Annotated in this window: 94 protein-coding genes, 1 tRNA gene and 1 pseudogene (1 of these 96 only partly in view); 39 read left to right on the top strand and 57 right to left on the bottom strand. The window is 72.4% G+C overall.

Translation table 11 applies throughout. The features are described from left to right. A protein-coding gene (locus ACFVXJ_RS14255; RefSeq protein ID WP_389661997.1) for an alpha/beta hydrolase crosses the window boundary here: on the top strand, positions 1–825 show its 3' portion. The gene continues 351 nt to the left of window position 1, outside the view; 825 of the gene's 1,176 nt are visible here — the last part of the coding sequence; its start codon lies off the left edge, out of view; the stop codon is at positions 823–825. A gap of 29 nt (positions 826–854) precedes the next feature. Here the strand turns inward: ACFVXJ_RS14255 and ACFVXJ_RS14250 are convergent, their stop codons facing one another. The 3 genes from ACFVXJ_RS14250 to ACFVXJ_RS14240 form a co-directional block, all read right to left on the bottom strand. Then, positions 855–2,126, bottom strand: coding sequence for an HRDC domain-containing protein (locus ACFVXJ_RS14250; RefSeq protein ID WP_389661996.1), 1,272 nt, complete (start codon positions 2,124–2,126; stop codon positions 855–857). A gap of 146 nt (positions 2,127–2,272) precedes the next feature. Continuing rightward, positions 2,273–2,935: a response regulator transcription factor gene (locus tag ACFVXJ_RS14245; protein ID WP_007267191.1), complete on the bottom strand. Its 663-nt coding sequence runs from the start codon at positions 2,933–2,935 to the stop codon at positions 2,273–2,275. A 273-nt stretch (positions 2,936–3,208) separates the two neighbouring features. Next, the gene (locus tag ACFVXJ_RS14240; RefSeq protein WP_389661995.1) at positions 3,209–3,865 is read right to left on the bottom strand and encodes a DUF3000 domain-containing protein; all 657 of its coding nucleotides are present in this window, start codon (positions 3,863–3,865) and stop codon (positions 3,209–3,211) included. Between the two features lie 91 nt (positions 3,866–3,956). On the opposite strand from ACFVXJ_RS14240, the gene hemE reads away from it, so the two are divergent. Beyond that, positions 3,957–5,021: a uroporphyrinogen decarboxylase gene (gene hemE, locus ACFVXJ_RS14235; RefSeq protein WP_389661994.1), complete on the top strand. Its 1,065-nt coding sequence runs from the start codon at positions 3,957–3,959 to the stop codon at positions 5,019–5,021. Positions 5,022–5,104: 83 nt separating this feature from the next. Here the strand turns inward: hemE and ACFVXJ_RS14230 are convergent, their stop codons facing one another. Continuing rightward, positions 5,105–6,487: an FAD-dependent oxidoreductase gene (locus tag ACFVXJ_RS14230; protein ID WP_389661993.1), complete on the bottom strand. Its 1,383-nt coding sequence runs from the start codon at positions 6,485–6,487 to the stop codon at positions 5,105–5,107. 157 nt (positions 6,488–6,644) lie between these two features. On the opposite strand from ACFVXJ_RS14230, the gene hemG reads away from it, so the two are divergent. Together hemG and hemQ are read left to right on the top strand one after the other, a co-directional pair. Then, on the top strand, positions 6,645–8,105 hold the full coding sequence (gene hemG / locus ACFVXJ_RS14225) for a protoporphyrinogen oxidase (protein WP_389661992.1): 1,461 nt from the start codon (positions 6,645–6,647) through the stop codon (positions 8,103–8,105). A gap of 23 nt (positions 8,106–8,128) precedes the next feature. Beyond that, positions 8,129–8,842 (top strand): hydrogen peroxide-dependent heme synthase, encoded by a 714-nt coding sequence (hemQ, locus tag ACFVXJ_RS14220; protein ID WP_389661991.1) that lies wholly within the window; start codon positions 8,129–8,131, stop codon positions 8,840–8,842. A 113-nt stretch (positions 8,843–8,955) separates the two neighbouring features. On the opposite strand, the gene ACFVXJ_RS14215 is transcribed toward hemQ, so the two are convergent. The 4 genes from ACFVXJ_RS14215 to ACFVXJ_RS14200 all read right to left on the bottom strand — a co-directional run bounded on the left by ACFVXJ_RS14215 (position 8,956) and on the right by ACFVXJ_RS14200 (position 13,963). Beyond that, positions 8,956–10,596 (bottom strand): alpha/beta hydrolase, encoded by a 1,641-nt coding sequence (locus ACFVXJ_RS14215; protein WP_389661990.1) that lies wholly within the window; start codon positions 10,594–10,596, stop codon positions 8,956–8,958. Between the two features lie 127 nt (positions 10,597–10,723). Further along, on the bottom strand, positions 10,724–11,755 hold the full coding sequence (locus tag ACFVXJ_RS14210; RefSeq protein ID WP_389661989.1) for a TIGR04222 domain-containing membrane protein: 1,032 nt from the start codon (positions 11,753–11,755) through the stop codon (positions 10,724–10,726). Beyond that, on the bottom strand, positions 11,752–13,059 hold the full coding sequence (locus ACFVXJ_RS14205) for a DUF692 family multinuclear iron-containing protein (RefSeq protein ID WP_389661988.1): 1,308 nt from the start codon (positions 13,057–13,059) through the stop codon (positions 11,752–11,754). The genes ACFVXJ_RS14210 and ACFVXJ_RS14205 overlap by 4 nt, the downstream gene beginning before the upstream one ends. Before the next feature lie 130 nt (positions 13,060–13,189). Further along, a complete protein-coding gene (locus tag ACFVXJ_RS14200) occupies positions 13,190–13,963 on the bottom strand; it encodes an aminoacyl-tRNA hydrolase (protein WP_389661987.1) in 774 nt (257 codons plus the stop codon). Positions 13,964–14,045: 82 nt separating this feature from the next. On the opposite strand from ACFVXJ_RS14200, the pseudogene ACFVXJ_RS14195 reads away from it, so the two are divergent. Beyond that, positions 14,046–14,335 (top strand): annotated as a pseudogene (locus ACFVXJ_RS14195) (AIM24 family protein); the annotation flags it as partial. A 38-nt stretch (positions 14,336–14,373) separates the two neighbouring features. Next, a complete protein-coding gene (locus ACFVXJ_RS14190) occupies positions 14,374–14,601 on the top strand; it encodes a hypothetical protein (RefSeq protein ID WP_389661986.1) in 228 nt (75 codons plus the stop codon). A gap of 20 nt (positions 14,602–14,621) precedes the next feature. Here the strand turns inward: ACFVXJ_RS14190 and ACFVXJ_RS14185 are convergent, their stop codons facing one another. The 4 genes from ACFVXJ_RS14185 to zapE all read right to left on the bottom strand — a co-directional run bounded on the left by ACFVXJ_RS14185 (position 14,622) and on the right by zapE (position 18,219). After that, positions 14,622–15,518 carry a polysaccharide deacetylase family protein gene (locus tag ACFVXJ_RS14185; protein WP_389661985.1) on the bottom strand — a complete coding sequence of 299 codons (897 nt, stop codon included), beginning with the start codon at positions 15,516–15,518 and terminating at the stop codon, positions 14,622–14,624. An 18-nt stretch (positions 15,519–15,536) separates the two neighbouring features. After that, on the bottom strand, positions 15,537–16,454 hold the full coding sequence (locus ACFVXJ_RS14180) for a polyphosphate kinase 2 family protein (protein WP_389661984.1): 918 nt from the start codon (positions 16,452–16,454) through the stop codon (positions 15,537–15,539). A 207-nt stretch (positions 16,455–16,661) separates the two neighbouring features. Continuing rightward, the gene (locus ACFVXJ_RS14175; RefSeq protein WP_136212691.1) at positions 16,662–17,087 is read right to left on the bottom strand and encodes an OsmC family peroxiredoxin; all 426 of its coding nucleotides are present in this window, start codon (positions 17,085–17,087) and stop codon (positions 16,662–16,664) included. A gap of 97 nt (positions 17,088–17,184) precedes the next feature. Beyond that, positions 17,185–18,219 (bottom strand): cell division protein ZapE, encoded by a 1,035-nt coding sequence (gene zapE, locus ACFVXJ_RS14170; RefSeq protein WP_389662177.1) that lies wholly within the window; start codon positions 18,217–18,219, stop codon positions 17,185–17,187. A gap of 108 nt (positions 18,220–18,327) precedes the next feature. Here zapE and ACFVXJ_RS14165 point away from each other — a divergent pair, with 108 nt between their 5' ends. The 6 genes from ACFVXJ_RS14165 (at position 18,328) to ACFVXJ_RS14140 (ending at position 22,549) form a co-directional block, all read left to right on the top strand. After that, complete coding sequence (locus ACFVXJ_RS14165; RefSeq protein ID WP_389661983.1) at positions 18,328–19,101, top strand: pyrimidine reductase family protein; 774 nt, start codon at positions 18,328–18,330, stop codon at positions 19,099–19,101. Between the two features lie 148 nt (positions 19,102–19,249). Next, positions 19,250–19,717, top strand: coding sequence for an indole-3-glycerol phosphate synthase (locus tag ACFVXJ_RS14160; RefSeq protein WP_389661982.1), 468 nt, complete (start codon positions 19,250–19,252; stop codon positions 19,715–19,717). 46 nt (positions 19,718–19,763) lie between these two features. Next, entirely contained in the window at positions 19,764–21,158 is a 1,395-nt protein-coding gene (murC, locus tag ACFVXJ_RS14155; RefSeq protein ID WP_389661981.1) for a UDP-N-acetylmuramate--L-alanine ligase, read from the top strand. 23 nt (positions 21,159–21,181) lie between these two features. After that, positions 21,182–21,595 carry a peptide-methionine (R)-S-oxide reductase MsrB gene (msrB, locus tag ACFVXJ_RS14150; protein WP_389661980.1) on the top strand — a complete coding sequence of 138 codons (414 nt, stop codon included), beginning with the start codon at positions 21,182–21,184 and terminating at the stop codon, positions 21,593–21,595. Between the two features lie 145 nt (positions 21,596–21,740). Further along, entirely contained in the window at positions 21,741–22,067 is a 327-nt protein-coding gene (locus ACFVXJ_RS14145; protein WP_389661979.1) for a ribbon-helix-helix protein, CopG family, read from the top strand. Further along, the gene (locus ACFVXJ_RS14140) at positions 22,064–22,549 is read left to right on the top strand and encodes a hypothetical protein (RefSeq protein WP_389661978.1); all 486 of its coding nucleotides are present in this window, start codon (positions 22,064–22,066) and stop codon (positions 22,547–22,549) included. Before ACFVXJ_RS14145 ends, ACFVXJ_RS14140 begins: the two co-directional genes overlap by 4 nt. 36 nt (positions 22,550–22,585) lie before the next feature. Here the strand turns inward: ACFVXJ_RS14140 and ACFVXJ_RS14135 are convergent, their stop codons facing one another. The 5 genes from ACFVXJ_RS14135 to ACFVXJ_RS14115 are packed head-to-tail and all read right to left on the bottom strand — an operon-like array spanning position 22,586 to position 27,867. Then, complete coding sequence (locus tag ACFVXJ_RS14135; protein WP_389661977.1) at positions 22,586–23,503, bottom strand: NAD-dependent epimerase/dehydratase family protein; 918 nt, start codon at positions 23,501–23,503, stop codon at positions 22,586–22,588. Continuing rightward, complete coding sequence (locus ACFVXJ_RS14130; RefSeq protein WP_389661976.1) at positions 23,500–24,591, bottom strand: cytochrome P450; 1,092 nt, start codon at positions 24,589–24,591, stop codon at positions 23,500–23,502. The genes ACFVXJ_RS14135 and ACFVXJ_RS14130 overlap by 4 nt, the downstream gene beginning before the upstream one ends. Further along, complete coding sequence (locus ACFVXJ_RS14125) at positions 24,588–26,081, bottom strand: AMP-binding protein (protein ID WP_389661975.1); 1,494 nt, start codon at positions 26,079–26,081, stop codon at positions 24,588–24,590. Before ACFVXJ_RS14125 ends, ACFVXJ_RS14130 begins: the two co-directional genes overlap by 4 nt. After that, the gene (locus ACFVXJ_RS14120) at positions 26,081–26,821 is read right to left on the bottom strand and encodes a glycosyltransferase (protein WP_389661974.1); all 741 of its coding nucleotides are present in this window, start codon (positions 26,819–26,821) and stop codon (positions 26,081–26,083) included. Before ACFVXJ_RS14120 ends, ACFVXJ_RS14125 begins: the two co-directional genes overlap by 1 nt. Next, on the bottom strand, positions 26,818–27,867 hold the full coding sequence (locus ACFVXJ_RS14115) for a 3-oxoacyl-ACP synthase III family protein (protein WP_389661973.1): 1,050 nt from the start codon (positions 27,865–27,867) through the stop codon (positions 26,818–26,820). The genes ACFVXJ_RS14120 and ACFVXJ_RS14115 overlap by 4 nt, the downstream gene beginning before the upstream one ends. A 322-nt stretch (positions 27,868–28,189) precedes the next feature. Between ACFVXJ_RS14115 and ACFVXJ_RS14110 the strand changes: the two genes are divergently transcribed. Continuing rightward, positions 28,190–30,250 (top strand): phosphocholine-specific phospholipase C, encoded by a 2,061-nt coding sequence (locus tag ACFVXJ_RS14110; protein WP_389661972.1) that lies wholly within the window; start codon positions 28,190–28,192, stop codon positions 30,248–30,250. A 183-nt stretch (positions 30,251–30,433) separates the two neighbouring features. Beyond that, positions 30,434–31,189, top strand: a complete 756-nt coding sequence (locus tag ACFVXJ_RS14105) for an alpha/beta fold hydrolase (protein ID WP_389661971.1) — start codon at positions 30,434–30,436, stop codon at positions 31,187–31,189. Positions 31,190–31,265: 76 nt separating this feature from the next. Here the strand turns inward: ACFVXJ_RS14105 and ACFVXJ_RS14100 are convergent. The 3 genes from ACFVXJ_RS14100 to ACFVXJ_RS14090 form a co-directional block, all read right to left on the bottom strand. Continuing rightward, a tRNA-His gene (locus tag ACFVXJ_RS14100) sits at positions 31,266–31,338 on the bottom strand. Between the two features lie 74 nt (positions 31,339–31,412). Continuing rightward, complete coding sequence (locus ACFVXJ_RS14095; RefSeq protein ID WP_389661970.1) at positions 31,413–32,147, bottom strand: hypothetical protein; 735 nt, start codon at positions 32,145–32,147, stop codon at positions 31,413–31,415. Between the two features lie 115 nt (positions 32,148–32,262). Next, positions 32,263–32,787 (bottom strand): hypothetical protein, encoded by a 525-nt coding sequence (locus ACFVXJ_RS14090; protein ID WP_389661969.1) that lies wholly within the window; start codon positions 32,785–32,787, stop codon positions 32,263–32,265. A 165-nt stretch (positions 32,788–32,952) separates the two neighbouring features. On the opposite strand from ACFVXJ_RS14090, the gene ACFVXJ_RS14085 reads away from it, so the two are divergent. Next, positions 32,953–33,801, top strand: coding sequence for a LysR family transcriptional regulator (locus tag ACFVXJ_RS14085; protein ID WP_389661968.1), 849 nt, complete (start codon positions 32,953–32,955; stop codon positions 33,799–33,801). 4 nt (positions 33,802–33,805) lie between these two features. On the opposite strand, the gene treZ is transcribed toward ACFVXJ_RS14085, so the two are convergent. Next, positions 33,806–35,557, bottom strand: coding sequence for a malto-oligosyltrehalose trehalohydrolase (gene treZ, locus ACFVXJ_RS14080; protein WP_389661967.1), 1,752 nt, complete (start codon positions 35,555–35,557; stop codon positions 33,806–33,808). Between the two features lie 117 nt (positions 35,558–35,674). Here treZ and ACFVXJ_RS14075 point away from each other — a divergent pair, with 117 nt between their 5' ends. Both ACFVXJ_RS14075 and ACFVXJ_RS14070 read left to right on the top strand, forming a co-directional pair. Beyond that, on the top strand, positions 35,675–36,238 hold the full coding sequence (locus tag ACFVXJ_RS14075) for an FHA domain-containing protein (protein WP_389661966.1): 564 nt from the start codon (positions 35,675–35,677) through the stop codon (positions 36,236–36,238). A gap of 43 nt (positions 36,239–36,281) precedes the next feature. Then, positions 36,282–36,761 carry a GNAT family N-acetyltransferase gene (locus ACFVXJ_RS14070; protein ID WP_389661965.1) on the top strand — a complete coding sequence of 160 codons (480 nt, stop codon included), beginning with the start codon at positions 36,282–36,284 and terminating at the stop codon, positions 36,759–36,761. On the opposite strand, the gene ACFVXJ_RS14065 is transcribed toward ACFVXJ_RS14070, so the two are convergent. From ACFVXJ_RS14065 to glgX, 4 genes are all read right to left on the bottom strand, one after another. After that, the gene (locus ACFVXJ_RS14065) at positions 36,751–38,031 is read right to left on the bottom strand and encodes a M14 family zinc carboxypeptidase (protein ID WP_389661964.1); all 1,281 of its coding nucleotides are present in this window, start codon (positions 38,029–38,031) and stop codon (positions 36,751–36,753) included. The genes ACFVXJ_RS14070 and ACFVXJ_RS14065 overlap by 11 nt on opposite strands. A gap of 130 nt (positions 38,032–38,161) precedes the next feature. Beyond that, a complete protein-coding gene (locus ACFVXJ_RS14060; protein ID WP_361308282.1) occupies positions 38,162–38,527 on the bottom strand; it encodes a hypothetical protein in 366 nt (121 codons plus the stop codon). A 91-nt stretch (positions 38,528–38,618) separates the two neighbouring features. Then, on the bottom strand, positions 38,619–40,868 hold the full coding sequence (gene treY / locus ACFVXJ_RS14055; protein WP_389661963.1) for a malto-oligosyltrehalose synthase: 2,250 nt from the start codon (positions 40,866–40,868) through the stop codon (positions 38,619–38,621). A gap of 107 nt (positions 40,869–40,975) precedes the next feature. Beyond that, the gene (glgX, locus tag ACFVXJ_RS14050) at positions 40,976–43,096 is read right to left on the bottom strand and encodes a glycogen debranching protein GlgX (RefSeq protein WP_361308278.1); all 2,121 of its coding nucleotides are present in this window, start codon (positions 43,094–43,096) and stop codon (positions 40,976–40,978) included. A 285-nt stretch (positions 43,097–43,381) separates the two neighbouring features. Here glgX and ACFVXJ_RS14045 point away from each other — a divergent pair, with 285 nt between their 5' ends. Both ACFVXJ_RS14045 and ACFVXJ_RS14040 read left to right on the top strand, forming a co-directional pair. Next, positions 43,382–44,641, top strand: a complete 1,260-nt coding sequence (locus ACFVXJ_RS14045; protein WP_389661962.1) for an SAV2148 family HEPN domain-containing protein — start codon at positions 43,382–43,384, stop codon at positions 44,639–44,641. Between the two features lie 66 nt (positions 44,642–44,707). After that, complete coding sequence (locus ACFVXJ_RS14040; protein WP_389662176.1) at positions 44,708–45,460, top strand: exonuclease domain-containing protein; 753 nt, start codon at positions 44,708–44,710, stop codon at positions 45,458–45,460. A gap of 125 nt (positions 45,461–45,585) precedes the next feature. Here ACFVXJ_RS14040 and ACFVXJ_RS14035 read toward each other — a convergent pair whose 3' ends face one another. Next, on the bottom strand, positions 45,586–46,437 hold the full coding sequence (locus tag ACFVXJ_RS14035; protein ID WP_389662175.1) for a phosphotransferase enzyme family protein: 852 nt from the start codon (positions 46,435–46,437) through the stop codon (positions 45,586–45,588). Positions 46,438–46,572: 135 nt separating this feature from the next. Here ACFVXJ_RS14035 and mgt point away from each other — a divergent pair, with 135 nt between their 5' ends. From mgt to ACFVXJ_RS14020, 3 genes are all read left to right on the top strand, one after another. Beyond that, entirely contained in the window at positions 46,573–47,787 is a 1,215-nt protein-coding gene (gene mgt, locus ACFVXJ_RS14030; RefSeq protein ID WP_389661961.1) for a macrolide-inactivating glycosyltransferase, read from the top strand. An 84-nt stretch (positions 47,788–47,871) separates the two neighbouring features. Continuing rightward, a complete protein-coding gene (locus ACFVXJ_RS14025) occupies positions 47,872–48,438 on the top strand; it encodes a DUF1697 domain-containing protein (protein ID WP_389661960.1) in 567 nt (188 codons plus the stop codon). A gap of 62 nt (positions 48,439–48,500) precedes the next feature. Continuing rightward, positions 48,501–49,502, top strand: coding sequence for a ketopantoate reductase family protein (locus ACFVXJ_RS14020; RefSeq protein WP_389661959.1), 1,002 nt, complete (start codon positions 48,501–48,503; stop codon positions 49,500–49,502). Positions 49,503–50,003: 501 nt separating this feature from the next. On the opposite strand, the gene ACFVXJ_RS14015 is transcribed toward ACFVXJ_RS14020, so the two are convergent. From ACFVXJ_RS14015 to ACFVXJ_RS13945, 15 genes are all read right to left on the bottom strand, one after another. After that, complete coding sequence (locus tag ACFVXJ_RS14015; protein ID WP_389661958.1) at positions 50,004–50,762, bottom strand: sirohydrochlorin chelatase; 759 nt, start codon at positions 50,760–50,762, stop codon at positions 50,004–50,006. A gap of 5 nt (positions 50,763–50,767) precedes the next feature. Further along, on the bottom strand, positions 50,768–51,658 hold the full coding sequence (locus ACFVXJ_RS14010) for an ABC transporter permease (protein WP_389661957.1): 891 nt from the start codon (positions 51,656–51,658) through the stop codon (positions 50,768–50,770). Next, positions 51,645–52,436: an ABC transporter ATP-binding protein gene (locus ACFVXJ_RS14005; RefSeq protein ID WP_361308264.1), complete on the bottom strand. Its 792-nt coding sequence runs from the start codon at positions 52,434–52,436 to the stop codon at positions 51,645–51,647. The genes ACFVXJ_RS14010 and ACFVXJ_RS14005 overlap by 14 nt, the downstream gene beginning before the upstream one ends. Positions 52,437–52,470: 34 nt before the next feature. Continuing rightward, positions 52,471–53,601, bottom strand: coding sequence for an aliphatic sulfonate ABC transporter substrate-binding protein (locus ACFVXJ_RS14000; protein WP_389661956.1), 1,131 nt, complete (start codon positions 53,599–53,601; stop codon positions 52,471–52,473). 214 nt (positions 53,602–53,815) lie between these two features. Continuing rightward, the gene (locus ACFVXJ_RS13995) at positions 53,816–55,171 is read right to left on the bottom strand and encodes a sulfate adenylyltransferase subunit 1 (protein ID WP_389661955.1); all 1,356 of its coding nucleotides are present in this window, start codon (positions 55,169–55,171) and stop codon (positions 53,816–53,818) included. A 2-nt stretch (positions 55,172–55,173) separates the two neighbouring features. Further along, complete coding sequence (cysD, locus tag ACFVXJ_RS13990) at positions 55,174–56,109, bottom strand: sulfate adenylyltransferase subunit CysD (protein ID WP_389661954.1); 936 nt, start codon at positions 56,107–56,109, stop codon at positions 55,174–55,176. Beyond that, on the bottom strand, positions 56,106–56,651 hold the full coding sequence (gene cysC / locus ACFVXJ_RS13985) for an adenylyl-sulfate kinase (protein WP_389661953.1): 546 nt from the start codon (positions 56,649–56,651) through the stop codon (positions 56,106–56,108). The genes cysD and cysC overlap by 4 nt, the downstream gene beginning before the upstream one ends. A gap of 44 nt (positions 56,652–56,695) precedes the next feature. Next, complete coding sequence (locus ACFVXJ_RS13980; protein WP_389661952.1) at positions 56,696–57,397, bottom strand: phosphoadenylyl-sulfate reductase; 702 nt, start codon at positions 57,395–57,397, stop codon at positions 56,696–56,698. After that, positions 57,394–57,591 carry a hypothetical protein gene (locus tag ACFVXJ_RS13975; RefSeq protein ID WP_389661951.1) on the bottom strand — a complete coding sequence of 66 codons (198 nt, stop codon included), beginning with the start codon at positions 57,589–57,591 and terminating at the stop codon, positions 57,394–57,396. Before ACFVXJ_RS13975 ends, ACFVXJ_RS13980 begins: the two co-directional genes overlap by 4 nt. After that, the gene (locus tag ACFVXJ_RS13970; RefSeq protein WP_389661950.1) at positions 57,588–59,300 is read right to left on the bottom strand and encodes a nitrite/sulfite reductase; all 1,713 of its coding nucleotides are present in this window, start codon (positions 59,298–59,300) and stop codon (positions 57,588–57,590) included. The genes ACFVXJ_RS13975 and ACFVXJ_RS13970 overlap by 4 nt, the downstream gene beginning before the upstream one ends. Before the next feature lie 222 nt (positions 59,301–59,522). Then, a complete protein-coding gene (locus ACFVXJ_RS13965; protein WP_312847410.1) occupies positions 59,523–59,606 on the bottom strand; it encodes a putative leader peptide in 84 nt (27 codons plus the stop codon). 133 nt (positions 59,607–59,739) lie between these two features. After that, the gene (locus ACFVXJ_RS13960) at positions 59,740–60,447 is read right to left on the bottom strand and encodes a hypothetical protein (protein ID WP_389661949.1); all 708 of its coding nucleotides are present in this window, start codon (positions 60,445–60,447) and stop codon (positions 59,740–59,742) included. Between the two features lie 98 nt (positions 60,448–60,545). After that, positions 60,546–61,109, bottom strand: coding sequence for a GNAT family N-acetyltransferase (locus tag ACFVXJ_RS13955; RefSeq protein ID WP_389661948.1), 564 nt, complete (start codon positions 61,107–61,109; stop codon positions 60,546–60,548). Positions 61,110–61,122: 13 nt separating this feature from the next. Further along, complete coding sequence (locus ACFVXJ_RS13950; RefSeq protein WP_389662174.1) at positions 61,123–62,397, bottom strand: GAF domain-containing protein; 1,275 nt, start codon at positions 62,395–62,397, stop codon at positions 61,123–61,125. A gap of 323 nt (positions 62,398–62,720) precedes the next feature. After that, a complete protein-coding gene (locus ACFVXJ_RS13945) occupies positions 62,721–64,364 on the bottom strand; it encodes an acyl-CoA dehydrogenase family protein (protein WP_389661947.1) in 1,644 nt (547 codons plus the stop codon). A 17-nt stretch (positions 64,365–64,381) separates the two neighbouring features. On the opposite strand from ACFVXJ_RS13945, the gene ACFVXJ_RS13940 reads away from it, so the two are divergent. Both ACFVXJ_RS13940 and rsgA read left to right on the top strand, forming a co-directional pair. After that, positions 64,382–65,506 carry a YihY/virulence factor BrkB family protein gene (locus tag ACFVXJ_RS13940; protein ID WP_389661946.1) on the top strand — a complete coding sequence of 375 codons (1,125 nt, stop codon included), beginning with the start codon at positions 64,382–64,384 and terminating at the stop codon, positions 65,504–65,506. A 265-nt stretch (positions 65,507–65,771) separates the two neighbouring features. Beyond that, a complete protein-coding gene (gene rsgA / locus ACFVXJ_RS13935; RefSeq protein ID WP_389661945.1) occupies positions 65,772–66,893 on the top strand; it encodes a ribosome small subunit-dependent GTPase A in 1,122 nt (373 codons plus the stop codon). Positions 66,894–67,097: 204 nt separating this feature from the next. On the opposite strand, the gene ACFVXJ_RS13930 is transcribed toward rsgA, so the two are convergent. The 4 genes from ACFVXJ_RS13930 to ACFVXJ_RS13915 form a co-directional block, all read right to left on the bottom strand. Then, entirely contained in the window at positions 67,098–67,508 is a 411-nt protein-coding gene (locus tag ACFVXJ_RS13930) for a PPOX class F420-dependent oxidoreductase (protein WP_389661944.1), read from the bottom strand. A 38-nt stretch (positions 67,509–67,546) separates the two neighbouring features. After that, positions 67,547–68,902: an AMP-binding protein gene (locus ACFVXJ_RS13925; RefSeq protein ID WP_389661943.1), complete on the bottom strand. Its 1,356-nt coding sequence runs from the start codon at positions 68,900–68,902 to the stop codon at positions 67,547–67,549. A 168-nt stretch (positions 68,903–69,070) separates the two neighbouring features. After that, a complete protein-coding gene (locus ACFVXJ_RS13920; protein WP_389661942.1) occupies positions 69,071–69,553 on the bottom strand; it encodes a DUF456 domain-containing protein in 483 nt (160 codons plus the stop codon). 24 nt (positions 69,554–69,577) lie between these two features. After that, entirely contained in the window at positions 69,578–70,555 is a 978-nt protein-coding gene (locus ACFVXJ_RS13915; protein WP_389662173.1) for a helix-turn-helix domain-containing protein, read from the bottom strand. A 338-nt stretch (positions 70,556–70,893) separates the two neighbouring features. Between ACFVXJ_RS13915 and ACFVXJ_RS13910 the strand changes: the two genes are divergently transcribed. The 3 genes from ACFVXJ_RS13910 to ACFVXJ_RS13900 all read left to right on the top strand — a co-directional run bounded on the left by ACFVXJ_RS13910 (position 70,894) and on the right by ACFVXJ_RS13900 (position 74,744). After that, positions 70,894–72,363, top strand: coding sequence for a protein phosphatase 2C domain-containing protein (locus ACFVXJ_RS13910; protein ID WP_389661941.1), 1,470 nt, complete (start codon positions 70,894–70,896; stop codon positions 72,361–72,363). A gap of 65 nt (positions 72,364–72,428) precedes the next feature. Next, positions 72,429–74,171, top strand: a complete 1,743-nt coding sequence (locus tag ACFVXJ_RS13905; protein ID WP_389661940.1) for a pyruvate dehydrogenase — start codon at positions 72,429–72,431, stop codon at positions 74,169–74,171. Positions 74,172–74,321: 150 nt separating this feature from the next. Then, complete coding sequence (locus ACFVXJ_RS13900; RefSeq protein WP_389661939.1) at positions 74,322–74,744, top strand: ATP-binding protein; 423 nt, start codon at positions 74,322–74,324, stop codon at positions 74,742–74,744. Positions 74,745–74,799: 55 nt separating this feature from the next. Here ACFVXJ_RS13900 and ACFVXJ_RS13895 read toward each other — a convergent pair whose 3' ends face one another. Both ACFVXJ_RS13895 and ACFVXJ_RS13890 read right to left on the bottom strand, forming a co-directional pair. Further along, a complete protein-coding gene (locus ACFVXJ_RS13895; RefSeq protein ID WP_389661938.1) occupies positions 74,800–75,858 on the bottom strand; it encodes a DUF2637 domain-containing protein in 1,059 nt (352 codons plus the stop codon). 231 nt (positions 75,859–76,089) lie between these two features. Beyond that, on the bottom strand, positions 76,090–76,911 hold the full coding sequence (locus tag ACFVXJ_RS13890) for a (2Fe-2S)-binding protein (RefSeq protein ID WP_389661937.1): 822 nt from the start codon (positions 76,909–76,911) through the stop codon (positions 76,090–76,092). Between the two features lie 152 nt (positions 76,912–77,063). Here ACFVXJ_RS13890 and ACFVXJ_RS13885 point away from each other — a divergent pair, with 152 nt between their 5' ends. Next, positions 77,064–77,738: a GntR family transcriptional regulator gene (locus tag ACFVXJ_RS13885; protein ID WP_389662172.1), complete on the top strand. Its 675-nt coding sequence runs from the start codon at positions 77,064–77,066 to the stop codon at positions 77,736–77,738. Between the two features lie 279 nt (positions 77,739–78,017). Here ACFVXJ_RS13885 and ACFVXJ_RS13880 read toward each other — a convergent pair whose 3' ends face one another. Next, complete coding sequence (locus tag ACFVXJ_RS13880) at positions 78,018–78,776, bottom strand: hypothetical protein (protein ID WP_389661936.1); 759 nt, start codon at positions 78,774–78,776, stop codon at positions 78,018–78,020. 179 nt (positions 78,777–78,955) lie between these two features. After that, positions 78,956–80,632 (bottom strand): PucR family transcriptional regulator, encoded by a 1,677-nt coding sequence (locus ACFVXJ_RS13875; RefSeq protein WP_389661935.1) that lies wholly within the window; start codon positions 80,630–80,632, stop codon positions 78,956–78,958. Positions 80,633–80,881: 249 nt separating this feature from the next. On the opposite strand from ACFVXJ_RS13875, the gene ACFVXJ_RS13870 reads away from it, so the two are divergent. The 7 genes from ACFVXJ_RS13870 (at position 80,882) to ACFVXJ_RS13840 (ending at position 90,939) form a co-directional block, all read left to right on the top strand. Continuing rightward, entirely contained in the window at positions 80,882–81,778 is an 897-nt protein-coding gene (locus tag ACFVXJ_RS13870; RefSeq protein WP_389661934.1) for an FAD binding domain-containing protein, read from the top strand. Positions 81,779–81,780: 2 nt separating this feature from the next. Then, complete coding sequence (locus tag ACFVXJ_RS13865; RefSeq protein ID WP_389661933.1) at positions 81,781–82,380, top strand: (2Fe-2S)-binding protein; 600 nt, start codon at positions 81,781–81,783, stop codon at positions 82,378–82,380. Between the two features lie 2 nt (positions 82,381–82,382). Further along, the gene (locus tag ACFVXJ_RS13860) at positions 82,383–84,788 is read left to right on the top strand and encodes a xanthine dehydrogenase family protein molybdopterin-binding subunit (RefSeq protein ID WP_389661932.1); all 2,406 of its coding nucleotides are present in this window, start codon (positions 82,383–82,385) and stop codon (positions 84,786–84,788) included. A gap of 340 nt (positions 84,789–85,128) precedes the next feature. Next, a complete protein-coding gene (locus ACFVXJ_RS13855; RefSeq protein ID WP_389661931.1) occupies positions 85,129–86,592 on the top strand; it encodes an NCS2 family permease in 1,464 nt (487 codons plus the stop codon). Positions 86,593–86,665: 73 nt separating this feature from the next. Then, positions 86,666–87,817, top strand: coding sequence for an XdhC family protein (locus ACFVXJ_RS13850; protein ID WP_389661930.1), 1,152 nt, complete (start codon positions 86,666–86,668; stop codon positions 87,815–87,817). A 129-nt stretch (positions 87,818–87,946) separates the two neighbouring features. Beyond that, positions 87,947–89,191, top strand: coding sequence for a YncE family protein (locus ACFVXJ_RS13845; protein ID WP_389661929.1), 1,245 nt, complete (start codon positions 87,947–87,949; stop codon positions 89,189–89,191). Positions 89,192–89,706: 515 nt separating this feature from the next. Continuing rightward, the gene (locus tag ACFVXJ_RS13840) at positions 89,707–90,939 is read left to right on the top strand and encodes a GNAT family N-acetyltransferase (RefSeq protein WP_389661928.1); all 1,233 of its coding nucleotides are present in this window, start codon (positions 89,707–89,709) and stop codon (positions 90,937–90,939) included. A gap of 84 nt (positions 90,940–91,023) precedes the next feature. Here the strand turns inward: ACFVXJ_RS13840 and ACFVXJ_RS13835 are convergent, their stop codons facing one another. Beyond that, positions 91,024–93,240, bottom strand: a complete 2,217-nt coding sequence (locus ACFVXJ_RS13835; RefSeq protein ID WP_389661927.1) for a germacradienol/geosmin synthase — start codon at positions 93,238–93,240, stop codon at positions 91,024–91,026. Positions 93,241–93,483: 243 nt separating this feature from the next. Then, entirely contained in the window at positions 93,484–97,761 is a 4,278-nt protein-coding gene (locus tag ACFVXJ_RS13830; RefSeq protein ID WP_389661926.1) for a ricin-type beta-trefoil lectin domain protein, read from the bottom strand. Between the two features lie 729 nt (positions 97,762–98,490). Between ACFVXJ_RS13830 and ACFVXJ_RS13825 the strand changes: the two genes are divergently transcribed. After that, positions 98,491–105,498: a polymorphic toxin-type HINT domain-containing protein gene (locus tag ACFVXJ_RS13825; protein ID WP_389661925.1), complete on the top strand. Its 7,008-nt coding sequence runs from the start codon at positions 98,491–98,493 to the stop codon at positions 105,496–105,498. 43 nt (positions 105,499–105,541) lie between these two features. Further along, entirely contained in the window at positions 105,542–105,847 is a 306-nt protein-coding gene (locus tag ACFVXJ_RS13820) for a hypothetical protein (protein ID WP_389661924.1), read from the top strand. 79 nt (positions 105,848–105,926) lie between these two features. Here the strand turns inward: ACFVXJ_RS13820 and ACFVXJ_RS13815 are convergent, their stop codons facing one another. From ACFVXJ_RS13815 to ACFVXJ_RS13790, 6 genes are all read right to left on the bottom strand, one after another. Further along, positions 105,927–107,234 carry a tyrosine-type recombinase/integrase gene (locus ACFVXJ_RS13815; RefSeq protein ID WP_389661923.1) on the bottom strand — a complete coding sequence of 436 codons (1,308 nt, stop codon included), beginning with the start codon at positions 107,232–107,234 and terminating at the stop codon, positions 105,927–105,929. Continuing rightward, positions 107,234–107,458 carry a helix-turn-helix domain-containing protein gene (locus ACFVXJ_RS13810; RefSeq protein WP_389661922.1) on the bottom strand — a complete coding sequence of 75 codons (225 nt, stop codon included), beginning with the start codon at positions 107,456–107,458 and terminating at the stop codon, positions 107,234–107,236. The genes ACFVXJ_RS13815 and ACFVXJ_RS13810 overlap by 1 nt, the downstream gene beginning before the upstream one ends. Further along, entirely contained in the window at positions 107,458–108,903 is a 1,446-nt protein-coding gene (locus ACFVXJ_RS13805) for a replication initiator (RefSeq protein WP_389661921.1), read from the bottom strand. Before ACFVXJ_RS13805 ends, ACFVXJ_RS13810 begins: the two co-directional genes overlap by 1 nt. 149 nt (positions 108,904–109,052) lie before the next feature. Next, positions 109,053–109,829, bottom strand: a complete 777-nt coding sequence (locus ACFVXJ_RS13800; RefSeq protein WP_389661920.1) for a DUF2637 domain-containing protein — start codon at positions 109,827–109,829, stop codon at positions 109,053–109,055. A 38-nt stretch (positions 109,830–109,867) separates the two neighbouring features. Then, on the bottom strand, positions 109,868–111,295 hold the full coding sequence (locus tag ACFVXJ_RS13795) for an FtsK/SpoIIIE domain-containing protein (RefSeq protein WP_389661919.1): 1,428 nt from the start codon (positions 111,293–111,295) through the stop codon (positions 109,868–109,870). Beyond that, positions 111,292–111,645: a hypothetical protein gene (locus ACFVXJ_RS13790; RefSeq protein ID WP_389661918.1), complete on the bottom strand. Its 354-nt coding sequence runs from the start codon at positions 111,643–111,645 to the stop codon at positions 111,292–111,294. Before ACFVXJ_RS13790 ends, ACFVXJ_RS13795 begins: the two co-directional genes overlap by 4 nt. 180 nt (positions 111,646–111,825) lie before the next feature. Between ACFVXJ_RS13790 and ACFVXJ_RS13785 the strand changes: the two genes are divergently transcribed. After that, positions 111,826–112,692: a GntR family transcriptional regulator gene (locus ACFVXJ_RS13785; protein ID WP_389661917.1), complete on the top strand. Its 867-nt coding sequence runs from the start codon at positions 111,826–111,828 to the stop codon at positions 112,690–112,692. Positions 112,693–113,288: 596 nt separating this feature from the next. Further along, positions 113,289–114,536 carry a helix-turn-helix domain-containing protein gene (locus tag ACFVXJ_RS13780; RefSeq protein WP_389661916.1) on the top strand — a complete coding sequence of 416 codons (1,248 nt, stop codon included), beginning with the start codon at positions 113,289–113,291 and terminating at the stop codon, positions 114,534–114,536. The last annotated feature ends 373 nt before the right edge of the window (positions 114,537–114,909 follow it).

Below are 114,909 nucleotides of genomic sequence, written 5' to 3'. Positions count from 1 at the left end.
ACCGGCACGCCGGCCTACGCCTCGCAGCTCAACAATTCGCAGAGCGACTGGGACGAGGTCGGCAAGGTCGTCGACTTCATCATCACGCACACCGGAGTCCCGAAGATCGACCTGATCGGCTGGTCCGCGGCGGCCCAGGCGTTCGGGCCGTACGCCATCCAGCAACCCGGCAAGGTGCGCAGCCTCTTCCTGCTGGCGCCGATCTTCCCGCCGCAGGGCAGGCCGAGTGCGACCGGGACCCCCTTCGGCGCGCCCGTGCCCCTGCCGGTGTCCACCCCGAAGGCCGCCTTCGGCTACCCGATGACCGTCGGGACGAAGTCCGGCTTCCAGACCGGCTGGGACAAGGACGTGCACTGCCCGGACCAGCGCGAGGCCGGCATGGTCGACATCGTCTGGGACGCGATCATGGCGAGCGACCAGGTCGGCGCCAAATGGGGCGGTCCGGTGGCCGGCTCACCGGAGGGGTTGAACCGCATCCGGAACTCGTACTGGTGGGGCTGGAACTCCACCACCGTGTCGCTGAACGGAACGCTCGGCGCCGCCGTACCCGTGTGCCTCGTCTACGGGGAGTACGACACCACGGCGAACACCGCGTCGAACCTGGGCCTGCTGTACTTCTCGGTGCCCGAGCTCTACAAGCTCATTCCCGGCCCGAAGAAGCTGATGTTCCGGATCTCCTGCGCGAGCCACCAGGTGCCCTGGGAGCGCCAGGCGAACCTGGTGCACACCATGTCCGAGCACTGGCTCAAGCAGGGCAAGGTCGAGGGCGCGACCTCGGGTGCCTACGACCGGGACGAGGACGGGGTCCTCACGCCCATGGTGTGAGGACCCCGCGACGCCTGCGGCCGGCCGGATCAGGCGGTCGCGGCGAGCGCCTCGACCAGGGCCGGGGTGACCTGCTCGACCTGCCAGGGGCGGGCGCCGTAGCCGGCGAGGGCCTCGGAGACCGCCTCCGGCTCCAGCCGCTGCGGCGGCTCCCAGCACAGCCTGCGGACCGTGTCCGGGGCGATCAGGTTCTCCTGCGGCAGGTTCAGCCCCTCCGCCAGCGCGGAGACGGCGGCCCGGGCCGCCGACAGCCGCGCCGCGGCGGCCGGGTCCTTGTCGGCCCAGGCGCGCGGCGGCGGCGGGCCGGCCGGGGTCGCCCCCGGCTGCGGCAGCTCGCTCTCCGGCAGGGCCCGGGCCCGGTCCACGGCGGCCATCCACTGCTCCAACTGCCGGCGCCCCATCCGCTGCCCGAAACCGGGCAGCGCGGACAGCGCGGTGGCGTTCGCCGGGAGTGCCAGGGCCGCCTCGACGATCGCGGCGTCCCCGAGCACCTTGCCCGGCGAGACGTCGCGGCGCTGGGCGATCCGGTCGCGCGACTCCCACAATTCCCGTACGACGGCCATCTGCCGGCGCCGGCGCACCTTGTGCATGCCGGACGTACGGCGCCACGGGTCCTTGCGCGGCGGGGCCGGCGGCGCGGAGGCGATGGCCTCGAACTCCTGGTGGGCCCATTCCAGCTTGCCCTGCCGGTCCAGTTCCTTCTCCAGCGCGTCCCGCAGGTCCACCAGCAGCTCCACGTCGAGCGCGGCGTAACGCAGCCACGGCTCGGGAAGCGGGCGGGTGGACCAGTCGACGGCGGAGTGGCCCTTCTCCAGCACGTAGCCCAGCACGCCCTCCACCATCGCGCCCAGTCCGACGCGCGGGAAGCCGGCCAGTCGGCCCGCCAGCTCGGTGTCGAAGAGGGAGGTGGGGGTCATGCCTATTTCCCGCAGGCACGGCAGGTCCTGGGTCGCGGCGTGGAGGATCCACTCCGTACCGGTCAGGGCGTCGCCCAGCGTGGACAGGTCGGGGCACCCGACCGGGTCGATCAGCGCCGATCCGGCACCTTCGCGGCGCAGCTGCACGAGGTACGCGCGCTGGCCGTAGCGGTATCCGGAGGCGCGTTCGGCGTCGACGGCGACGGGTCCGGTGCCCGCGGCGAAGGCCGCGACCACCCGGGCCAGGGCCTCGTCGTCGGCGACCACCGGAGGGATGCCCTCGCGGGGTTCCAGCAAGGGAATCGGCGCCTTGTCGACGTCGTCCGGGGGGCCGCCCCCGGTGGTGGTGCGCAGGTCTGCTGCGGTCTCTTGGGCGTCGGTCACCGCTCAAGGGTATCCGTGGATGTGACGCGCCCGTCGCCGGAACGTTCCGTCGACGGGCGCGGGAGTGGAGCGGGGGTGGAGCGGGGGTGCGGGGCGGACGTTTCCCGGGGTTCCCCGGGACGTCGCCCAGGAGCCTCCGGGCCGGGTCAGTGGATGATCCCGGTCCGCAGCGCGACGGCGACCATCCCGGCCCGGTCGCCGGTGCCCAGCTTGCGGGCGATCCGGGCGAGGTGGGACTTGACGGTCAGGGCGGACAGGCCCATCGAGACGCCGATGGCCTTGTTGGACTGGCCCTCGGCGACGAGGCGCAGGACCTCGACCTCGCGGCCGGAGAGCTCGCGGTAGCCGCCCGGGTGGCTCGGGGCACCCGGGGGGCGGCGGTGCATACGGGCGGCCGCGGCGCCGATGGGGGCGGCGCCGGGACGGGTGGGGAGCCCGATGTTCGTGCGGGTGCCGGTGACGACATAACCCTTGACTCCGCCCGCGAGGGCGTTGCGTACGGCGCCGATGTCGTCGGCGGCCGACAGGGCCAGGCCGTTCGGCCAGCCGGCGGCGCGGGTCTCGGAGAGCAGGGTGAGACCGGAACCGTCGGGCAGGTGTACGTCGGCCACGCAGATGTCGCGCGGGCTGCCGACGCGGGGGCGGGCCTCCGCGATGGACGACGCCTCGATCACATCACGTACTCCGAGGGCCCACAGATGGCGGGTCACGGTGGAACGGACGCGCGGGTCGGCCACGACGACCATGGCCGTCGGCTTGTTCGGGCGGTAGGCGACCAGGCTTGCGGGCTGCTCGAGAAGAACGGACACCTAGGCCTCCTGGGGGAGTGGCGGGGCGTCCGGCTCGGGGAAGGAAGCCGGTGCGCACCGTGCTGATGGTCACTGACTCCTTCGGCACGTCACCCGCCCGGCTTTAGGGAATGATCACGATTTGGTGAGTAACAATTCGGGCAATTCGGACGCATGATCGATCAAGCGATGATCAGAAGGCCGCAACGGGCGCCCTCTTCTGACCGTCCGGTGCTCCGGACCCGGCCCGCCCGGCGGGCCTCCGCCCGCCGCGTGGGCCGTACGGCCCCTCCGCTACGGGTGGTGCGGGCCGCGCCGCTGTGGCAGGGAGACCACACCCGTGCCGGAGTCCGTCGGACCCACCGGCGGGAGCCCGGCGATCTGGCACAGCAGCTCGCACCAGGCCGACAGGTGCGCCGCGGTGTCCGGCACCCCGCCCACCCCCTCGCGGGGCGTCCAGGAGGCCCTGATCTCGATCTGGGTGGCCGGCCGCCGCTCCGCGAGACCGCCGAAGTAGTGCGAGCTCGCCATGGTCACGGTCCCGCTCGCCTCCCCGTACGTCAGCCCGCGCGCGTCCAGCGCCCCCGTCAGCCAGGACCAGGAGACCTCCGGCAGCAGCGGGTCCGCGGCCATCTCCGGCTCCAGCTCCGCCCGTACCAGCGTCACCAGGCGGAAGGTGCCCTGCCAGGCGTCGTGCCCGGCCGGGTCGTGGAGGAGGATCAGCCGGCCGTCGGCCAGGTCGTCCTCGCCGTCGACGACCGCCGCCTCCAGCGCGTAGGCGTGCGGCGCCAGTCTCTGCGGCGGCTTCGTCGGCTCGATCTCGATGCCCGTGCGCAGCCGTGCCTTCTTCAAGCCGTCGACCGCCCGCCGGAACGGGAGCGGGACGGAGCTCTCCTTCGCGCTGTCCATACCGTCAGCGCCATCTGAAAATCGTCCCTGAGCCGCAGCCATGCGGGGAAGACTAGGCGGAACGAGCGCCCGTACGGCGCAGGGACACCCGCACCGGGCCGCGCACTTCTTCATACGTGCGAAGATTTGCGGCGTGAGTGCCATTGACCGCCCGAAGGGCCAGCCGAGTCAGACGTACGATTCCGCCTTCCTGAAGGCGTGCCGGCGAGAGCCGGTGCCGCACACCCCCGTGTGGTTCATGCGGCAGGCCGGGCGCTCCCTTCCCGAGTACCGCAAGGTGCGCGAGGGCACGGCCATGCTGGAGTCCTGCATGCGGCCCGACCTGGTCACGGAGATCACGCTCCAGCCGGTACGGCGCCACAAGGTGGACGCGGCGATCTTCTTCTCCGACATCGTGGTGCCGCTCAAGGCGATCGGCGTCGACCTGGACATCAAGCCGGGCATCGGCCCGGTCGTCGCCCAGCCGATCCGCCGCCGCGAGGACCTCGCACAGCTGCGCGACCTCACCCCCGAGGACGTCTCGTACGTCACCGAGGCGATCGGCATGCTCACGGGTGAACTGGGCGCCACGCCGTTGATCGGCTTCGCCGGCGCGCCGTTCACCCTCGCGAGCTACCTCGTCGAGGGCGGCCCCTCGAAGAACCACGAGCACACCAAGGCCCTGATGTACGGGGACCCGCAGCTCTGGGCGGACCTGCTGGACCGGCTGGCGGAGATCACCGCCGCGTTCCTCAAGGTGCAGATCGAGGCCGGCGTCTCCGCGGTCCAGCTGTTCGACTCCTGGGTCGGCGCGCTGGCGCCGGCGGACTACCGGCGCTCGGTGATGCCCGCGTCCGCGAAGGTCTTCTCCGCCGTCGAGTCGTACGGCGTCCCGCGCATCCACTTCGGTGTCGGCACCGGTGAGTTGCTCGGCCTGATGGGCGAGGCCGGCGCGGACGTCATGGGCGTCGACTACCGGGTCTCGCTGGACGACGCCGTCAAGCGGGTCGGCCCCGGCAAGGCGCTCCAGGGCAACCTGGACCCGGCCGTGCTGTTCTCGACCCCCGAGGCCGTCGAGGCCAAGGCGGACGAGGTCCTCGCGGCCGCCGCCGGCCTGGAGGGCCACGTCTTCAACCTCGGCCACGGCGTCCTGCCGACCACGGACCCGGACGCCCTGACCCGCCTGGTGGACTACGTCCACACCCGCACGCAGCGCTAGGCATTGTCCCCGCGCCTCGAACGCCGGCCGGGCTGGTCTCACAGCCCGTCCGGCGTTCGAGGACCGGGTCCGCGCAGGGCCGCCTACGCGTCCGCCGCCCGCACCGCGCCGACCGCACGGCGGGCCGCCACCAGGATCGGGTCCCAGACCGGGGAGAACGGCGGTGCGTAGCCGAGGTCCAAGGACACCACCTGGTCCACCGTCATCCCCGCCGTCAGCGCCACCGCCGCGATGTCCACCCGCTTCGCGGAGCCCGCGCCGCCGACGATCTGGACACCGAGCAGCCGGCCCGTACGCCGCTCCGCCAGCATCTTGACCGTCATCTTCGCCGCGCCCGGGTAGTAGCCCGCCGTCGTGGTCGACTCGATCGTCGCCGTCACGAAACGCAGCCCCGCCGCGAGCGCGTCCTTCTCGCGCAGGCCCGTGCGCGCGATCTCCAACTCGCACACCTTGCTCACCGCCGTCCCCACCACCCCCGGGAACGTCGCGTAACCCCCGCCCACGCCCGAGCCGATCACCTGTCCGTGCTTGTTGGCGTGCGTGCCCAGCGGGATGTGCCGGTTGCGGCCCGCCACCAGGTCCAGGACCTCCACGCAGTCGCCGCCCGACCAGATGTTCTCGTGCCCCCGGACCCGCATCGACAGGTCCGTCAGCAGCCCGCCCGACTCGCCGAGCGGCAGCCCCGCCGCCCGGGCCAGGGCGGTACGCGGCTCGACGCCGATGCCCAGCACCACCACGTCCGCCGGGAACTCCGTACCCGACGCCGTGGCCACCGCCACCGCGTGGCCCTCCTCGTCCGTGAGGATCTTCGTCACCTCGGCGCCGGCCACCGTACGGATGCCCATGCGGTTCATCGCGCCGTGCACCAGGGCGCCCATGTCCGGGTCCAGGGTGGCCATCGGCTGCTCACCGCGGTGCAGCACGGTCACCTCGAAGCCCCGCCCGACCAGCGCCTCCGCCATCTCCACGCCGATGTAGCCGGCGCCGACCACGACCGCCCTGCGGCCCGGGATCCGCTCCAGGGTGTCCATCAGGCGCTGCCCGTCGTCCAGGGTCTGCACGCCGTGCACCCCGTGCGCCCCGACGCCGGGCAGGCGCGGACGGATCGGCCGGGCGCCCGTCGCCAGCACGAGCTTGTCGTAGCCCGTCCAGCTCTCCGCGCCCGTTTCGAGGTCCCGGGCGCGCACCCGCTGCCCCGCGAGGTCGAGTTCGACGACCTCGGTGCGGGTGCGCAGGTCGATGTCGCGGGCCCGGTGCTCCTCGGGCGTCCGGGCGATCAACGCGTCCCGCTCCGCGACCCGCCCGCCGACCCAGTAAGGGATGCCGCACGCCGAGTAGGACGTGAAGTGCCCGCGCTCGAAGGCGGTGATCGCCAGCTCCGCCGGGCCCTTCAACCGCCGGGCCTGCGACGCGGCGGCCATCCCCGCCGCGTCGCCGCCGACCACCACCAGTCGTTCCGCTGCCATCGTCCGCACCGTCCTCCGCCCGCACCACCGTTACGTGGAGGACACGCTACGGGCGAACGGCCGAATGCGTGTTCCGTTCCCGACCGCCTCCGGCCACGAGCGGTGGGGGGTCCGGCCGCGTTGATCGATCCGAGACCCGGTCTGAGACGATGTGTTCATGCACGAAGCGGACACGCGTACGGACCGACCGGGACCCCCCGGTCACGTCGTCGTCATCGGCGGCGGCATCGCCGGCCTCGCGGCCGCCCACCGGCTGCTCGGCGACGGCGTACGCGTCACGCTGCTGGAGGCCGGCCCCCGCCTCGGCGGCAAGCTGCACGCCGGAGAGCTGGCCGGGGCCCCCGTCGACCTCGGCGCCGAATCCATGCTCGCCCGCCGCCCGGAAGCCGTGGAGCTGGCCCGGGCCGTGGGGCTCGGCGACGCGCTCCAGGTGCCTGCGACGGCCACCGCCCACCTGTGGACGCGCGGCGCGCTGCGGCCCATGCCGCGCGGCCATGTCATGGGCGTCCCGGGCGACTTGGCGCCCCTCGCCGCGTCCGGGGTGCTGTCGGCCGAAGGCATGGCCCGGATCGCGGCCGAGCCGACGCTGGCGCCCGCCGAGATCGGCGAGGACGTCGCCGTCGGCGAGTACGTCGCGGCCCGCCTCGGCCGCGAGGTCGTCGACCGGCTGGTGGAACCCCTGCTCGGCGGCGTCTACGCGGGCGACGCCTACCGGATCTCCATGCGGGCCGCCGTGCCGCAGCTCTACGAGGCCGCCCGCACCCACGCGCTGCTCGGCGACGGCGTACGGGAACTGCAGCGCCGGGCGGCGGCACTGCCCCAGGCGGCCGGCCCCGTCTTCGCCGGCATCGAGGGCGGCATCGGACGGCTCCCGCTCGCCGTGGCCGAGGCGTGCCGGGCCGCCGGAGCGCTCCTGCACACCTCCCGCCCCGTGCGCGAGGTGCTGCGTACGCCCGACGGCTGGCGCGTGGTCGCCGGGTCCGAGGTCATCGAGGCCGACGGCGTGGTCCTGGCCACCCCGGCCGGGCCCACCGCCCGGCTGCTCGACCCGCTCGCGCCGACCGCCGCCGCGGAGCTGCGCACCGTCGAGTACGCCTCGATGGCCCTGGTGACGCTGGTCTTCCGGCGCGCCGACCTGCCGCCCACGATCACCGACGGCGGCGCCAGCGGGTTCCTCGTACCGCCCGTCGACGGCCGCGCCATCAAGGCGTCCACCTTCTCCGGCAACAAGTGGGCCTGGTCGGGAGCCGATCCCGACCTCTTCCCGCTGCGCACCTCGGTCGGCCGCTTCGGCGACGAGGCCCTGCTGGAGCGCGAGGACACCGAACTGGTCGAGATCTCCCTGCGCGACCTCGGCGAGGCCGTGGGCCTCGCGGCCCGCCCGGTCGCCTCCACCGTCACCCGGTGGGACGGCGGCCTGCCCCAGTACCCCGTCGGCCACCTCGCCCGGGTCGCCCGCATCCGGGCCGCCGTCGCCGCCCTGCCCGGCCTCGCGGTGTGCGGCGCGCTCTACGACGGGGTGGGCATCCCGGCGTGCGTCGCGAGCGCCGGCAAGGCCGCCGACACCGTGCTCGGCGCGTTCGCGGGCACGTTCGGTACCCCTGGCACGGACCACTGATCAGCACACGGGACAATGGACACATGACTGCACCAGAGAAGATTCCCAACGCGGGGAAGAAGGCGAAGGACCTGAACGAGGTCATTCGCTACACCCTGTGGTCCGTCTTCAAGCTGAAGGACGTTCTCCCGGAGGACCGCACCGGCTTCGCCGACGAGGTCCAGGAACTCTTCGATCAGCTGGCCGCCAAGGACATCACCGTCCGCGGCACCTATGACGTCTCCGGCCTGCGCGCCGACGCGGACGTCATGATCTGGTGGCACGCGGAGACGGCGGACGAGCTCCAGACCGCCTACAACCTGTTCCGCCGCACCCGGCTCGGCCGCGCCTTGGAGCCGGTCTGGTCGAACATGGCCCTGCACCGCCCGGCCGAGTTCAACAAGTCCCACATCCCGGCCTTCCTGGCCGACGAGAACCCGCGCGACTACGTCAGCGTGTACCCCTTCGTGCGCTCCTACGACTGGTACCTGCTGCCCGACGAGGACCGCCGCCGCATGCTCGCCGACCACGGCAAGATGGCCCGCGGCTACCCCGACGTGCGCGCCAACACCGTCGCCTCGTTCTCGCTCGGCGACTACGAGTGGCTGCTGGCCTTCGAAGCCGACGAACTGTGGCGCATCGTCGACCTCATGCGTCACCTGCGTGCCTCCGAGGCGCGTATGCACGTCCGTGAGGAGGTGCCCTTCTACACCGGGCGCCGCAAGTCCGTCGCCGATCTGGTCGCCGGACTCGCCTGATACCTCCCCTGGGGGGAAGGACCGGCGCAGGGCCCCCGTGACTGGGGGGTGGCCGCCGGTGATCGGGAGGCCCCGCCCCCGAATCGACGCAGCCGGAGATCCCGCCCGGAAGTTCAGACGACCGGCGGCAGTGCCCTGGGAGCATTCCCCGGGGCGTCCGCCGCCCGCTCGTCCAGCGACACCGGTGCGGGCTCCGGATGCGGCGCACACGTGGCGCTCCGCCCCGGGGTGTCACCCGTCAGCAAGTACCGCTCCACGTGCGCGTCGACGCAGTCGTTGCGACCGCCGGCCACGCCGTGGGTCCCCGCCCCCTCCTCCGTGACCAGCGCGGCCGACGTGCCGAGCCGCCGCCGCAGCTCCAGCGCGCCCCGGTAGGGGGTCGCGCCGTCCCGGTCCGCCGCCACGATCAGGGTCCGGGGGAGCGCCGGCCGGCCGGCCCCGACGTCCACCGGGCGCTGTCGCCGGAGCACCGGCCAGGACGCGCAGGGCAGGTTGAGGAACGCGTTCGTCCAGGTCTCGAAGGGCGCCCGGCGCGCCACCTCGGTGTTGTCCCGGTCCCAGGTCTCCCAATCGTCGGGCCACGGGGCGTCGTTGCACAGCACGGCCGTGTAGACGGCTGTCGCGTTCTCCGCCGCGACGGCGCGCGCCGGGTCCGGCGCGGCCTGCTCCGTCAGCGGGCCCGGGTCGCCGCGCAGGAACACCGCCAGCGCCCGCGCCCGGTCCGGCCACACGTCGTCGTAGTACGCGGTCTGGAGGAAGGCGGCGTGGAGTTCCCCCGCCCCCACCACCCCGCCGGCGGGGGCCCCGGCCACCGCGTCCCGGACGCGTGCGTACGCGGCCAGCACGGCCTCCGGGGTCGCGCCGAGGCCGTACACGGCGTGGTGGCGGGCGACCCAGGCGCGGAAGTCGTACCAGCGGCGCTCGAAGCCGGGGCCCTGGTCGAGGTTGTTCCGGTACCAGACGCGGCGCGGGTCCGGGTCGACCGCCGAATCGAAGACCATCCGGCGCACCCGGTCCGGGTAGCGGGTGGCGTAGACGGCTCCCAGGTACGTGCCGTACGAGGCGCCCATGAAGCTCAGCTTCGGCTCGCCGAGCGCGGCGCGGAGCACGTACAGGTCCCGGACGTTGTTCAGGGTCGTGTAGTACGGCAGCGCGGCGCCGGCCCGCAGCGCACAGCCGAGGCCGTACGCCCGGGCGGCGGCGAGGCGTTGCCTCTTGTACGCGGCCGAGGGCTCGGCCGGGACCTGGGGGGTGGGCGCCTCGGCGCGGACGGCTGGATCTCGGCAGGACAGCGGCGCGGAGCGGCCCACCCCGCGCGGGGCGTAGCCCACCAGGTCGTAGGCGGCGGCGACGCGCTCCCAGGCGGGCAGGGTGCCGAAGAGCGGGAAGGTCATCCCGGACGCACCGGGCCCGCCCGGGTTGTAGACGAGCGCGCCCTGGCGGACCGCCCCGCCGCGCCCGGTGGCCGGGACCCGACTGACGGTGAGGGAGATGTGGGGGCCGTCGGGCCGGGCGTAGTCGAGCGGGACGCGCAACGTCGCGCACCGGACGGGGTCGGGCAGAACCTCGACGTCGGGGCAGGGCCCGAAGACGAGCGGCGGGGGATTGCGGGCGACGCGCTCGGCGCCGGCCGCCTCGGCCGCCTCGACCTCCCGGTCGGGGCCCCCGCGGGCCGCTCGGGCGGGGACGGGACCGGCCAGGACGAGGCACAGCACCGCCGCGGTGACCGTGCGGCGTGTGAGCTTCCTCCGCATGGCGGACCCCTCATCTCATCGGCTGGTCCGATCAGATGCCGTTCGGTCGCGCCTGTACAGCACCCCCTCCCAGGTGTCGCCCCCGCTCCCCCCTTTTGCCGTAGCGGGACCACCGCGTGACGGCCGGTCAGGAGCCGCCGGAGCAATTGGAGCCCGAGGAACAGCTCGAACCCGACGAGCAACCGGACCCGGAGGAACAGCTCGAACCCGACGAGCAGCCGGACCCCGAGGAACACGCGGAACCGGCGGAGCCACAGCTCGAACCGGCGCCCCCGCAGGAGGAGCCGGAACTTCCGCCGTCGGTCGCCGCACACCACACGAGCGGCGCGACCTCGGCGGCCGACGCGGACGAGCCGGAACCGACGCCCGCGCCCGCGCTCCGCCGCGCACCCGACTGCGCCGCGGCCAGGCGGGTACCGCGGGCGGCCGGTACCAGTTGCTGCCGCAGGTACGGGTCCCGCAGCCCGCGCAGCCCGAACAGGGCCGTCCGGACCCGCGGGCTCAGGTCGAGCGCGTACCGGGCCCGTATCGCGCCCAGCGCCTCCCGCCCCGCCGGGGTGATCCGCTGCCGGGCGCGCCGGGCGCCGCTGACGCCGAACGCGACCCCGGCGATCAGAATGGGCAACACCTTGAATATGAAGGGGACTTGGAACCCGGACTCCGGATCCCACGCCACGAAGGTGAGCACCATCGAGGGCGGCACCAGCAGCCCGCACACCACCGCCTGGACCAGCCCCCAACGGCGCAGCCCGCGACCCGCCCCGGGCACGGCGATCAGCCCCCGGTCGGCCAGGGTGTCCCCGGTCTCCTGCACGGCCGGATCGACCATCGCCGCGTACCGCACCTGGTACAGCCACCCCGAGGGTGCCTCCCGCAGGGCCAGGAGCACGGCGCGCTCCGCGACGTCGGCGCCCCGCACCCCGGGCCGGGCGTGCACGATGCCGGGGCCGCCGACCACCAGCCGCCCGTCGCACAGCAGGGAGACGAGCGCGCTGTCCACGACCGCCCCCGGCCCACCCACCAGGAACGCCGCCTCGGCGAGGTCGTGCAGGTACGGCGCCGAACCGGCCGACGCGGACCGCCGCCCGAGCGGGCCGCGGAAGAGCAGCACGGTGGAGGCGGCCACGGCGAGCCAGACCGCCAAGGCCAGTGCGTTCACGCCGCCCTCCCCATGAGCGTCCGCGCCCAGCGCGCGATCCGGCCGGACGGCCGCGCCCCGGCGCGCTCCCGCCACCAGGCGGTGAGCCGGCGGCGGGCGGCCGGGTCGGCCGGGAGCCCGCGGATCAGCAGGTGCTCGGCGAAGTCCAGGGCGTCCCGGCGGTATCCCGCCGCCATCGGGCGACCGCGGGCGTAACCGAGGAACGCGGTGCGGTACGCGTCCGCGCCGCCCAGGATCGCGGGCAGCTCCGGCGCCAGCTTCGCCACCACCGACCCCCGCTTGGCGGCCAGCGCCCGGCTCTGGACCCGGACGCGCTGCCGGTCGAAGCCCTCCGGTACGGGCGTGCCCGCGACGAGTGCCGAGAGCAGCGCGGCCTGCCGCAGCCCGAGCCGGGTCCGGGCAGCGTCCGTCCCGGCTCCCGTCCCGGATTCCGGGACCGGGGCCAGGGCCGGGGTTGCGGGGCTCGGAGCGCGGTGGGCGGGGGCGGTCCCGGCCGCCAGCACCGTGCGGATGGCCCGCAGTTCCCCCGCCAACTCCGCCTCCGGCGGGAAGTCGTCGTCCCGCTCCAGCAGGACCCCGGCCGGCTCGACCCGCTCCCGCAACCGCGCCAGTACGTCCAGCACCGCCCGCGGCACCGGGTGCGCGTGCGTGTCGTGCCACACCCCGTCCCGCTCCACGCCCCCGGCGACGTGCACGTACGCCAGCGCCTCCGGCGGGATCGCGTCCAGCACGGCCGTCGGGTCCTCACCGCGGTTCACCCGGTTGGTGTGGAGGTTCGCCACGTCGATGAGCAGCCGCACCCCGGTCCGCTCCACCAGTTCGGTGAGGAACCGGGCCTCCGTCAACTCGTCCCCGGGCCACGCGAACAGCGCGGCGATGTTCTCCAGCGCCAACGGCACCGGCAGCGCGTCCTGCGCGATGCGGACGTTCTCGCACAGCACGTCCAGCGCCTCCCGGGTGCGGGGCACCGGCAGCAGGTGCCCGGCCTCCAGCGCCGGCGAGGAGGTGCGTACGTACGCGATGTGCTCGGTGACCAGCGGCGCCCCCAACGCCACCGCCCGCTCCCCGAGCGCGGCCAGCTTCCCGGCGTCCGGCCGGTCGGCGCCGCCCAGGCCCAGGGAGACCCCGTGCGGGACGACACGGACGCCGCGCTCCAGCAGCCGCGTCAGCGAGTCCGGCAGGTGGCCCGGGCAGATGTTCTCCGCCACCACCTCGACCCAGTCAAGGCCGGGCAGCCGTTCCACCGCTTCCGCGATCTCCGGCCGCCAGCCGATGCCCACCCCCAGGTGTGCCACGGGCTTCATGTCCCCCGCCCCCCTTCCATCGGTCCGTACGCCGATGTGATGGCCCCGGCGGGGTTCCGCCAACCCGCCGGAGGGGACGTTCAGAGCAACATTTGAGGTTCCGCCGCGACCCGGCTCCCCGCCGGCGGGCCTACAGCCGGGCCCGGAGCGCCGGGTGGTCCGAAACGACCGTGCAGGAACCAGGCGCGATCTCCGTGAACCCCGCGTCCCGGACCACCGGCAGCCCGCTCCCGCTCAGCCGCGCCCACCGCTCGCGCGGGGCCGTCCGTACGGCCAGCCGGAAACCGGAGTCCCGCCACGCGGCGCGTTCCGCCGATGTCAGCTCCCACCAGGCGAGTTGCGCCGCGTGCCCGGCCTGGGCCATCGCCTTGCCGGCCGACATGTCCAGGTCGGGGTTGAGCCACAGCACCGGTACCCCGGGCGCCGCCGGGGCGACCGGCTCCGGGTCGTCGAGGTCGGTGCCCGACACCTGGAGCTTGGCCAGCTCCTTGGGCCAGCCGTCGAGCGGCACCGGCGGGAAGACCCGTACCTCGGCCGTCGCCCCCGAGGGGCCGGCTCCGTGGACCGTGACCCCGGGCAGTGTCCCGGCTTTGCGCCACTCCGCCCCGCGGGCCCGCCGGACCACCTTCCGGATCCGGGCGTCCTGCCAGTCGCGGACCGCCTCGGCCCACTCGCCGTCGCCGTGCGAGCGCTCGTCCGTCAGCAGCACCAGCACCGCGCGGGCCGCCGTCTCCAGCGCGTCGGTCCGGGCCGGCGGCGAGGTCTTCTCGATCCGCACCACCAGCGGCAGCACGAACTGGGGCGCCTCGTCACGGACCGCGTGCTCCCCGCGGAACGGGCTGTCGGCCCCCACGGCCGGTGCGGGGGCGGTGTCCTGGCGGGCCTGGATGTCCTCGGTGCTCATCCGGCCCAGTCTGCCGGCCTCCGACTTCAGGCGGATGCCGCAGGGGTGGCGTCCGGGCGAGGATCGAGCGCATGAAGAGTGACTGACCGGCGGGGGGCTGTTCAACAGCCTTTTCACCGGTACGGAAAACTCGCGGTGATATGTGAGGGCAACCCGGTCATCATCCCGGTCACCGCCCAGGCACCGGTCTACGTGGACACGGACGCGGTGGTCGGATGGAGCGCCGCCCTGGAGACCGGGCTGCACCGCTCCCGGTCGATCGGCTCGATGATCCGCGGCGGCTCCGGGGAGGCCGTACAGGTCAAGCTCGGCGGCGAGGGCTTCGTCATCGTCCGCCCCGGCGAGGTCACCGAGGCGCCCGCGGCACACTGAACGGCCCCTCACGGACGCGGGTGCGTACCCTCGTCCGTATGGACCGTGAACAGCGGAACGAAGAACGGTACGAAGGGCGGGGCGAGGGGCGCGACGCCCCCTACTGCCCGACGCCGGCCACGCCCGCCGGGCGGGTGGCCGGTCCGCCGTACGCCGACTGCCTGGAGTGCGGCAAGCCCACCGAGTACGGGGTCGCCACCCCGGGCGTGGTGCTGTGCCCGGTGTGCGAGTGGCAGGACGCGCAGCGCTCCGCCTGCTCGGGATAGCCCGGACCGCGTCCCGCCGGCTACTTCCCGATCAGGTCCGAGACCTTCACGAAGCGGTAGCCGCGCTTGCGCAGTTCCGGGACGACCTTGCGGACGGCTTCCTCGGTGACCGGGGCCGCGCTGCGCGTGCAGTGCATGACCACCACCGAGCCCGGCTTCACGCCGGCCAGCACCTGCTCGGCCACCGCGTCCGGGTCCTTGGCGAAGGCGTCGCCGCTGACCACGTCCCACTGCACGGCCGTCACCTTGGCCGGGGACAGCGCCCGCAGTGCCTGGTCGTCGTAGCACCCGCCGGGGAAGCGGAAGTAGGGGACCGTGTTGACCGCGCCCGCCTTCCGGAAGGCGGCGAAGGCCCGGTCCACGTCGGCCTTGGCGGCGGTGGCGTCGAGCGCGGGGAGCCCGTAGCAGGGCGCCTTGAAGGCGTGGTGGCTGTACGAGTGGTTGGCGATCTCGAAGTTGGGATCGGCGCCGATGGCCTTCGCCTGGTCCGGGTACTCCTCCGCCCAGCGGCCGGTCATGAAGATGGTCGCCGGCACCTTCAGGGACCGAAGCGACGAGATCAACTGCGGATTGTCGAAACGTTCCCCCGAGGCGGCGCGCGGGCCCTGATCGGACGTCATGTCCGCGTCGAAGGTCAGCGCCACGGTCTTGTCGGTCCGCTGCTTCGCCCGTTCGAAGACGGGCGTCAGGCCGTTCGGACCGGGCGGCAGGACCGGGACCGCGGCCGGCGCGCCGGCCTTCGGCGAGCCCGAGCCCGAGGGTGCGGCGGACGGGGAGGCGGGGGCGGGAGCCGCGGGGGTGCCCAGCCGGGCCTGGTTGGCGGGCTTCGGCGAGCCGGTGCCGCCCCCGCAACCGGCGAGGGCGGCACCGAGGGCGGCCACGGCCGCTGCTTTGCGCACTGCTACGGAGAGGGTCACGCCCGGCAAAATATCCGACTATGTGGCAAGTAGACGCGCGCGGCACTCGGCTACGTCGAAATCTGCACCCGGATAGCGCGGGTCCATGTCCTCCAGATGTTCCGACAACAGCGTGCCGATGGCCCAGTTGCGGTACCACTTGCGGTCGGCGGGCACCACGTACCACGGCGCGGCGTCCGTGGAACAGCGCTCCAGCGCCAGCTCGTAGGCGCGCTGGTACGCCGGCCACAGCGCCCGCTCGTCGATGTCGCCCGGGTTGAACTTCCAGTGCTTGGACGGGTTGTCGAGCCGGGCCAGCAGCCGCTCGCGCTGCTCCTCGTACGAGATGTGGAGGAATGCCTTCACCACGGTGACGCCGTCCTCGGCGAGCGACTCCTCGAACCGGTTGATCTCGTCGTAGCGCCGGTTCAGCACGGACCGGGGCACCAGTTCCCGGACGCGGGCGATCAGGACGTCCTCGTAGTGCGAGCGGTCGAAGATGCCGATCTCGCCGGGCTGCGGAAGGGGTTTGGTGACGCGCCACAGGAAGTGATGCTTGCGCTCCTCCGGGGTGGGCGCCTTGAAGGACCGCACGCGGCAGCCCGAGGGGTTGAGGATACCGATCACATGCTTGACCGTGCCGCCCTTGCCACTGGTGTCCATGCCCTGGAGGACGAGCAGCAGCCGACGCCGGTCGCCGGCGGTGCTCGCGGCGTACAGCCGTTCCTGGAGCGAGGCGAGCGGGTCGGCCATCCTCGCCATGGCGGCCACGCCGGCCGCCTTGCGGGACGGGCCGCCCGGGGTCGAGGACGGGTCGACGGCGCCGAGGTGGACCCGGCCGGGCGGCACGCGCAGCAACGCGCGCAGGGAGGGCGGCGAAGCCTTCCCGGTCTTCCCCCGCTCGCTCTCCGCGCCGGGCTTCGCCGCGTCCTTCTCCGCCCGGTCCTTCTTCGCCATCGTCGTCCACCCCGATCAGTCGACTTCGTCCGATCATCGGACATCGGGGGCGGCGGCGCACGGTGGGGCGGATCAGTGGTCCCACGGACCGGTTCCCGCCGAGGGGTGCCGGCCGGGGCGCGCGCGGCCGGCGGGGGCGTGCGCGGCCCGGTCGGCGGGGCGGGGTCCGCCATCGCACCGACCGGTCGCGCCCGGGGTGGGCCGGCGTCAGATCAGCTCGGCGCTCAGGGTGATCGTCGTACCCGTCAGGGCCTGGCTGACCGGGCAGTTCTTCTTGGCGTCCTCGGCGGCGGCGGCGAAGGCGTCGGCGTCCAGACCCGGAACCTCGGCGCGCACCGTCAGGTGGATGCCGGTGATGCCCTCACCCGGCTGGAACGTCACGTCGGCCTTGGTCTCCACCCGGGTGGGCGGGGTGCCGGCGCCGTCGAGGCCGTGGGAGAGCGCCATCGAATAGCAGCTGGAGTGCGCGGCGGCGATCAGCTCTTCCGGGCTGGTCTTGCCGTTCGCGGCCTCGGCGCGCGAGGGCCAGGAGACGTCGAACGAGCCCCGGCCCGAGGAGTCGAGGGTGACGACACCCGAGCCCTTGAGGAGGTTGCCCTGCCAGTCGGTGTGCGCGGTACGCGTGGTGGCCATGGTGGATCCCTTCGCAGAAGTGGAAACGACCGGACCCGACGCACACGTGACGATCCGTATGGCGATCCGTACGCGCGACGGCCCGGCGCGACCCAACCTACTGGGCCACCAGCCCCTTCGCGTCGCGTGCCAGGGCGGTGAGCCGGGATATGGCGCGGAAGTACTTCTTCCGATAGCCCCCGTTGAGCATGTCGTCACTGAACAGACGGTCGAACGGCACGCCGGAGGCGAGCACCGGTATCTCGCGGTCGTACAGCCGGTCGGCGAGGACCACCAGCCGCAGCGCCGTCGACTGGTCCGGGACGGGGCCGACATCGGTCAGGCACACCGCCGATATCCCGTCGGTCAGCGCTCCGTAGCGGCTCGGGTGCACCTGTGCCAGGTGGTCCAGCAGCCCCGGGAAGTCGTCGAGGCTCGCGCCCGGAGTCGCGTACGCGGCCTTGGCCACCTGCTCGTCGGAGAACGGCGCCGGCGCCGCCGGCAGCCCCCGGTGCCGGTAGTCCTGGCCGTCGATCCGCAGCGGCCGGAAGTGCGCGGACAGGCCCTGGATCTCCCGCAGGAAGTCGGCCGCGGCGAACCGGCCCTCGCCGAGCTTGCCGGGCAGCGTGTTGGAGGTCGCGGCCAGCGCCACACCCTGCTCGACGAGCCGGCTCAGCAGCGAGGACACCAGCACGGTGTCGCCCGGGTCGTCCAGCTCGAATTCGTCGATGCACAGCAGCCGGTGCCCGCCGAGGGTCTGCACGGTCTGCTGGAAGCCGAGCGCGCCGACCAGGTTCGTCAGCTCCACGAAGGTGCCGAACGCCTTCAGCGCGGGCTCGGCGGGGGTCGCGTGCCACAGGGAGGCCAGCAGGTGCGTCTTGCCGACGCCGTAGCCGCCGTCGAGGTAGACCCCGCCCGGGGCGGCCGCCGTGGCCGCCGGCTTCTTCGAGAACCAGCGCCGCTTGCCCGAGCCGGAGGCGTGCGCCCCGCCCAGTCCCGCGGCGAAGGCGCTCAGCACGCTGACGGCCTCGCGCTGGCTGGGCTGGGTGGGGTCGGGCTCGTAGGTGTCGAAGCGCACCGCGTCGAAACGCGGCGGCGGCACCATCTCGGCGACCAGCCGTTCGGCGGGCACGCGGGGGGCCCGGGCACACAGGGCCTGGGGGCCCGCGTCGGCTGTCGGCTGCCGCCCGGAGGCCGGACCAGAGGTCGTGAGGGAGGTTGACACAGCCCTTAACTCTACGGGCCGTGGCACACTGCATCGATGCGACGCCTGTTCCCTGTGACCGATCAGACATCAGCAGACCGGAGCGACCGCCCGTGGTCGCTGGACGAGCTCGCGGAGGTCTACGCGTATCCCGAGCTCGGTCCCGACGGCCACTGGCTGCGGGCCAACATGGTCTCGACCCTGGACGGAGCCGCCCAGCACGACGGCCGCTCCCAGCCCATCTCCGGCGAGACCGACATGCAGATCTTCGGCACCCTGCGCGCCCTGGCGGACGTGATCGTCGTGGGCGCGGAAACGGTTCGCCAGGAGGGCTACCGCCCGGCGCGGGCCCGGGACGCCTTCGCGGAGCGCCGCAGCGCCTCGGGCCAGGGTCCCGCGGCTGCCATCGCGGTGATCACCGCCAGTATGGAGCTGGACTTCTCCCTGCCCCTGTTCACCTCCCCCCTGGTGCCGACGCTGGTCCTCACCGGCGCCGCCGCGCCCGCCGAACGTGTGGCGGAGGCGGCGAAGGCCGGGGCCGAGGTGGTGCTCGCGGGCGACGGGGCGGCCGTGGACCCCGTACGGGCGGTACGAGAGCTGGCCGCGCGCGGGCTGCGCCGTCAGCTCACCGAGGGCGGCCCCCGCCTGCTGGGGCAGTTCGTGGCCGCCGACGTGCTGGACGAGCTGTGCTTGACGATCTCCCCGATGCTCACGGCGGGCGACGCCCAGCGGATCGCCGGAGGCCCCTCCGTCACGGTTCCGCACCGGCTCGCGGCGGCCGGGGTGCTGGAGGAGGCCGGCTTCCTCTTCACCCGTTACCGTCGAATCTGAACTAGGGGCGGAATTCGTCGTTCCGCTTAGCTTCCGCTGGGCACATACCTGGGCAGAGATATCCGCGCAAGCCCGCGCGAGAGCGGGGCAGGATGGTTTCCGCAGAGGCCGGCCCACCGGCCTCGGCCCATGAAGGAGAGGGGCGTCCGTGTTCACGAGCGTATTGATGATCGAGCAGCCGCTGACCCCGGTGGACGTGGACTTCGTCACCACGCTGCACGGAGACGACGAGGTCTCGTTCATCGTCCTCATGCAACCGAGGGGTGACCAGGACAGGCTGCTGCGCGCCATCGACGACGTGGCGCTCGGCGAGCTTCCCGAGGCCCTCCACGAAGGCGACGAACCGGAGGGCGACGCCGCCCGCCGCCCCGCCGCGCAGGCCCTCGAACACTCGCTGGAAGCCCTGCGCAGAAAGGGCGCCAAGGCCGTGGGGCAGCTCGTCGAGGACCACCCGCTCGACCTGCTCAAGGCCGTCGTGGACGAGACGGCGGCCGACGAGGTGATCGTCTTGACCGCCCCGCACTTCGTCGAGGAGTTCTTCCACCGCGACTGGGCCTCCCGGGCGCGGCACAAGGTCGGCGTTCCGGTGCTGAAGCTCTTCGCCCACAACGAATAGGCTGGCCCCGGCCCACCCCTCGCAATCGATTCCTGGAGCGACCTGAATGAAGCCCGGCCTGCCGACCGCCATGGAACGGCCCCACTTCATCGGCATCGGCGGAGCCGGCATGTCCGGCATCGCGAAGATCCTCGCCCGGCGCGGCGGGCGGGTGGCCGGCAGCGACGCCCGTGACTCCGAGACCGCCCAGGCGCTGCGCGCCCACGGCGTCACGGTGCACATCGGGCACGCCGCCGGTCACCTCGCGGACGACGCCACCTGCGTGGTCGTCTCCAGCGCCATCCGCGCCGACAACCCGGAGCTGGCCCGCGCCGCCGAACTCGGCATCCCGGTCGTGCACCGCTCCGACGCCCTCGCCGGCCTGATGGACGGCCTGCGGCCGATCGCGGTCGCGGGCACCCACGGCAAGACCACCACCACCTCGATGCTGGCGGTCTCGCTCTCGGCCCTGGGCCTGGACCCCTCCTACGCCATCGGCGGCGACCTCGACGCCCCCGGCTCCAACGCCCACCACGGCGAGGGCGACATCTTCGTGGCCGAGGCGGACGAGAGCGACCGCAGCTTCCACAAGTACGCCCCGCAGGTCGCGATCATCCTCAACGCCGAACTCGACCACCACGCGAACTACGCGTCGATGGAGGAGATCTACGAGTCCTTCGAGACCTTCGTCTCGAAGGTCGTCCCCGGCGGCACCCTGGTCGTCGCCCACGGCCAGGCCGGTGCGGCCGAGATCGCCGCCCGCGTCGCCGGCCGGGACGGGCTGCGGGTCGTCACGTACGGCGAGGAGGCCGACGCCGACGTCCGGATCACCAAGATCACCCCGCGCGGCCTGACCAGCGAGGTCACCGTGGTCCTGGACTCCAGGATGCTCACCTTCACCGTCTCCGTACCCGGCCGGCACTACGCGCACAACGCGGTCGCCGCGCTGGCCGCCGGTGTCGCGCTCGGCATCCCCGCGCACAACCTCGCCTCCGCCCTCGGCAAGTACACCGGCGTCAAGCGCCGGCTCCAGCTCAAGGGCGAGGCCGCGGGCGTCCAGGTCATCGACTCCTACGCGCACCACCCCACGGAGATGACCGCCGACCTGGAGGCCATCCGCGGCGCCGCGGCCGACGCGCGCATCCTCGTCGTCTTCCAGCCCCACCTCTTCTCCCGCACGCAGGAACTCGGCAAGGAAATGGGCCTGGCCCTGGCCCTGGCCGACGCCTCCGTGGTCCTGGACATCTACCCGGCCCGCGAGGACCCCCTCCCCGGCGTCACCAGCGAGATCATCATCGAGGCGGCCCGCACCGCGGGCGCCGACGTCGCCGCCGAGCACGACAAGGACGCCGTCGCCGACGTCATCGCGGGAATGGCGAAGCCCGGTGATCTCGTTCTCACCATGGGCGCGGGCGACGTCACCGATCTGGGACCGCAGATCCTCGCCCGCCTGTCGAGCTGAAAGCCAGAGGGAGCGGGAACGTCATGGCGTACGAGGTCGAGAAGACGGACGAGCAGTGGCAGGCGGAGCTGACCCCGTCCGAGTACCAGGTGCTCCGCCTCGCGGGCACCGAACCGGCCTTCCGAGGTGAGTACACCGACACCAAGACGGAAGGCGTCTACTCCTGCCGGGCGTGCGGCGCCGAGCTGTTCCGCTCCGACACGAAGTTCGAGTCGCACTGCGGCTGGCCGTCCTTCTACGACCCGAAGGACAGCGACGCGGTCGAGCTGATCGCGGACACCACGCACGGCATGGTCCGCACCGAGGTCCGCTGCGCGAAGTGCGGCTCCCACCTGGGCCACGTCTTCGAGGGCGAGGGCTACCCGACCCCCACCGACCAGCGCTACTGCATCAACTCGATCTCGCTGCGCCTCACCCCGGACGCGGACGCGGGCTGACCGGCGCGCACGCGTGGCCGACCGTGCCCCGCGCGGCCTTGGGCCCCGGTCACCGACGGTGGCCGGGGCCCTGCTGTCGGACCGTGTCGTAAGACCCTCACCGCTACCCTCGCCGTCGGCGTAATATCTGTATTACGCTGGGCGCGTGGCCAAAACACGGATCAGCATCAGCCTCGAACAGGAGCAGGCGGAACGCATCCGCCGGCACGCGGAGCGGGCCGGGGTGGACGTCTCCGCGTACCTGGTGCACGCGGCGACCCGGCAGATGGCGGAGACCGAGGCCATAGAGGAACAGTTCGCCGAGGTGGACACGGTGATCGCCGCGGCCGAGGCCGCGGCGGGGCGGATGCCGCCCGGACCGGCAGCGGCCGGCGAGGAGCTGACGGAGCGGGAACGGCGAGAGGTCGAGGAGGCGCTGGGCCTCGTCTACGGAGCCGACCGGCGAGCCGGGCGCCCGGAGGAAGCCGCGTGAGCACACGCGTGCCCGTCTACGACACGGGCATGCTCATCGCTCTCGCCGACCGCAAGGCGAAGGCCGTCCACCTGCACGACGGGTTGAAGCGGACGCCACATCGGGCGCTGGTCCTCGGGCCTGTCCTCGCCCAGGTGTGGCGTCCGCGCCCGGGACTCGTGCACGCGCTGGCCGGTGTGCTGGCCGACTGCACGGTGCCGCAGGCACGAAGTTCCGAGCCCGCCATGCGGCAGACCGGCGCGGGGCGACCCGAGTGCATCGCGTGCCTCGCGGGTCCCGATCTGACCGACTGGCGTCGCGTGGGGACGGCCCTGGGCGAGGCCGCACTCCCGGCGAAGAAGAAGCCGGACGCGGTCGACGCCTGGGTCGCGTTGGCCGCCGCGAAGCACGGCAGCGCGGTGATCTTCACGAGCGACCCGGAAGACATCCGGGCGTACCTGGCGGTACTCAATCCGTCGGACGTGCATGTGCAGGCCGTCTGAACCGGCCGGGCCCGCCCGGGGTTTCGGTGGGCGGGGTCACCTCAGGGTGGCCAGGTAGTCGGTCAGGGTGTGCGTCGGGGACCAGCCCCGGGCGTGGGCCAGGGTCAGGTCCAGGACCACCGGGTGGGCGAGTTGGTCGACCGCGTAGCGGCTCAGGGGCGGTTCGCCGCGGGAGACCGTCTCCGCGATCCGGGCCGCGGCGAGGGCCAGGGCCGGTGGTATGTGCCGGATCCGGGCCCGCACCCCGTGCGCGCGCAGCACCGCGCCGACGGCGGTGTCGCGGGAGTACGGGCGCGCGTCCGCGATGTTGTACGCGCCCGGGGCCCAGTCGGCCGCCGTCAGACAGGCGTCGGCGAGGTTCTCCACCGCCGTCAGGCTGAGCGGTACGTCGGGACCCGGCAGCAGCAGGGTCCCGGCCCGGACGCGGGAGAGCAGCCGGGGCAGCAACTGGGTGTCCCCCGGGCCGTAGACGGCCCTCGGGCGCAGCACCACCGCGCCGGCGGCCAGCGCCAAGGCGTCGCCGGTCGCCTTCGTACGGCCGTAGGCGCCCAGTTGCCCGGTCCGCGGGTGGTCCTCGCGGACCAGGGAGCGGTCCCGGCGCGGGTCGTAGACGCTGGCGCTGCCGACCCAGACCACCGGGCGCCCGCCCGCCGCCCGCAGCAGCCGGGCGGTGCCGTCGACGTTGACCGCCCGCATCGCCGCCTCGGCGGCCGGACCGGGGGAGGGATCGCCCACCGCCGCCGCGCAGTGAACCACCAGGTCGGTGCCCGACAGGTCCGGCTCGGCGCGGGCCGCGTCCCAGAACCGGTGCGTGCCGACCGGGCCGGGGCGGCGGCCCACGCACACGACCTCCGCCCCCCTGGCGGCGGCCGTCCGGGCCACCTGTCCACCACAGAAGCCGCTCGCGCCGGTCACGGCGACACGGACGCCGGCCAGGGAGCCACGGAGCCTCACGCGCCCGCCCTCACCGTCAGCGTGCGCCACCCCGGCAGGGCGGCCCGCCGGTCCACCCGGGCCCGGCTCACCACCGGCCGGTGCGGTGCCAACGCTTCCAGTACGTCGGCAAGTTGGGCCCGTGCGAGCGCCGCCCCGGGGCAGGCGTGCGGCCCCGCCCCGAAGACCAGGGAGGCCACGCCCGCGGGGGCCGGCCGGCGTGCGTCGGGGTCACGGCGGTGCGCTCCGGCGGCGTGCCGCGCGACCAGCAGCAGCCGGTCCCCGGCGCGTACCGGGCAGCCGCCGACCGACCCGTCCCCGGCGGCCACCCGGGGCAGCAGCGGCGAGGCCGCCGTGACCCGCAGCAGCTCGTCCACCAACCGGGGCCGCAGCCGCGGATCGCCCGCCTGGTCCCACAGACCGGCGTCCGCGCACCAGGCCACGGCCCGGGGCAGCGCCGCCACGGTGGTGTTGACGGCGGCCACCGCGACCATCGCCGCCAGGGCGTCGTCCGGCGCGCCGCCCAGGAGGTCCCGCAGCCGGGCCGCCGTACGGGCCGCGGCGGCCCGTGCCCCCGGCCGGGGCGGTCCGGGCAGGTGCCCGCGCACGGAAGCCGCCGCAGCCTCGGCCGCCGCCCGGGCGACGACCCGCGGCTCGGCCGGGCAGTCCAGCAGGGCGCAGACCACGACCCCGGCCAGTTCCCGCGCCAGCTCCACCGCGTCGACCTCGCCGCCCCGCGCCAACGGCAGGAGCCGACGTACCACCAACGGTTGCCAGTGCGGGCGCAGTTCCCGGACGCCCGCGCCGCCGAGCCGCTCGGCCAGCGCCCGCCGGTCGGCGCGGTGCCCGCCGCCCTCCTGGTCGAACAGCACGCCCCCTTCCCCCTCCAGCGCGGCCCGGGCGGCGCCGCCCGTGGTGCCCGGAGCCGTCCGGTCGAGCGGCAGCCGGGTCAGCGCCTCCCGGTAGGCATGCGCGTCGTGGACGAGCACGGAGCCCCCGACGCGGCGTACGGGCCGGCCCCGGGTGGCGGCGAGCAGCCCGAACAGCAGCGGGTGGCCGCCCAGATAGACCCGGCGGTCACGCCGCCGGGCCCGACGCGTCGGGTTCACCGGGTACCGCCCTTCCCCTGGCGCAGGGCGGCGGCCGCCAGCTTCGAGGCCGCCGCCCGGTCCGGCTTGCGCGACCGTCCCGCCAGCGGGACCTCCGCGAACACCAGCGCGTCGGGCCGCGCCGTCCCCATCCGCCGCAGCGGTCCCGACAGGGCCGCCCGCAGCGCCGGTTCGGGCACGCCGCGCTGCGGCTGCACGACGGCCACCAGCCGCTCGTCCCCGTCGCCGGCCGGGACCCCGACCAGCACGCCCAGTTCCACGCCCGGTACGTGCAGGGACGGTTCGTACAGGCCCGGGTAGATGTTCTCCGCCCGCCGCAGCACCATGTCCTTGCACCGGCCCTCCAGGACGATCCGCCCGGTGCCGTCGAGCCGCGCCCGGTCCCCCGTACGCACCCACGCGTCGCGTTCCTCACCCAGGTAGCGGTCCCGGGCCGCCGGCCCGGCCAGCAGGAGTTGCCCGGCCGCGTCCCGCTCGGCCCGCACCCCCGGCAGCGGCGCCCCCACCAGGTCCCCCGAGCCGGTGAAGGCCGCTTTCTCGCGGGACTCCACCGCCGCGGCGGGGAACAGTTCCGTCAGCGCGTACACCCCCCATGCCTCGTCGGCGCCGGCGTCCCGGACGCGGTTCAGCAGCCCGGCCCCGGCCGGCGCGGAACCCGTCCACACCCGGCCCCCGAACCTCGCCCCGGCGGCCAGCGCGTCCCGCAACCGCGGCGGCGTGAGGTAGGTGTCCCGCGGGCGCAGCCGGTCCAGTTGGCGGGCCAGCCCGCGCGCGGAGCGGGCCGGCAGGGCCACCGGCGCGCCGCGCGTGAGCGAGGGCACCAGGACGAAGAAGGTGCCGCCGAGCACCGGCTCGCCCGGCCGGGCGCCCGCGAACAGCGCCGACACCGACTCCATCCCCGCGGCCAGGCTCGCCCGGGTGTGCACCACCGCCCGCGGCCTTGACGTCGTACCGGAGGTGAACACGATCACCGCGTCGCCGTCCCCGTCGAAGCGCGCCGGGACCCCGGTGCGCGGGGCGTCCCGCTCCAGGGCGGGCGCGCACCACGGCAGCCGCCGCCCGACGGTCGCCACCGGTCCGCCCAGGGCCGCCAGGTCCGGCAGTTCCAAGTGGGCCCGCCGGGCCGGCGCCGCCGCCCAGCCCGCCACCGCCTGCGCGGCGGCGTCGGCGAGCACCAGCGCGGGCCGGGCCCGCGCCAGCCGGGCCCGCAGCACCTCCGGTCCCACGCCCGGGTCGAGCACCGCCCCCCGCAGCCCGAGCCGCCACAGCGCGAGCAACACCGCCAGGGCCCGCGGCCCGGGCCGCACCGCCACCCCGACGGTGTCCCCGGCCCGCAGCCCGCGCGCGTGCAACGCGGCGGCGAACGCGTCGGCCAGTTCGACGAGTTCGCCGCGGGTGGCCCGCACCCGGGGGGCGCCGCCCCGGCCGGTGGTGAGCACCGCGGACAGCTCGGGGCGGGCGCGCAGCGCGTGTTCGAGTCGGTCCAACATCAGCGCGGGTCGTCCGTTCCGTGAGTGCCGCTGCCCTGGTCCAGGTACCAGCGGGCGGTGCCGCGGAGCCCGTAGGCCCGCAGCCGCCGCGTCGAGTTCTCCACGACCATCGCGCGGCAGCGCGTGATCCGGTCGGTGTGCCGGCGTACGGCGTTCAGGAACAGCCGGTCCGTCGGCGAGGGCCGCCGGGGCATCCCGCCCACGGCCAGGTACAGCTCGGCGGTGACGGCCATGTTGTTCCCCGCGTGCATCCGGTACGGGGCGCGGTAGCCGTGCCTGCGCGCGTGCCGGGGCCGCAGCCGGCCGAACAGCGCGGCGAGGGCCACCAGCGCCGTGAACGACAGCCGGCCGAGCGGCCCGTGTTCGTCGCGCCGGGCGGTGATCCGCCCGCAGACCAGGCCCGGCCGCCGAAGGAGCGCGTCCCGCGCGGCGGCCGTCCAGCCGGGCCGGGGCAGACAGTCGGCGTCCGTCCGGGCTAGCAGGCCGGCGCCCTGTGCGATCGCGTACCGGAAACCGGTGTCCACGGCGGAACCGACGCCCTTCTCCGGCTCGTCGATCACCTCCACCGTGAACGGCGCCCGCTTCGCGAACTCCCGGGCGACGGCCGCCGTGCCGTCGGTCGACGCGTTGTCGACGACGAGCAGGGTGAAGTCCCGGTCCCGCTGCGCCGCGAGCGCCCGCAGGGTCTGCCCGAGGCGGGCCTCCTCCTGGTGCGCGGGCACCACCACCCACAGGTTCACGACTTCTCCCAGACCATCGTCATGATGCTGATGCCGCCGCCGAGCCCGACGAACAGCACCCGCTCGCCGGTGGCCAGGCCGTCGAAGACCCGGTCCAACTGGACCCCGATGCTCGCGCTCGCCACGTTCCCCAGCTCCGGCACGGTCACCACCAGCTTCCCGGCCGGTACGCCGGTCAGCTCCGCGAACCGCTCCAGGTAGGGCAGGGTCACCTGGTGCACCAGCACCTTCGCGAAGTCGTCCCAGTCCGTCCCGGTCCGGTGCAGGGTCCGGTCGATGACCGCCGTGCCGACCTTCTCGAACACCCCGCGCAGCTCGTGCCCGTCGCCCTGGAAGTAGGTGTGCTCGTCCCCGCGCGGGCGGCGGGAACCGCCGCCCGGGATGCCGCCGACCTCCCAGTGCTCCGAGTGGGTCTCGGTGTCCACGTCCAGGATGCCGCCGCGCTCCACCGCCTCCACGACCACCGCCGCGCCCGCGTCGCCGAAGGTGTAGCCGGCGAAGCCCGCGCGGAACTCGGCGGCGTCGGCCGGCGCCGTGCGGACCGCCCGGCTCGGGGTCTCGCCGGTGACCACCAGGGCCCGGTGCGCCCGGCCCGAGAGGATCATGGAACGAGCCAGGTCGATGCCGTTGACGAAGCTGTTGCAGGCGTTGGTGACGTCCAGGGCGTGCGCCCTGGACCCCAGCTCGGCCTGCACGATGTGGGCGGTGGCGGGCTCGACCACGTCGCGGGAGGCAGAGGCGAAGACCAGCAGGTCGATGTCGAGCGGGCCGAGGTCGGCGGCGGCCAGGGCCCTGCGGGCGGCGCCCACGGCGAGCGTGGAGGCGTACACGCCTTCGGCCGCGACCCGGCGGGAGACGATTCCGGTGGCCTGGGCCAGCAGCCTCGGCGGCAGCGCGAGTCCGCTGTGGCGGGTCACCTCCCGCTGGAGGTCGGCGGAGGAGAGCACGTCCTCGGGCAGCAGGCTGCCGACGGCGGTGATCCCGGCGGCGCGCGGCCGCGGTCGCGGCTGCCGGTGGGAGGGGCTGCGCCCTGACTGGGTGAACATGTCCACACGATCGCAAGGGCCGGCGGGGCGGACCTGAGTACGGATGCTCAGATCGGCCGTGCGAGGTGCCCGAGTAGTCGGCCCCCGGACAACGCCCCGACGTACGACGTCTGTTGTACGCGAGCCGAGCGTCGTACCGTTCCTCCGGCGGGGCGCGGGGGAGGTTTCCCCGCGTCCTTCCCGTGCCCTGCCGTTCTCCGTCCGGCCCTTTCGTTCTCCATTTGTACGGCACAAGGTCAGACAAGGATCTCCGTCCGGTCCCCCTGGACCGCTGTCCTTGGGGCGCCCCTCGACCCCCTCCACACCCCCAGAGGTCTTCACCGTGGCTGAACTCAACCGTCGCAGGTTCCTGCAGATCGCGGGCGGCACGGCCGCCGCCGCCATGCTGAACGAGAGCATCGCTCGGGCCGCCGCCATTCCGGCACAGGGCAGCACCGGGACCATCCAGGACATCGAGCACATCGTCGTCCTGATGCAGGAAAATCGTTCCTTCGACCAATACTTCGGCACGATGAAGGGCGTTCGCGGCTTCGGTGACCCGAGGCCCGTGCTCCAGGACAACGGGAAGTCGGTCTTCTACCAGTCCAACGGGACGAAGGACGTGCTCCCCTTCAACCCGCAGGTCGCCGATCTGGGCATGCAGTTCGTCGAGGGCCTCAACCACGACTGGGCGGGCGGTCACCAGGCGTACAACAACGGTAAGTACGACAAGTGGGTCCCGGCCAAGACCGCGACGACGATGGCGTACATGACGCGGAACGACATCCCGTTCCACTACGCGCTCGCCGACGCCTTCACCGTCTGCGACGCGTACCACTGCTCCTTCATCGGCGCCACCGACCCCAACCGCTACTACATGTGGTCGGGCCACACCGGCAACGACGGCGTCGGCGGCGGCCCGGTCCTCGGCAACCAGGAGGCCGGCTACGGCTGGAAGACCTACCCCGAACGACTGGAGGCGGCCGGGGTCTCCTGGAAGATCTACCAGGACATCGGCGACGGCCTGAACGCGGCCGGTTCCTGGGGCTGGATCAGCGACGCGTTCCGCGGCAACTACGGCGACAACTCGCTGCTGTACTTCAACAGCTACCGGGGCGCCCAGCCGGGCAGCGCCCTCTACGAGAAGGCGCGTACGGGTACCGACGCCAAGGCCGGCGACGGCTACTTCGACAGGCTCCGCGCGGACGTCGTGGCGGGCACCCTGCCCCAGGTGTCCTGGATCGCCGCCCCCGAGGCGTTCAGCGAGCACCCGAACTGGCCCGTCAACTTCGGCGCCTGGTACATCTCCCAGGTCCTGGACGCGTTGACCGCCAACCCGGAGGTGTGGGCGAAGACGGCGTTCTTCATCACCTACGACGAGAACGACGGGTTCTTCGACCACGTCGTCCCGCCGTACCCGCCCGCGTCCTCGGCCTGGGGCCTGTCCACGGCCGACGTCTCGAAGGACCTGTACGCCGGGGGCGGCGGCTACGCGGCCGGCCCCTACGGCCTCGGCCCGCGCGTCCCGATGATCGTCGTGTCCCCCTGGAGCAAGGGCGGCTACGTCTGCTCCGAGACCTTCGACCACACCTCGGTGATCCGCTTCATGGAGAAGCGCTTCGGCGTGCGGGAGCCCAACATCTCGCCGTGGCGCCGCGCGGTCTGCGGTGACCTGACGTCCGCGTTCGACTTCACCAGGGCCGACGCCTCCCCGGCGCCGCTGCCCTCCACCGCCGGATACCTCCCGGCGGACCACAACGCGCACCCCTCCTACCACCCGGTGCCCCCGACCACCGGCACGCTGCCCAAGCAGGAGGGCGGCGCCAAGCCGACGCGCGCGCTCGGCTACGCCCCGTACGTGGACGGCAAGGCCACCGTCGCCACCGGCAAGTTCACGCTGACGTTCTCCGCCGGTCCCACCCTGGGCGCCCACTTCCACAGCACCTCCGGCAACCGCACCGACGGCCCGTGGCCCTACACGGTGGAGGCGGGCAAGACCCTGTCGGACACCTGGAGCACCAGCAGTTCCACCGGCTACCAGGTCAACCTCAGCGTCTGGGGGCCGAACGGCTTCCTGCGCACCTGGAAGGGTCCCGCGAAGAAGGCCGGCCCGGAGGTCACGGCCCGCCACGACGCGGCCACCGGCAACCTCAAGCTGACCCTGACCAACTCCGGCACGACCGCGGTCAACCTGACGGTGACCAACGCCTACGACGGCGCCGCCCGGACCCTGCGGATCGCGGCCGGCGGCACGGCCTCGTACACGGCGGACCTGGCCGCGACGGGCCGATGGTACGACGTCAAGGTCGTCTCGGACGCCGACGCGACCTTCCTGCGCCGGTTCGCCGGACACGTGGAAACGGGCGCGCCCGGCGTCTCGGACCCGGCGATCGGCACCGTCTGACACACCGATCCGCACCACGCGGCAGCCGCCGTCCGGGGACCGAAGCGTCCTGCGGCCGGCGGCTGAGCGCGCCCCAACGGCCGTGCCGCCGGCGGGTGTCGGCTCACGGTGTGACGGTGGGCGGGCTGGGCAGAACGTACGGCGTCGGTTTCCACGCCACCCCCGTCACCGAGGGAGAACGCCATGGCCATCGCCCACCGCAGGATCGGCACCGGCCCCACCCGCGTCATCGTGTTGCACGACTGGTTCGGTACGTCCGCCAACTGGGGTTCGGTGCTCGACTACCTGGACCCCGAGGCGTTCTCGTACGCCTTCCTCGACTACCGAGGCTACGGCGAGCGCCGGGACGTCACCGGCCGGTACAGCCTCCCGGAGATCGCCGACGACGTCCTCGCGCTCGCCGACCGGCTGGGCTGGGACACCTTCTCGCTGCTGGGCCACTCCATGGGCGCCAAGGCCGCCCAACAGGTCCTGGTCCGGGCGCCCGAGCGGATCGAGAAACTGGTCGGGCTCGCCCCGGTGCCGGCCGGCCCGTACGAGATGGACGACGCCACCCACGAACTCTTCTACGGCGCCGCCGAGAACCCCGAGAACCGGCGCGTCATCCTCGACCTGGTGACCGGCAACCGCGCGAGCCGCCACTGGGTGAACCGCATGGTCGCCCATTCCCGCGCGGTCGCGCGGCCCGAGGCGTTCGCCGCCTACCTCGCGAGCTGGCAGCCCCTCGACCTGTCCGCGGCCGTCAAGGGCAACACCGTCCCGGTGCTGGTCCTGGTCGGCGAGTACGACCTGGCCCTGACCGCCGATGTGATGCGGGCCACCTGGCAGACGTGGTACCCGGACTGCCGCGTCCGTACCATCCCGGGCGCCGGCCACTACCCGCCGCAGGAGACGCCGGTGGCCTTCGTCACCGAGGTGGAGGCGTTCCTGCGGAGCTGACGGCGTCCCGGGTGGCGAGGGCGGAAAACGCCTGTGGGGGTACGAGGAAGACCTCGTACCCCCACAGGGTCGACAGGGTGAGTGACGGGACTTGAACCCGCGGCCACCTGGACCACAACCAGGTGCTCTACCAACTGAGCTACACCCACCACGAAGGGCGGCGGACCACCCGTTCGATGTGCATGCACAGCATAGCTGATCAGACGGGTGGTCCCGCGACGCCTTATCGGGCGGTCTCCCGCTCGGCGGCGTGCGCCACGGCCGCCGCCGCGAGGGCCTGCACGATCGGGTGCGGCTTCGTGCCGTCGCCGGCGAGCTCCGGCTGGAACAGGGTGGCCAGGAAGAAGGGGTGACCGGGCAGCTCGGCGATGCGGACCTGGCCGTCCTCGTCGTGCCCCGACAGCCGCAGCCCCCCGGCCGCCAGCGCCGGCAGGTGGCGGGGCGCCGGAGCGTAGTTGCAGTGGTAGCGCTCCAGGCTCCGCTCGGCGCCGAGCACGGACTCGGCCAGCGAGCCCGGCTCGGCCCGTACGAGACCCTCGTGGCCGACCAGCGAGCAGGCGAGCGGAGCGATCACCGGGTCCTCGGCGCCCGGGTCGTTCTCGGCGTGCGCCGCGCCGCTGAGCCCGCACGCGTTGCGGGCGTACTCCAGCAGCGCGTGCTGGAAGCCGCCGCAGGTGCCGAGGAAGGGAATCCGCTCCTCGCGGGCCACCCGGATCGCGGCCACGGCCCCGGCCTCGCTGGCGTACGGGCTGCCCGGCAGCACCCACACCGCGTCGAACCGGGCGAGCGCGCCGGAGGCGGCCTCGGCCTCTGCGTCGGCGGTGGGGATCCAGTAGGCGTCCAGGACCAGGCCGTCGCGGGCGGCGAGGGCGTCGAGAAGGGTCGGGACGCGGGTGTGGGACTTCACGTGCGGGGAGCGGTCGCCGACGAGGGCGATCCGCGCGGTGGTGGTGATCATGCGCCCATCCTGGAGTCGGGACCCCGTTCGGCGCCAACGATTGTTCTTGCATGATCGATAAGCAGAACTGATCACGGTCTCGGCCCGGCCCGGCTTCGGGCCGTCGGCGCCGGCTTCAGTGCTTCAGTGCGGCCTTGGTGGCGACGATCATCAGACCGAGGACGAGATTGACGACCCCCTCGGTCGCCAACTGGGGACGGGTGGCGCCGGCGCGGGCGGCGCCGAGGCAGGCCCAGATGACCTGCTGCGCCACCGCCACGCCCATGGCCAGCCACGCCGTTCCCGCGTAGTCCAGCCCGAGGAACCCGCTGAGGGCGACGGCGGCCGCCGGCAGGGCCGCGGCCTCGACGATGGGCCACTCGTGCCGGGCGACCCGGCGGATCTCGTGCCGGCTCCAGGGCTGGCCGACCAGCCGTTCCCCGGCCAACTGGGCGTACACGTGGGTGGCCCAGAACACCAGGCCCGTGACGAGCAGCAGGAGTACGAGCTGAAGCCTCGGAAAGCTGCCGGTGGCACCGGCGGTGGCCACCACGGAGGTGGCGAGGAGGGAGCCGTACACGGCGCCGGCGGAGTCGGTCCGGGGTGCGCGCGGTGGCCTGATGCGGCCCGCGGGGCCACTGGGGATGGTCACCCGCCCCACGATAGGGATGCCGGGACCGGGTACCGCCCGGGCGCGCCGAGCGCGGGTGACGGTGGGTGCCGGCGGGCGCTCCCTCGGAGCCGGCCGGAGCCGGCGCGGGGCGGGGCGGGGCGGCCCGGGGCCGGCTCCGAGGATCAGCCGCGGAGCCGGTGGCAGGCTGGGCCCATGGATCCGCACCTGCTCCGCACCTTCACCACCGTCGCCCGGCTCGCCTCCTTCTCCGGCGCCGCCCGGGAGCTGGGCTACACCCAGTCCGCCGTCTCCCAGCACATCGCCGCCCTGGAGTCGGACCTGCGGACCGAGTTGCTGACCCGACGGCCCGTGGCGCCGACGCGCGCCGGGGAGCGGCTGCTCGAACACGCCGGGCCGCTGCTGCTGCGCCTGGACGCGGCCCGGGCCGATGTGCTGCGGTTGGCCGCCGCGCCGCCCGGGCGGGTCACCCTCGCCGTCTCCCCGCTCGCCGTCGGCCCCCGGCTGCTCTCCGCCCTCCCCGCCACCGGGGTCACCCTGCGGGTACTGCCGCCGGGGGAGGTGCCGGCCGTCGTCGCCGCCGGGGGCTGCGACCTCGGGCTGGTCGACGGCCTGGCCGCGCCCAGCGATCCGCTCCGGTTGCCCGACGTGGCCCCGTTGCGGGTCACCGGCGTCGGGGAGGAGGGGCTCGCCGTCCTGTTCCCGTCCGGGCATCCGTTCGCCGGGCGGAGCGCCGTCCGGCTGGACGACCTGGCCGACGCGCGCTGGCTCGACGCCCCCGGGGTGGGGCTTGCCCCCGCCGCCGTCCGTACCGTCCCGGCCCTGCGCTACGACGGCACCGACCTACACGCCCTGTGCGCCCTCGCCGCCGCCGGCCACGGCCTGGTCCTGCTCCCGCTGCGGGTGGCGCGGGCCGCCGGCGCGGGGGTCGCCGTACCGCTGGAGGCACCGCGCCTGGTGCACCGTACGGAACTCCTCGCGCCGGGCGCCCCCACCGGAGCGGCCCGCGCCGTCGCCGCGCGGCTCACGGAAGGAGCGGCGTAGCGGCTCACGGGCCCAGGACCACCGCCGACTCGCCCGGTACGTGGATCCGCCCGTCGCCGCCGGGCTGTTCGACGGGTTCCCAGGCGGCCAGCACCCGTACCCCGTTGCGGCCCAGCGCGATCGTCACCGGCTCGGCGGACAGGTTCACCGCCACGCGGACGTCGCCCCGCCGGAAGGTCAGCCAGCGCCGCTCCTCGTCGTAGGCGACCCGGACGGCCCCCAGGTCCGGGTCGCGCAGGTCCGGGTGGCCGCGGCGCAGCGCCACCAGGGTGCGGTACCACTCCAGCAGCCGGACGTGCCCGGCCCGCTCCGGCTCGTCCCAGTCCAGGCAGGACCGGTCCCGGGTGGCCGGGTCCTGCGGGTCCGGGATCTCTTCCTCCTTCCAGCCGTGCGCCGCGAACTCCCGCCGCCGGCCGGTCCGTACGGCCTCCGCGAGCTCCGGATCGGGGTGGTCGGTGAAGTACTGCCACGGCGTGTCGGCCCCCCACTCCTCGCCCATGAACAGCATCGGCACGAACGGCCCGGTCAGCGTCAGCGTCGCCGCGCACGCCAGCAGCCCCGGGGACAGCGTCGCGGAGAGCCGGTCACCCTGCGCCCGGTTGCCGATCTGGTCGTGGGTCTGGGTGTAGCCGACGAAGCGGTGCGCGGGCGTGCGGCGGCGGTCGACGGGGCGGCCGTGGGTGCGGCCCCGGAAGGAGGACCAGGTGCCGTCGTGGAAGAAGGCGCGGGTCAGGGTCTTGGCGAGGGCCGCGACCGGGGCCACCGCGAAGTCCGCGTAGTACCCCTGCGACTCGCCGGTCAGCGCGCAGTGCAGGGCGTGGTGGAAGTCGTCGTTCCACTGGGCGTGCAGGCCGAGGCCGCCGGCTCCGCGCGGGGTGGTGGTGCGCGGGTCGCACTGGTCGGACTCGGCGATCAGGAACAGCGGCCGGGCGGTCTCCGCCGCCAGCCCGTCCACGGCCGCCGCCAGCTCCTCCAGGAAGGTCAGCGCCCGCCCGTCGGCCAGCGCGTGCACGGCGTCCAGCCGCAGGCCGTCGATCCGGTAGTCCCGCAGCCAGGCCAGGGCGCTGCCGATGAAGTACGCGCGGACCTCGTCGGAGCCGGGCGCGTCCAGGTTGACGGCCGCGCCCCAGGGCGTGTGGTGGGTGTCGGTGAAGTACGGCCCGAAGGCGGGCAGGTGGTTCCCGGACGGGCCGAGGTGGTTGTGCACCACGTCCAGCACCACGCCCAGTCCCGCCGCGTGCGCCGCGTCCACGAACCGCGCGAGCCCCGCCGGCCCCCCGTACGGCTCGTGCACCGCCCACGGCGCGACCCCGTCGTACCCCCAGCCGTGCCGGCCGGGGAAGGGACAGACCGGCATCAGCTCGACGTGCGTGACGCCGAGCGCGGTCAGGTGGGGGAGGCGGGCGACGGCCGCGTCGAAGGTGCCCTCGGGGGTGAAGGTGCCGACGTGCAGCTCGTAGAGGACGGCGTCCTGGAGCGGGACGCGCGGTGACGGGGTGTCGGGGTGGAGCGGTGTGAAGTCGATCACGGCCGACAGGCCGTCAGGGCCGTCCGGCAACCGGCGGCCGCGCGGGTCGGGAAGCGGCCGCGAACCGTCGTCCAGCAGGAACCCGTACCGGTCCCCGTCGGCGGCCGGGGCCTCCGCGACCCACCAGCCGGCGCGGTCGGGCGCCGGATCGCGGGTCATCTCGTAGGCGGTGTCGTTCAGTCGCAACGCGACCCGACCTGTCTGCGGTGCCCACACCTCGAACTGCACGGACGGTCCCCTCGTCTCCGGCGGTACCTGGCCCTGTCGCCCTGACTCGGGGCCATCATCCCGGCCCTTGCGGGGGAGTTCTGGACACTCTGCCCACGACGGGCCGACAATCACCCTGTGACGTCCGGTTTCGAGTTTCCCGTCTATCCCGCGCCACGGGTCTCCGATGCGCAGCGCGACCGCGTGCTGGGAGAGCTGCGCGAGGGGGCCGCCCTGGGCAGGCTCTCCCACGACACCTTCCTGCGGCGGATGGAACTCGCGCTGGTCGCCCGGCGCTCCGAGGAACTCGCCGCCCTGACCGCCGACCTCCAGACGCGGAAGGAGGCCGAAAGTCCCTGGACGCACCGGCTGTTCGGCTGGGTGGGACGCGCCTCGGCCGTCAGCGTCGGCGTCCGCCACGCCTGGCGTGCGGAGAAACTGCCGACGCTGTTGCTGCCGCACCCGAGCGCGGCGCCCCTGCGGATCGGCCGCGACCCGGGCAACGGACTGCGGCTCAGCCACGAGACCGTCTCGCGGGCGCACGCCGAACTCGCGCTGCGCGACGGCGTGTGGGTGCTCACCGACCTCGGTTCGACGAACGGCACCACCGTCAACGGCCGGCGGGTGACCGGCTCCGCGATGGTCCGCGACGGCGACCAGGTCGGCTTCGGACGGATGACGTTCCGGCTGTCGACGGGGTAGCCCCTGTGGCGGGGGCGGGTCGTTCGGGGCGCAGGATGGGCGCATGACCGAACACGAGGCCGTGGTGCGCCCGGCGCGCCCCGAGGACCTGCCGCGCATCGTCGAACTGATCCACGAACACGTCGCGTACGAGCAGGCTCGGCCGCGCCCGCCGGGGACGGCGGACCGGCTCGGCCCCGCCCTGTTCGGGGCCGAGGCGCGGGTGTGGGTGCTGCTCGCCGAGACCCCGCGGGGCGAGGTGGTCGGTTACGCCGCCTGCTCCGAGGAGTTCTCGTTCTGGGACGGCCGCCCCTACCTGCACATGGACTGCCTGTACCTCGCCGAGGAGGCGCGCGGCCACGGTCTCGGCGCCGCGCTGATGGACGGCGTGACCGGCCTCGCGCGCGAGCGGGACCTCGACCACGTCGAATGGCAGACCCCCGACTGGAACGAGGGCGCCATCCGCTTCTACGACCGGCTCGGCGCCACCGGCCGCCCCAAACGGCGCTACTCCCTGCCGGCGGGACAGCCGCCTACCGGATGACCGCCGTCAGCCGCTCGCACGCCGCGAGTACGGTCCTGGACTGGTGCTCGACCTGGGTGGCCACCGGCACCCAGCGGGCCCGGAACCGCGCCGCGAACTCCTCGCACCAGCCGGTGACGAGCCGGTCCAGCCCGTCGGCGGCCGGGTGCCCCTGCGCTCGCAACACCCGCAGCAGCATCGCGGCGGCGCGCAGCGACAGCCGCCGCCCGAAGGCGTCGATGCTGCAGATGTGGGCGGCGGTGGCCTCCGCGGGGGCCCCCGGGCCGGTCCACTCGGCGGCGATCCGCGGGATCAGCGCCAGCGTCCAGTCCACCGCGCGCAGCAACGGCGCGACCCCGCCCGGCGGCGCGACCCCGCCCGGCGGCGCGCCGCCGCCCAGCTGGTCCCGTACGGCCGTCACCCGGGCGGCGTCGGCGGTGAGCCGGGTGGCGAGCATCCGCAGGGCGCCGCGGGGATCGGCGTGCGGAGCCGGGTCGTCCACCGTGTCGGAGGCCCACATCGGGACTTCGACGATCGCGGTGGTGCCCGCGTAGCGGTGGGCGTGGTACCAGGTGCTGAGCCGGGTGTCCTCGGGGTGGAAGGCCCCGTCGGGGCCGGCCCCCGGCTCCGGCATGACGAAGATCCCCGGTCCGGGCGAGGGCCAGCCGGTGGCGTCGGAGGCGCCCGTCTCGACCGGGATGCGCAGCTCGGCGGCCGACTTGGCGAACGGCTCCGCGAGTCCGGGTATGTCCCGGGTGAGCTGCACCCAGGAGCCGCCGAGGTCGGTGCCGTGCAGCGAGACCTGGAGGACCGGCCGCAGGTCGTCGATCAGCGAGATCAGCGCCACCGTCTCCGGCGGCAGCCGGTCCGGTGGCAGTAAGGACGGCGCCCACTCGGGCTGTTCGGGCCCGGGAGGCCGGTAGAAGGCCCGGTGGTAGTCCAGGAGCGAGTACGGGCGGGGCGTGCGGTGCAGGGCCGCGCCGTCCGGGTCGGCGCAGAGCAGGAAGTGCCAGCCGCAGCCGTTGCCGGCGGCCGGCTCGGCGATGACGCGGCGGGCCAGGGCGAGCGCGGTCGCCCCGCCGACGGGCTCGTTGGCGTGCGCCCCGGCGACGACGAGTACGTTCTCGTCCGACCGCGCGGCGTCGACGGACAGCAACCAGAGCGGTTCCCCGCGCCGGGACAGACCGACCCGGCGCACCCCGGTCCGGGCGGGGTGTTCGACCGCCAGGGAGCGTGCGGCCAGGGCGAGTTGGTGCGGGGTGGGGTAGCGCATGTCTCGTAGGAGGGTCACACCTCATGCCATGCCCGCAGCGCACCCCCCGTACTGCTCCGCGCGCCCCTCAGTTTCTCCGGAGAATCGGGAAAAAGCCCTGGCCAACGCCTTGCCGGGGGTGATGCGGGCGGTCCGGCCGCGGCCGGGCTCAGGAGTCCTCGTCGAAAGCCCCCGACTCCACTTCCAGGGCGAGTTGCTGGAGGACCTGGATCGAGGAGAGGTCCGTCCGACCGCTGTCGTGCGCCATCGCCAGACTGGTGAAGGCCAGGCTGAAACCGGCGACCATCGTGTGCAGGGCCGGACCGAGCGCCTCGGCGACCAGGCGGGCGACCTGCTGCGGGGAGGACTCGGCCGGAACACTGATCGAGGGCAGCATCTCGTTCAGCAACTGGGTGACCACCCCCGCTTCCGACGCGGGGACCTCGTCGTCCTCCCCGGCCTCGGCCGCCCTGCGGATCTCCTGGGCCTCGGTGAGGATGCCGATGACTCGCTTCAGAACCTCTGCGCGTTCCATCCTCGGAGGGTAACGCCGGCGGCGGCCACCCGGGTGGCCGGCCGCGATCGTCGACCCGCGACCGCGACCGTACGCCCACGCTCCGGGGCGCCTACTCCACCCGGACCAGGGCCACCGCCGGGGTCTCGGCCAGCAGGTGGGACAGCAGCGCCTCGCCCTCGTACGAGCCCTCGCCCAGCAGCTGCCTCCAGCGGCCCGACGGGAGGGGCAGGGCCGTGTCGCGCCAGCCGCCGTCACCGGCGAGCCGGTGCGAGAGCCGGGTGGCGACCGCGATCAGCCCCCGCGACCGGCCGAAGGCCACGCAATGTCCGGCCGCCGGACCCCGGGCCGTCAGCGGCCGGTAGCCGGTGAACAGCTCCGGCCGGGCGCGCCGCAGCCGCAGCAGGGCCGCCGACAGGGCCAGCTTCTCGCCCGCCGGACCGTGCGGCACCCCGCCCGCGTCCAGCCGGGCCAGCTCCTCGCTGGGGAAGACGACCGGCCGGCGGTTGTCCGGGTCGACCAGGGCCCGGTACTCGCTCTCCGCCCCCTGGTACACCTCCGGCACCCCCGGCATGGCCAGGTGCAGGAGGGTCATGCCCAGCATGTTGGCGCGGGCCGCCTCCGCCAGGTCCGGCGGCAGGTCCAGCTCGGGCGGGGCGACGATGCCGCCCTCGTACTGCTCGTCCGGGTCGGTCCAGGACGTGTGCAGCGCCGCCTCACGGGCCCCCTTGAGCAGCGCCGCCGCCAGCCGGGACTCCCGCTCGGGGATCTGCCCGAGGCCCAGCGCGCTCTGCCGGGCCGCCCACGCCAGCAGGGCGTCCGGGACGGCGCCGGCCCCCGCCATCAGCTCCGGCGCCTGGGAGAGCACGGCGATCCGGGCCCGTACGTCGGCGCTGCGCTTCGTGTCGTGCGTGGACAGCGCCGTCCCGGAGGCGGGCCAGTCCCGCTCCAGTTCCGCGCAGTACGCGTGGAACCGCGCGACCGACACCGCCGGGTCCCCGGGCTCCCCGCCCACCTCCGTCGCCGACAGCAGCGGGGCCCAACGGTAGAAGGCCCGGTCCTCCAGCGACTTGGCACGCAGCGCCGCCGAGGTCTGGGCGAAGCGCGCCTCGAACGCGGGATCGCGGCGCAGGAGGTCGCGTACGGCCTCCACCGCGCCGGCGCCGACCAGCGCGCCCGCCCGCTCCAGGACCTCGGGCGGCAGACCGGGGCCGCCCGGGTACTGCCGGTAGACCGGATTGGCGACCAGCAACTCCACCACCGCGTCGCGCAGTTCCGGCCCGGCCCGGCGCTCCAGTGCGGTCAGCTCGGCCGCCAGATCGCCGGTCAGGACCTCCCGCGCACACCCCTCGGCCGTCTCCGCCCAGGAACCCGCGCCCGTCGACTTGCGGTAGTCCCGCTCCAGTTCGGCGGCCCCGGCGGGGTCGGTGAACACCCCGTCCACCCGGTGCAGCGCGTCGTACCCGGTGGTGCCGGCCACCGGCCACGAGGCGGGCAGCCGCTCGGAGCGGGCCAGGATCTTCTCCACCACCACCCAGCAGTCCTCGCCCGCCTCGGCCCGCAGCCGCCGCAGGTACCCCTCGGGGTCCGCCAGCCCGTCCACGTGGTCGATCCGCAGCCCCTGGAGCACCCCGTCCCGGACCAGCTCCAAGATCTTGGCGTGGGTCGCGGCGAACACCTCCGGGTCCTCCACCCGCACCCCGATCAGGTCCGAGATCGTGAAGAACCGGCGGTAGTTGAGGGCGGTGCGGGCCTCGCGCCAGAACGCCGGGCGGTACCACTGCGCCGCCGCGAGCTCGGCCGGCGCCAGCCCGGCGGTGCCCTCCCGCAGCGGGAACTCGTGGTCCCCGTAGCGCAGCACCTCCCCGTCGACGGTGAGCGACTCCACCTCCAGCGGCCCCGTCAGCACCGGCAGCAGCACCTGCCCGCCGCCGGCCTCCCAGTCGATGTCGAACCAGCGTGCGTACGGGGAGCGGGGGCCCTCGCGCAGCACCTCCCACAGGGGCCGGTTCAGCCGCAGCGGGGAGGGGACCGCCATGTGGTTCGGCACGATGTCGAGGACGAGGCCGAGCCCGTGGTCGCGGGCGGTGCGGGCGAGCGCCCGCAGTCCGACCTCACCGCCGAGCTCCTCCCGCACCCGGGAGTGGTCGGTGACGTCGTAGCCGTGCGTCGAACCGGGCACCGCTTCCAGGGAGGGGGAGAGGTGCAGGTGGGACACACCGAGGGAGGCGAGGTAGGGCACCGCCGCCTCGGCCGCCGCGAACGGGAACTCGGGACAGAGCTGGATACGGTAGGTGGAGGCCGGCGTGACGACTGCCGTGACGTCAGGTGTCGGTCGGGCGCGTTCGTATGACTGGCTCATGAGAACCTACGTACCCGCCCAGCCCGATTCCTTGCCCTCGGCCGTGCATCCGGGTGACCTTCGGGCCACGCCGGACCGCCCCCACCCGGCGTCCGCCGGTGCCCCGCCTAAGAGCTCTCCGGGCGCTGGAGGACCACCAGGGAGCGTCCCGTCAGCGGCACCCGGTCGCCGGCCGCGTACTGCGGGCCGGTGCCGGGGGGCAGCACCTCCGCCTTCGCCGTGTCGACCACCAGCAGCCAGCGGGCCCCGTGACCGGCCGGGACGGTGAACTCCTGCGGCTCCGAGCCCGCGTTGAACATCAGCAGGAACGAGTCGTCGGTGATCCGCTCCCCGCGCGATCCCGGCTCCGAGATCGCCTCGCCGTTGAGGAACACCGTCAGGGAACGGGCGTGCTGCGCCTGCCAGTCGCGGGCCCGCATCTCCTCGCCGTGCGGGGTGAACCAGGCGATGTCGGAGAGCTCGTCGTGCGTTCCCTCCACCGGCCGGCCGTGGAAGAACCGGCGGCGGCGGAACACCGGGTGGTCTCGGCGCAGCCACACCATCTGACGGGTGAACTCCAACAGCGCGGGCGCCGGTTTGCCCGGCTCGGGCCAGGTCACCCACGACAGCTCGTTGTCCTGACAGTAGGCGTTGTTGTTGCCGCCCTGGGTGCGGGCGAACTCGTCCCCGTGGCTGAGCATCGGGACGCCCTGGGAGAGCATGAGGGTCGCCATGAAGTTGCGCATCTGGCGCTCGCGCAGCTCCAGCACCTCCGGGTCCTCGGTCGTCCCCTCGACGCCGCAGTTCCAGGAGCGGTTGTGGGTCTCGCCGTCCCGGTTGCCCTCCCGGTTGGCCTCGTTGTGCTTCTCGTTGTAGGAGACCAGGTCGTGCAGGGTGAAACCGTCGTGGCAGGTGGTGAAGTTGATCGAGGCGAGCGGTCGCCGCCCGTCGTCCTGGTAGAGGTCCGAGGAGCCGGTCAGCCGCCCCGCGAACTCCGCGAGCGTGCGTGGCTGGCCGCGCCACAAGTCCCGTACGGTGTCGCGGTACTTGCCGTTCCACTCCGTCCACAGGGGCGGGAAGTTGCCCACCTGGTAGCCGCCCTCGCCCAGGTCCCAGGGCTCCGCGATCAGCTTCACCTGGCTCACCACCGGGTCCTGCTGCACCAGGTCGAAGAACGACGACAGCCGGTCCACCTCGTGGAACTGCCGGGCCAGCGTGGCCGCGAGGTCGAAGCGGAAGCCGTCCACGTGCATCTCGGTGACCCAGTACCGCAGCGAGTCCATGATCAGTTGCAGGACGTGCGGGGACCGCATCAGCAACGAGTTCCCGGTGCCCGTGGTGTCCATGTAGTGGCGCGGATCGTCGGCGAGCCGGTAGTACGAGGCGTTGTCCAGCCCACGGAACGAGAGCGTCGGCCCCAGGTGGTTTCCCTCGGCCGTGTGGTTGTAGACCACGTCCAGGATCACCTCGATCCCGGCCTCGTGCAGGGCGCGGACCGCCGACTTGAACTCCAGCACCTGCTCGCCCCGGTCGCCCGACGCGTATCCGTTGTGCGGGGCGAAGAAACCGATGGTGTTGTAGCCCCAGTAGTTGCTCAGGCCGTCGTCGACGAGGCGGTGGTCGTTGACGTACTGGTGCACCGGCATCAGCTCCAGCGCCGTCACCCCGAGCTTGGTGAGGTGCCCGATGACCGCCGGGTGCGCGAGCGCCCCGTACGTGCCCCGCAACTCCTCGGGGAGCTCCGGGTGGCGCATGGTCAGGCCCTTCACGTGCGCCTCGTACAGCACGGTGTGGTGGTACTCGTGGCGCGGGGGCCGGTCGTTGGCCCAGTCGAAGTACGGGTTCACCACCACCGAGGTCATGGTGTGCGGGGCCGAGTCCAGGTCGTTGCGCGAGTCCGGGCGGCCGAAGTGGTAGCCGTACACCTCCTCGCCCCACGCCACGCTGCCGCTGATGGCCCGCGCGTACGGATCCAGCAGCAGCTTCGCCGCGTTGCAGCGCATGCCGTGCTCGGGCTCGTACGGGCCGTGGACCCGGAAGCCGTAGCGCTGGCCGGGCATGACGCCGGGCAGGTAGGCGTGCCGGACGAAGGCGTCCGTCTCACGGAGTTCGACGGCGGTCTCCGAGCCGTCGTCGTGCAGCAGGCACAGCTCGATCCGCCGAGCGGCCTCGGAGTAGACAGCGAAGTTGGTTCCGGCGCCGTCGTACGTGGCACCCAGCGGATACGCCTGTCCCGGCCAGACCTGCATAGATAACGACTCTTCCCTCGATGTCGGCTGACGTCCCGGCTGCTCGGGCATGGACAACGTCTCTGCCAGATCTTCCCCGAAAGGAGGTCCCCACGCGTGGACTTGGGATGGTTCTACCGGGTGACCCGGAGAGCTGATATCCGGGTCAGCGGACTGTCCGGGCATCGGATAATGGGTCAACGAGCAGTCGGTGTACGCGCCATCGGGCTGCGTCGGGCCGCGCGCGCGGAGTACCCTTCCGTGATCACTGGAGACGGGCGTCCAGACGCAGAAGGCGGTGCACGGGTGAGCTCGGGAGGTCTGGAGCTGCCCCCTGGTGACAGCGGGCACGAGGGTGGCCCGGCGGACGCCCCTGGAACCGCGCAGGCCGGGGTGGTGGCCGGGGCGGTGTCCCTGGCACCGCCGGAGCCGGGCAGCGCCCGGGCCGGGGCCGAACTGGACTGGGGCGCGGACGCGTGGAGCGAGGTCCGCACCCGCGCACAGCGGGCGGGACGCGCCTACATCTGGCTGAACCTCATCGAGCAGCGGTTGCGGGCCGTCGTCGGCGCCGTGCTGCGGCCCATCTACGAGCCCGTGCACGGGCAGGACGACTGGGTCGTGGCGGCGGCCGGTCCCGCCGGACAGGAATGGGTCCAGCGGGCGGTGGCCGTACGCGAGGTCAGCCGGCGCAAGGGCTACCTGCTGGACCCGGCCGACGACAACGTGCTCAGCTTCCTCACGCTGCCCCAACTGCGCGAGCTGATGGTCCAACACTGGCCCTGCTTCGAGCCGTACTTCGACGACCGCCGGGAGATCGAGCTGGCCCTCGACGAGCTGGAGGTCACCCGCAACGTGGTCTCCCGCAACCGGGCGCTCTCGCGGCCGGTCCTGGAACAGGCCGAGCGGGCCTCGGCGCGGCTGCTGGAGGTGCTGGGCGGCGGCGCGGGCAGCCCGGCGGCGGACCGGCTGCCGATCGACGCCGTCGAGGACCTGGTCGGGGACCGGTACGCCGATGTCATCTCCGTCCATCCCGACCGGGTTCGGCTCCAGCGCCAGCTTCCGGCGGAGGACCTGTTCGGGGGCGCGCGGCGGCTGGACGCCATCGGGATAGGTCTCAACCTGCTGGTGCAGAACTTCTCCGGCCGAAGACTCGTCCGGCTCACGGAGGCGGGCTGCCGGGTGCGGCTGCTGTTCCTGAACCCGGCGAGCAGCGCCGTCAAGCGGCGCGAGCGGGAGCTGGGGCTGCGCAAGGGCGAGCTGAGCCGGTCCGTGGAGATGAACATCCTGCACGTGCGGCGGGTGCGGGCCGGCCTGCGCGACGCGTCGCGGTTCGAGATCCACGTCTTCGACGAGACGCCCCGCTTCACGGCGTACCTGGTGGAGGGCGAGACCTCGGGCATCGCGGTGGTCCAGTCGTACCTGCGGCGGGCGCGCGGCATGGAGGCCCCGGTGTTGGTGCTGCGCGGGGGCGGCCGGGGGGTGCCGAAGGACGCCGAGCACGGACTTTTCACCACGTACCGGGAGGAATTCGAGTCGGTGTGGGAGGATTCCCGGCCGGTGTCCTGACTGTCAGTGCCCCGTGGCAGGCTGAAAGCCGTTGACCGGATGTGGGTACGGGGGAGGGACGCCGTGGTGGCGTGGCACGGGGGAGCACTGGTCGGGTTCGATCTGGAGACGACCGGCACGGAGCCGGGCGAGTCCCGGATCGTGACGGCCGCGGTGGTCGAGGTACAGGGCGGCGAGGTGCGCGAGCGGCGCGGCTGGCTCGCGGACCCGGGGATACCGATCCCGGCGCAGGCGGCGGCGATCCACGGGATCAGCACGGCGCGGGCCGTGGCGGAGGGCCGGCCGGTGCGGCAGGTCGCCGACGAGGTGGCGGCCGTCCTGACCGGCCATTGGCTGCGCGGCGCGGTGGTCGTCGCCTACAACGCCGCCTTCGATCTGACGCTGCTGAGCGCGGAGTTGGCCCGGCACGGGCTGCCGTCGCTCGCGGACCGGCTGGGCGGGGCGCGGACGGGGCCGGTGGTGGACCCGCTGACCATCGACCGGGCCGTGGACCGCTACCGGCGCGGGAAGCGGACGCTGGAGGCGGTGTGCGGGGTGTACGGGGTCGTCCTCGACGCCGCGCACGACGCGGGGGCGGACGCGCTGGCGGCGGTTCAGGTCGCCCGCGCGATAGCGGCCCGGCATCCGGAGGTGGCCGCGCTCAGTCCGGCGGACCTGCATGACCGTCAGGGCGCCTGGCACGCGCGGTGGGCCCGGGACTTCCAGGCGTACCTGCGGGGTCAGGGCAGCCCGGACGCCGTGATCGACGCGGCGTGGCCCCTGCGGGCGCACATACCGGCCCCGGCCCCGGCCACGGCCCCGACTCCGGCCGGGGCCTGACGGCCGCTGCCGGACCGGGGGTGGCGCCGGTGGGCCGGCGCGCGGCCCGGGGTGTCGACGGGGCGGGGTGGGGCCGGGACACGTACCGGATGGCTACGGGTTGCGTCCGGATCTGCCCGCGACGTTCAGAAGGGGTGCCAGCGGACCTCGGTGGCGCCGTCGCGCAGGGAGGCCACGCGGCGACCGAACTCCGCGCGGGCGGCCGGGTTCGCAGGGGTGTGCTGCGCGACCCACGCGCAGCTCGCCGTCTCGCGCGCGCCGCGCAGCACGGCGCAGCCGGGCCAGTCCCGCACGTCCCATCCGTACGCCGTCACGAACTCCTCGTACGCCTCGGCGGCCAGCCCGTACCGGTCGCGCGAGAGGGCCATCACCACCAGATCGTGCTCGCGCAGGTCGGCCGATACGGTCTCCAGGTCCACCAGGACCGGTCCCCGCGGCCCGACGTGCACGTTGCGGGGCAGCGCGTCGCCGTGGATCGGCCCGGGCGGCAGTTGGGGGGTCAGCCCGGCCACCTGGCCGGCGTAGGCGTCGCGCCGGGCCCGTAGGTACGCCGCGTCCGCCGGGTCGACGGCGTCACCGGCGAGCCGGAGCCAACGTTCGACCCCGCCCAGCAGGTCCCGCGCCGGCATCGCGAACGGCGGGGCGGGCAGGGCGTGGATCCGCCGCAGGAGGAGGGCGAGGTCACGCGGGTGCGCCGGCCGGACGGCGTCCGGGAGCCGGTGCCACACCGTGACGGGGTGCCCGTCCACCAGTCGGGCGCGCGGCTCGGCCGCCCGCACCGCGGGCACCTCGTGGGCGGCGAGCCAGTCCGCGACCGCCACCTCCCGTTCGGCGCGCTCCAGCAGCGTCGCCTCGCGGCCCACCTTCACCACCAGGTCGCCGACCGCGAACACGGCGTTCTCGCCGAAGGCCAGCAGCTCGGCCGGACCGGTGACACCGGCCGTCGTCAGTACGTCCCTGGCCCGCGCCTCGTCCATGCCGCCGTCGCCCGTCCCTGTCCGTGTCGTTCCCGCCACCACTTCGCGGCCAGTCTGCCATCCGCTCTCCTCCTCAAGGTGACCCCCCGTCACGGGCCAAGGCGAAGTCGATTGCACGAGACGTATCGTCTCGTTATGGTGGTGTGCGTGACCACAGCCAAGCCCTCACACATCGCCATGTTCTCCATCGCGGCCCACGGCCACGTGAACCCGAGCATCGAAGTGATCCGGGAACTCGTCGCCCGCGGTCACCGCGTCAGCTACGCCATCCCCGCGTCCTTCGCGGACAAGATCGCCGAAACCGGGGCCACCCCGGTCCTCTGGCACTCCGGCCTGCCCACCGACGACGAACCCGAGGCATGGGGCACCGAGCTCATCGACCACCTCGAAACCTTCCTCGACGACGCCATTCAGGCACTGCCCCAGTTGGCAGCCGCCTTCGAAGGCGACGAGCCGGACCTCGTCATCCACGACATCACCGCCTACCCGGCGGTCGTCCTCGCCCACCGCTGGGGCGTCCCCGACATCTCCCTGTCCCCGAACCTCGTCGCCTGGGACGGCTACGACGAGGAGGTGGTCGCGCCCGTGAAGGCCGGGTTGCGGGCCACCGAACGCGGCCGTGCCTACGACGCGCGCTTCCGGTCCTGGCTCGACCGGAACGGGATGGCAGACGACCCCGAGCGGGTGGTGGGCCGGCCCCGCCGCAGCATCGTGCTGATCCCCAAGGCCCTCCAGCCGCACGCCGACCGCGTCGACGGGTCCGTCCACACCTTCGTCGGCGCCTGCGAGCCCGACGACGGAGCCGATCCGGGAGCCTGGCGGCGCCCGGCCGCCGCGGAGGGCAAGAAAGTGGTCCTGGTCTCCATGGGTTCCACCTTCACCAAACTGCCCGCCTTCTACCGCGCCTGCATGGACGCCTTCGCGGACCTGCCCGACTGGCACGTGGTCCTGCAGATCGGCAGATTCACCGACGAGGCCGAACTCGGCCCGATCCCGGCCAATGTCGAGGTCCACCGCTGGGTTCCGCAGCGGGACATCCTGCGCCAAGCCGATGCGTTCATCACCCACGCGGGCGCCGGCGGCAGCCGGGAAGGCATGGCGACGGCCACCCCGATGGTCGCCGTCCCGCAGGCCGCCGACCAGTTCGGCAACGCCGACATGCTCCGGGGACTGGGCATCGCCCGGCACGTCCCCATGGCGGAGGCCGACGCCCGCACCCTGCGGGACGCCGTGCTCGCCCTGGTCGCCGACCCGGAAGTGGCCGCCCGGGCCGAGGCGGTCCGCGCCGGGATGGCCCGCGAGGGCGGCGCGCGACAGGCCGCCGACCTCATCGAGGCCGAACTGCCCTGACCTTCCGCGGCGCCCCGACCATCGGCACGGCCGGCACTGCCGAGGAGCCAGGCGCTGTCGGTGGGACGTCCTATCGTTCGGGACATGAGCCCACAGCCCACGACTCGCACGACCTACGCCGCGCTCCTGCGCGGGATCAACGTCGGCGGGAACAAGAAGGTCCCGATGGCCGAGCTGCGCGCCGTCATGGAGCGACTCGGCCACGGCGACGTCCGGACGTACCTGCAGAGCGGCAACGCCGTATTCAGCAGCACGGAGCGCAGCCCCGACACTCTCGCCCGGCAGCTGGAGGCCGGCATCGAGGCACACTTCGGCTTCCGCGTGCCCTGCCTCGTCGTGGACGGACCGCATCTGCGGGCCGTGGCCGAAGCCTGTCCGTTCCCCGCCGCCGAACTCGAAGGCAAGCAGCTCCACGTCATGTTCCTGTCGGCGCAGCCCTCCCCGGAGCGCTACGCGGCCATCGACGCCCAGGCATTCCTGCCCGAGGAGTTCCGCCTCGGCGACCGCGTGGTCTACCTCTACGCACCGGGCGGCCTCGGCACCTCCAAGCTCGGCGAGGTGCTCCACAGACCGGCCCTGCTCAAGGGCCTCGACGCGACGACCCGCAACTGGAACACCGTCGTCAAGCTCGTCGAATTGACCCGGGACTGAGACCCGCGGCCCACCGGCGCCCCGGCCGCGGCGGCGGGCCCGGAGTGTGCCAGGCTCGGGGCATGCGGTACATCATCATCGGCGCCGGGGCGATCGGCGCGACCATCGGCGGACGGCTCGGCGAAGCGGGCCAGGACGTCGTCCTCGTCGCCCGGGGCGCGCACGCCCAGGCGCTCGCGGCGGACGGACTGCGGCTCACGACGGCCGCGGGGGAGCGGGTGCACCGGCTGCCCGTGGTCACGGGCCCGGCGGAGCTCGGCGAACTGCGGCCCGACGACGTGCTCCTGCTCACCGTGAAGACCCAGGACGCCATCGCGGCACTCGACGCCTGGGGCGACGCGGAGGTCGCCGGCGGCGGCACGGCGGCGCAGCGCCTGCCGGTGCTGTGCCTGCAGAACGGCGTGGAGAGCGAACGGCTCGCCCTGCGGCGCTTCGCGCGGGTGTACGGGGTGTGCGTCTGGCTGCCCGCCACCTTCCTGGAACCGGGCGTGGTCTCGGCGCTGTGCGCGCCGCTGACGGGCATCCTGCACCTGGGCCGCGCGACGGGCGGAACCGACACCCGGGTCCGGGCGATCGCCGCCGACTTGGAGAAGGCGGGGTTCGGCGCGCCGGTCGTCGAGGACGTCATGCGGTGGAAATACGCCAAGCTGCTGGGCAACCTCGGCAACGCGATCCAGGCGACGACGGGCCCCGAACCGGCTCCGGCGAAGGCGGCGCTGCTGCTCAGGGCGATCCGCGAGGCGAAAGCCGCGTACGGGGCCGCCGGGATCGGCTACGTCTCGGAGGCGGAGCAGTCGGCGGCCCGCGAGGGCAAGGTGGACCAGCCGGCCGGGGTGCGGGGCGGGTCGTCGTGGCAGAGCCTGGCCCGCGGGACGGGGTCGGTGGAGGCGGACTACCTCAACGGGGAGATCAGTCTGTTGGGGCGGTTGCACGGGGTGGCGACGCCGGTGAACGACACGCTGCGGCACGCGGCGAACATCTTCGCGCGGGAGGGGTTGCCGCCGGGGGCGATGTCGACCGAGGACCTGACGGCCCTGGCCGACGAGGCGGCGGCCCGCGCGTAGGCCGCTGCCGCTACCGACGCCCGCAAGCGCCGGGCGGGCTGGATTGGCGGGGCGGCCGGGTCCGTTGGGCTGCGCCCCGGGCCCCCTGTGTGGTCGCTCCGCGCGCGTGCCCGCAAGCGCCGGGCCGGCTGGATTGGCCGGGCGGCCGGGTTCGTTGGGCTTCGCCCCGGACCCCTTGTGCGTGCGCTGGGCGCGCGTGCTCAATTGCCGGGGAGGCTGCGCCGGCGCCGAAGGCCGGCTGGGCCTGGGCCCCGCCCGGACCCCTGTGCGTGCGCTTCGCGCGCGTGCCCGCAAGCGCCGGGCCGGCTGGGCTGACCTCGGGCGGCCCGGACCCGGGGCTCCGGCCGGGCTCCGTGCCCGGGCTGATTGGTGCCGGGCCTGGGCCCCCCGTACGTGCGCTCCGCGCCGGGCCCGCGATCGCCGGGTCGGGCCGGGGGCGGGGTTTCGGCCTGTCCCGTACGGGTGTTGTGGTCTCGGGCGGCACGCTTCGGCTCGGGCCGGTCAGGCCGACAGGGGCAAAGCGGTGACGGGGGCGGTGGCCGCGTCGTAGCGGTGGAGGAGGAGGCGGGCCAGTTCCGGGGCCGCGCCGAGGACGGGCGCCACCAGGTCCGCGCCCGCCGCGTGCGCGCCCGCCGCGATGCGGTCCGGGAGGCGGCCGGGGGCGATGACGTACGGGGCCACGGCCACGCGTCGTACGCCCTCGGCGCGCAGCGCCCGTACGGCGTCCTCCGTACGGGGCAGTGAGGCGGAGGCGAACGCAGGCCGCACGGCGCACCAACCGGTGTGCCGCCACTCCCGCGCGATTTCAGCGATCACTGCGATCGCCTCCGGGTCCGATGAACCGGCGGCCGCGAGCACCACGCCGGTGCCGGCGCGGTCCGCCGGGGAGAGGCCGGCTTCGCGGAGCCGGCGTTCGAGGGCCGCCGTCAGCAGCGGCGACGGGCCGAGGACGTCCGCGACCCGGACCGCGAGGCCCGGGAGACCGGTCACGGCCTCCGCCAGCACCGCGGGGATGTCCGTCTTCGCGTGGAACGCCCGGGTGAGCAGCAGCGGCAGCGCCACGACCTCCCGCACCCCCGACCGGTGGAGGCGGGCGAGGACCTGCGCCACCGTAGGGGCGTCGAAGTCCAGGAACGCCGTCTCCACGCGCAACCCCGGCCGCTGCGCCCGGGCGCGCCGGGTCAGGGCGTGCACGGTCGCGGCGTGCCGCGGATCACGGCTGCCGTGGGCTATGACGAGGAGGGCGGGGGCGCGGAACACGGGACTCAGCTCTTGACCAGCAGGCCGCGGCTGCGCAGCACCCACCGCTCGACCGGGCTGAAGATCAGCAGGTCGATGGCGATGCCGACGATGAGGATCAGGAAGATGGCGAGGAACACGCCCGGCATGTCGATGTTGTTCCGGCCGTTCTCCAGGAGCTGTCCGAGACCCAGCCCCAGATCGGGGGAGGACGCGATGATCTCGGCGGCCATCAGCGAGCGCCAGGAGAAGGCCCAGCCCTGCTTGAGACCGGCGAGGTAGCCCGGCAGCGCGGCGGGCAGGACCACGTGCCAGGTGCCCCTGAGCCCCGTGGCGCCCATCGTGCGGCCGGCCCGCAGGAACAGCGGCGGGACCTGGTCCACGCCCGACACCAGGCCGTTGGCGATGGACGGCACCGCTCCGAGCAGGATGACGGCGTACATCATCGAGTCGTTCAGGCCGAGCCAGATCACCGCCGGCGGCACCCAGGCCACCGAGGGCAGGGACTGGAGACCGGACAGGATCGGGCCGATGGCGGCGCGGACGAGCCTCACCCGCGAGACCAGCAGGCCGAGCGGGGTGCCGATCGCCAGGGCCAGCAGGAAGCCGAGCAGACCGCGCGAGACGCTGGTCCAGATGACCTCCAGCAGGGTGCCCTTGAGCCACATGGCGGTCACGCCGTCCCACACCGCGGACGGCGAGGGCAGCTTGGTCGCGTCGGCGACCTGTGCCGAGACGAGGACCTGCCAGACCACGAGGACCAGGCCGACGGCCACGACCGGCGGCAGGACCTTCTTGACCAGGACCTCACGGACCGGGGTGCGGTGGGTCTGGACCGCGTCGAGCGCGTCCAGGCCGGCCTCCAGGCCCGCCAGGTCGTCGCTCTTGGCCTTGGGGGCGGTGTCAGTGCTGGCCATGGCGGCGGATCTCCCCACGCAGGTGTTCAGTGATCTCCAGGGACAGTTCCGCGACGTCCGCGTCCTCGATGCGGCGCGGCTGCGGGATGTCCACGGTCCATTCCTTGGCGACCCGGCCGGGCCGCGAGGACAGCAGGACCACGCGCTGGGCGAGGCGCACGGCCTCGCGGACGTTGTGCGTGACGAACAGGACGGAGAGACCGGTCTCTTCCCAGATCCGGGTCAGCTCGCCGTGCAGCACGTCGCGGGTGATGGCGTCCAGCGCCGCGAACGGCTCGTCCATCAGCAGCAGCCGGCTGTCCTGGGCCAGGGCGCGGGCCAGGGCCACGCGCTGGCGCATGCCGCCCGACAGCTCGTGGACGCGCTTGCCGTACGCCCCGCCGAGCCGGACCAGCTCCAGCAGCCGCTCCGCCTCCGGCTTGCGGTCGGCCTTGGCCACCCCGCGCAGCCGCAGGGCCAGTTCGATGTTCTTGCCCGCCGTCAGCCAGGGGAACAGCGCGTGCTCCTGGAACATCAGGGCGGGTCGGCCGGCGGTCTCGATGCTGCCCGCGCTGGGCTTGTCGAGACCGGCGACCAGGTTGAGCAGGGTGGACTTGCCACACCCCGAGGCCCCCAGGAGGGTGACGAACTCGCCGGGAGCGACATCGAGGCTGATGTCGTCCAGGACGAGCTGCGATCCCGCCGGGCCGGGGAAGGACTTCGAGACGTGCTCGATGCGCGCGGCGTGCGTCCGCTCCGCTACCGCGCCCTCGGCAGCCTTGGCGAGCGTGGTGGCCATGGTCGTCACCTCCTGGGGGATTCGGGTTACGGACTTACTTGACGCCGAGACCGGCGTCGGAGACCTCGGGCTTGCCGGCGGCCTTGAGCACCTTGTTCAGGAGCGTCAGGTCGTAGATGCCGGTCAGGTCGGGCTGCTCGATGAGCTTGGCCTTGACCGCCCAGTCGGACTCCGTCTTGAGGGTGCTCGCCAGCGGGTCGTCGGTGACGAGGATGCTCTGCCACGCCGGGTCGATGACCTTCGCGTCGAGCGGCTTGCCGCCGTCCGCCGCCAGCTTCGCGTTGGCGGACGCCTTCGCCTTGTCCGGGTTGGCGTTGATCCACTCGTTGGTCTTCACCGTGCCCTTGAGCACGGCCTCGACCACGTCCGCGTGCTCCTTGAGGAACTTCTGCGACACGATGACGTTCGTGATCACGAACTTCTTGTCGGGCCACAGGGAGGTCTCGTCGAGGAGGACGGAGCCGCCGTCGGAGACGAGCTTGGAGGCCGTGGGCTCCGGCACCCAGGCGCCGTCGATCGAACCCTGCTTGAAGGCGTCCGGGGTGACCTTGTTGTCCGTACGGACGACGGAGACGTCACCCTTGCCGGACTCGGGGTCGACCGACCAGCCCTTCTGGGCGATCCAGTTGAGGAACGCGACGTCCTGCGTGTTCCCCTTCTGCGGGGTGGCGATCTTCTTGCCCTTGAGGTCGTCCAGGGTCTTGATCTTGTCCGGGTTCACGACCAGCTTGACGCCGCCCGAGGCGGAGCCGGAGATGATCCGCAGGTTGGAGCCCTTGGACTTCACGTAGCCGTTGATCGACGGGGAGGGGCCGATGAAGCCGATATCGAGAGAGCCGCCGTTGAGGGCTTCGATCTCGGACGGGCCGGCGTTGAAGGTCTGCGGCTTGATCGTGGTGCCGCCGAGCTCCTTGGCGATCAGGCCTTCCTGGAGGCCGACCAGGGCGGTGGCGTGCGTCAGGTTCGGGAAGTACCCGATGCGGACCTCGGAAGCGGAGAGCTTCTTGGTGTCGGCGGCGGGGACGGCGGCGGTCTTCGCGTCGTCCTTCTTGGCCTGGGAGCCGTAGCCGCAGGAGGCGAGCCCACCGATCAGGAGGGGCAGGGCGGCGGCGGCGACGACGCCGCGACGAAGGGTCTTACGGGTGGTGGTACCGGTGGCAGGCACGGGAGGGCTTCCTCTCGGAGCGCCGTGGGTCACGGCGCGGGTCTTCGTCTGTGGAACGAGGGCGGATACGGCTGGTGGGGGGTGTGGGCGCGCGGGCAGTGCGCGTACGTCATCGCGCACATCGCGCCACCCCTCCCTGGCCGCTGCCGAGGTGGCCGCTGCCTACGCGGCCGCCCTCCTTGGCGAAGGTGGAGTAGATGTCGGCGAGCATGGGTTAGAAGTCCCACCCTTCTTCATCGGTCCGGACGGGCTCGGCCTCGTCGGCGTGGGCGGCGAACGCCTGGCCCGCCATGCCGGCCGCCAGGGTGGTCCCGTCCGCCGGGTCGATCAGGAGGAAGGAACCGGTGCGGCGCGAGTCGGCGTAGGCGTCGAGCGCCAGCGGCTCCGCGGTACGGACGACGACCCGGCCGATGTCGTTGGCGACCAACCGCCCGGGCTCCGGGTGCTGGGACAGGTCGTCCAGGGTCAACCGCGAGGGGATCTCCTTGACGATCGCCTTGACGGTGCGCGTGGTGTGCTTCAGCAGCACCCGGGCGCCCACCGAGAGGGGCTGGTCCGCGACGTGGCACACCGTCGCCTCGACGTCCTGAGTGGTGGCCGGTGCGCTCGCGGACGGGGCGATCAGGTCACCGCGCGAGATGTCGATGTCGTCCCGCAGCCGCAACGTCACCGACTGCGGCGCCCACGCGATGTCGACGCTCTCGCCGAGCGCGTCGATGCCCTCGATGACCGAGGTCCGGCCCGACGGCAGGACGGTGACGGCCTCGCCGACGCGCAGCACGCCGGAGGCGATCTGGCCCGCGTAGCCGCGGTAGTCGGGGTGTTCGGCGGTCTGCGGCCGGATCACGTACTGGACCGGGAAGCGCGCCGGGCAGGCGGTCAGGTCGTGGCTGACCGGGACCGTCTCCAGGTGCTCCAGCACCGTCGGGCCGCCGTACCAGTCCATGTGCGCCGAGGGCTCCACGACGTTGTCGCCGGCCAGGGCCGAGATCGGGATCGCGGTGATCTCGGGGACGCCCAAGTCGGAGGCGTACGCGGTGAACTCCTCGGCGATCTTCGCGAAGACCGCCTCCTGGTAGCCCACGAGGTCCATCTTGTTGACGGCGAGGACCACGTGCGGGACGCGCAGCAGCGCCGCGACGGCCGCGTGCCGGCGGGTCTGCTCGATGACGCCGTTGCGGGCGTCGACGAGGACCACGGCCAGGTCGGCGGTGGACGCGCCGGTGACCATGTTGCGGGTGTACTGCACGTGTCCGGGGGTGTCGGCCAGGATGAACCGGCGCCGGGCGGTGGCGAAGTAGCGGTACGCCACGTCGATGGTGATGCCCTGCTCCCGCTCGGCGCGCAGGCCGTCGGTGAGCAGCGCGAGGTCGGGGGCGTCCTGCCCGCGCCGGGCGGAGACGGCCTCGACGGCCTCCAACTGGTCCGTCAGGACCGACTTGGAGTCGTGCAGGAGCCGTCCGACCAGCGTGGACTTGCCGTCGTCGACGGAACCGGCGGTCGCGAAGCGCAGCAGCGTGGTCACTGAAGGGTCGACGAAGCCGGCGACCTGATCGGTGGTGGAGGTCATGTCTAGAAGTACCCTTCGCGCTTGCGGTCTTCCATCGCGGCCTCGGACATCTTGTCGTCGGCGCGGGTCGCGCCCCGCTCGGTGAGGCGGGAGGCGGCGATCTCGGTGATCACGGCGTCCAGCGTGGTCGCGTCGGAGTCGACGGCGCCCGTGCAGGACATGTCACCGACGGTGCGGTAGCGGACGAGGCGCTTCTCGGGCGTCTCGTCCTCCTTCGGACCGCCCCACTCGCCGGCCGTCAGCCACATGCCGTTCCGCTTGAACACCTCGCGCTCATGGGCGAAGTAGATCTGCGGCAGCTCGATGCCCTCACGGGCGATGTACTGCCACACGTCCAGCTCGGTCCAGTTCGACAGCGGGAACACGCGCACGTGCTCGCCCGGGGCGTGCCGGCCGTTGTAGAGCTGCCACAGTTCGGGGCGCTGGCGGCGCGGGTCCCACTGGGAGAACTCGTCGCGCAGGGAGAACACCCGCTCCTTGGCGCGGGCCTTCTCCTCGTCACGGCGGCCGCCGCCGAAGACGGCGTCGAACTTCAGCCGCTGGATCGCCTCGGTCAGCGGGACGGTTTGGAGCGGGTTGCGGGTGCCGTCCGGGCGCTCGCGCAGCGTGCCGGCGTCGATGTACTCCTGGACGGAGGCCACGTGCAGGCGCAGGCCGTGCTCCGCGACCGTGCGGTCGCGGTACTCCAGCACCTCGGGGAAGTTGTGACCGGTGTCGACGTGCAGCAGCTCGAAGGGCACCGGCGCGGGCGCGAACGCCTTGAGCGCCAGGTGCAGCATGACGATGGAGTCCTTGCCGCCGGAGAACAGGATCACCGGCTTCTCGAACTCGCCCGCCACCTCGCGGAAGATGTGCACGGCCTCCGATTCGAGGGCGTCGAGGTGGGACAGCGCGTAGGGAGCGTCGGTCCCGTCGTGCAGGTGGGCGACGGTCGTCATGCCAGACCCCTCTCGGTGAGCAGCGCGTACAGGGTCGAAGCCGACTCCTGCACGGACTGCGTGTGCGACTCGATCCGCAGGTCCGGGGCGTCCGGAGCCTCGTACGGGTCGTCGACCCCGGTCAGACCGGAGATCTCGCCCGCCGCCTGCTTGGCGTACAGGCCCTTCACGTCGCGCTCGGAGCAGACCTCGACCGGGGTGGCCACGTGAACCTCCAGGTAGGCGGTGCCCTCGGCCGCGTGCCGCTTGGCGACGGCCTCCCGGCTGTCGGCGAACGGCGCGATCACCGGCACCAGCGCCTTGACGCCGTTGCTCGCGAGCAGTTCGGCGACGAAGCCGATCCGCTGCACGTTGGTGTGCCGGTCCTCCCGGCTGAAGCCCAGCCCGGCGGAGAGGAACTCGCGGATCTCGTCGCCGTCGAGCACCTCCACGCGGTGGCCCTCGGCCCGCAGCCGCTCGGCCAGCGCGTACGCGATGGTGGTCTTGCCCGCGCTCGGCAGCCCGGTCAGCCACACGGTGGCGCCCTGGTCGCTCACGCTCATCGTTCTCGTCTCCGTCGGTTCGTTCACTGCTTCGAGATCCGTCATCAGCCGTGCAGTCCGCACTCGGTCTTGGCCCGGCCGGCCCAGCGGCCGGCCCGCGCGTCCTCGCCCTCCGCCACCCGGCGGGTGCAGGGGGCGCAGCCGACGGAGGCGTAGCCGTCCATCAGCAGCGGGTTGGTGAGCACGCCGTGCTCGGCGACGTAGCTGTCCACGTCGTCCTGCGTCCAGCGGGCGATCGGCGAGACCTTGACCTTCCGCCGCTTCTCGTCCCAGCCGACCACGGGGGTGTTCGCCCGGGTCGGGGACTCGTCGCGGCGCAGGCCCGTCGCCCACGCCTCGTACGCGGTCAGGCCCTCCTCCAGCGGCTTGACCTTGCGCAGCGCGCAGCACAGGTCCGGGTCCCGGTCGTGCAGCTTGGGCCCGTACTCGGCGTCCTGCTCGGCGACGCTCTGGCGCGGGGTGAGGGTGATGACGTTGACGTCCATCACGGCCTCGACCGCGTCACGGGTGCCGATGGTCTCCTCGAAGTGGTAGCCGGTGTCGAGGAAGACCACGTCCACGCCCGGGAAGGCGCGGGAGGCCAGGTGGGCGACGACCGCGTCCTCCATCGAGGAGGTGACGGCGAACTTCTTGCCGAAGGTCTCGGCGGCCCAGGTGAGGATCTCCAGCGCGGAGGCGTCCTCCAGGTCGCGGCCCGCCTGCTCGGCCAGTGCCTTGAGGTCCCCGGTCTCCTGAGTCGTCGTCATATCTGTTCCCCTCCAGGCTGATCCGACTGACCGGACCGATCGGACTGAACACCGCGGGCCAGCAGCCCGAGGTACTTCAGCTGGAAGGCCCGGTTGCAGGCCCTGCATTCCCAGGCGCCGTGACCCGCCTCGTGGGGAAACAGGTCCTCGTCGCCGCAGTACGGGCAGTAGAACGGTGCGGCGCGCTCGCTCACGACAGGCTCTCGTCGCTCGCGCGGCCGACCCAGGCGGCGAAGCGCTCGCCGTCCTCGCGCTGCTCCTGGAAGCGCGTGACGACCCGCTCCACGTAGTCCGGCAGCCCGGCCGAGGTGACCTTGAGGCCGCGGACCTTGCGGCCGAAGCCGGCCTCCAGGCCGAGCGCGCCGCCGAGGTGCACCTGGTAGCCCTCGACCTGGTTGCCGTCCTCGTCCAGGACCAACTGCCCCTTGAGACCGATGTCCGCCACCTGGATACGGGCGCACGCGTTCGGGCAGCCGTTGATGTTGATGGTGATCGGCTCGGCGAAGTCCGGCAGACGGCGCTCCAGTTCGTCGATCAGCGAGGCGCCGCGGGCCTTCGTCTCGACGATGGCCAGCTTGCAGAACTCGATGCCGGTGCAGGCCATCGTGCCGCGGCGGAACGGGGACGGCTTGACCCGCAGGTCCAGCGCCTCCAGCGCCTCGACCACGGAGTCGACCCGGTCCGCGTCGATGTCCAGCACGATCATCTTCTGCTCGGCGGTGGTGCGCAGTCGGCCCGAGCCGTGCTGCTCGGCCACGTCCGCGATCTTGGTGAGGGTGGCGCCGTCCACGCGGCCGACCCGGGGGGCGAAGCCGACGTAGAACTTGCCGTCCTGCTGCCGGTGCACACCGACGTGGTCGCGCCACTGGCCGCTGGGCTGCTCGGGCGCCGGGCCGTCGGTCAGCTCGCGCTTGAGGTACTCGTCCTCCAGCACCTGACGGAACTTGGCCGCGCCCCAGTCGGCCACGAGGAACTTCAGTCGGGCGCGGGTGCGCAGTCGGCGGTAGCCGTAGTCGCGGAAGATCGAGATGACGCCCTCGTAGACGTCCGGGACCTCGTCCAGTGAGACCCAGGCGCCCAGGCGCACGCCCAGCTTGGGGTTGGTGGACAGGCCGCCGCCGACCCACACGTCGAAGCCGGGGCCGTGCTCGGGGTGGTGCACGCCGACGAAGGCGATGTCGTTGATCTCGTGCGCCACGTCGAGCAGCGGCGAGCCGGAGATCGCGGACTTGAACTTGCGGGGCAGGTTGGAGAAGGCCGGGTTGCCCACGATCCGGCGCTGGATCTCCTCGATGGCGGGGGTGCCGTCGATGATCTCGTCCAGGGCGATGCCGGCGACCGGCGAGCCGAGGATGACACGGGGCGTGTCACCGCAGGCCTCGGTGGTGGAGAGGCCCACGGCCTCCAGCCGGCGCCAGATCTCCGGGACGTCCTCGATCCGGATCCAGTGGTACTGCACGTTCTGCCGGTCCGTGAGGTCGGCGGTGCCGCGGGCGAACTCCTCGGAGATCTCGCCGATGACGCGCAGCTGCTCGGTGGTCAGCCGGCCGCCGTCGATGCGCACGCGCAGCATGAAGTACTTGTCGTCCAGCTCCTCCGGCTCCAGGATGGCGGTCTTGCCGCCGTCGATCCCGGGCTTGCGCTGGGTGTAGAGGCCCCACCAGCGCATCCGGCCGCGCAGGTCGTTGGGGTCGATCGAGTCGAAGCCGGTCTTGGCGTAGATCGTCTCGATGCGTGTCCGCACATTGAGACCGTCGTCGTCCTTTTTGAACTGCTCGTTGCCGTTGAGGGGGGTGTGGTGTCCGACGGCCCACTGACCCTCACCGCGGTGACGGCCGGTCTTGCGGCGCGCGGCGGCGGCTGCGGGCGCGGCGGCTGCGGGCGTTTCGGGGGTGGCGGCCATGGCGGTACGTCCTTCTTCGGCGGCTCAAGGCGTGGGCAGGGGGAGCGGCGGCGTGACCCCTGCACGCTGAGCAGGTGTGGCTGATGGCCGCGCCGGGTCCGGTTGTGCCGGTGGGCAGGGCGGATTTCAGCCGTCAGGGGGCTTGCGGAGGCCGTGCGGCCTCGGGGTCGACGCGTCCGCGGCAACGGGGACGGCGGCGATGTGCGGCGGTTGCTGGTTCCGTCAGCGCGCCGGACAGATGGCGCTGGACATGCGGCCGAGGTCGACGTGCCGCCGACTCACCAAGGCAATTCCAGCTCCATTCATGGCGGAAGCGTGGCATGGCGCGATTGGAGGAGTCCACTAGTGTCCACGATGCGGACGAAGTCGTCTCGGATCGTGGAATAGCGTGACGTGCGTCACGATTGACGGGCCCTGGCGCGCCGGGGCCCGTTTCCGGTCACCGGGGCACCGAAGCCGCCGGCCGGGGCGTTTCGGGCGCGACGGACCGGAAGGGCGCCGAAGTCTCGACACCGGCCGCCGCGGGCCCGTCCTCCTGGAGTCTCTCAAGCTCCGGGCCCCCGGGGGACGGGGCGGCCACGGAGGGGGGTGGGACGACGCCAGGCGGCTGCGCGGCACCGAAATCGCTGGAGATCACCCCGGCCGTCATGACCAGCGGGGGCTGCGGGCGCGGCACGTGGACGACGGCCTTCCACGTTCCGTCGCGCCGGTCGACCTCGGCGAGGGCGGCCGGCCAGCTCGAACGCTCATCGGGCCGTCGGACCAGTGCGAAGACCGTCGAACCGGGATCGAGCCCGGTGACCGTTCCCTCGAAGTCGACGAGGACGGCCGGCGCGGGCGCGGCGGGATCGTCGTGCTCCCGGGTCAGATGGATGCCCACCACGGGCCCCGCCACCGGAGGAGGAGTGGTCGGGGAGGCGGTGGCCGGAGAAGGGGTGGGCGGGGGGTGCGGCGCCTCTGGTGTCCGGGCGATGAGCGCCACGACGACCGCGGCCACGGCGGTGATCAGGGCGCCCAGCAGGCCCTGCCAGCTGTACAGGCGGGCGAGCAACCCGCGTCGGCGGCCGGGGGCGGAGGCACGCCGTTGCGCACCCCGGGAGGGCTCGCCGTCTTCGTCGGCCGGCTCTGGTGGACGTGCGGCAATCATGACCCTCGCCTACGTTCGACGGAGGTCCAGCATGCGCCGGCGCGGGGGCCGCCGCCCCGGCGCCACGCCAACCCGCGCGCGTACCCCCCCGGTCAGGGCTACGCGCCCGGCCAGGGGCCCGGGGTCGGGGTGGAGCGCTTCTCTTCGGTCTCCGTCTTGAAGACCTTGAAGCCGCGCCGCAGGTAGGTGTCCATCGCCGTCGGGCCGTCCTGGCTACAGGTGTGCACCCAGACCCGGCGGGTGGGCGCCAGATCCGGCCACCGCTGCGCGAGATCCCACGCGCGGGCCGTGCCGACCGCCAGCAGGTGCCCCCCGATCCGGCGGCCGCGGAAGTCCGGCAGGAGACCGAAGTACATGATCTCCACCACCCCGTCCGGCTGCGGGTCGAGTTCCACGTACCCCGCCGGCGTCCCGCGGTCGTACGCCACCCACGTCTCCACCCCGGGCCGCTCCAACCGCTCCACCCACTCGGCGCGGGTCAACGCAAGGCGGTCCGTCCAGTGGATGTCCCCGCCCACCGAGGTGTAGAGGAACCGGCTGAACTCGGGCGAGGGCACTTCGGCCCGGGCGATCGTGATCTCCGGGCCGGGTACGGCCGCCGGCGCGAGGTCGTCGGGCGAGGTCATTTCCAGGGACCAGGTGGTCAGCGTGAACGTGCTCATGCGGGCCAGGGAATCACATGCCGTCCGCGGCCCCCCGGGCGCCCGACCCGCCCAGACGGGCCCTGACCACCGCCGGCGCCGTGGAATGCGGCAGCAACTGCGCGGCGACCGCCGGACGGATCAGCTCCACCTCCACGTCCTGCGCGAAGCGGTACGGCCGGTGCGTCAACACCCCGGCGAGGTTCCGGCGCACCCGGGACATCTCCGCGCGGACCGTCACCGTCCGGCTCGGGTCCCCGAACAGCTCGGCCGCGAGTTCCGCCGCCGAGCGCCCGCCCGGGCTCTCCGCCAGCAGGAACAGCAGCTCGGCGTGGCGCGGACTCAGCTCCAGGGACCAGCTGCCCGCCGCCCCGTACACGGTCGCCGACCACGAGCCGGCCCGGCTCAGGTCCAGGACCACCCGGCTCGCCGCGCCGGAGCCGGTGCGGGACTCCTCGACCCGGAGCAGCCAACCGCCCGGCAGCGGCTCCACCGCGCAGTGGCCGAGCTGCGGCACCCACACCCGGCCCGGCCCGAACCCCTTCGGCAGCTGAATCCGGTCCGCCGGGGCCAGCCCGGTCACGGCGGCCGTCCAACCCTGCGGGTCCACGGCCAGCGCGCGGCCCGGCAGCCGCGCCAGCAGCGGGGCCGCGACCGTCCGCAGCCGTTCCAGGGACTCCAGGTGCCGGATCCGCAGCTCCCGCTCGGCGAGCCGGGCCACCGAGGTCACCCAGGCAAGAGTCGCCGGGTGCATGGTGGCCAGCGGGCCGCTGACGTCGACCACCCCCAGCAGCCGACCGTCCCGGGGGTCGCGTACCGGGGCGCCCGCGCAGGTCCAGTCGTGGTGGCTGGAGACGAAGTGCTCCGCCGAGAACACCTGGACCGGCCTGCGGGTCACCAGGGAGGTGCCGACCCCATTGGTGCCGACCACCGCCTCCGCCCAGTCGGCGCCCACCGCGAACCCCAACCGGTCGGCCCGGCGCAGGATGGAGGCGTGCCCCTCCCGCCACAACAGCCGCCCGTCCGCGTCCGCGACGACCATGATGTGCAGGGCCTCGTCCAACGCGGGCAGCAGGCCCTCGCGCAGCACCGGGAGGACCTCCCGCAGCGGCGACACCTGCCGCCGCTCCTCCGTCTCGGCGGCAGACAGCAGCCGCGAGCGCGCGTCCCGGTCCGGGTGCACCCCGCCGGCCAGCATCCGCCGCCAGGACTCGGCGATCTCCGGGCGCGGGGCGGCCGGCAGCCGGTCACCGGCCAGCGCCGCCGCCCGTACCCCCTTGAGCAGACGCGCCGCCGCACGCGCGTCCATGGCGGAGATGCGCGCCACATCGACCGTGCTGCCTGCGGTGTCGGACACCGGAACCTCCCCGTGGACAGTCGAGGCGCCGGCCGTGTGACGGCGCTGACCGCGTGACTGGTTCGACCGGTTCGACGGGTGAAGGGTTGCAACGGTCTGCAACCCTCGCCAACCTCCGGTCGCCCGACCGAAACTATCGGCACGCCGCCGAGCGGCGTGACAGCTCCTTCCTCGGGGCTTCTCGGACCAGGGGCGGCGCCGAGTCGGCGCGGCGCCGCCCCCGGTCTCGGGTCGGCGGGCACGGATCCGGGCGGGGAGCGGTTTGGGGACCGTTCCTAGCCGGCGATCCGGGCCCGTTCCACCACCGCTCGCAGGTCCAGGCCGTACGGCAGCGTGCCGAAGGCCGACCCCCAGTCGCCGCCGAGACGCGACGCGCAGAACGCGTCCGCGACCTGCGCCGGAGCCCACCGCACCAGCAGCGAGCCCTGGAGCACCAGGGCCATCCGCTCCACGACCCGCCGGGCCCGGGCCTCGATGCCCGCCAGATCCGCGAGGTCCGTCAGCAGGTCCTTGATGGCCGAATCCAGCCGGTGATCGGCGCCCCGGGCCAGTCCGACCTCCTGGAGGAACGCGTTCAGCGCCTGCGGCTCCCGTTGCAGCGCGCGCAGCACGTCCAGCGCCTGGACGTTGCCCGACCCCTCCCAGATCGAGTTGAGCGGGGACTCGCGCAGCAGGCGCGGCAGGCCCGACTCCTCGACGTAGCCGTTGCCGCCCAGACACTCCAACGCCTCCGCCACCATCGGCGTACACCGCTTGGTCACCCAGTACTTGGCCGCCGGCACCGCGAGGCGCAGGAAGGCCCGCTCCTGCTCCGTACCGGCGTCGTAGGCGGCCGCCAGGCGCAGCGTCAGTACGGTCGCGGCCTCGGACTCCAGGGCGAGGTCGGCCAGGACGTTGCGCATCAGCGGCTGCTCGATGAGCCGTGCTCCGAAAGCGGAGCGGTGCTCCGCGTGGTGGACGGCCTGCGTCAACGCCTGGCGCATCAGCGACGCCGAACCGATCACACAATCCAGCCGGGTCGCCGCGACCATCTCGATGATGGTCCGCACCCCCCGGCCCTCCTCACCGACCCGGCGCCCCCACGTCCCGTCGAACTCCACCTCGCTCGACGCGTTCGACCTGTTCCCCAACTTGTCCTTGAGCCGCTGGATCGCGAACGCGTTGCGGGTCGCGTCCGGCAGCACCCGCGGCACCAGGAAGCAGGTCAGCCCCCCGGGAGCCTGCGCCAGCACCAGGAAGCCGTCCGACATCGGGGCCGAGCAGAACCACTTGTGCCCGGTCAGCAGGTACTCGCCGGACGCGTCCAGCGGCTTCGCCACCGTCGTGTTCGCCCGGACGTCGCTGCCGCCCTGCTTCTCCGTCATGCCCATCCCGAACAGCACGCCGGCCTTCCGCCCGGGCGGCCGCAACCCCTCCTCGTACACGTGCGAGGTCAACCGGGGCTCCCACTCGGCGGCCAGCTCCGGGTCCGTGCGCAGCGCCGGCACCGCGGCGTGCGTCATCGAGACCGGGCAGCCGTGCCCCGCCTCGGCCTGCGACCACAGGAAGAATCCCGCCGCGCGGCGCAGATGCCCGGCCGGGCGCCCCCACGCGTCCGTCAACCCCGACGTCACCGCGTGACCCAGCAGCCGGTGCCACGCCGGGTGGAACTCGACCTCGTCGATCCGGTTCCCGAACCGGTCGTGCGTCCGCAACTGGGGCGGGTTCGCGTTCGCCTGCACCCCCCAGTGCTGGGCCTGCTCCGAGCCCGTCGCGAGCCCCAGGGAGGTGAGTTCCTCCCGTACCTCCCCGAGGAGCGCGCGGGGCGCCTCCGCCAGGTGCCGCTCGATGCCCTCGGTCAGGGCCCGGTCGCCGGAGTAGGCGTCGTAGCCCACAAGGGGCGGGGCCTGATTGGTCACTGTGTGGGTGGTGGCTGCCATGCGGATACCGTAAGGACGTGCAGCCAGCAAAAGAAACACCCGAGCGGATCCCAGGGCGGCCGGGACGGCTCCACCGGGCCCGCGCGCTCTACCGCAACGTGTCCAAGCGCAAGATGGGCTGGCTGCTGCTCAAGGACACCGTCAACTCGTGCGTCGAGTACCGCATCCTCGGTCTGGCCGCCGAAGCGGCCTTCTTCACCCTCCTCTCGCTCCCGCCGCTCTTCGTCGGTCTCCTGGGCCTGCTCGGGTACGTGGACGGCTGGACGGGCGGCACCTTCGTCGCCAGCATCGAGGAGAACATCCTGCGGGCGGTCGGCACCGTCCTGTCCGACCGGGGCGTCAACGAGATCGCGCGACCGATGCTCGACGACGTGACCCGCGGCGGCCGGCCCGACCTCATCTCCATCGGCTTCGCCTTCGCCCTGTGGTCGGGTTCGCGCGCCGTCAACGTCTTCATCGACACCATCACCGTGATGTACGGCCTCGACGGACAGCGCGGCATCGTCAAGACCCGGCTGCTGGCCTTCCTGCTGTACGTGGTCGCCCTCGTGATCGGCGCGATCGTGCTGCCGCTGATGGTGGCGGGCCCCGACGCCGTGGTGAGGTGGGTGCCCTGGAGCACGGAAGTGATCGCGGTGCTGTACTGGCCGATCGTCACGCTGCTCTCGATCGCCTTCCTGACGACGCTCTACCACGTCTCCGTTCCCGTGCGCTCCCCGTGGATCGAGGACGTGCCCGGCGCGCTCGTCGCCCTCGCCATGTGGGTGCTCGGCTCGTTCCTGCTGCGGATCTACCTGACCAACGCCGTCGAGGGGCCGACGATCTACGGCTCCCTGGCCGCGCCCGTGGCCGTGCTGCTGTGGATCGGCGTCTCGGCCTTCGCCGTACTCGTCGGCGCGGCGGTCAACGCCGCCATCGACCGCGTCTGGCCCTCGCTGGCCACGGCGGCGGCGCGCGAGGCGAACGAACGGGTGCGGGAGGCGGAGGCGGCCCGGCTGGTGGCGCGGGCGGCGGCCTGGCGGGCGCTGGCCGAGGGGGAGTCCGAGGACGACGAGGACGCCGGAATGCCCTCGGAGTTCCCCGAACGCTGGTCGAACTTCCTGCCGCCCGACGACTATTCGGCGCGCCTGCGCAAGCACTGACGGCCGTCCCGTGCGAACGGGCCGGAAAAGAGTTGGCGTTGACGGAAGCGGCGTTGTTACGGTGAGCCCGTTCCCGCCGCTCGGCCGGGGGAACGGCCAGTTCGTGCATGACCCGGAGGTGAGTCCATTGATGACTGTCGTGACGCAGGGCGCTGCCCGCACTCGGAAGACCGTCAATGCCACCCCCGTGGCCTCCGGCTGACCACACACCTCTCCGCGCGCCGTCGAGCGCGCGCTGCCGGGGCCACCCTGTGAAGGGTTCCCCTTGTCTTTCTCCTCTTCTGGTTCTTCTTCCACGCACGCTTCCGCCGCGACGCACCCCCTCGCCGCATTCGGCTGGGACGACGCGTGGGCGGCCGCGTTCGCCCCGTACGAGGCGCGGGGCCTGCTGCCCGGCCGGGTCGTACGGGTCGACCGGGGCCAGTGCGACGTCATGACCGCGGACGGCGTCGTCCGCGCCGACACCGCCTTCGTCACCCCGCACGACCCGCTGCGGGTCGTCTGCACGGGCGACTGGGCCGCCGTCGAACCGACCGGAAACCCCCGCTACGTCAAGGCGTACCTGCCGCGCCGGACCGCCTTCGTACGGTCCACCTCCTCGCAACGCTCCGAGGGGCAGATCCTCGCCGCGAACGTCGACCACGCCGTCATCGCGGTATCCCTGGCCGTGGAGCTCGACCTGGGCCGGATCGAGCGCTTCCTGGCGCTCGCCTGGGAGTCGGGCGCGCAGCCGCTGGTCGTCCTGACCAAGGCGGACCTCGTGGCGGACCCGACGGTGCTCGCCCACCTCGTCCGGGACGTGGAGACCGCCGCCCCGGGCGTGCCCGTACTGACGGTGTCCGCCCTGACCGGGGAGGGCACGGACGTGCTGGCGGCGGTGGCGTCGGGCGGCACGAGCGTCCTGCTGGGCGTCTCCGGCGCCGGGAAGTCGACGCTGGCCAACGCGCTGCTCGGGGCCGACGTCATGGAGGTGCGGGAGGCCCGCGAGGTCGACGGCAAGGGCCGGCACACCACGACGACGCGCAACCTGCTGGCGCTGCCGGGCGGGGGCGTGCTGATCGACACCCCGGGGCTGCGGGGTGTCGGGCTCTGGGACGCGGCGGCGGGCGTCGGGCAGGTGTTCTCGGAGATCGAGGACTACGCCGCCGACTGCCGTTTCCACGACTGCGCGCACGTCGCGGAGCCGGGGTGCGCGGTGTTGGCGGCGGTGGAGTCGGGGGCGCTGGCGGAGCGGCGGCTGGAGAGCTACCGGAAGCTGCTGCGGGAGAACCAGCGGATCGTGGCGAAGACGGACGCGAGGCTGCGGTCGGAGATCCGGCGGGACTGGCGGCTGAAGTCGGCCGAGGGCCGGGCCAACTATTCCGCGAAGCGGGGCGGGCGGGTCTGACGGCCCGGGCGACTGGGGTCGGGCCGGGGCCGAAGTCGGGGCGGGGCCGGTGCGGTTCGTCCGCGGCGCCGTCGCGCTGCGCGGCCCCGGCCGCGCCGGGCTTTCCGGGGCTCCGCCCCGGGCCCCGCGCCTCAAACGCCGGCGGGGCTGGATGTGGCCCCGCGCCTCAAACGCCGGCGGGGCTGGTTTGCCGGACCCGGTGCCTCAAGCGCCGGCGGGGCCGGAGGTGGCTTCCGTCTCGTCCAGGCCCCAGGTGACGACGCGGGTCGGGTGGATGCGGATGACCTCGGGGCTGAAGTGGGGGCCCAGGGCGTGGGTGCCGACCTCCAGCGTGGCGTGGCCGCGGATCTCGATGCCGCGGACGCGCCACGGGCGGGTGCTCACCAGGTCGTCGACGACCAGCGACAGCCTCGGGTTGGCCTTGAGGTTGCGCCACTTCTTCGTCGTGCCCATCGACGCCCCGCCGACCAGGATCGTGCCGTCCTCCTGCGGGAAGAACCCCACCGGGTTCGCCTGCGGCTGCCCGGCCGGGTCCACCGTCGCCAGCCGGCCCAGCCGCTGCGAGCGGAGGTATGACAGTTCCGCCTCGCTGAAACCCTCGAATGCCGTCGTCATACCGGCAGCCTCGCACCCCGCCCCCGGGAACCCGCTCGTCACACGCCGTCCGCGAGACGGCCGGTGACGACCAGGTCGCCGTCCGGGGTTCGCCGCGCGAGGTCGCCGGTGCGGAGCCGGCCGTCGGCGGTGAAGACGCGCGCGTTGTGCTCGGGCGCCCGGTAGTAGCCGCGCGGGGTGTAAGGACCGCGGACCAGGAGCTCCCCGGGTTCCCCGTCGGGCACGTCCCTGCCGTGGGCGTCGACCACCCGGATCTCGTCGTCGGGCGAGAGCGGGCGGCCGTGCGTGGTGAATACGGTCTCGTCCGGATCGGCGCGCCGGGTGAGCGTGAGCGGCCCCTCGGGCCGGCCGAAGACCTGCTGCGGGCGACAGCCCCACGTGGCCGCCATCCGTTCGGCGGTCGCCCGGTCCACGGGCGCGCCGCCGATCTGGACCAGACGCAGACTGCTCACGTCGGCCTCCATCGTGGGGAGGACGTCGAGCCAGTGCCGGGCGACGGCCGGCGTCACCGACGTGACGGTGACCCGCTCCCGCCCGATGACCGGCAGACACACGACCGGTCCCGCGTCCTCGACCAGCACGACGGTGCCGCCGACGGAGAGGGTGCCGACGATGCCCGGACCGCCGAGGGTGAAGGTGGACTCGACGGACGGCACCGCGAGGTACACGTCGTCCTCGGTGAGCGACACCGACTCGGCGGCGGCCCGCACCTGGTAGGCGTAGTCGTCGTGGGTGCGCGGGACGAGCAGCGGCGCGGCGCCGGTGTCACCCGAGGGCAGGAGGAACGCCACCTGGTCGGCGCCCTGCGCGAGCGGCGCGTCGGGCGGCGCGTCGATGGAGCCCAGCGGGCTGTGCTGGCAGCCCGACGGGTCGGTCGTCAGCCCGCCGCACGGGGACCCGGCGCCCGGCGCCTCAAGGGTGAACACCCGCCGCAGGAAGGGTCCTTGGGCGGCGATGTCCGCGACCATCGCCGTGTGGTCGAAGCCCCGGTACGTCGAGGGGCCGACGTAGCCGACCGCCTGCGTGACCCGTACGAGGTGGGAGATCGCGGGCGCCCGGTAGGAGACCGGGCACACCACGGGGACCAGGCCGGCGCGGATCAGCGCGAACAAGGAGACGACGGATTCGGGGACGTTCGGCAACTGGAGGACGACCCGCTGTCCGGACCGCGGGCCCCGCAGCCGGAACCCGGCGGCCATCCGCTCCACGCGCCGGTTCAGGGCCGCGTACGTGAGGCGTGCGTCGCTGTGCACGAGCGCGGTCCGTGTCCCGTACCGCCGGGCCCAATCGCGCATCAAATTGTCCAACGTGTACCCGCGCCAGTGCCCCGCCGCCCAGTAGCGGTCGACGAACTCCTCGGGCCAGGGCGTGCAGCCGGCGAGCAGGGATGCCATGCGCTTCCTTCGGTACCGGCTCCGTCTCCGGCGGGTTCCGCCGTACCTGTCGGTCCCACATCCAATCCCGCCGCCCCACGGCCCGCAATGCGCCGTCCGCACCACCGACGCCACCGCCCGTCGGCGGAAGCTCCAACGGGCGTGGCCGACCGGAGTCGAGGCACGCCGCTACGCCGCCAGGACCGCGCCCAGCCAGGCCGCCGTCACGATCAGGCAGGCCAGCAGTTCCACCAGCACGCTCGTCCCCACCGCGCGCATCACCGCGCGGACCGAGGCGCGGGCCTCGCCGTGGGAGCCCAGGCGCAGGCGCTCGCTCAGGTAGGCGCCGCCCACGAAGCCCGGGACGGCTCCCACGACCGGGATCAGGACGAAGCCCAGCACTGCGCCTACGCCCGCGTAGACCACCATCCGGCGGTGGATGCCCATGCCCCGCAGCCGGCGCGGCGGCAGGAGCCAGATCACCACCTGCACCACCAGCAGCAACCCCGTCGCCGCCACCAGCAGGACCCACGCGGTCGACGAGCGCTCGTGCAGGGCCCACCACAGCACCCCGGCCCACACCAGCCAGGTCCCCGGGATGCCAGGCACCATCACCCCCAGCAGTCCGAGCAGCAACACCAGCCCCACCAGGAGTAGCTGAGGCAGATCCATCTGCCCAGCGTGACCGACCCCGCCCTATCGGGCCACCCAGCCCCGCTCGTACGCGTACCACCCCAGCTGCAGCCGTGTCGTCACCCCGGCCAGCTCCATCAGCCCCTTGACCCGCCGCTGCACCGTGCGCAGGCCCAGCTCCAGGTGCTTGGCCACGCTCGCGTCCGTCATCCCGGCCAGCAGCAGGCTCAGGATCTCCAGGTCGGTGGCGTCGGGGGTGTCCGCGGACTGCTCCGCCGAACCCGTCGCGCCCAGCCGCAGCGGGAGCGCCTCCCGCCACACCGCCTCGAACAGGCCCGACAGGGAGTGCAGCAGCCCGGAGGCGTGCACCACCAGGGCCGTCGGCTCCGCGCCCGGCGCCGTCAGCGGCACCATCGCCAGACTCCGGTCCGCGATGATCAGCTTCGTCGGGACCCGCGGCGTGACCCGGACGTGCTCGCCGCGCGCCAGCGCGGTCGTCGCCTCGCGGATGCCCGTCGGCTGGGTCAGCACCTCCCGTTCGATGACGACCCGGTAGCCGACGCCCCGTACGACGGCCCGCTCCTCCGCCTCGTTCTCCGCGCCCGTCACCACCTCCGGGCGACTGTCGACCAGCGCGCACACCTCTTCCACCGCCCCCAGTTGGAGCTGCACGAAGCGGTGGGCGATCGCGCTCGCGCCCGTCACCACCTCCACCAGGTCGTGGACCGCCGGCTCGGCGGCCTCCGCCCGGTACTCCTGCGCCAGCAGCGTCGCCGCCAGCTCGGCCCGCTCCAACTCGTGTCGCTGTTGGGTCAGCAAGGCCCCCAAGGCCACGCCGGGCGGGGCCGCCACCCAGCGCCCGGGACGGGCCGAGGACTGCGCCGCGAGGCCGTGGCGCTCCAGGTGCCGCAGCGCCCCCTCGGTCTGCCGCACGGGAAGGGACAGCCGGTGCGCGAGATCGGGCACCTCCGCCGCGCCCAGTGCCACCAGCGCGCGGTACGCCGACTCCTGCCCCTCGTCCAGACCTATCGCACCCAGCAACCCGTCCACCCACCCCTTCGTACCGTTCCTGGCGGGAAGCGGCCACGGCGCGAACCCGCCGCGGACATCATCGCCGCACCACCCGGCCCTCTGCCAAGGTGAGGACACCGCGAGAGAACAGTCGCAGGCCACGAGCCCACGCCGAGCGGGAGCCCGCCGTCGTCACCGAGGCGGACCTACGGTCGCGGCGGCGCCCGCACCCCCGGACGGTCGAACGGAACGGCGGAATTCGCCGGCCCGTACGACGGGAACGCGAGGGGTCCACCGGGCGGCGGCCCGGTGGGCCTCTTTCGTGCGTTCCGCGTTTTCCGCCCCCGCCGGCGGCGGAGAATAGCGGCATGAGTCAGCGGCGCGCGGACGACTGGTGGCAGAAGCTCTACGAGGACCAGGGCGCGGCACCCGAGCCCGATCCGGAGGACACGCTGGACCACCGCTTCCACTCGGCGGTGGTGCTGGTGAAGGAGGGGGACGCCCCCGCCGCGCCGGCGCACCCGCCCGGACCCCTGCTGCCCGGACAGCGCCGTCAGGCGGAGCCCGCGCCCCCGGCCGAAGAGCCACCGCCCGACCCGCGCCGGCCCGGTCCGACCGGCTACGCCCTGGGCCGGGTCACGGTGCCCCCCGCGCCGCCCGAGCCCCCGGCCGTACCCGAGCCGCCGACCGCAGCCGAAGCTCCCGCGCCGCCCCAGACTCTCCCGTCGCAGCAGCCCCCCGGGCCACACGCATCTCCGGTGGCACCTGTACCTCCGGCCGCATCCGTACCTCCCCCGGCACCCGTACCGCCTGCCGCGCCCGGGCTCCGGCTGCGGCGGCGCGGCGCGCCCGGTGGGGAGCCCGGCGCGGCGGGGCCCGCGCCGGCCGAGGACGCCCCGGCCGACGCCCCGCAGAGACCCCCCGCCGCCACCGGCACCGCCACCGCCGCCGAACCGCCGGAGCCCGACCCCGCCGGCCGCCCCGACGTACGCCACCTCGGCGACCGCGCCCCGACCTACGCGGCCGAGCCGGGCGCGTTGCCCGAGGCCGACCCGGCCGGGCTGGGCGACCTCACCCCCGACACCGTCCTGGAGGGGGCCCGCTACGGCACCTACACCTTGCGCGCCACCTCACTGCGCGGGGACTCCGCCCGGTTCCGCGGCGAGGCCCGCCGCGACTTCCTGCTCACCGCCCGCTTCGGCGGCGGGGACGACGCCTTGGTCCTGGTGGCCCTGGCGGGCGGGGACCGGGCGGCGCCCGGGGCCCGGGAGGCCGCCGCCGAGCTGTGCCACACCGTCGCGGCGGCCGTCGGGCGCAGCCGGCAGCGGCTGGCCGAGGACATCCGGACCGGCAGCCGCGAAGCCCTGCGCTCCGGACTCCAGCGGCTCACCGACCGGGGCTACGGCCGGCTGCGGGCGCGCGCGGCGGAGCTGGGACTCGCGGAGGAGGGCTACACCGCCGGGCTGCGGGGGCTGCTGCTCCCGGTGGACCCGCGGTGCCGCACCCGGGTCTGCTTCGGCGCGGGCGCGGGCGGGTTCTTCCGGCTGCGGGCCGGCCAGTGGCAGGACCTGGAACCGGAGGACACCGCGCACCCTCCGGTGGACGCGGCCGGGGGCTTCCGCTTCCGTGCGTCCGTGGCCCGGCCCGGCGACACCCTGCTGCTCTGCTCGGGTGGTCTCGCGGCTCCGATGCGCGAGGAGGGACTGCTTCCCGCGGAACTCGCCGCCCGCTGGTCACAGGGCGAGCCGCCCGGCCTCGCGGCGTTCCTCGCGGACGCCCAGCTCCGCCTCAAGGGCTATGCCGACGACCGGACGGCCGCCGCGGTCTGGGAGGCGTAAGAGGGCGGTTCGTGGGTGGATGGAAGGCGCAGCCGGCAGAGCCGAACCGGAGAGGGCGCCCTTCCATGGCCAAGCAGAACGTGGCGGAGCAGTTCGTCGACATCCTGGTGCGCGCGGGCGTGCGCCGGATGTACGGGGTGGTGGGCGACAGCCTGAACCCGATCGTGGACGCGATCCGCCGGACCGACGGAATCGAGTGGATCCAGGTCCGTCACGAGGAGACGGCCGCCTTCGCCGCCGGCGCCGAGGCCCAGATCACCGGGCGGCTCGCCGCCTGCGCCGGCTCCTGCGGTCCCGGGAACCTGCACCTGATCAACGGCCTGTACGACGCCCACCGCTCGATGGCCCCGGTGTTGGCGCTGGCCTCGCACATCCCGTCGGGCGAGATCGGACTCGGGTACTTCCAGGAGACCCACCCCGACCGCTTGTTCACCGAGTGCAGCCACTACAGCGAGCTGATCTCCAATCCCCGACAGATGCCCCGGGTGCTGCAGAGCGCCATCCAGCACGCCATCGGCCGCAGTGGCGTCGGGGTCGTCTCCCTGCCCGGCGACATCGCCTCCCTCGCCGCCCCGGCGAAATCGGTCGAGCACGCCCTGGTGACCGCCCGGCCGACCGTACGGCCCGGGGACGGCGAGATCGAGAAGCTGGTCCGGCTGATCGACGAGGCGGACCGGGTCACCCTCTTCTGCGGCAGCGGCACCGCCGGGGCGCACGCCGAGGTCATGGAGTTCGCCGAGCGGGTCAAGGCGCCCGTGGGGCACGCGCTGCGCGGAAAAGAGTGGATTCAGTACGACAATCCCTTTGACGTGGGGATGAGCGGGCTGCTCGGCTACGGCGCGGCCTACGAGGCCACCCACGAGTGCGACCTGCTGATCCTGCTCGGCACCGACTTCCCGTACAACGCCTTCCTCCCCGACGACGTGAAGATCGTCCAGGTCGACATCCGCCCCGAACACCTGGGCCGCCGCTCGCAGCTGGACCTGGCCGTCTGGGGCGACGTACGGGAGACCCTGCGGGTGCTGAACACCCGCGTGCGCGCCAAGTCGGACCGCCGCTTCCTGGACCGGATGCTCAAGAAGCACGCGGACGCGCTGGAGGGCGTGGTCAAGGCGTACACGCGCAAGGTGGAGAAGCACACCCCCATCCACCCCGAGTACGTCGCCGCGGTCCTCGACGAACTCGCCGACGACGACGCCGTCTTCACCGTGGACACGGGCATGTGCAACGTGTGGGCGGCGCGCTATCTTTCGCCGAACGGCAAACGGCGCATCATCGGTTCCTTCAGCCACGGTTCCATGGCCAACGCCCTTCCCCAGGCCATCGGAGCCCAGTTCGTCGACCGCCGGCGTCAAGTGGTCTCGATGTCGGGTGACGGCGGATTCTCGATGCTGATGGGAGATTTCCTCACCCTCGTGCAGTACGACCTGCCCGTCAAAGTGGTCCTCTTCAACAACTCGTCCCTCGGAATGGTCGAGCTGGAAATGATGGTTTCCGGCCTGCCTTCGTACGGGACCACGAACCGGAACCCGGATTTCTCCGCCATCGCCCGCGCGGCGGGCGCCTACGGGGTCCGCGTGGAGAGGCCCAAGCAGCTCACCGGGGCTTTGAAGGACGCCTTCCGGCACAAGGGGCCTGCTCTGGTGGACATCGTGACCGACCCCAACGCCCTGTCGATTCCACCGAGGATCAGCGCCGAAATGGTCACCGGTTTCGCCCTTTCCGCCAGCAAGATCGTGCTGGACGGGGGAGTCGGCCGGATGGTTCAGATGGCGCGATCCAATCTGCGCAACGTGCCGCGCCCCTGAGCCCGCAGGAGTGCGGATTGCCCCGGCGGGCATGCATCACGTAGACCTGTTCGAGAGTGCGGGTCGATTCGGAGAGGCGAACTACGGGGGAGGTACATCGCCGTGCGGGTGGGGGCGAAGACCGGGAAGCACTGGAGGAGAGGGCGGCCGGTGCCGCGTGAACCGTCCGTCGAGGGCGGCGGGGCGGTGGACACACCGGAGATCGTCCACAGCGTCCGCCGGGCGGACCTGAAGGCCGTGGGGGATGTACGCCGGTCCCTGCGGGAGTTGATGCGCCACCGGTGCCGGGCGGACACCACCGAGGTGGCGGAGCTGCTGATCACCGAACTCGTCACCAACGCCCTCGTCCACACCGAACAGGGCGCGGAGGTGTCCGCGTGCATCGCCGACACCCGGCTCCGGGTCGAGGTCCGCGACTACGCCGCCCGCCGGCCCCGCCCGCACGTACCGTCCGCCGACGACGGTACGCACGGCAGGGGACTGGTGCTGGTACAGGCGCTGGCCGACGACTGGGGCGTGGACGCGCTGGCTCCGGGGGCGGGCAAGGTGGTCTGGTTCGAACTCGACGCCTGAGGACCGGTCCGGGTGCGCGCGACCGCGCGTCCGGACCCGGCCCCGGTGTGGACGATCAGCCGAACTGTTGCTCCAGGTCCTTGAGTTTGCGCTCCAACGAGTCGAGCCGCGGAATCGTCTGGGTGTCGTCCTCGGCGGTGAGGTCGACCGTCCGCGGACCGGTCGGATCAACGGAGTCGGTGGCGTTCACGGCTTGCAGGGAGGGCCGGCGTCGCAGGGGCAGTTTCTCCGCTTCCGATATGGCCGGCTCCGCGCCGACCGGCGCGGAGCCCGACCCGGGGACCAACCCCGGCAGTTCGACCTGGCGACCGCGCGAACGCCCGAACGCCCTGTTCTGCCGGCCCAGCGCCTTGATGCGCGCCCGGTCGAGCCGGTTCTGATCGCGCCTGCGATGCCGGTCCTGCTCCTTCTCCCGCTTGTCCTCGCGCACTTCGTCCACGGCCTCGTCGAGGGTGCGGACTCCCTCCAGCAGCATGAGCGACCACGCGCCGAAGGTCTCCCGGGGCGCCCGCATCCAGCGGACCATCCGGATCTGCGGCAACGGCCGGGGGATCAGGCCCTGTTCGCGCAGCGCCGCCCGGCGGGTCTGCTTGAGGGCCCGGTCGAAGAGGACGGCCGCGGAGAGCGACATCCCGGCGAAGAACTGCGGGGCGCCGTCGTGACCGCTGCCGCGGGGCGCGTGCACCCAGTTGAACCAGGCCGCCGCGCCCGCGAACAGCCAGACCAGCATGCGCGAGCCGAGCGCCGCGTCGCCGTGGCTCGCCTCGCGGACCGCGAGTACCGAGCAGAACATGGCGGCGCCGTCGAGGCCGAAGGGGACGAGGTACTCCCAGCCCCCGGAGAGGTTCAGGTTCTGCCGGCCGAAGCCGACCAGACCGTGGAAGGAGAGCGCGGCGGCGACGGCAGCGCAGCAGAAGAGCAGGACGTACGAGGCCGTCCCGTAGACGGCCTCCTTGCGCCGGCGCCGCTCCTCGCTGCGCTCCCAGGTGTCCTCGGCCGCGGCCTTCTCGCTCTCGCGCTTGCCCCGGGCCAGTACCGCCACTGCCGCAAGTACGCCCAGGATCAACAGGCCGCCGGGCAGCAGCCAGTCCAGCGATATGTCGGTCAGTCTCATGCGGATGTCCTTGCCTCGCGTATGCGGCTTTCCGGGCGCCATAGTGGCGCAGCCGGTCGGCCGCGCACACGGGTTTCGGGTCAAGCGGACGCCTTCGGGGGGTGGCGCACGCCGGATAGGGCGTTGTCACTCGAACGAGCCTGCGAGCGGCGCGAGTTGCGTTCGAATCAAGGTCACCCGCACGGGTGGGTTGCCTTCGGCCCCGCCGGCGACGGGGCGCGGACCGGAGGGTCAGGCCGTCGCCGTGAGGCGGGTGACGCGGGTCGCGTCGCAGGTGCGGGGACAGGTCAGGCAGGTGTCCTCGGGCCGAATGGTGTAGAAGAGGCAGCAGCCGGCCCGGTCGCGGGTGGGCAGGGGCGCGCCGTCGGGGCCCGCGAGCGTACGGAAGCCCGCGCCCGCCGGGTACGGGGCGGTCGAGCCCGGCAGCAGCGCCTCCAGTTCGGCCCGGGCCCGCTGCTCCTCGCCGAGCAACTGTCCGGCGTACCACAGCCCCTCGACGACCTCGTCGGTCACCATCCCCCACAGGGCGCGCCGGCCGCGCCGCATGCGGGGGTCGAAACCTTCCAGCACCGGGCCGAGGTGGGCGGCCACGGCGTCGCGCACCTCGCGGCGCAGGGCGTCCTCGTCGGGTACGACCCGGGCTCCGGGGAGGGTGGCCGCCGGATCGTCGGGGAGGCAGGCGAAACCGTCGACCTCGACGCGGAGGCGGCCGAGGTCGCGGTGGAACGCCACCCGCGCCGGGCGCGGTACACGACGCTGCAGGAACCAGGGGACGGTGATCAGCAGGCAGGCGGGCCAGGCGTACCGGTGGAAGCCGAAGCCGGCCACCACGTCGGGGCGCCCGGGGCGGCCGTAGTCCCGGAGCACCTGGGCGGCGTCCCAGGCGAGGTGGGCGTCGAGCGCCGGGCCGCCGGCGGCGAGCTCGTCGGCGTCGGACCAGCCCGCGTCGCGGGGGAGGGGGTCGTGGGGACCCAGCTCGTCGATCTCCAGGGAGGGGTAGACCTCGGCCAGGCGTCGGTAGGCGGCTGTGACGGCCGAGGTCGGGAGGGTCATGGCGGCACACCGATCGCTGATCATCAGAGGTAAGCCTTACCTTACTGGATCGGTGGGGTCGGCGCGTCGGGGGCAGGGCGGGTCGTGTCGCTATTCTCGGAGCAGGTCGAGACCCGGAGGAGGACCGAGTGCACGAGACGGCCCACGACCGGGTGTCGGCCGACACGGTCGAGGACGCGGACCGGGAGACGGTTCCGGACCGGAAGGTGCGCCGCCATTCGGTGCGCGGTCAGGTACTGGACGCGTTGCGCGCCGCGCTGGTCGACGGCGGGCTGGTACCCGGCGAGATCTACTCGGGCCCAGCGCTGGGCGAGCGGTTCGGGGTGTCCGCGACTCCGGTGCGCGAGGCGATGCAGCAGCTGGCGCTGGAGGGGGCGGTGGAATGCCTCCCGAACCGGGGGTTCCGGGTACTGAGCCGCAGCCCGCAGGCGCTGGCGGAGCTGGCGGAGGTACGGGCGCTGCTGGAGGTACCGGTGATGCTGAGGCTGGCGCGGGACGTACCGGCGTCGGCCTGGGCCCGGCTGCGGCCGGCGGCGGCGGCGACGGGGGAGGCGGCGCGGGCCGGTGACCTGGCGGCCTACGGGGAGGCGGACCGGGCGTTCCACCGGGCGGTGCTGTCGCTGGCGGGGAACGACCAGCTGGTGCGGTTGACGGAGGAGCTGCACCGGCGGGCGATGCTTCCACTGCCGGGCGCGCCCCGGGTTCGGCGGGCGGAGCTGGTGGCGGACGCGGCGGAGCACGCGGCGCTGCTGGAGGCGTTGATCGCGGGCGAGGTCGGGGCGGTCGAGTCCCTGGTACGGGACCACTTCGCGGGCGCGCCCGGCTGATTCTCCCTCGGGGAGGACCGGGCGTGCCGGGCCGGTGCGACCCCGGCTGCGCCGGGCTCCCCCCGGGGCTCCGCCCCGGACCCCGCGCCTCAAACGCCGGCGAGGGTGGAATGGGGGGTTGACTGGTCCGCACACCGAAGGCCGGCGGGCTGGTACGAGTTCTGCGGCGGGGTCCCGCACCGTCCGGCGGGCCGGGGTGGCTCGGTGGGGTCCCGCGCCGTCCGGTGGACCCCCCCGCGTGCCGCGCCGGGTCCCGCACCGTGCGGCCCCCGGCAGGGGTCAGGCCGGGTTGGGGTGGAGTTGGTCCGCCAGCCAGGTGGGGATGCCGCCCAGGAGGTGGAAGAGGCGGCGGGCCTCCGCCCGCAGACGGGTCGCCTCCGGTTCCGGTTCGACTTCGGCCAGGGCCGCCAGCGCCGGCGCCGTGCCCACCAGGAAGCCCAGCTCCTCCCGGATGCGCAGGGATTCCGCGAAGCCGTCCCGGGCCTCCGCCACCTCGCCGTCCCGCAGGGCCAACGCCGCCAGGTGGCGCCACGTGAAGGACAGCAGCAGCGTGTCCCCGTGCGCCGTCGCCCCCGCGTGCGCCCGATGGTAGGCCGGTCGGGCCGCGTCCGGGGCGTCCGCCAGGTGCTCGGCGACCAGGCCCCGGCGGAAGTCCAGCAGCGGCCGGCTCCGGGACCCGAGGGACAGCAGCGCCGCCGCCCGGCCCAGCGCCGAGCGGGCTTCGTCCGCCCGGTCCCGCACCCCGAGCACCGTCGCGGCGTAGGCCAGTTGGCCCCGCTCGCACGCCGCCGCGCCCCGCTCCTCGTCGTCCTGGGCCACCGCCTCCGCGATCCGTAGGGCGTCCTCCGCTTCTGCCCAGCCCTGGCCCGTGAACAGGCACCGTTCGACCAGCAGCGCGGTCCGCTGCACGGCGGCCCGCGCGCTGCCCGCGTGCGGCGTCAGCAGGGCCGCCGCGTCGGTCCAACAGCCGCGCGAGCGCAGCCGCCATATCGCCCGTTGGAGGGGGTCGTCTCCCCCCGTGGATCCCGCACCGGACATGGCGGTATCCGCCACATTGCCCTCCCCAAAGCAATCGAGCAGCACGTCGTTGAGCCCTGGGGCGAAATGAGAGCACGGATCAACGGCTCCGGCCAAGGGGTCGGGTGAACTCTTTCACAAAGTCCGGACGACTCGTCAGCCGTTCCCTCCGCCGCCGGAGCGATTCCCGCGGCGTCCGATCAGCTCATGCGCAGGGCCAGGAAGAAGTCCAGCTTGTCCTCCAGCCGGGAGAGGTCGCGCGCCGTCAACTGCTCGATTCGCCCGACCCGGTAGCGCAGGGTGTTGACGTGCAGGTGCAGCCGCGTCGCGCACCGGGTCCAGGAGCCGTCGCAGTCCAGGAAGGCTTCCAGCGTCGGGATCAGCTCGGCCCGGTGCCGGCGGTCGTAGTCCCGCAGCGGGTCCAACAGCCGCGCCGTGAAGGCGCGCCGGACGTCGTCCGGGACGAAGGGCAGCAGCAGGACGTGCGAGGCGAGCTCGTGGTGGCCCGCGGCGCACACCCGCCCCGGGCGGGCGGCGGCCACCCGGCGGGCGTGCCGGGCCTCCTCCAGCGCCCCGCGCAGCCCCTCGGCGGAGTGCACGGCCGCGCTGACGCCCAACGTGAGGCGCCCGTCCTCGGCCAGACCGGCCGCCAGGGGTTCCCGTACGGTCGCCAGCAGCTCGTCGGCGTGCAGCGCGGAGTCCGGGCCCTTCTCCTCCCCGGGCTCCCCGGGCAGCGCGGGCAGCGGCACGAGCGCGATGGCCTCGTCACCCGAATGGGCCACCGCGATCCGGTCGGACGGTTCCGGCCCTGACAGCGACGGGTCGACCAGGATCTCCTCCAGCAGCGACTGAGCCACCGGGCCGCCGGGGATGTCCCCGTTGTCCCAGTCGACCCGGGCCACCACCACCTGCCAGTGCGGGGCGGCCCCCAGCCCGGGCAGCAGCACCGGCGCGGCCACCCGCAGGCGGGCGGCGATCTCGGCCGGCGGGGCACCCGTCTGGACCAGCTCCAGCACCTCCTGCGCCAGCCGGCGGCGCACCGTACGGGCCGCGTCCCGCCGGTCCCGCTCGACGGCGATCAGCTGGGTGACGCCCTGGAGCAGGTCGAGCCGCTCGGCCGGCCAGTCGCCCGCGTCCGCCTCGACGGCGAGCAGCCAGTCGGACAGCACGCTTTCGCGAACGTCGCGGGTGACGGCGCCCGGGGCCCGCCCGTGTCCCCTGATCGGAAACAGCGAGTAGGTAATACCCTGGATCGAGATCCGGTGGGGTCCCCTACGGCCCGTCCGGACCGCCGCCAGGTGCTCGCCGGCCAGTGTCGCGCAGATGCCCGCAGCCAGCGGCTCGCCCGCTCCGGCGATCTGCCGGCCGGTCGGGGAGAGCACCCAGGCCCGGAGATCGAGGTCCGTGGTGAGCAGATCGAGCACCACATCGGGGCCGCCACCGGCCGGACCCGATGTCATCAGGCGGCGGTGTCGGTCCACGACCGCCGCCAGGTCCCCCGCGCGTTCCCCGGAGACCTGCCGCACCACGTACTCCGTGATGGTGGCGAACGCGACGTCCTCGTTCACGGCGAACAGGGGCAGCCGGTTGCGCAGACAGGCCGATACCAGGTCGTCGGGGATGTCCCCCAGTTCCGCCTCGCCGGCCGCGAGCCCGGCGACCCCCGCACTCGCAAGGATTCGTACGAAAGGCTCGGAGTCGGCTGAATTTCTTCGCCACGCCAGGCCGGTCAGGACAAGTTCGCCTCCGGAGAGGTATCGGCTGGGATCCCTCAGGTCGGTCGTCATGACCCCGCGGACCGTCCGGTCGAGTTCTTCCTCGCCGCCCAGCAGCCGCAGCCCAAGCGCCTCGGTTTCCAGCAGTGCGCGCAGCCGCATGATGTCGCCGCCGATCTGTCTCGATGTTGCCGTTGGAAATCGGGCAGGTCGTCGCATCCTGCCTTTCATACGAATCTACAAGACGAGGGAGGTCGTCAGCCAACTCCTTCATGGTTTCGGTGACTGCACCCGAAGGAGGACCGGCTTGTGTACTGGCTACACACCGCGTTAACACCACGTGAACGACCGGTCGAGTGCCTCTGGACGCCTGGCTTGAAGTGAACGACACGATGAAGAAGAGGGCCGCTCATGGACTTCCTTCGCCCCGCAAGCTGGGAGGAGGCACTCGCCGCCAAGGCCGAGTTCCCCAGCGCTGTGCCCATCGCGGGTGGCACCGACGTCATGGTCGAGATCAACTTCGACCACCGTCGGCCGGAGTACCTCCTCGACCTGAACCGCGTCGCCCCGCTGCGCGAGTGGGAGGTCGGTGAGGACGTGGTGCGCCTGGGCGCTTCCGTGCCGTACACGCAGATCATGGAGAACCTCCGTACGGAGCTGCCCGGCCTCGCGCTCGCCTCGCACACGGTCGCGTCCCCGCAGATCCGCAACCGCGGAGGTGTGGGCGGCAACCTCGGTACCGCCTCGCCGGCCGGTGACGCCCACCCCGCGCTGCTCGCGGCCGGCGCCGAGGTCGAGGTGGAATCCGTACGCGGCTCCCGCCTGCTCCCCATCGACGCGTTCTACACGGGTGTCAAGCGCAACGCGCTGGCCCCGGACGAGCTCATCAAGACCGTCCACATCAAGAAGGCGGACGGCCCCCAGCAGTACTCCAAGGTCGGCTCCCGCAACGCGATGGTCATCGCCGTGTGCGCCTTCGGCCTGGCCCTGCACCCGCGGACCCGTACGGTCCGCACCGGCATCGGGTCGGCCGCGCCGACCCCCATCCGGGCCAAGGTCGCCGAGGAGTTCCTGAACGCCGCGCTCGAAGAGGGCGGCTTCTGGGAGTCCGGCAAGGTCATCACCCCGTCGATCGCCAAGCAGTTCGGTGACCTCGCCTCCGGCGCGGCCAACCCGATCGACGACGTCCGCGGCACGGCGAAGTACCGCCGTCACGCGGTCGGCATCATGGCTCGCCGCCAGCTCGTCTGGACCTGGGAGCAGTACCGCGGTACCGGCAACGGCCGCCCGCTCGAAGGGGCTGCGTAATCATGCGCGTCAATTTCACGGTCAACGGCCGGCAGCAGGAAGCGGACGACGTCTGGGAGGGCGAGTCCCTCCTGTACGTCCTGCGCGAGCGGCTGGGTCTGCCCGGTTCGAAGAACGCCTGTGAGCAGGGCGAATGCGGTTCCTGTACGGTCCGTCTCGACGGCGTGCCGGTCTGTTCCTGTCTCGTCGCCGCCGGCCAGGTCGAGGGTCGCGACGTCGTGACCGTCGAGGGCCTGGCGGACTTCGCCAAGCAGCGCGAGCAGCACGGCCACGGCGGTGCCTGCGGCGCCGGCGGCTGCACCAAGGGCGTCGCCCTGGACGAGGCCAAGCAGTGGTCCGCCAGGGGTGCCGACTCCCGGACCGGCGAGGGCGCCCCGCTCTCCACCGTCCAGCAGGCGTTCATCGACGCCGGCGCCGTCCAGTGCGGGTTCTGCACCCCGGGCCTCCTGGTCCAGGCCGACGCGCTGCTGGAGACGAACCCCTCCCCGTCCGACCAGGACATCCGTGAGGCCCTGTCCGGCAACCTCTGCCGGTGTACCGGCTACGAGACGATCCTCGACGCGGTCCGCCTCGCGGCCGCCCGTCAGGGAGAGGTGGTCTGACCATGGCGCAGAACGCCCGCCCGGTCCCGGCCGGAGCACCGACCAACGTCAGTCAGAAGCACAACCAGGGCGGCATCGGCGAGTCCGTGCTCCGCCCGGACGGCACCCTGAAGGTCACCGGCGACTTCGCGTACTCCTCGGACATGTGGCACGAGGACATGCTGTGGGGCCAGACCCTGCGCAGCACCGTCGCCCACGCCGAGATCGTCTCCATCGACGTCTCCGAGGCGCTCGCGACGCCCGGCGTCTACTCGGTGCTGACCTACGACGACCTGCCCGCCGCGATGAAGAACTACGGCCTGGAGATCCAGGACACCCCGGTCCTCGCCCACGGTCGGGTACGCCACCACGGGGAGCCGGTCGCCCTCGTGGCCGCCGACCACCCGGAGACCGCCCGCCGGGCGGCTGCCAAGATCAAGATCGACTACCGTGAGCTGCCGCTCGTCACGGACGAGGCGTCCGCCCTCGCCCCCGACGCGCCGCTGATCCACGAGGGCCGCGACGACCACCACATCGGTCACGTCCCGCACCCGAACATCGTGCACCGCCAGCCGATCGTCCGCGGCGACGTGGCGGAGGCCCGCAAGCGCGCGGACGTCATCGTCGAGGGCGAGTACACCTTCGGCATGCAGGACCAGGCGTTCCTCGGCCCCGAGTCCGGCCTGGCCGTACCCGCCGAGGACGGCGGTGTCGACCTGTACGTCGCCACCCAGTGGCTGCACTCGGACCTCAGGCAGATCGCCCCCGTCCTCGGCCTCCCCGAGGAGAAGGTGCGCATGACGCTCTCCGGCGTCGGCGGTGCCTTCGGCGGTCGCGAGGACATCTCGATGCAGATCCACGCCTGTCTGCTGGCCCTGGCCACGAACAAGCCGGTCAAGATCGTCTACAACCGGTTCGAGTCCTTCTTCGGCCACGTGCACCGCCACCCGGCGAAGCTCCATTACGAGCACGGCGCCACCAAGGACGGCAAGCTCACGCACATGAAGTGCCGCATCGTCCTGGACGGCGGCGCCTACGCGTCGGCCTCCCCGGCGGTCGTGGGCAACGCGTCCTCGCTCTCGGTGGGCCCGTACGTCGTCGACGACGTGGACATCGAGGCGATCGCGCTCTACACGAACAACCCGCCCTGCGGCGCGATGCGCGGCTTCGGCGCCGTCCAGGCGTGCTTCGCGTACGAGGCCCAGATGGACAAGCTCGCGGCGAAGCTGGGCATGGACCCGGTCGAGTTCCGGCAGCTGAACGCCATGGAGATGGGCACGATCATGCCCACCGGACAGGTCGTGGACTCGCCGGCCCCCGTCGCCGAGCTGCTGCGCCGGGTCAAGGCCCGCCCGTTGCCGCCGGAGCGCCAGTGGGAGACCGCCGGCGAGGGCGCGGACATCCGCGCGCTGCCGGGCGGCCTCTCCAACACCACCCACGGCGAGGGCGTCGTCCGCGGCGTCGGCTACGCGGTCGGCATCAAGAACGTCGGCTTCTCCGAGGGCTTCGACGACTACTCCACCGCCCGCGTGCGCCTGGAGGTCATCAACGGCGAACCCGTCGCGATGGTCCACACGGCCATGGCGGAGGTCGGCCAGGGCGGCGTCACCGTCCACGCCCAGATCGCCCGTACGGAGCTGGGCGTCACCCAGGTGACCATCCACCCGGCCGACACCCGGGTCGGCTCCGCCGGTTCGACGTCCGCCTCGCGGCAGACGTACATGACCGGCGGCGCGGTGAAGAACACCTGCGAGGCCGTCCGCGAGGCCGTCCTGGAGATCGGCCGCCGCAAGAACGGCTCCTACCACCCCGCCTGGGCGACCGCCGAGCTGCTCCTGGAGGGCGGCAAGGTCGTCACCGACGGCGGCGAGGTCCTCGCGGACATCGCCGACATCCTGGAGGGCGAGGAGGCGATCGACCTGGAGCTGGAGTTCCGGCACCGGCCGACCGTCCCGTTCGACCTGAGGACCGGCCAGGGCAACGGCCACGTCCAGTACAGCTTCGCCGCGCACCGCGCGGTGGTGGAGGTGGACACCGAGCTCGGCCTCGTCAAGGTCGTCGAGCTCGCGACCGCCCAGGACGTCGGCAAGGCCCTGAACATGCTCTCCGTGGTCGGCCAGATCCAGGGCGGCACCGTCCAGGGCCTGGGCGTCGCGATCATGGAGGAGATCATCGTGGACCCGAAGACCGCGAAGGTGCGCAACCCGTCCTTCACGGACTATCTGATCCCGACCATCCTCGACACCCCGACCATCCCGGTCGACGTCCTGGAACTCGCCGACCCGAACGCGCCGTACGGCCTTCGCGGTATGGGCGAGGCCCCGACCCTCTCGTCCACCCCGGCCGTCCTCGCGGCGATCCGGCAGGCGACCGGGCTGGAGCTCAACAAGACGCCGATCCGTCCGGAAGCCCTCACCGGCACCCTCTAGGACGGCGTGGTCCCGGGGCCGCCAGGCCCCCGGACCCCCACAGACTCTCCGGGCGGTGTGACAACGGGAACGTCACACTTCACCAGTCGCACCGCCCGGAGTACCACGTCGGAACCCGTCGGACCGCACCGCTCGCGGCCCGTCCCACCGGCGGTAGTCCCCCCCACGCAGTACCCGCAGCACCGCAGTACCCGCACCACCGCAGTACCCGCACCACCGCAGTAACCATCGCGTCGCCTCGGGCCGTCACCCCGGGTCGTGCAGCCAAACGCAGCATCCCAAATCCCGCGATCTCCAATCCCCATGCGGGTGCCCCTTTGAACCTTGGGAGTTAGGCACCATGACCCAGTCGTCTGTGGAGCCCAAGACCACCGCGGAAGAGGCCGGCGACGGCACTCGCCCCCCCGCCGGACGTTCTTGGCTCGACCGGTACTTTCACATAACGCACAGAGGATCGAACCTCGGCAACGAGATTCGCGGCGGCGTCACGACCTTCATGGCCATGGCGTACATCCTCCTGCTCAACCCGCTGATCCTCTCCGGCAAGGACGTCGCCGGAGACACCATGAGCCAGAAGGCTCTGATCACGGCCACGGCCTTCGCCGCGGCCCTGACCACGCTCCTCATGGGCTTCGTCGGCAAGGTGCCGCTCGCCCTCGCGGCCGGCCTGTCCGTCTCGGGCGTGCTCTCCTCGCAGGTCGCGCCCCACATGACCTGGCCGCAGGCCATGGGCATGTGCGTGATGTACGGCGTCGTGATCTGTCTCCTGGTCGTCACCGGCCTCCGCGAGATGATCATGAACGCGATCCCGCTCGCGCTCAAGCACGCGATCACCATGGGCATCGGCCTCTTCGTGGCCCTGATCGGGCTGGTCAAGGCCGGCTTCGTGGGCAACGGTCCGGAGTTCGCGCCTCCGGTCAGCCTCGGTGCGACCGGTCAGCTCGCCGGCTGGCCCGTCTTCCTCTTCTGCGTCACCCTGCTCGCCATCTTCATGCTGCAGGCCCGCAAGGTCCGCGGTGCGATCCTGATCGGCATCGTCGGCGGTACCGTCCTCGCGGCCATCCTCAACGCCGTCGTCGACATCGACCCGAAGGCGTGGAAGAACGGCCCGCCGGAGCTCTCCGGCTCCGCCATCTCGATGCCCGACTTCTCGCTGTTCGGCAAGGTCGAGTTCGGCGGCTGGGGCGACGTCGGCGTGATGACGATCGGCATGATCGTCTTCACCCTGGTGCTCGCCGGCTTCTTCGACGCGATGGCCACCATCATCGGCGTCGGCACCGAGGCCAAGCTGGCCGACGAGCAGGGCCGCATGCCGGGCCTGTCCAAGGCGCTGTTCATCGACGGCGCCGGTGGCGCCATCGGTGGCATCGCGGGTGGCTCCGGCCAGACCGTGTTCGTCGAGTCCGCGACCGGCGTCGGCGAGGGTGCCCGCACAGGTCTCGCCTCCGTGGTCACCGGCCTCTTCTTCGCCGCCTGTCTCTTCTTCACCCCGATCACGCAGATCGTCCCGGGTGAGGTCGCCTCCGCAGCCCTGGTCGTCATCGGCGCGATGATGATGCAGAACGCCCGCCACGTGGACTGGGCCGACAGCGCGACCGCCATCCCGGTCTTCCTGACCGTGGTGATCATGCCGTTCACCTACCAGATCACCGCCGGTGTCGCCGCCGGTGTGATCTCCTACGTGGCCATCAAGGTCGCGCAGGGCAAGGCCCGTGAGATCGGTGCCTTCATGTGGGCGTTGACCGGCATCTTCCTGGTCTACTTCGCCCTCCACCCCATCGAGGGATTGCTGGGCGTCAAGTAGGGCGGCCCGTGACCGCCCCCTGACCCTCCACGCATCCGATACTGGAAGCCGAACCCCTCCGAGGAGGCCGAACATGCTGGACATCGCCGAAGAACTCAACCGGTGGGTCGAGCAGGGTCGTGACTTCGCCGTCGCCACGGTCGTGGCGGTCGGCGGCAGCGCCCCACGGCAGCCCGGGGCCGCCCTCGCCGTCGACGGTGAGGGAACGGTCATCGGCTCGGTGTCCGGCGGATGCGTGGAGGGCGCGGTGTACGACCTGTGCCGGCAGTCCCTCCAGGACGGCGAGAGCGTCACCGAGCGCTTCGGCTACAGCGACGACGACGCCTTCGCCGTGGGTCTGACCTGCGGCGGGGTCATCGAGATCCTGGTCACCCCGGTCTCCTCGGGCTCTCCGGTACGGGAGGTGCTCGCGGCCGCGCTGGCCGCCGCCGCCCGTGGGGAGGCGGCGGCGGTCGCCCGGATCGCCGAGGGCCCGGCGGAGCTGGTGGGCCGGGCGGCGGTCGTGCGCGGCGACGGCTCGTACGAGGGCGGCTTCGGCGCCCACCCCGAGCTGGACCGCACCATCGTCGAGGAAGCCCGCGCCATGCTGGACGCGGGCCAGACCGGGGTGCTGGAGCTCGGCGCCGACGGCCGGCTCTGCGGAGAGCCGCTCAAGGTGCTCGTCGAATCCAGCGTCCCGCCGCCGCGGATGATCGTCTTCGGCGCCATCGACTTCGCCTCCGCGTTGGTGCGGATCGGCAAGTTCCTCGGCTATCACGTCACGCTGTGTGACGCCCGGCCGGTGTTCGCCACGAAGAATCGTTTCCCCGAGGCGGACGAGATCGTGGTCGACTGGCCCCACCGCTACCTGGAGTCCACCGAGGTGGATTCCCGTACCGTCCTGTGCGTGCTCACCCACGACCCCAAGTTCGACGTCCCGCTGCTGGAGACGGCCCTCAGGCTGCCCGTGGCCTACGTCGGCGCCATGGGCTCCCGCCGTACCCACGAGGACCGCAACAAGCGGCTGCGCGAGGTCGGCGTGAGCGAATTGGAACTCGCCCGGCTGCGCTCCCCGATCGGCCTGGACCTCGGCGCCCGCTCCCCGGAGGAGACCGCGCTGTCCATCGCCGCCGAGATCGTCGCCAACCGACGCGGCGGCACCGGCGCCTCCCTGACCGGCGCCCGGATACCGATCCACCGCGAGGGCGCCAACACCGTGCTGGGCCGGATCGGTTCCGTCGCTTGAAGAGCTGACCCGCTTCCCTGAGCCGAATCGATTCGCACCAAGTGGCGTGACCCGAAGGGTTGCGCCCTTTCGTCGTTCCGCCTATTTTACCGGCCGGTAACAGCGCCTTTCCGTAACGGAGTTGAGCGAATGTCCCGGTTCCCCGCGCGTACCCTGCTCGCCGCCTGCCTGCTGGCCACGGCCACGCTCGGCGCCGCTCCCGCTCCCGCGCCGCAGTCCGGTTCCGCCCCGCGGGAGGTGCTGTTCGTGGGGAACAACTGGGAAGGCACCGCCGACGTGCTCGCCTCCACCGGCGATCTCGCCAAGGTCGGCCGGATCAACGTCATCCCCGACAAGGACGAGCGGCTGCGGGAGATCTACCTCGACCCGGTGAAGCTGGGCTTCTTCCTCGGCATCCGCGCCACGGCGGGCGAGGGCCACGACCAGTACGTCGACGACATGTACACCACGCCCGACGGCTCGGCCGTCGTCGCCTCCCGGCCCAGCTTCGCCGATGTCGTCTCCCTCGACGTCCGCACCGGCCGGATCAACTGGCGCTTCCCCGTGGCCGGGTACCGCGCCGACCACATGGCGCTGTCACCGGACGGCACCCGGGTCGCCGTCTCCGCCTCGACCGCCAACACCGTGCACGTCCTGGACATCGCCACCGGCCGCCAGGTCGGCTCCTTCAGTACCGGGGACAAGCCGCACGAGAACACCTTCACGCAGGGCGGCCGCTACCTGTGGAACAGCTCCATCGGCGACGTCACCTCCGCCCTCGACGCGCCCTGGCTGGATTGGACGAAGGGCGATCGGAAGATCACGGTCGTCGACGCCCGCACCTTCCGCACGGTCCGGGTGATCGACATGCGCGAGCGCCTCGACGCCTTCGGCCGCCCCGACCTCTCGGACGCCGTGCGGCCCATGGCGTTCAGCCCCGACGAGTCGAAGCTCTACTTCCAGGTCTCCTTCTTCAACGGCGTGGTCGAGTACGACCTGGCCGCCGACCGCATCACCCGGATCAAGGAACTGCCCGGCAATCCCGCCACCAGCACCGACCGCACCACCTGGGTCAACGACTCGCGCCACCACGGGTTGTCGATGAGCCCCGACGGCAACAAGCTCTGCGTCGCGGGAACCATGGACGACTACGCGACGATCGTGGACCGGGCCACCCTCGCCGAAGCGCCGCCGGTGCCCGCCGTGAAGCCCTACTGGGCCACGGTAGACGGAGACGGACGCGGCTGCGTGATCTCCGAGAGCGGAGCCGACCGGGTCACCGCCATCGACTTCGCCACCGGCACCAAGCGGGTCTCCGTGCCCGTCGGCGACCACCCCCAGCGCGTCCGGCTCGGCCACGTCCCGGCAGGCTGGAGCGGCCCGTCGGCGCGCTGACCCGTACCGCAGTGCGCCCGTACGCCGGCGCGCCACTACCGCCGTACACCCGGACGCCACGTCGGGGCCGCCCACGGGCGGGTCGTGGTCGTCGGCCGGCGGGGCAACGGTGCTTGACCCGGGCCGGTGCGCTGCGCCGGCGTCCGGGCCGGGTACCGCCGACTCCTCGCCCGCACAGCCCTGTTCGGCGCCGTATGCGCCGCGCTCGCCGCTCCCGCGACCGCGGCCACGGCGACCGCCGAGCCCGATCCGCCCGCCGCCGGACGGGGGCGGAGGCCGAGGGCCGAGGCGCTCACCGCGACGGCCGCGACCCGCACACCGTCCGGCTGGGCGACCAGACCCCGGCCCGGGCTGCGGCCCGGGCGCCGCGCGCACGGCCGTCCGACAGGGCACACTGCCCGTCTTCGCGCTCCGGTCGGGACCTGGTTCTTCGAGCAGGCGCCGGAACTGGCCAGGTTGACGAATCCGGCCATTATGAGATGAGCGGTCCCCGATGACCGATTAGTCTCCGGATCATGGTGGACATCCATGCGGTACCCGAAGCCGACATCGACCGCGCGTTGGAACTCGCGTATCTGGCCTTCCACGACCGGCCGGGGAAGGAGGTGCGCGAGCGGCACCACACGCTGTTGACCCGGTGCGGGCGCATCGGCGCCTACGACGGCCACGCCCTCGTCGGCTTCATGGCCGCCCACGACTTCCGGCTCTCGGTGCCGGGGGCGGACCTGCCCTGCCCCGGCCTCACCTTCGTCGCCGTCGCCCCCACCCACCGCCGCCGGGGCGTGCTCAGCGCGCTCATGCACGAGCAACTGCGCCGCACCGCCGCCGAGGGCGCCCCGATCGCCGCGCTGTGGGCCTCGGAGGCCGCCATCTACGGCCGGTTCGGCTTCGGCGGCGCCACGCAGGGCGCCACCGTCGAGATCGACTCGACCCGGCCGCTCGCCCTGCGCGTCGAGCCGGACCGGCGCCCGCTGCGGCTGATCGATCCGGCCGACGCGCCCGCCGTGATCGGGCCGTACCACGAGGCCGCCCGTGCGACCCGGGCCGGCCGCCCAAGCCGCGACCGGGTTCGCTGGACCGACGGATGGCTGTGCGAGGAGGACGAGGAGGACGAGGAGTTCAGCCCGCCGAGGATCATCGCGTCGGGCGAGCCCGGCCGACCCGTGGCGGGCTACGTGCTCTACCGCACGAAGCCGGAGGGCGACGACGGCCCGTTCCGTACCCCGGGCATGGTCCGGGTGGACGAGTTGGAGGCCGACACCCCGCAGGTCGCCGCCGCCCTCTGGCAGTGCGTCGCCTCCCTCGACCTGACCGGCACGGTGCGAGCGTGGTGCCGGCCGCCGGACGACCCGCTGCTGTCCTTCGCCGCCGACCGGGACCAGGTGCGGGTGACCGCCCTGTTCCCGGCGCTCTGGCTGCGCCTGGTCGACGTACGGGCCGCGTTGACCGCCCGGGCGTGGTCGGCGCCGGTGGAAGTGGTGCTGGAACTGGCCGACGTACACCTGCCGGCCAACGCCGGCCGGTTCCGACTCAAGGCGGGGCCGCAGGGCGCCACGTTCGAGGGTGCCGGGGCCGACCCCGATCTTGTCCTGGACGTCAGGGAACTGGCGGCGGTCTACCTGGGCGGGACCCGGGTCACGGAGCTGGTGGCCGCCGGGCTGGTGGAGGAGCGCTCGCGGGGCGCGGCGGCGGCGCTCGACGCGGCGCTGCGGGTGGACCTGCTGCCGCACACGGCCGACGAGTTCTGAGGGGCCCAGGGGCCCAGGGGCCCAGGGGCCGAGGGCCCGGGAGGGGCGGGGGCGGGCGAGCGGACCGCCCCCGCGCCGCGGGGGTCAGGCGGGCAGGGAGATCCGGGCCGCGGACATCCCGAACGCGGAGTCCCAGACCTTGGTGGACAGACCGTCCGGCAGCCGGTGCAGGTCCTCCGGGCGGTAACGGCGGATTTTCCGGTGCCAGTTGAGGATGCCCGCGTGCCAGTCCTTGAGTTCGTCGACGTAGCTGTCGAGGGCGGTCCGGGCCTCCGCGCTCAGTTTCCAGTCGTCGTAGAGCAGCGGCAACTGCTGGGCGACGATGTGCTCGAACTCCTCCGTGCGTTGGGTCATCAGGTCGTGGCAGATGTGCAGGGCCTCCGGATAACCGATGTCGAAGAAGTTCCTGGTGACCAGGATGTAGTTGTGGACCTCGCCCTCGAACTCCACTTCCTTCTGGTACGAGAAGATGTCGTTGATCAGGCACGCGGCGTCCGCGACGGCGTTCTCCAACGACCGGATGGTGCCCGAGGAGTAGATCTCCTCCGGGATGCCCCGCCCCTGGTGTCCGAGCCGGCACAGGTACATGGTCAGGTACGAGCCGAAGGTGCGGCGGCGCATCTCGGCGTAGTCCACCGGGTCCGGGATGCGGTTCTGGATCTGGTTGTCCACCTCCCACAGCCAGCTCTCCAACATGTCCACGAGTGTGGCCCGGAACTCGGTGCGCTGCTCGGGGGACATGCCGGCGCTGGTACGCACCCACAGTTCGGCGAGGCCGCGCTCCATGGCGGTGGCCGGTTCGGGCTGCTCGGCGTGGTCGAGGGGGATCATGGAGATGAGACGGGCGGTGGTGACCTTGGCGGCGGGCAGGTTCTTGCCCTGCGCGAACACCACCGGGTAGTAGTCGTCGCCGTACGTGCCCCAGGTCAGCCACGAGGCGTTCAGCGCGAGCGACTCGGCGGTGGCGTCGGGGTCGATGCCGGCCGAGCAGACGGCGAAGTCGTAGCCGCGCAGCTTCTCCTCGGTCCAGATGGCCGATCCGGGATCGCCGGGCTGGGGATCCAACATGCCCATGCGCCGCGCCCAGGCCACCGATTCCTCCCTGGCGTGCGCGAGGTGTGGACTGAGCGCGAGCCGGTGCGGCATGTAGATGTCGGGGATCACGGAGGGGCCGGTGGGCTCGAACGGGACGTGGGTGAAGCTGCGCCGGCGCAGTTCCATCGCCCGGGGTTCCAGGATCGAGCGGAGGTCGAGGGCGGTGGTGCCGAGGCCGCTGGGCAGGAACGGCAGGGTGACCGGGGCGGTGGCCCGGGCCTCCTTGTTCATGTAGCGGCTGGAGACCATGTGCCATTCGTGGCCGCCGGACTGCCAGTCCTGGAGGCCCTTGGCGTAGGCGAGGACGGCCGCGATCTCGGCCGGGTCCATGGCGTGGTCGGCGAAGAGCTGGGGGAGTTCGGCGAGGGCGGTCTGCTCGAACTGCTGGAGGCGGGAGGTGAGGAGGTCGTTGGCGGATTCGGCGGCCTGCTGGGTGGTGCAGCCGAGGAAGGTCTCCAACACCAGGATGGCGTTGGAGAGTTCACCCTCGTCGCCGACCTCGCGCTCGTAGGAGAAAATGTCGTTCCTGATGTGCACGGCGTCGGAGAAGGCGTCCCGCAGCACGCCGAGTGCCCGCGAGCGCGCGACCCTCGCGGGAACCTCCGCGGACACGTACTCCACCAGCCCCGCCGACCAGGGCGCGCCGCCTACCTTGCGGCGCATCTCGATGTATTCGAGCGGGTTCGCCACCCGACCGATGTTGATGTTGGCCAGTTCCCACATCGACTCGTTGAGCAGGTTCCTCGTCGACTCGGAGAATCGTTCCCGCCAGTCCATCGACATCGCGGGCACCGTGCGCAGCCACAGGTCCCGCAGCCCCGCCTCGACCGGGTTCGTCGGTTCCGGGAACCCGTCGGCCAGGTCCATGGGCATGAACGCGGCCAGGCCGTCGAGGTATGCCTTGGCGCCCGCCCGGTCCTGGGAACGCTTGTACAACTCCAGGAAGTGGTCGTCGAAGAAGAACACCCACACGTACCAATCGGTGATCAGACTCAGCGCGTCGCTGTCGCAGTCGGGGTGCGTGTAGGAGCACAGCAACGCGTAGTCGTGCGAGTCGAGGTCCTTCTCCTCCCAGACGCCGGACCCCTCCAACATCCCGAAGCCGCGGGCCCACCGCTTGGTGTGGGCTCTGGCGGCCTCCAGATGCGGGTTCAGTCGCGCCGGATAGGGCACGTAGAAATCCGGCAGTTGAAACGGCTGTGTCACGGCGGGTAGGGCCTTTCCGTCCGAGGGTGCGGGGACCCCGAGGATCCGGCCCCCCGCACGAGATCAGCACTGCCCTACCCCGCCCGACCCCCGGCTAAGGGTGGGTTCACCGCTTCAGGTGACGAAGTTGTGTTTCCTCGGCAGGGCGGCGTCCGGCGTGGGATGGAAGGGCGGGAAACGCGGGAGACCGCCTCCCCGGGCAGGGGAGACGGCCTCCTCGGTGTGCGCCGACGCGCGCGGGCCCTACGCGGTGCTGGGCACCGGCAGCGGGGCGGTGCCCAGGGCGGGGAGGGTCCAGCGCTGGGCGTTGCTCTGGTTGCAGTCCCAGAGCTGGAGCTGGCCCCCGTTGGTGGTGGCGCCCTGGTTCAGGTCGACGCATCGGCCCGACACAGGGTTGTAGACGCTGCCGTCGGCTCGCGGCAGGAACTGCTGAGCCGGGTGGTCGTGGCAGGTCATGGCCTGCACCAGCGTCCCCGAGGCGGTGCCGGCGTCCTTGGCGTCCAGGCACTTGCCCTGGATGCGGATGGTTCCGTCGGTCCGGATGTCGAACTTCTGGGCAAGGCCGCCGTTGGTCTCGTTGCAGTCCCAGATCTGGATCTTCGCGCCGTCCGAGGCCAGGTCCGCGCAGTTCGTGCCGGTCAGGGTGTAGGAGATCTTCGTCGTGCTGCCCGGGGTGGTGGGAGGCGCCGCGTACGGATAGACGGCGAGGTTGCTGACTCCGCCGGTGAACCCACCGAAGAAGTCCGGCTTGCCGGCGACCTGATACCGGCCCATCACCAGCGGGCCGGCTGCCGCCGGGCTGGTCGAAGCCAGGTGGTTGCCGGAGGCCGCGAGGGTGCCGTTGACGTAGAGGCTCATCAAGCCCGTTTCGGCGTTGTAGACGGCGGTCAGACGCTGCCAGGTACCCGGGGTGTACCGGGCGGTCGTGTTGAGGGCGTCGGACCTGTCGTACGGCCAGCTTCCGTCATCGGCCATGGCGAGGCCGAAGCGCCAGTTGCCGTCGGCCGGATCCGCGTAGAGGACGAAGGCGCTGTTCTTGGTGCCGTCCTGGCTGGTGATGAGCCCGCCCTGCGCGCCCGGCTTGGCCCAGGTGCTGATGGTGAAGCTCTTGCGGGTGTCGACCACCGGCGCGGTCGTCGTGATGGCCGAGCCGGCGCCGCCGAACGCGGCGTACGCGGAGGTGCGGTCGCCGATCTTCTCCGAGGGGAAGGTGACCTCGGACGTGGTCGCCGGGTAGGTGCCGACCGAGCTGGGGGTGGTCGTGCCGGTCTGGCCGGTCAGTTTCCACTGGGCCTTGGGCATGTTGAGGTTGCCCAAGGTGATGGTCGCCGTGTCGAGGCCCGTGACGGTCGGGTTCGTGCCGGTCGTGCCCACGCCGTTGAAAGCGACGAGTTGCTGCTTGGCGTCAACGGCCCACAGGTCGGGCAGACCGTCGCCGTTCAGGTCGCCGTTAGAGCCGACCCGGGGGTAGGCGGTCGGGTCCACTTTGCCGGTCAGCACACCCGCTGCCGGGTCGGTGAAGCCGGTCAGGTCCGGGTTGTCCGCCGTGCCCTTGACGGAGAAGGCGTGCAGCGTGCCGTCGGACTTGGCGCGCGCCCACAGGGTCGGGAAAACGGTGCCCTGCGCCCGGCCCGGGGCGATCAGCTCGTAGCCGTCCCAGCGCTGGTCGTTGGCGGAGAGCAGGACGGCCTTCGCCGCCAGTTGGTTGGTGGAGCCGGCGGTAGCCAGCCACAGGCGCCCGTTCTCGATGAACAGCAGGGAGGTGCGGGGCAGCGCTCCGTCGCCGTCCAGGGTGTCGCCGGCAGGGGACCCGAAGGCCGCGATCTGGGTGATGTTGGCCCAGTTGGCGCCGTACCCGTTCGCCGCGCAGTCGATGACCGTACCGGCCGGGTTGGCACAGCCGGCGGGCTTGACGACGGTGGTCGGGGCCTGGGTGTCGAACTGGCCTCCGATGCCGTTGTTCGTGTAGAGGTGCAGGCTGGTGTTGCCCGGTTGGTGGGCGATCAGGTCGTCGATGTCCTTGAAGCCCAGGCTGCCGCGGTGGGCGATCTGGATGCCGTTCCAGCCGTTGCCGCCGGGGGCCGGACGGATCCGGGCGTTGGGAGCCGCTGCCGGGTCGGTGCCGCCGCCGATCTGGCGGAGGTTGCCGGCCGTGTCGGGCAGCAGGATGTCGGCCTTCTTGTCGCCGTCGACGTCGCCGAAGAGGGGCGCCGCGCTGCTGGGGTTGGACGGCGCGTAGTAGCTGTACGCGACGGGCTGGGAGAGGTTGCCCGCGACGTCCTGCGTCTGCAGGTACACGAAATTGGTGCCCCAGCGGGACGGGGTGACCTTGATGGCGGCCTTGCCGCCGGTCAGCTTGGTGACGCCCGGGTCGGTGTCGGTGCACTTCCAGTTGGTGGCCGCGGCCTTGATCGGGTCGGTGGTCCAGCGCGCGCAGGCGAGGCCGGAGGTACGGCCGCCGGCGGCCGGGACCGGGTCGGCGCCGGTGAGGGTGAAGGTGCCCTCCTGGCCGGCGAGCTTGGGGTGGGCGCCGATGGTGCCGGACTCGGGGAAGTCGGTGGAGCTGACCGAGGCGGTCGGCGCGGTGCGGTCGACGCGGAAGTAGCACCAATCGGTCTCGGCACTGGTGAGCGTCTCGTCGGTCGTGCGTGCCGTCCAACCGTACTGGTGGCCCTCGGTCAGCCGGCCGATGTCGACGGTGGCCTCTCCATAGCTGCCGTTCCAACCGGTGGTCGCGTACTCGGTCTTGCCGGCGTTGTCGTCGTCCCAGAACTGGAACGTGGTCTGGAGCTGGCGGCCGGTGGCCGAGTAGGTGGAGGTGGTCAGGGTGATGTTGTTGTTGGCGCCGATCCAGCCCGGGTTGTCCCAGGGGTTTGCCGTGCCGGCCGTGCGACAGTCCGCGTAGGAGGCGGTGTCGGCGAAGCCGGGAGTGGGGCGGCTGCGGGGCCACCATACGGTGGGCTGGATGTCGTACGTCACCTTGACGTGAGGGGTGTTGGCGAAGCGCTGCCGGTAGTACATGTTGTTCTCGTCGTCGGGCGCCAGGCCGAACGAGAAGGTGGGCCACTTGTCCCGCGCCGCGGTCTGCATCTGCGACTTGACGTCGAAGGAGATCTCACCGGACCCCGACATGGTGACGGAGCCGATCTTGGCGCAGCCCTGCATGGTCGAACCGGTGCCGCAGGGCTGCCGGGTCCACATGGTGGGGTTGGAGATGTACCCGGTCAGGTACAGCCCCATGGGGGTGGGGGTACTGGGGCTGGAGGAGGAGACGACGGTCGCGTACAGGCGGGCGTCGAGGACGACGGCGCCTTGCAGGACCGAGTTGACCCCGACCTGGAAGTAGGCGCGCTCGCGGCCCTTGCGCGTGCAGGTCGAGTAACCGCAGTAGCCGGTGGCGGGTGTGTCCTTGCCGTCGGCGGTGGCGTTGTACTCGTTCGTGTCGGGGTAGGCCTCCTGAACCTGCGACCACGCCTGGGTTCCGTTGTCGACGTCCGGGTTCCAGCCCGGATCGATGTACCAGGGGCCGGTTCCCTTGCCCAGGACGGTGGCGTCCGGGACGAGCTGGATGGTCTTGGAGTCGGTCGACGTGGCGATCGGGGCGACAGCCGCGCCCTGGCCGGGGCCGCCGGCGCTGGAGACGGCCGGTCGTTCGGCGTCGGACTGTCCGGCGCCGGGCTGCCCGGTGGTCGGCTGGTCCGCGGTCGGGGCCGCCTGGAGGCTGCGGGCACCGGACTTGGCGGTCGGTGCCTGAGCCGCGGCGGGGCTGTTCGCCGCGGTGGCGGCGGAGTCCCACAGGAGCGGGGTCGGGGCGGAGAAGCGGGTCTTGCCCTGGTCGTCCGCGGCCTTGAGGTTGCCGGCGCCGTCCGCGCTCACCGTGAGACCGTCGGCTTCGACGGCGAGCTGGATCCTCTTCACCGTGGGGTCGGCCGCGGCCGCGGGGGTGCGGACGATCAGCACCTGACGCCAGCCGCCGACCGGTGTGGCGGTCAGTTGGAGGTCGACATCGGGGAGCACGCCCTGGTAGAGCGCGTCGGGCCCGTTGAGGACGGGCCTGGGGAGCGCGAAGGGCGCCTTCAGGGACAGCTTCTTGCCGTCGGTGGAGGTCATCGTCGCCATGGGGCCGTTGCCGCCGCCGGAGAAGGCCAACCGCGACGCCGCGGCGGCGGGAGAGACGGTTCCGTCCGGGTTCGCCCGCAAGGTGGCGTCGAGCGCCAGCCAGGTGCCGTCCGACCGCTTTACCCGCTCCGGTACCGGGGTGGAGTCGGTGGTGAGCGTGCCGTCGGGATTGGCGAAGGTCTGGGAGTTGCCGGTGGTGAGGTGCCCGATGGACACCGCCTTGCCGGTCTGCTTCGCCTGGACCCGCGCCCCCTCCACGGCCTGCGCCTCGGCATTCGTAGCGGGCTTGCCCGTGGGCGCGGGCCAGTTGTCGTTGGCCGGGCCGTGCGCGCGGGTGTCGTCGGTGGGCGTGGCGGCTTGGGCGGGTGGCCCTGTGAGCAGACCCGCGCCGAGAGACAGCAACGCGGCCCCGGCTAGCGGAAGCGCCGAGCCGCCGGGAACGCGTCGTCTGAGGCCCCCTGGTCTCGGCGTCCCTGAAAGAAAGAATGACTGCCTCACGTGAGACGGCCCCCCTGAGCTGTGAGACGGACAGAAGTCAGCCGCACCCTCTCTTCACGTCTGCAATTTTGTCAACGCGGAATCAGATGCGGTTGTCCGCTTGGCGGCAGGAAACACCGGCTTGTCCCGCAGGTGATATGGATCATGTAGGCATCTTTTAAGGAAATCCTGTGCGGGTCGAACGGACATTCCATAGGGTGCGTTCGATCTGGGCTGTCCACGCCCGGGGAAACGTCTCTTTTTTGGTCCTGTGGGGGGAATCGCTTGTCTCGTCGGCGTGGTTTCTTTGAGCGCTCACGCGCGGGACGATCGCGTGTCGCGGTCGTCTCGGTGCTCGCGGTGCTCGTATCCGGCCTGGGGGTTCCCCTGGCCGAGGCGGCTGACAAGCCGCCAAAGGTGTGGGTGCCACCAAAAACTCCCTTGCCCAATGCCAAACCGGTCAAGGGCGCGGATGCGAAGCCACCGGCCAAGCGGTCGGACAACGGCCGGAAATGGGTTCCGGATGCGAAGGTGAAAACACCCGCCGGCGCAGCCGTAGTCGATCTGACTGGACAGGGAACTGTCACCGGTACACCCGGCGTTCCCTCAGTTCAGGCTGGCACCCTGCCCGTCTGGCTGGCTCCGGGGAAGGCGGTGGCGAAGCCCTCTGCGAGTACCCCGCAGGGCGCGCCCGACGCTTCCGGTGGCCTGAACGGCACGCTCAAGGTCGAGGTGAAGGACGAGGCCAAGGCGCGGGCCGCCGGCGTGAACGGTGCCCTCGTCTCCCTGACCGAACCGTCCGGCACCGCCACCTCCGGCACGGTCCAGGTCGGCTTCGATGTGCAGGCGTGGGCCAAGACGGCGGGCGCCAACTGGGCAGATCGGGCCCGGCTGGTGCAACTGCCCACCTGCGCCCTGATCACCCCCGGCGCCGCCGGCTGTACGACACGTACGCCCGTAGCCTCCCACCGGGATGCCTCCGGGCGACTCGTCGCGGAGGTCGAGGTACCCAAGAGCGCCGCCACCACGGCCGCCACCGGGACCTCGGCCCTGCTGAAGACGCAGTCCGGGCCGAACTCCGCCCCGGCCGCCGCGCCGCAGATGTTGGCCGCCCAAGGCGTGGCCCTGGCCATGGAGCCCGGACCGGCGGGCGCGAGCGGTGACTTCTCCGCGACCCCGCTGCTGCCCTCGGCCTCCTGGCAGGCCGGATCCAATGCCGCGAACTTCACCTACGGCTACACCGTCGAGGTGCCGTCCTCGATCGCGGGCGCGGCGCCCGACGTGTCGTTGGGGTACGACTCCTCCTCGATCGACGGCCGCACCGCGTCGACCAACGCGCAGGCGAGCGGCTTCGGCGAGGGCTGGGAGTGGAGCCCCGGTTCCATCTCCCGCTCTTACAAGACCTGCAAGGACGCGGGTATCAAGGACTCGGGCGACGAGTGCTGGGCCGGCGACATCCTGTCCCTGTCCCTGGCCGGTCACGCGGGCCAGATCGTCCGGGACGACGCGACCTGTGTCTACCGCCTCCAGGGCGAGGACGGCACGAAGATCGAACGCCTGACGGGCCAGCGCAACACGGCCTGGAAGGGTGAGGGCTTCAAGGTCACCACCACCGACGGCACCCAGTACTACTTCGGCTCCAACCGACTGCCCGGCGGCGACGGCACCGACCCGGAGGCCAAGTCCGTCTCCACCGTCCCGGTGTACTTCAACAGCGGCCAGGACAAGTGCCTGGGCGCCCAGACCCCCGCCAACGGCTCGTTCGTACAGATGGGCTGGCAGTGGAACCTCGACTACGTCGTGGACCCGCACCAGAACCTGATCTCCTACCGCTACGAGCAGGAGGACAACTACTACGGACGCGGCGGCGGCCAGAACAACGGCACCGGCACCACGACCAAGTACCAGCGCGCCTCCTACCCGACCTGGATCGGCTACGGCCAGCGTCTGCCCGATCAAATCGCGGCGAAGGGCGCGGCGAAGCCGGCCGCCCAGGTCGTCATCAAGAACGCCGAGCGTTGCGTCGTCATCGGGACGGTCACCTGCACCGACCCCGCCCAGCGCACCAAAGCGAACGCCAAGTCCTGGCCCGACACCCCCGTCGACCAGGAGTGCCCCGCCACCGGGCAGTGCCTGAACCTCTCCCCGACGTACTTCACGACGAAGAAGTTCACCCAGCTGTACACCGAGGTGTGGACCGGTACCGCCTGGCGCAAGGTCGACTCCTTCGCCTTCAACCAGTCGTTCCAGGACCCGGGTGACGGCACCGCACCCACGCTGTGGCTCGACTCGATCCAGCGCACCGGCTCCAACGGCAAGACGGCCATCACGCTGCCCGCGGTGTCCTTCCAGCCGCTCCAGATGGCCAACCGCGTCGACGGCGTCGTCAAGCGACCGGACGGTACGGACGCGTCGGCGCCGCCCTACAACCGCCCGCGCATCCAGACCATCACCACCGAGACCGGTGGCCGGATCAACGTCGTCTACAAGGCTCCCGAGTGCTCGCGCCTCAAGGGCACCATGCCGTCCTCCGAGGACGGCAACACCATGGCCTGCATGCCGGTCAAGTGGTACCTGCCGGGTCAGTCCTACCCCGACCCGGTCAACGACTGGTTCAACAAGATCGTGGTCCAGTCGGTCACGCATCAGGACATGGTCGGCGGCCAGGTCACCTCGGTGACCGACTACGAGTACGGCGGCGGCATCGCCTGGCACCGCAACGACTCCGAGTCGGCCGACCCGAAGACGCGCACGTGGGACCAGTTCCGCGGCTTCGCTACGGTCACCACCCGGACGGGCAACGGCAACAGCGCCGAGGCCCCGCGCAGCAAGAGCGTGGCGACGTACCTGCGGGGCATGGACGGCGACGTCCTCGCCAACGGCAGCAAGCGCAGCGTCACGATCGGCGACGCGCAGGGCGGCACCATCAAGGACGAGGACGTCCTGTCGGGGTTCGTCCGCCAGACCGAGACGTATGACCGGGACGGCGGAACGGTCGTCGGCGACGAGGTCTCCGACCCGTGGCTGGGCGCCGTCACCGCTACGCGGGCGCAGTCCGGCGGCATGCCGGCCATCACGGCGCGTGCGATGAACACCGCCAAGGTGACTTCGCGGGCCAAGCTCGCGAACGGTACCTGGCGCACCAGCCAGCGCACGTCGACGTACGATGCCACCCTGTTCTCGCGTCCGCTCCAGGTCGATGACGTCAACGACATCTCCCGTCCCGCCGAGCGCCTCTGCACCACCTTCGAGTACGCGACCGGCCCGGGCGGCGCGCTGACGCAGATCGCGTCGCGCACGCTCGTCCTGTCGGCCGCGTGCGGTCAGACGCCGACGGCCGCCAACACGGTGGGCGACACGCGCGCCTACTTCGACGGCCTGCCCCTCGGGCAGTCCGCCGCGACCGCCGACCAGACCGGCACCGAGGTCCTGGAGAAGTACGACGGCGCCGGAAACCCGGTGTACCGGCTCAACTCGACGTCCACGTTCGACGCGTACGGCCGTGTCACCAGCAACACCAACAAGGTCCGCAAGGACGCCGCGCACCCGGGTGGTGCGGTCACGTCCACGGAGTACAAGCCGGCGACCGGTGTCCTGCCCTCCGAGGTGGTCCACACCAACCCGCTGGGCTGGAAGTCCTCGAACACCCTGGACATCGGCCGCTCGCTGCCGCTGATCACCAAGGACGAGAACGGGCACGTCGCCGAACGCGACTACGACGCCTTCGGCCGGGTCCTGGCCATCTGGCAGCCGGGCCAGGAGCGGGCGAACTCCTTCCTCCCGGTCCGCAAGTTCTCGTACGCGATGAACGGCACCAACGCGCCGTCCACCGTCCTGAGCCAGGCGCTCATGAAGGACGGACAGACCTACACGTCCAGTTACACCATCTACGACGGACTCGGACGGGTCCGTCAGACGCAGGCCACCCCCGGCTCGGGCGTCACGGGTCGCCTGGTCACGGACGCGCTGTTCGACTCGCAGGGTCACCAGGTCAAGACCAGCGCGCCGTACTACAACGACGAGAAGGACCCGTCGGGCGCACTGTTCCTGCCAAACGGCGGCGTCAACCCGGACAGCAAGATCCCGGCACAGACGGTCTCGGTCCTGGACGGTCTCGGCCGCCAGACCGCCTCGGTGTTCCAGTCCTTCGGCGTCGAGCAGTGGCGCTCGAAGACGGAGTACCCGGGCGCCGACGAGGTCCGTTCGACCCCGCCGAACGGCGGCTTCGCGACGGCGACCATCACCAACGGCCTGACCTCGGTGCTGCGCCAGTACAAGAGCAACACCCCGACGGGCGCGTACGACGAGACCACGTACGTGAGCAACACCCAGGGGCAGGAGCTGTCGCGCAAGGACGGCGCCGGCAACGAGTGGACCTTCGCGTACGACCTCCTCGGCCGCACGGTGAAGACCACCGACCCCGACGCGGGCACCAGCACGACCGTCTACGACGACGCCAAGAGCCTCGTCACGGCCACCGACGCCCGCGGCAAGAGCGCCACGACGGTCAGCGACCTCCTCGGCCGCACGATCGCCACGTACGAGGGCACGGCCGTCGATCCGGCCAAGCAGGTGGGCGCCTTCACCTACGACGGCAAGGTGCTCGGCAAGCCCGACAGCACCACGCGCTACGTCGGAGGAGCCGCGGGTGCCGCGTACCGCTCGGAGGTCACCGGCTACGACGGCGGCTACCGTCCGCTCGGCAGCAGGATCACGGTCCCGGCGAGCGAGAACAAGCTCCAGGGCGTCTACGAGACCACCAACACCTACAGCCCCTACGGTCAGCTGGAGACGACCACCCTGCCGGCGGTTCCCGAAGCCGGTCTGAAGGCGGAGACGCTCACCTTCAACGTCGACAACGCCGGTAACCTGCTGGCGCTGGACGGCATGATCGGCACCACGCTCACGCCGTACGTCGTCGACGTGCGCTACGACGCCTTCGGCCGGCCCATCCGCGGCACGGTCGGCAAGAGCGGCAAGCAGATCGTCTCGACGCTCGACTACGACCTGTCCACCGGACGCCCGGTGCGCTCGACGCTGGACAAGCAAACGGCCACGACGGCGAGCGTCGATGTCGTCGACTACACGTACAACCAGGCGGGCAAGGTCACTTCGGTCGGGAACACGCAGGACGGGACGACCCGTGACCTGCAGTGCTTCACGTACGACTATCTGGGCCGGATGACGCAGGCCTGGACCGACACCGGCGCGACCAGCACGGCTCCCCAGCCCAGCGTGCGCGGTATCGGAGGCTGCGCCAACAGCGGCGGCCCTGCGGTGGACGGTACGGGCAAGCCGAGTGTGGGCGGTCCGGCCCCGTATTGGCAGCAGTACGAGTACGACAAGCTCGGCAACCGCACGAAGCTGGTCAAGAAGGACGTCACCGGCAACGCGGCCAAGGACACGACGGTCACCCAGACCTTCGGCACCGGCCCGAACACCCCTTCCACCGACCCGAAGGCGGGCGGCGGCACGGGTGGTCCGCACGCACTGATGGCCTCCACGGAGACCAGCACGGCGGGCACGAAGGTGACGTCGTACACCTATGACGCCACCGGCAACACCGCCTCGATCACCAATACGGCGGGCACCAAGACCCTGACGTGGAACGACCAGGGCAAGCTCGACAAGATCACCGGCACCGGCCAGAGCGCCGGCACCAGCTACGTGTACGACACGGGCGGCAACCAGCTCATCCGCCGCGACCCGACCAGCACCACGCTGAATTTGGGCGCGGACCAGATCACTGTGGACACGGCGACGGGCAAGGTCTCCGACGTCCGCACCTACGGCGCCCCGGGCGGCATCGCGGTCACCCGCACCACGACGGGCGGCACGTCCTCCCTCGCCTACCAGGCGTCGGACCACCACGGCACCAACGGCGTCCAGTTCAACGCCTCGGACCTCTCCCAGGTCCGCCGCCCGACGGACCCGTTCGGCAACGACCGCGGCACCCAGCCGGCGGCGGGTGCGTGGGCGGGCGACAAGGGCTTCGTCGGCGGCACGAAGGAGAAGGCCACCGGCCTCACCCTCCTGGGAGCCCGCGAGTACGACCCGACGACGGCCCGCTTCATCAGCCCGGACCCGCTCATCGACGCGGGCGATCCGCAGCAGTGGAACGCGTACGCGTACTCGAACAACGACCCGATCAACGCGGCTGACCCCAGCGGCCTCATGCGCACGCACGAGGACCAGGTCGCTTACATGACCTCACCGGACTACAACCCCCCGACCGCGACTGACAACGGCGACAACGACGATGACGGCGGCGGTGGCGGGAGACACGTCAGCTCGGCCGACCTCGACAACGCCAACGGCGAGGTGGTCAGGGCCAAGAAGCACCGCGATGAACTGCAGCACGCGATCATCGACGTGGTCCTTGACCTGATCGGCTTCAACGACGCCCGGGACTGCTTCACCAAGGGCGACGTGATGGCCTGCATCAATACGGCCCTCAACTCGGTTCCCTGGGGCAAGATCTTCAAAGCGGTCAAGATAGGCATCAAGGCCTACAAGATCTACAAGGAGATGAACAAGGCCTACGACGCCATCCATGTCGCCGAGGGCAGAGCCGCCAAGGCGATGCAAGCCTTCTCCAAGGCGAAGAAGGCCGAGGAAGAGGCGGCTGCTGCGGCATCGAAGGCGGCCAAATCGGCCGAAGGAAAGGCAGCCAAGGAATCGGCAAGCGACACCGCCGGTACCGAGGCGAAAGCCGCAAGGGGCGAAGCCGACGCGGCCAAGGCGGAGTCCTCCAACAGGGGCAGTGGATCCGCAGAGTCCGAGGTCGGGGTCACATGCAACAGTTTCCCTGCCAGTGTCCGCGTCTTGATGGCGGACGGGTCCTCGAAGTCGATCGAGGACGTCCACGACGGCGACACCGTCATGGCGACCGACCCGCAGACGGGTGAAACCGTCGCCAAGACCGTCGTCGCAACCATCACCACGCCCGACGACAAGGACTTCACCGACCTCACCCTGACCGACGACGCCGCTCCCCGCGGCCCGCCGGCGAAGATCACCTCCACCTACCACCACCCCTACTGGAGCGAATCCCGCCACCAGTGGGTCGACGCGGGCGAACTCAAGCCGGGCGAAAAGCTCCGCCAGCCCGACGGCACGACCCTCAACATCACCGCGGTCCGCAGCTACCCGCACGCGGTCACGACGCACAACCTCACGGTCGATGACCTCCACACGTACTATGTGCTGGCGGGGGCAACGCCGGTACTGGTCCACAACTGCAATACGCCGCTCGGGTTTGACAATGTCGAGCACTACAACGGTTTCGTCAAAGCCCTTGACAGCAGACTGGCGGGAGCTGGACACGGCGGCACTAGCGCCGCATTCCAAGGGAGCTCTGTAACGGGCGTAGGGTTCAAGAGCGGGCGGGCTTTTGGGGACCATAGCGACTTTGACATCGCGCTTGGAGGAGAGGGAATCTTCAACAGGGCGAAGGAACTCGGCATTGGCTTGAGGTCGCGTGGAACTCGAACTGGCCCTCTATCGGCTTCCCACCTTGAGGCGCTCGGCCTTTCGGGAATGCAGAGTCAGCTACAGCAGATGGCTGGCGGGCGTGAGGTTCATTTCATGATCTACAACAGCATCGAAGCAGCAACGTCCCGAGGACCCAGCATCCTGGCGCGTGTCTGTGGCTGCGGGTAGACAACTGGCTACGGATGGCCGATCGAACTGAAAGAAACTGAAGATGAAACATTTGCTCTACGGGGTGCGGAGTGCCGACGTACCTCGGACCGCTCGCCTGATCGCGGAAATCTTGGGGTGTGATTTCCAAGAACGCGAGAGTGACTATCTTGGCATCTATCAGATCGCTAAGATTTCCGCAGTGCAGATCAAGGTTGTATCTCAGCTGGATCCCGAGGGTGATCCTCTGGAGGATGGATTCGAGGAGTATGGAACTCTGGTATACATCGATGGCGAGTCGGAAATCCAGCAGTTGGATAGTTTGACGGTCCCGCAGGGGCCGCTAGAGAAGCTCCGCGGCGACGTGTAGCTGGAGTTAAGAAAGAAGCCCCACCGAAGTCTTCTTCGGTGGGGCTTCTGGGTGTTGACGGCAGTAGTTGACGGCAACGTCAGTGGACAGGTGCTGCACAAGAGGCCGGGTCGTCACCGTCGTCGGGCTGGTTGGCGGTCTCGGTGGGGTCGTGGAGCGTGCGGCCGAGGAGGTCGATGGCGTCGCGCTGGAGACGGAGTCGGACGTGGGCGTAGACGGTGGCGGTGACGCCGATGTGGGCGTGGCCGAGGAGTTCTTTGATCACGACGAGTTCGACGCCTTGCTCCAGGAGGAGCGTCGCGGTGGAGTGCCGTAGGTCGTGGAAGCGGATGCGGCGGAGCCCGGCCCGATCGAGGAGGCTGAGGAAGCTGCGATTGAGATTCGCAGGATCGATCGGCCCTCCTCCCCGTGCGGTGAAGACGAGACCGCTGTCCTTCCAGCTCTTCGCTGCCGCTTCGCGTTCTCCCTCCTGACCTTCACGGTGTTCCTTCAGCAAGTGGATGCACTCGCTCGGGAGGGCGATGCGGCGTTCGGAGGCGCGGGTCTTGGTGGGCAGGGCAGTCAGCCCGCCGGTCTGGGTGCGCTGGAGGGTACGGCGGATGCTGGCGGTGCTCCTGTCAAGGTCAAGGTCTTCCCACTGGAGACCGAGGAGTTCGCCCTTGCGGAGTCCGGTGCGGAGGGCGAATTCGTACAGCGCGTGCAGGCGGTCGGTGCGGCCGGCGATGAGGAACTGGCGGGCTTCGTCGGCGGTGAGGGGCTCGAAGCGTCGGGGTCGGGGCGTGCCGGTGCGGACGTTGCGCGCAACGTTGCGCGTGATCTCCTCCTCACGTACGGCATGCTCCAGGGCGGACTTGAGCACGGAGTGGATGTACGCCAGCGTCAGCGGGGAGAGCCGTTTGGAGCAGCACGTTCCGGCGGCGCAGCAACGGGGCTGATCGCGGTGGGCATCGATGCTGCGGGCGCAGCACTGGCAGGTGGTGCGGAGCTGGTTGAGCCAGGTGCGGACGTCTTTGGCGGTGAGCTTGGCGAGCTTCTTCTTGCCCAGGCCGGGGATTAGGTGCTGGTGGACGCAGGTGGTGTAACGGGTGTGGGTGTTCTCGCGGAGCTGGTGGATGGCGACGGCCTCCAGCCAGTAGGTCAGGTACGCGCTGACGCTGCCCTGCGCGGAGGGAACGGGGACGCCGCGGTTGCTGGTGGCGATCTTCTCGGTGAGTTTGGCCAGTGCGTCTTTGCGGGTGGTGCCGTAGACGCGGATGCGCTTGCGGGTGTTGCCGGGGGCGAGGACGTAGCCGGCGGCTTCCCAGCGTCCGTCCTTGCGCTGGTAGACGGTCCCGTCTCCGTTGGCGCGTATGCGGCGGGAGGGGCTGGGGTCGCGGGGCGTGGTCATCAGGCGGCTTCCTGGTCGAGTCGGGCGTGGATGAAGTCGGTGAGGGCGTGGGTGGGGATGCGGCGGGCGCGGCCGAGGGTGATCGAGGCGAGTTGGCGGGTGCGGAGCAGGTCATAGACCGCGGAGCGGCCGAGCTGGAGGCGGGCCATGACTTGGGGAACCGTCAGCAGTTCCTGCGACGCGCCCGGCCCGTGGTGGAGCTCAATGGGCTGGTGCGTAGCCATCAGCAGCCGCCTTCTGCCGCAAACTGCCGTTCCAGCTCTCTCCTGTGCCAGACAGCGGCGGCGAGGAGTGCCGCGCCGGGGCTGTAGCCCGAGCCCTGGTAGGCCCAGTGGCTGACGACGAGGGTGGTCGTTGGGTCGAGGTCGGGCAGGCTGGCTTGGGTGCGGGCCTGCTCAGTGCGCCAGGCACGGCGGGCGTCGCGCAGCGCGCCGAGGGTGACGGAGTAGCAGCGGGACTTGGTGGAGAAGTGGCCGCGGAAGCCGAGCATGTGCGCCCACTTCCAGAGCTTGAGGTCGGCGAACTCCGGGAGCTTGCCCAGCTCCCAGCAGGTGCGGATCATCTGCCGTACGTGGCGGGCGACCGCGAGCCGGGGCAGGGGCCGGGCCTGTCCGGTGCCCTTGCAGGCGGTGCATGGGAGCGGGGTTCCGTGGGGAAGGAGGGCGGCGCCGCGTCCCTGGCAGGGGCGGCAGTACAGGGCGCGGTCGAGGGTGCCGGAGGCGTCGGCGGACTTGGTGGCGTACTTGGCCACGTAGGCGGCAACCGCCTGGTCGGTGAATTCGGCGTCGGTGCCGAAGGCGGCGATTTCGCGTACGTCGAGCTGCTCGCCCCAGGCGAGTTCGCGTTCCCCGATCGGGTCCGATACCACCGTTACACGTACGCGGGCAGCAGCAGCCCGGATGGCATCGGCAAGCAAGGTTACGGTGGCGGACGGGGGTGGGGGCTGGGTGCTGCCGTCCGGGCCGTCGAGCCGGATGACGGCGTGGAAGTGGACCAGGCCGCGCTTCTGGTACTCGGCGACCTTGGCGAAGGAGACCCGCAGCACGGCGCAGGCGGCATTCTGGGTGAGGCCGAGCCGGGCGGCGATCTCCCGGCGCATGTAGATCGTGAAGCGTGCCCACAGAGCGGAGGCGTGGGCATTGAACAGGACCGCCCCCGCGTAGTCGTACGTCTTCGGGTTCAGGGGTGTGCCCAGCAGCGCGTCAGTGGGTTCGTGGAGCTTGCCGCAGCGGCAGGGGCGGGGCCCGCCGTCCGTGTTGGTGGGTCGGTTGTGGACGGGGCCGAAGGACGGGGCGGTGAGGGTGGCGAAGACGCGGGGGTGGGTGCGGACCGTTTCGGGCACGGTCTTGCCGCCGGTCAGGCCGGCGCGGATGAGGTGGTAGGTGTCGGCGGCGTAGACGCGGGAGCAGGCCGGGCAGCGGGAGGAGCGCCGGTTGCCGCACGCGGTGAGCAGGCTGCCGGTGGGCTCGGCCGAGGTGGTGTAGGAGCGCAGTACCTCGCCGGTCGTGGTGTCGACGGTGGCGGTGTGTCCGGTGAGGCGTACGGGTTCGGTGCAGCCGCCAAGGCGTTCGATCTGCTGCTGTGCGCGGTCGAAGCCGGGCAGGTTGACCAGGTGGAGCAGGTCCCGCACTGCCGGGCTTGCCACGTGGCGCAGGTCCAGGGTGACCATGTCGGGGCGTGTCCCTTCTGCCGGGGTGGGGGCCCCGAGCAGCAACCGGCCAGCCAGGGGGCGTTTGGGTGCTGCTCGGGGCATGACGAACCAGGCCCATTGGTGGGCGTGGGGTTCAGGCGGGTGATCCGGTCGGCGGCCGGGGAGGCTCAGAGCTGAGCGAGCGCGGCGGTGGCCACCGGCAGGGCGACGCCCATGCGCGTTGCCAGCTGGGTGGCGGTGATCGGCGCTCTGTGTTCCGTGTCGTGGGTGTCCGCGATGTGCCGGGCTGCGTTGAGCAGTGCGGCGGGCAGGGCCGGACGGGAGCCGGGTACGGCCGTCTTGGTAGCGGAGGCTGGGGCGGGTGCGGGTGCCTCGTTCACGGAGGGCACGGCGGCCGGGGCCGAATCGGCCGTGGCGACGGGGAGCGGCTCAGGGGCCGGGGTTGCGGCCTCGGGAGCGGGTGCCGGGTCGGGGTCCGGCTCAGTAGCGGGGACAGGGGTGGGGATGGACGCGGTGGCGGCCTCCAGGTGCGGGGTGGGGTGGGTTGCGGTGTGGAACTGGGACAGGAAGGCAGGGCCGACGCGGCCCCAGCCAAGCAGCAGGAGCGGGGCGACGGTGTCCAGGCAGGCCCGACCGTAGTGGCCGGTGAGCAGAGGTTCGGCGGTGTTCAGCGCGAGGGTCAGTACGCCGCACAGGTGAAGCAGGCGGGCGCCGGCCTTCAACTCGTGCGCGCGGACGCCGCGCAGGGCCAGGAACCGCAGCGCGACCAGGAGCCCGGCGACGGACAAGTCCACCATGGGAGCGATCAGCGGCGCGATCGGGCGGGGAACGCCGAGCCGCAGGGCGAGTGCCCAGACGTTGCCGAAGGAGAAGACGAAGGCCAGGGCCGCGATGATGGCCATGACTGCGGTCACGGTGTGGCGGGTGAATCGTTCCTCCGCCATGTGCAGGCTTCCTCTCAGGTGCGGGATTTCAAGGGCGCTCAGGGCTTGGACGGAGAGACGGGGCCGTCCGGCTCGTCGTCGCCGGAGGTGGCCCCGCCGATTGAGTCGAGGAGGGCGTCCAGGCGCAGGGCGGGGTCGGCGGTCAGGTGGGAGGTGGCTTCCGCGACGCGGGCCGCGTCCGCGTCGGAGACGTACGGGGTGCGGATGCGGGTGTAGCCGGGGCGGCCCTGCATCGCCATGACGGCGACGCCGACGTAGGCGGGGTCCTGCAAGGTGACCGGGCTGGCGTCGGGCCAGTTGCGGATGTCGTCGCCCAGTGCGGCCACTGCGGCTTCGACCGTCTTCTGAGCGAAGGACAGCCCGATGGGGCACACGTCGCGGATGAACGTGGGGATGGCGTCGCCGGTGGTCTTCTGGCTGATCAGGATCGCCAGGATGCCGACGCTTCGGCCCTTCTTGACGAGGTCCTCCACCAGCCGGGCGTTCTCCGCCGTCAGCGCGGCCAGACGTTTCGTCTCGGCGTCGCTGCCCTTGTACTCGCGGAAGAACGTGTGTGCTTCATCAATGATCACGACGGTGAGCGGCCATTGCGGCGATGGGCCGACGTGCCACATGTTCTTCACGCCCAGCGCGTCACGGATCACCGAGGACCGCCGTCGGCGCAGCTCCACCAGGTACTTGAACAGCCGGTTGGCTTCGCCGAGGTCGTCACCGCAGAACGCGAACATCCGCTTGACCAGATCGGCGTAGTCGCCCTCTGAGGCCCGCGACACCTTCCCGTCGAAGCCCACGAACTGCACGGCCGCCGACGGCGCGAGATCGCAAATGAACTTGTTGACCGTCGAGGTCTTGCCCGAGCCGGGGGTGCCGGCCACGGTCACTCCCGGCACGTTCGCCAAGGAGACGCGCACCGGTGCGGCGTACTCGTCGACGCCCAGCTCCCAGCGCGCCACATCCTCCAGCCGGCGGCCGGTGGGCCGGTGCTCGGTCGGCGTAGTCAGTGGGTCCGAGCGCACGCCCCGGATCACCACCCGGCCGGGCCCGTCCGGCAGGACGGAGACCCGCGTGCACCGCCAGGCGTCCGCCAGGAACCGTGCCGCCTTCTGGTACTCCTCCAGGCCGACCTGCGGCAGGGTCTTGGCCCGTACGATCACGCCGAACCGGTCGGGCTTGACCTTGATCCGGGGCGTCAGGACCCGGGGTGCGGGCGCGGGGCCGTCCTTGGACGTGGTGATCTGTGCCAGCAGGCCCAGCGTCTTGTCGGTGACCGTCAGCCCGGCCATCCTGGCCAGCCGCACCCAACCCCAGCGCACCCGCACGGCCTGCCGCATGCTGACCCGCGTACCCCGGTCGGCCTGCGCGTAGCGCACCACCGTCCACAGCAGCCATACACCGGCCAGCACGACCACGACCAGCAGCACCTGCGACGCGTGGTCGGCCAGGTTCCCCATGTCGAGGCCGATCACTGCGCCACCTCCGTCACGACCAGCTCCAGACGGGCGGCGCGGTACGCGACACCGTCGGAGAGCTGACCGTTGAAGATCCGCGCCCACGGGGTGGCGAACAGGTCCACCGGCCGCACCACCGCACCCGGCTGGAGCCCGGCCGCCAGGCCCGACTGCGGGACCGTGATCTTCATGATCTCGGCGCGGCCGTCCTCCATGAGCATCACGGTCACCGTGTACAGCGACTCGCCGGTCTCCCGGTCGGTGGCGACCTCGCCGGTCTGCTGGTCCTTGATCTTCAGCACCGGCTCGGTGCCCGCGATGCAGACCGCCGACTGCTGCAAGGCGACACGAATACGAGGCATGGGCATGCCATCACTCCTCAGGTTCGAGATTGAGCCGCTTGATCGACTCGCCATGAGCATAGGGAGATGATCACTGAACTTGCAAGCTCGATTAACTTGTGACTTCGATGAGGTGGGTGGGCGGTCAGGCGGGAAGCCCAGGGATCTGCCTGTAGTGGCCTACCGGGCAGGCGATACCGTGGGGTCATGACCCTGCCCTTGGATGAGGACTCGCGACCGCCGTATCTCCAGGCAGCTGGTGCCCTGCGGGACGCGATCCTGACCGGTGAGTTCGCATCAGGTGAGCGTCTGCCCTCAGCCAACGTCCTCGGCGAGAGGTTCGGCGTCTCCAGCTCCACCGTCCAGAACGCCCTGCGGGTCCTCAAGCAGGAAGGGCTGGTCTACTCCCAACTCGGCCGGGGCAGCTTCGTGAGCTCGACAGTCAGCGGCAGCGATGCCCCAGACGCCCCAACGGACGAAGACGACGAGGAGCCAGGCCCGGACTGGCCGGCCGATCTCATCCGCAACGACGACGGCCGCCCGCCCTACGTCCAAGTGGCCGACTTCCTCCGCCGCGACATCGCGGAAGGCACCTACCCCCCGGGCTCCCAGCTCCCGCCCGCCCGTGAGATCCAAGAGCGCTTCCAAGTCGCCAACTCCACCGCGCAGAACGCCTACCGAAGCCTCAAGCAGGAAGGGCTCGTGTACTCGGTCAAGGGCCGCGGTGTCTTCGTACGCCAAGCCCCGGAGCCGGGTAAGCGCCACGGGCCGATCACGAACTACCTGCTACGGGAGGAGATCGCCCGCGAGGCCCGCGAAGCCGCAGCCGACTTCGCCGACCTCACGAATGACGAGCTGCTGGCACGGGAAGCGGAACTCGACCAGCGATGGGTGACGATCCGCGAGGAACACCAGCGGATCTTCAACGAGCGCCGGAAGATCAAACGTGAGACGAGCCGACGCGGCCTGTATCTGCCACCACTTCACGACGATGCCGACTCGGACGCATCGCCACGCGAGAGGCTGGAAGCTGCACTGGCCGAATCGAAGAAGCGCCGACAGCAGCGCCCCTGATAGTCAGGTCGGAAGCTGAGCCAGATGGGGTGACAGGGAGAGCTGTTCAGAGTTTCTTTACTTGATCAAGGCGGCCCGCTGACGCGGCCCGCGCGCGCTCCGGCCCCTCGGGGCCGCCGCCCGCTCCTGTCTCCGCCCCGCTTGCCGGCTGCCCCGCTGGTCCGGGCGCGCAACAACCACCAGCAGGCACTGTTCTGGGGCTCTGCCCCAGGCCCCGGCCCTCTCTCCGAGGGGGAGGAGGCCGAGTGCGGGTGCGGCTCCGTCGTGGTGATGGGTGGTCGGGTCGCGGGAGGGGTCCCTCGTCGCCCGGTCACCGGAGGCGTACCAGGAACCCCCGGGGGCCGCCAAGGCCGAGCGCAAGCGTCACGAGGTGAGCCTTGGCGGCCCCCGGGGAACCCTGGTACGGCGAAGCTGCCCGACCGACGAGGGACCCCTCCCGCTCAGGCCCCGTTCTTGCCGGGGCGCCGGCCCTGCACCGTCCGGCCACCTGACCGGGATCGAGCGTGGTGGTGGGTTACCGCTTCGGGCGGGTATCTGCCGGATAGCCCTCGGTTGACTCGTCGGACCGGCGTACCGTGGCGCTGGAGGTGGTCAGCATGACTACGGAACTGGCGGACAACGTCCGTAAGTACCGGCGTCGGGCCGGGATGAGCCAGGAAGAACTGGCCCACGCCGCAGGCGTCTCGCCGGGGACGGTGCGCAAGGTCGAGCAGGGTGGCACGGTCCGCATGGAAACCCTTCACGCCCTCGCCCGCGCGCTGAGCGTGACAACGGCAACGCTTCTGGCGCCGGATGCTCCGGAGCCCGTGGGTCGTTCGGAGGACCCGAACCGCGTCAACCTGATCCAACTCCGCGCGGCCCTCACCCCACCAGTGGGACTCACCGACTCGGACGGCGAGAGCGTAGACGAGGAGCCGAACCTGCGCCGCTTCCGCCGAACGGTCCATGACGGTGCGGTGCTCTACCACTCCGACAGCTACAAGAGCGTCGCATCCCAACTGCCCGCGCTCTTGCGGGACGCGAACAGCGCGGTCGCGCACTTCGACAGCGGCGAGGAGCACAGTCAGGCGCTCCTGGCCCGTGCCGAGGCATTGCAGCTGGCCGGGCGGTACCTGACGCAGGTACGGCAGTACGACCTCGCCTACACCGCCCTGGCCGGTGCGATCACCGACGCACGCCAGGCCCGGGACATGCTAACCGGGGCATCCGGCGTCATCGGGATGTGCTGGCTGCTCCTACGCCAGGGCCGGCTGGACGAAGCCGAACAGCTCGCCTCCCAGACCGCCGACCTCATCGAACCGAGACTGTCCCGAGCGACGCCGGACGAATGCGCGGCATGGGGATGGCTGGCACTGCGCGCCGCGGCTGCCGCAGGCCGCAACAACCGGCCCCAGGAAGCCCGCCACTACCACCGCGTCGCAAACACGGCGGCATCCGCCGTGGGCCGGGAGTACACCGGCTCGTTCTTCCGGCACTGGACGACCTTCGGGCCGCTCACCGTCGGCATGAAGGGCGTGGAAGACGACATGGTCGTGGGAGACGCCCGTGCCGTCGTCCGCAAATCCGGCGAGGACGCCATGTCGCCCAAGGCGTGGAAGAGCGCCGGGCGGCCGAGCGGCGAAAACTGGAACCGCCACCGCCTGGACGTGGCCCGCGCCCACGCCCGGACCAACGACCTGTCCGCGGCGATGGACGAGCTGACCGGAGTCCGCCGGGCATCCCCGGAGTGGCTGAGGCATCAGCGGATGGCCGCCGAGACCATGCAGGAGATCCTGAAGAAGCGCAAGCGAACCCTCACCGCCGAGATGCGCGACATGGCCTCCTACCTGGCCGTCGTCGGATAGGTGCCACGCAACGCGATACTTCCGACACCCTTCGTCACCAACTGGCATGCCTCATAGATGGAGTGACGGACCGTCGCCCCCTACGGTCGCCGTATTCCATTCGGCGACCCAGGTGGGGGTGCACGGTGAGCACATCCAGGACCGACGCGGACCGCATGCGCCGCAGAGAGCTGCACGACGCGGCAGCAGGAGTGACCGGCCCGCGCTTACTGCCGTGGACGACTCAGGACGGGAACCCCTGCTACCTCAGCACCAACGGCAGGGGCTACCTCTCCTCCCTAAGGGTTGTCCCGTAAATGATCTTCGGGGCGGCTCTGACGTCGTGGGCCGTGAGTGGGCCGCTCGTTTATCCGGCGAGGGCGAGGTTGTGCAT

The organism is Streptomyces sp. NPDC058279 (assembly GCF_042881255.1).
GTDB lineage: Bacteria > Actinomycetota > Actinomycetes > Streptomycetales > Streptomycetaceae > Streptomyces.
Note: the sequence above shows the minus strand (reverse complement) of the source record. Positions and strands in the feature narration are given on the sequence as shown.

What these genes read in the sequence shown, in the direction of transcription:
- ACFVXJ_RS14240 (WP_389661995.1), bottom strand. Translation starts at nt 3,865, where the DNA reads ATGGCTGCGGCTCAGGGACGATTTTCAGATGGCGCTGACGGTATGGAC.
- ACFVXJ_RS14230 (WP_389661993.1), bottom strand. Translation starts at nt 6,487, where the DNA reads ATGGCAGCGGAACGACTGGTGGTGGTCGGCGGCGACGCGGCGGGGATG.
- hemG (WP_389661992.1), top strand. Translation starts at nt 6,645, where the DNA reads ATGCACGAAGCGGACACGCGTACGGACCGACCGGGACCCCCCGGTCAC.
- hemQ (WP_389661991.1), top strand. Translation starts at nt 8,129, where the DNA reads ATGACTGCACCAGAGAAGATTCCCAACGCGGGGAAGAAGGCGAAGGAC.
- ACFVXJ_RS14215 (WP_389661990.1), bottom strand. Translation starts at nt 10,596, where the DNA reads ATGCGGAGGAAGCTCACACGCCGCACGGTCACCGCGGCGGTGCTGTGC.
- ACFVXJ_RS14205 (WP_389661988.1), bottom strand. Translation starts at nt 13,059, where the DNA reads ATGAAGCCCGTGGCACACCTGGGGGTGGGCATCGGCTGGCGGCCGGAG.
- ACFVXJ_RS14200 (WP_389661987.1), bottom strand. Translation starts at nt 13,963, where the DNA reads ATGAGCACCGAGGACATCCAGGCCCGCCAGGACACCGCCCCCGCACCG.
- ACFVXJ_RS14190 (WP_389661986.1), top strand. Translation starts at nt 14,374, where the DNA reads ATGGACCGTGAACAGCGGAACGAAGAACGGTACGAAGGGCGGGGCGAG.
- ACFVXJ_RS14180 (WP_389661984.1), bottom strand. Translation starts at nt 16,454, where the DNA reads ATGGCGAAGAAGGACCGGGCGGAGAAGGACGCGGCGAAGCCCGGCGCG.
- ACFVXJ_RS14175 (WP_136212691.1), bottom strand. Translation starts at nt 17,087, where the DNA reads ATGGCCACCACGCGTACCGCGCACACCGACTGGCAGGGCAACCTCCTC.
- ACFVXJ_RS14165 (WP_389661983.1), top strand. Translation starts at nt 18,328, where the DNA reads ATGCGACGCCTGTTCCCTGTGACCGATCAGACATCAGCAGACCGGAGC.
- murC (WP_389661981.1), top strand. Translation starts at nt 19,764, where the DNA reads ATGAAGCCCGGCCTGCCGACCGCCATGGAACGGCCCCACTTCATCGGC.
- msrB (WP_389661980.1), top strand. Translation starts at nt 21,182, where the DNA reads ATGGCGTACGAGGTCGAGAAGACGGACGAGCAGTGGCAGGCGGAGCTG.
- ACFVXJ_RS14125 (WP_389661975.1), bottom strand. Translation starts at nt 26,081, where the DNA reads ATGTTGGACCGACTCGAACACGCGCTGCGCGCCCGCCCCGAGCTGTCC.
- ACFVXJ_RS14115 (WP_389661973.1), bottom strand. Translation starts at nt 27,867, where the DNA reads ATGTTCACCCAGTCAGGGCGCAGCCCCTCCCACCGGCAGCCGCGACCG.
- ACFVXJ_RS14105 (WP_389661971.1), top strand. Translation starts at nt 30,434, where the DNA reads ATGGCCATCGCCCACCGCAGGATCGGCACCGGCCCCACCCGCGTCATC.
- ACFVXJ_RS14095 (WP_389661970.1), bottom strand. Translation starts at nt 32,147, where the DNA reads ATGATCACCACCACCGCGCGGATCGCCCTCGTCGGCGACCGCTCCCCG.
- ACFVXJ_RS14085 (WP_389661968.1), top strand. Translation starts at nt 32,953, where the DNA reads ATGGATCCGCACCTGCTCCGCACCTTCACCACCGTCGCCCGGCTCGCC.
- ACFVXJ_RS14070 (WP_389661965.1), top strand. Translation starts at nt 36,282, where the DNA reads ATGACCGAACACGAGGCCGTGGTGCGCCCGGCGCGCCCCGAGGACCTG.
- ACFVXJ_RS14060 (WP_361308282.1), bottom strand. Translation starts at nt 38,527, where the DNA reads ATGGAACGCGCAGAGGTTCTGAAGCGAGTCATCGGCATCCTCACCGAG.
- treY (WP_389661963.1), bottom strand. Translation starts at nt 40,868, where the DNA reads ATGAGCCAGTCATACGAACGCGCCCGACCGACACCTGACGTCACGGCA.
- glgX (WP_361308278.1), bottom strand. Translation starts at nt 43,096, where the DNA reads ATGCAGGTCTGGCCGGGACAGGCGTATCCGCTGGGTGCCACGTACGAC.
- ACFVXJ_RS14035 (WP_389662175.1), bottom strand. Translation starts at nt 46,437, where the DNA reads ATGGACGAGGCGCGGGCCAGGGACGTACTGACGACGGCCGGTGTCACC.
- mgt (WP_389661961.1), top strand. Translation starts at nt 46,573, where the DNA reads ATGGTGGTGTGCGTGACCACAGCCAAGCCCTCACACATCGCCATGTTC.
- ACFVXJ_RS14025 (WP_389661960.1), top strand. Translation starts at nt 47,872, where the DNA reads ATGAGCCCACAGCCCACGACTCGCACGACCTACGCCGCGCTCCTGCGC.
- ACFVXJ_RS14020 (WP_389661959.1), top strand. Translation starts at nt 48,501, where the DNA reads ATGCGGTACATCATCATCGGCGCCGGGGCGATCGGCGCGACCATCGGC.
- ACFVXJ_RS14010 (WP_389661957.1), bottom strand. Translation starts at nt 51,658, where the DNA reads ATGGCCAGCACTGACACCGCCCCCAAGGCCAAGAGCGACGACCTGGCG.
- ACFVXJ_RS14005 (WP_361308264.1), bottom strand. Translation starts at nt 52,436, where the DNA reads ATGGCCACCACGCTCGCCAAGGCTGCCGAGGGCGCGGTAGCGGAGCGG.
- ACFVXJ_RS13995 (WP_389661955.1), bottom strand. Translation starts at nt 55,171, where the DNA reads ATGACCTCCACCACCGATCAGGTCGCCGGCTTCGTCGACCCTTCAGTG.
- cysD (WP_389661954.1), bottom strand. Translation starts at nt 56,109, where the DNA reads ATGACGACCGTCGCCCACCTGCACGACGGGACCGACGCTCCCTACGCG.
- cysC (WP_389661953.1), bottom strand. Translation starts at nt 56,651, where the DNA reads ATGAGCGTGAGCGACCAGGGCGCCACCGTGTGGCTGACCGGGCTGCCG.
- ACFVXJ_RS13980 (WP_389661952.1), bottom strand. Translation starts at nt 57,397, where the DNA reads ATGACGACGACTCAGGAGACCGGGGACCTCAAGGCACTGGCCGAGCAG.
- ACFVXJ_RS13970 (WP_389661950.1), bottom strand. Translation starts at nt 59,300, where the DNA reads ATGGCCGCCACCCCCGAAACGCCCGCAGCCGCCGCGCCCGCAGCCGCC.
- ACFVXJ_RS13965 (WP_312847410.1), bottom strand. Translation starts at nt 59,606, where the DNA reads ATGAATGGAGCTGGAATTGCCTTGGTGAGTCGGCGGCACGTCGACCTC.
- ACFVXJ_RS13960 (WP_389661949.1), bottom strand. Translation starts at nt 60,447, where the DNA reads ATGATTGCCGCACGTCCACCAGAGCCGGCCGACGAAGACGGCGAGCCC.
- ACFVXJ_RS13955 (WP_389661948.1), bottom strand. Translation starts at nt 61,109, where the DNA reads ATGAGCACGTTCACGCTGACCACCTGGTCCCTGGAAATGACCTCGCCC.
- ACFVXJ_RS13950 (WP_389662174.1), bottom strand. Translation starts at nt 62,397, where the DNA reads ATGGACGCGCGTGCGGCGGCGCGTCTGCTCAAGGGGGTACGGGCGGCG.
- ACFVXJ_RS13945 (WP_389661947.1), bottom strand. Translation starts at nt 64,364, where the DNA reads ATGGCAGCCACCACCCACACAGTGACCAATCAGGCCCCGCCCCTTGTG.
- ACFVXJ_RS13930 (WP_389661944.1), bottom strand. Translation starts at nt 67,508, where the DNA reads ATGACGACGGCATTCGAGGGTTTCAGCGAGGCGGAACTGTCATACCTC.
- ACFVXJ_RS13925 (WP_389661943.1), bottom strand. Translation starts at nt 68,902, where the DNA reads ATGGCATCCCTGCTCGCCGGCTGCACGCCCTGGCCCGAGGAGTTCGTC.
- ACFVXJ_RS13920 (WP_389661942.1), bottom strand. Translation starts at nt 69,553, where the DNA reads ATGGATCTGCCTCAGCTACTCCTGGTGGGGCTGGTGTTGCTGCTCGGA.
- ACFVXJ_RS13910 (WP_389661941.1), top strand. Translation starts at nt 70,894, where the DNA reads ATGAGTCAGCGGCGCGCGGACGACTGGTGGCAGAAGCTCTACGAGGAC.
- ACFVXJ_RS13905 (WP_389661940.1), top strand. Translation starts at nt 72,429, where the DNA reads ATGGCCAAGCAGAACGTGGCGGAGCAGTTCGTCGACATCCTGGTGCGC.
- ACFVXJ_RS13895 (WP_389661938.1), bottom strand. Translation starts at nt 75,858, where the DNA reads ATGAGACTGACCGACATATCGCTGGACTGGCTGCTGCCCGGCGGCCTG.
- ACFVXJ_RS13890 (WP_389661937.1), bottom strand. Translation starts at nt 76,911, where the DNA reads ATGACCCTCCCGACCTCGGCCGTCACAGCCGCCTACCGACGCCTGGCC.
- ACFVXJ_RS13880 (WP_389661936.1), bottom strand. Translation starts at nt 78,776, where the DNA reads ATGTCCGGTGCGGGATCCACGGGGGGAGACGACCCCCTCCAACGGGCG.
- ACFVXJ_RS13875 (WP_389661935.1), bottom strand. Translation starts at nt 80,632, where the DNA reads ATGCGGCTGCGCGCACTGCTGGAAACCGAGGCGCTTGGGCTGCGGCTG.
- ACFVXJ_RS13870 (WP_389661934.1), top strand. Translation starts at nt 80,882, where the DNA reads ATGGACTTCCTTCGCCCCGCAAGCTGGGAGGAGGCACTCGCCGCCAAG.
- ACFVXJ_RS13865 (WP_389661933.1), top strand. Translation starts at nt 81,781, where the DNA reads ATGCGCGTCAATTTCACGGTCAACGGCCGGCAGCAGGAAGCGGACGAC.
- ACFVXJ_RS13860 (WP_389661932.1), top strand. Translation starts at nt 82,383, where the DNA reads ATGGCGCAGAACGCCCGCCCGGTCCCGGCCGGAGCACCGACCAACGTC.
- ACFVXJ_RS13855 (WP_389661931.1), top strand. Translation starts at nt 85,129, where the DNA reads ATGACCCAGTCGTCTGTGGAGCCCAAGACCACCGCGGAAGAGGCCGGC.
- ACFVXJ_RS13850 (WP_389661930.1), top strand. Translation starts at nt 86,666, where the DNA reads ATGCTGGACATCGCCGAAGAACTCAACCGGTGGGTCGAGCAGGGTCGT.
- ACFVXJ_RS13845 (WP_389661929.1), top strand. Translation starts at nt 87,947, where the DNA reads ATGTCCCGGTTCCCCGCGCGTACCCTGCTCGCCGCCTGCCTGCTGGCC.
- ACFVXJ_RS13840 (WP_389661928.1), top strand. Translation starts at nt 89,707, where the DNA reads ATGGTGGACATCCATGCGGTACCCGAAGCCGACATCGACCGCGCGTTG.
- ACFVXJ_RS13820 (WP_389661924.1), top strand. Translation starts at nt 105,542, where the DNA reads ATGAAACATTTGCTCTACGGGGTGCGGAGTGCCGACGTACCTCGGACC.
- ACFVXJ_RS13815 (WP_389661923.1), bottom strand. Translation starts at nt 107,234, where the DNA reads ATGACCACGCCCCGCGACCCCAGCCCCTCCCGCCGCATACGCGCCAAC.
- ACFVXJ_RS13810 (WP_389661922.1), bottom strand. Translation starts at nt 107,458, where the DNA reads ATGGCTACGCACCAGCCCATTGAGCTCCACCACGGGCCGGGCGCGTCG.
- ACFVXJ_RS13805 (WP_389661921.1), bottom strand. Translation starts at nt 108,903, where the DNA reads ATGGTCACCCTGGACCTGCGCCACGTGGCAAGCCCGGCAGTGCGGGAC.
- ACFVXJ_RS13800 (WP_389661920.1), bottom strand. Translation starts at nt 109,829, where the DNA reads ATGGCGGAGGAACGATTCACCCGCCACACCGTGACCGCAGTCATGGCC.
- ACFVXJ_RS13790 (WP_389661918.1), bottom strand. Translation starts at nt 111,645, where the DNA reads ATGCCCATGCCTCGTATTCGTGTCGCCTTGCAGCAGTCGGCGGTCTGC.
- ACFVXJ_RS13785 (WP_389661917.1), top strand. Translation starts at nt 111,826, where the DNA reads ATGACCCTGCCCTTGGATGAGGACTCGCGACCGCCGTATCTCCAGGCA.
- ACFVXJ_RS13780 (WP_389661916.1), top strand. Translation starts at nt 113,289, where the DNA reads ATGACTACGGAACTGGCGGACAACGTCCGTAAGTACCGGCGTCGGGCC.